This window comes from Paenibacillus sp. IHB B 3415 (genome assembly GCF_000802655.2).
GTDB classification, from domain to species: Bacteria; Bacillota; Bacilli; order Paenibacillales; family Paenibacillaceae; genus Paenibacillus_AQ; species Paenibacillus_AQ phytohabitans.
Genome location: NZ_JUEI01000009.1, coordinates 1 through 92,800, shown reverse-complemented (window position 1 = coordinate 92,800; position 92,800 = coordinate 1). Strand labels below are relative to the sequence as shown.

The window sequence follows — 92,800 nt, the reverse complement described above, 5'->3', positions numbered from 1 at the left end:
CCTCCGATATCTTCCGTTGATCTAATGTTAGGTTTCTTGCAAGTGTACTGTCCGCAATGCCGTCTTTATCTACGTCAAGTTTGGTATCCCAGGAAACAACGCGGCCATCATTAAGAAGCAGCGCGAAATCAATAGCTACTCCGTAGTTATGGTAACTGGTTCCGCCTTTAGCATTGGTGACAATGGAGCCTGGTTTGGTCCGGCCCTGCGCGTAAAGTTCATCCTGCTCTGCGTTGGTCCGTAGCCCCTGGGTAATGACTATACTGACTCCTCGGGCGTAGCAGCGCTCAATAAGCGCCATCGTAGCCGCTACAAGGACCGGATGCAATTTCTCAATCTTGGACATCGATTTAAGCTTTACCTGTTCAAGCGTCAACATCGTTTTGTTTCGCCTCCTCTTTCTTGCCACCTGCTTTGCTCTCAAGGACTGCGACAGCATCCCTCAGCACTGGCGGCATCGGTACGCCCATCTTCCCGGCGTTTTCGATAATGCTCAGCAATTCATTTGCCATATAAAAAAACACTACTGCATCCCGCAAGTAGTGCATGTCTCCTAACACCATATCGATTACATGTGCCACGGTAATAAACATAAAAATGGATATCTTCTTGGCCACGCCGATATAACCTTTCATGGACCGTAACTCTCCCTTTATCCAGGCGGCAGCCCATCCGGTTACAAAATCAACAATGACTAACACAACAGTGCTTGTAACATAACGGTCCACCCTCCCCATAAGTAGCCTACAGTTGCCCCAGCAGCTGCAGACACTGCCTTTACGATGTGAGCCTTATCATCCATACTCCCCCGACCTCTCTATGATTTCTCCCTAAAGAAATTGCCCCCGAAGCAGCTCCGAGGGCAAAATAAAAACGCCTACTATTCGGCGCTGGTTGTAATTCTCTGTAGCCTGATCAGCTGTAATCTTTTTGGCTGTGACAAATACCTGCACTTGCGCTGCTGAGTAAAGCCCTGCAGCGTAGTAGCGCTTAACTAATGCGTACCAGTCCATTACAATACACCTCCCATCACAAGACTGAGGAGTAAGGCAGCCTGATTCTGTTCCTGCTGTTCTTGCCTCGCCTGTGTCTGGGCCAGCTCCAACAATATACCGGCATTATCCATCTGCATTTGCTCGATCTCCGTCAGCTGCGGCGGGGTGTTGGATTCGGCCTCCTGGTAGGCTTCCCAGGCTGCTTGCAGCTCTGCTTCTGTGGGCTGTGGCTCGTCCAGCTTCCACACTGCGATATACGGCCCACGCTCTACAAGGTCGTAATCCTCGCCCTCCGTCAGCAGGTTATAGTCGATTCCGTAACGGTAGTGTACGCCCTCTACTGGTTCTCGCCTTCTTCAGGCCGTTTAATCTCATACCGGACGCGGCCTTTGACTTCGGCACCGGGTCGCAGCACCGGCTCCGGGCCGTTGTCCTGCACAATAAAGTCCCTCATCGGATCAGCGCCAGGATGTAGATACATGATTGCTAGTGCTATATTCATCTTTATCCCTCCTTTAAGCTATTTGCGTAACAGAGAAGTGACATAATATTCCGTCAGGATTTCCATAAAGAGACATTCCCGAAACATTGGTATAAACCCAAATTTCAAGGTGTTCCCCCGCTGTTAATTCCATCGAAACCGCGCCTTGTGTGAGAATTTCCCCAATCGCTCCGCTTTTCACATACGTACCAAGATCTCTATATCTGCCGCCATTTTTGTATACTGTCATTACTAAGACTGCCCCTGATGGCGTAGTCGATGTTGTTTGAACACCGGCCTCCACCAAATAAATACCACTCTTCTTTGCTGTAAACCTTCTGTTGACTACTGAATACTCGCTCAAGTGATCTGACCATGGTGAATCAAAAGCTACTTTGGTAAAAGCGTTTTGGGCTATAGCTTGTTCTGCTGATATTCTGGAGAAAATATAGCTACGTGGTGCTGAGGTATTATCTCCCCATGGGTTAATAACGCCTCCATTCGAGCCGTCAAGCGCTCCGTTCATTATAGTCCCCGCAGTGTTAACCAGTGCCCCGCCACTCGGAAGAATAGCCGTGGAATTTCCGGTTCCTGTACAATTCACAACGGTTACTTGCCCCTTCTCGACCTGAATTCCGGTTCCGCGATTAGATATCGTACACCCCTCGACTATTCCGCGTTGATTAAAGATGCCAATTCCTGTATTAGAGCTAGAAGCATTCACTATGCAGCTAATAAAATTGACCATTCCTCCATCATAAGCATAGAAAGCGTTTGATGCTGTTGAAGTAGCAGTGAAACCATTCACTAAAATTCGTTGACATCTTTCAAACGTGAATGATTAACAATCGAAGACGAACCTGTAAACCCAATATATCCACTGCCTATTTTACCGGATATTAGTACACTTTCTGCGTAAGTTCCCGCAGCAACGTTCACTGATACCACATGATTAACGGTCTGAGGTATCATACTGACTGCCTTGCCTATTGTCTTAAATGCCCCGCCCGCAGTATTCACCAGCCCCGTATTACTATCATTACCATCTGTACGGACATAGTAGGTAATATCTGCTGAAGTCGCTGTAACCACAGGTGTATTGGCTCCGGCCCCATTACCTATAAATAGCTCCTTGCTATCCGTGGTATAACCAGGCTCCCCCGCCGCTAAGGCTCCAATCGTTGCCAGTTGCGCCTTAGTGCCACGTCTTAACTGTATCTTATTTGCCATATTGCGCTCTCCTCCTTAAAATGTGCCGCCGTCAATGGTGTCAGTTACCTTAAGGTATCCCTGAGACTGAACATAGGCGGTACTTGCCGCCTTTGTACTGTTGTCTGAGGTAGCCTGCGTGGGCACTGTTGGATTGCCCGTGAAAGCAGGGGATGCTAACGGAGCCTTAAGAGCATCTGCTGCAGCCAAGATAGCACGGACAGCCTCCACAAATGCTGTCGTGGCTAATTGCGTTGAATTGGTACCGGCTGCTGCAGTAGGAGCCGTAGGTGCGCCAGTCAGCGCTGGACTTGCGAACATGGTAGCCTTACTCTCGTTTGTGACGTTGCCCAAACCCACATCAGAAGCGGTTACCGTCGTAAAAGTTGGCTTAAGCATTACATTATTGAACGTGAGCCAACCGGAAATACGATTAAAAACAGGAAGTATGGACTGGGAATCATACTAAAAAATTTGGAGGTTTTACTTTACCTGAGGTAACTGCGGGGTTTTATCAAGAATTGTTATACAACCTGAAGGAAGAAGGAAAAAGCCGAAATACAATTACAGCAGTCCATACCGCAGCTTCTCTCATGTTTAAACATGCCAAAAGAAATGGGTTAATAGAATCCGATCCAACTGCAGATGCCGTAATCCCAAAAGATAAAAAAGTAGCAAGAAAAAAGGGAGAGAAAAAACAAGTCCTCCCAAAATTTCTTGAGAAGGACGAGTTGAAAGCTTTTCTTCAGTTGTGTAGGTTCATATTAACTATTAACCTATGGGCTTTATTCGTCGTATTGGCCTATACAGGGTTACGAATCAGTGAAGCGGCGGCTTGCAGTGGGAAGACATCGACATGGAAAAACGGACAATTGATGTAAACAAGCAGATTTACGGTACAAGCGTCCGTGATTACATTTTTATCCCTACAAAGAATGATCAGAGTGAACGGATAATTAGTTTTGGCGACACTGTAGCTAAAGCTCTGGAGCTACAAAAAGGATGGCAGCGTGAAGAAAAACTGTCTGCCAAAACCTTTAACCCAAAAGATGACTTCGTCTTCTGGTGTCCATCCCTGCCAGGATATCCAATCCAAATTACGTCTATGCCTAAAATTATGAAAGCAGTGCTAGGGAAAGCCGGGCTACCACCCCAGCTTACACCTCATAGCCTACGTCACACACATGTATCCCTACTCGCATCGAATCCGCGTGTAGGATTACCAGAGATCCAGGCCCGTATCGGCCATAAAAGCAATTCTAAAGTAACTGAATTGATCTATCTCCATGTAACAAAGCAACGGCAATACGAAATTGCAGACGACTTTGAATGGGCAATGAATCAGTAATATGCGGGTAATTTGCGGGTAACACTTTTCAAAAATCCCTTTGAAATCAACAGGATTCAAGCCCCTGCTAAATATAAAACATATAATTATCCGCGTGGCTCTCTTCCTTGAAGTTGATCAGATCGGATAATGTGGTGGAGTCCAGCACATCGGCAATGCTGTCGCGGATGCGCAGCCACAGGTCGCGCTTGGCCGGGTCATCTTCTTCTGTGAAGTCCACAGGAGAAATCGGGCCTTCCAGTACGCGGATGATGTCTCCGGCAGTAATGGTGCTGGTCTCGCGGGACAGAATATACCCGCCGTATGCGCCGCGGATACTTTTTACAAGTCCGGCATTACGCAGCGGGGCGATCAGTTGCTCCAGATAATGCTCGGAAAGTCCGTTTTTCTCGGCAATGCTCTTAAGTGATGTTGGCCCTTCACCAAATCTTAGGGCAAGCTCCATCATAATGGTTAATCCGTAACGTCCTTTGGTTGATATTTTCAAAGGGGCACCTCTTTCGGTTTAGTTGCTGGTTCTGTGGTTCCTGTTTCGCTGGTTAGACATGAGATATGTCATATCAACGTATTCCGATGTTTGCTCTCAGCTTATGTTATCATATCTTTGGACACATTTGGAACACCCAACGGGAATAATTCGCGATTTTGTTCACCAGTGGTGGACAAATTGTCAATTTTGAACCGTTTTCCGCTATAATTTATAACAGCTTTCTCCTGTTTGGGGTAGACAGGTATGTTATAATACACAATGAGCCGGGTGTTCAGTCAGAACGCCGGTATTTTGTGCATAGAAAATGGTGATCACGATGACAAAAGCTAATCAGGATATCCGTGTCGTCGTCGGTATGTCGGGTGGGGTCGATTCCTCTGTTACAGCGCTTCTGCTGAAGCAGCAGGGTTATGATGTCATCGGCATCTTCATGAAGAATTGGGATGATACCGACGAGTTCGGCGTATGTACGGCTGAGACCGATGCCGAGGATGTGCGCCGCGTGTGCGAGCAGATCGATATTCCTTACTATACCGTTAATTTCGAGAAGGAATACTTTGATAAAGTCTTTTCCTATTTCCTCGAAGAATATAAGGCAGGCCGGACACCGAATCCGGATGTGATGTGCAACCGCGAGATCAAGTTCGGGGAATTCCTGAACAAAGCGCTGCAGCTTGGCGCAGATTACGTGGCTACCGGGCACTACGCCCGGGTAGTGGAAGAGGACGGCATGTTCAAGCTGCTGCGCGGCGTGGACAACAACAAAGACCAGACTTATTTCCTCAACGCACTGAACCAGTATCAGCTCTCCAAGGCCATGTTCCCGATCGGGCATCTGCCGAAGCCGGAGGTGCGGAGAATTGCCGAGGAAGCCGGACTCTACACCGCCAAGAAAAAAGACAGCACCGGCGTCTGCTTCATCGGAGAACGTAATTTCCGCGAATTCCTGAGCCAATACCTGCCGGCACAGTCGGGCAATATGGTCGATATCGCCACCGGTGAAGTCAAAGGCCGTCACGACGGCCTCATGTATTACACGCTGGGCCAGCGCCAGGGTCTTGGCATCGGCGGCTCCGGCACAGGTGAACCGTGGTTCGTGGCCGAGAAGGATCTGGCAAGCAATACCCTGTATGTTGTACAGGGCGAGAAGCATGTCAGCCTGTACTCCACCAGCCTCACAGCTTCGGGTGTGAACTGGATCGATGCAGATACACTTGGCGACACCCCGCTGAAGTGCACCGCCAAGTTCCGCTACCGCCAGCCGGATCAGGGTGTTACGCTGACGAAGCAGGAGGACGGAACCGTGCATGTTGCATTTGATGTTCAGCAGAAGGCGATCACGCCGGGACAGGCTGTGGTGTTCTACCTTGGTGATACGTGTCTGGGCGGCGGAACCATTGAGACTGCCGAGAAGGTTGTGCCGCTGCCGCAGGTGTAACTGCATCACCTGTCGGAGCTAAGCCCCATAAATACAAAAGAACCTTCAACACCACCGGATCGTGGAGCTGAAGGTTCTTTTATTCGTTATTGTACGGGATAATGCTCAGACAGAATTACTTTAACTTTACCGGATTTCAGCTTATTGCGGCTGAACCCCCCATACCCGTACGCCATTCAAGTACAGCGGTACCCGGTTCCAGTCTGTATAAGCCGTTTTGGTTGAATCATAGGAGTAATCATCAGCCTCATTGTAATTGCTCCAATCGGATTTGTTGATGCGCAGCTGAATCTCACCGGTGTTCGCGCCGGGTGCCAGGCTGCCTGCGCCGGCACTGAAGGAAATCTCCACATAATAATCCGCTCCTGCAACCGCAGGATCAAGCTTCACGAAGCTGCCCAGCACATTGCTGCCGCCGAGTGTTGCATAATCGACATTGAACTGCTGAGGTTTCTCTCCGTCAATCGTGTAATAGTAACGGAGCTTGACCTTACTGAGATCTACCGCTGTCGTCCCGTTGTTGACAATCCGCAGCTGCGGACGGAACTGCGAATCTGTGGCGTTCGTATCCGTTGTGCGGTATTGAACTACCAGGTTCGCCGCAGCAGGCGTAGCCGTTGGCGTGACCGTCGGTGTAGCCGTTGGCATTGTCGTCGGTGTAGCCGTTGGCGTTGTCGTCGGCGTAGCTGTTGGTGTGGCCGTTGGCGCAACTGTCGGTGTGGCTGTTGGCGTTGCTGCAGGTGTGGCCGTTGGTGTAACTGTCGGTGTTGTCGTCGGCGTAGCTGTTGGCGTGGCCGTTGGCGTTGTGGTCGGTGTAGCTGTCGGTATTGGACCGCCGCCGTTATTGATTAACCGGTCGTATTCCGCATAGGCTGTAGCGATGTCCACCTGTGACCAGAAGCGGTGGTAGGTAAACTCAGGTGCGCCATTGTCCCATGTCTTGGTTGTTTTGTTGTACGAGCTATTGTACTTGCCTTCCAGGTAACTCCACTTGGGATCATTTTTAATATCGGGAAGCACATCGGTATAGCTCGCATAAACTCCGTTTCCGCCCTTGGCCGGATCGGAAGGTACTGTCGCGCTGCCCGGTATAGTGTTTCCTTGGCCGAAGGTACCCGTCCAGCCCGCAGGGAAATATACCTCTTTGGTGAAGAAACGGAAATAATCCGCACGCTTCTCAAGCGTCGTAATTCCCAGTCCATCATTGTAGCCCCAGGCTGTATCCAGCAGGGACTTGGCCAATTGTGAAGCGGTTCCGCCGAGTGCAGTATAACTGCCGTGTTCCGCTTTGCTTCCTGCGGCAAAGAACGTAAGCGCTTTAATATAGCTGCCCAGCACGCCGGTATCCTGTCCGGGATCTTTGGTCACTGCCTTGAGGCCGCTGTTGCCGCTAAAAGAGTTGAAGCCGCCCCATGTATCCGGCTGGCCCTGCCACTCCACATTGCCCGGAATCCAGAACTCGCCGGGTGCGGACACGGTGGCAATCTGCGGATCATCTCCGCCCAGAATCCGGTTTCCCTGCAGGTCCAGATAATAGCCGGCGGCATCCGTTACCGGACGGCTGCCCGCAAAGGCATAATCTGTAGACCAGTCAATCCAGTTCTCAATCACCCGTTTGGCCATTTTGAAATTGGCCGAGGTGGTATCTCCGCTGGAAGCCAGAATGTAATACAGCTCGGCTACCCGTTCCACGCTCCAGGCCTGCATCCCGAACCAATTGTTGGATGGCGGGTCATGGTAGACTGGAGCCTCGTCGTAGGCCATGCCGTAGAAGGTGCTTGTACCGGCGGGATAAGCACTGTATGAGCCGCCATAGCTGTTCGTGGCACCGCCTGCAATAGCTCCTTCAGAGGATTGCAGCCAGTTGTAGAATTCCAGCTGGCGGGTCAGCGATTTGCCCCAATCCTCTCCGGCCGTTGCCGAAGCCGGAATCAGGCCGCCGTCTGCAGTGGACAGTGCATAGGCTGCAACCACATTCTGATAACCCTGGTGCGCATGGCTGGCGCCGATTCTCCAGGCCCAGTTCCCGGTTGTTCCCAGTCCGCCGCCCCAGGCCGTATACCAGGCCAGCAAATACTGGCTGGAATCCTTACCGGTTCCCGCTTCAGGTGTGCCGTCAGCGGCACTGCCGACTTTCTGGAAGTACTTATCGTACATTCCATAGCGCAGGAAGTCGCCCATTTTCTTGGCTTTGTTCAGATAGACCGTATTGGTGTAGCCAAGGTCTTTGGCCCAGTACATCGCTTGCACAGCGCGCGCATCCGCGTCAGTAGCATTCGTATAACGCCATTGTGCGGAAGGTACGCTATTTTCCTTGGTGAACAGGCTCATGAAGCCTTCATTCGTCTTGCCGAACGTTTTGTCATCCTGTGAAGGATGCGCTACCGCTTCCCAGACGGATTCCTGCACCCCGCGCTGGAAGGTATTCACATAAGCAGCGGTATGCGTAGGATTCAGCAGATTGCCGAAGCCGTACCAGTTGTCCACATCCACCAGCCAGTGCATCAGATAAGTCTGGTTATTGCCGTAGGTCGACTTCAGCTCTCCATCCAGCGGGTCCTTGCCCGGCGTATATTTGCCGTTCAGCGCACTTGGATACAGATCCGGCTGGGCAAGCTCCGAGGCGTAGGTTGCCGGACTGTTCGGGTTGTAATTGCTCATCGTCGGCTGCTCCTGCACGCCGTCGCCTTCATTAACCGGGATGATGTATTTCTCCATATTGTCCCAGGCGGCTTCGAGCTTGCTCCAGTCTCCGGTATTATAGCCATACAGCACTTCAAGCCACATCCAGTAGCTATAGGCCTCGGAGGTGGTCATATGCCCGTAGTTGGGCGCCTCGCTAAGCAGGGTCTCCACCGCGTGATAAGGAATGCCTTCCGCCGAGAAATAACCGCTCGCCGGGTCCTTCAACTGGGCGTACAATTGCAGAAATCGTGTTTGTTCTACTGAAGCGGCCTTGGCTGTCCCGGGTCTGACATTAAAGATACCGCTTGTGAGGGCAAGGATCAGGATGGCAACCATTACTATGGAGACAGGTTTCTTGATTGAACTCAGCTTCATCATTTCGGCATACTTCCTCTCTGGAATGATTTATGGTTCCAAGCCCCATACGAGCGTTCCTGCACGGTAAAGTGTAGCTTTCTCCCAATCCGCGAAGGTCTGCTGGGTTCCTCCATAGGAATAGTCATTGCTCTCATTGTAGGCCGTCCAGTCCGTCTTGTTGAACCGCACCTGGATCTCCCCGCTATCCGCCCCCGGAGCCAGGCTTCCTGCCCCTGCGGCAAAGGAAATCTCCACATAAGAATCCGCCAGGGACACCGGCGCTTCCAGCTTCACAAAGCTTCCGCTCAGGTTGCCGCTGCCGACAACAGCGTAGTCACAGTGAAATTCCTGCGGCTTGTCCCCGTCCACGGTGTAATAATAGCGCAGCTTCAGACCGCTGAGTGCAATGGTCTCGGTCCCTGTGTTGACAATCCGGAACTGGCTGCGGATCTGCGAATCGCCGGGACTTGTGTCATTGGTACGGTACTGTACACGCAAAGCTCCAGTAACCGGCGGGGTGGTCTCGCGCGGCCGGGCCGTGGCCTGTGCAGACGCCGTACTCTCCCCCACACTGTTCGATGCGGTCACCACGTAATAGTAGTCCAATCCGTTCGTCAGCCCGCTGTCGCTGTAGACGGCTCCGTTTGCCGTGCCAATCACCGTGTACGGTCCGCCGCTCACCAGAGAGCGCTTAATCGTATATTGGGAGGCGCCGCTGACCGTATTCCAGCTCAAGGCTACACTGGCATTGCCGGGTACCGCCTGCAGGCCGGACGGACGGCCCGGAACCTGGGGTTCACCGGGGGTTCCGCCGCCGGGAGGCAGCTCCCCATACACCTTGACACCCGCATCAAATACCGGAATATACGGATTCTTCGTCGCCGAGGAAGCACCTGGAGCCACTCCCTTGAACGAGAAGTCGTTGCTGTTGTCCCAGAAGGTGGTGTTCAGCGGCCCGGCAATCCGGAACTGGACCTCCTTGCGGTAAGCGGATTGTCCGCCCGGATAAATCGGTGTGCCGGAGAAATCGATTTTGGTGTAATAGATATGGTTCGCTTCATCGTAAGGCAGCAGCTGCGAGACCGTCGCCCCCTGATTGTAGCCTCCCGCCTTGACGGTGATATCTGCAGGTCCATACCCTGCAGCCACAGCCTCACTTATGTCCATATAGTAGTTGAAGGACATTTGACTGCTGGAGCGGGCAGGCCACCCGGAGCGGTTATTGAGCAGCGCTCGGATTTCCACAAAATTGCTGCCGCTGGCGTTCACAGAGGTCTCGGTGAACATTTCATCCTCACGCGTTTCGGCCGGCGGGAAATTCACAAGCGGCTGCTGGCCCTGTCCGTGGAGCAGCATCATTTTGGCCAAAGCGCCCGTAAAGGCTGAATTGTAATCGGTTGCAACTTCGTTGGAGACATAATCGCTGATCGTATCGGTGTAGCTGTCTGTCTTGGAAGGTCCTCCGACCAGTGCGCCGTACAGCACATGCCGGTGGTTCGCAGGAGTTGTCTGGCTGTCACTCCAGGAGCCGTGCGAGGTGCGGTGATGAGGATGCTGGGGCGCATTCGTGCCGAAGCCGATCACATAGCTGCTGCTCCGCGGATTATCGCCCAGCATATAGGTAATCTGCCGCTCCGCAAAGGTCTGGGCGGTGCTCTTCTTCACCGGATCTGAAACCCAGTCCGCATAGACAAAGGCCATGAATGCCTGGTTGGCCGCATACCGCAGCGCCCCCCATTGGTCCAGATGGGCCAGCCCTCCGGGAGTATAAGCTACCCGGTCAGAGGTACCGTTCACTCCGGTGGTCCAAAACTGCATATTCCGTTCAGTGGATTGAATGAATTTGGGATCACCCGTAATGCGGGACAGCAGGAGTTGCGCACCGTAATGCTTGTCATCCCAGGATTGGGTCCATTGATAACCCCAATCTCCGGCTTGGTTCGTGCCCCACAGATTGCTGGCGGCAGTAGCCTTGTCCAGATAGGTCTGCTCACCGGTCGCTAAGTACAGCCAGACGCCGCCCCAGCTTAATTCATCGGCGTAGCTGCTCCACGAATTGTAATACTGCTTGGCATCAGTGATTGTATCGGAGTAAGCCCCGCGGTACGTATCGGCAAAATTGTATAATTGCTTGGCATGCAGCAGCAGCTTGTCCGCATAAGCGGCATCCGAATCCCTGAAAATGATGGAAGCTGAGGCAAGCGCAGCAGCGGTCTCCGCAGCCAGATCAGAGCCTGGATGCGCGGCATCAATCTTATAGGAAGGACGTGCCATTTGCATGACCTCCGCCGGTCCCCACCAGTTATGATCCGCCGTGCCGTTGCCGACCTGTCCCCACAGCTCATTCGGAGCCGTATGCGCTTTCACAAAATAGTCTGTTGCCCAGCGGATATTGTCCAGAATCTCATCCAGCTGCCCCGATTGCACGTAGCCATCCTTGTATTCATAGACCGACCATGCCAGCATGGTGGAGGTGTAGGCCATAGGAAACCCGAATTTAACATGATCTCCTGCGTCATACCAGCCTCCCGTCAGATCGTGGCCGACATCTGCACCGTCCTGCAGCCCCGAGTCGCCTCTCCATTCCACACGGTTGTTCTCCGGCAGATCACCTGACCGCTGTGTCTCATAGAAATAGATAGATTTCTGCAGTGCCTCTGCATAATTAATCCCGGCGGTTGCGGCTTTGCTGACATGCGGATGAATAACAGTCCCTGAAGCAATAGTGCAGGTTAGCATTAAGCTCACTGCTGCGATACAGCCTGTCTTCCGTCTCGTTTGCTTCACCTTAACTCATCTCCCTTCGATTCTTACATTCAGCCCGATCGGGTGACTCACGCGCAGATACCTCCCCAGCGTCCATTGAAGATATTTCATAAGACATTCTATTCAGTACGTTCCATCCCCCACCCCCACTTACAAATTAAGGAAATAATCTTCCTATCTACACATATACCACATATAGTAATTTAATTCTATATATTTACAATTAATTTCACCGAAAACAAACTCATTTTGTCAAATAATTTCCATTTTTATCATATTTACCGTGCCCTCATCCGAAAAATACGCTAATGTATTTCAGATACACAAGCGGATACGCAAATAAAAGACCACCGCCATTGAGTGCATGCGGTGGTCTCACTTTACTTCTCTTCATTTATTGGTCTTCCCATGCATCTGAGTGGGGCACTATTGCCCGCGCCGCAGCTGCTGGTTATGGCGGATCTTCGCTTCGTTGCCCTGCTCGGTCGCCTGATAGAACACCCTCCGGGAGATCGCCTTCGGAAGATAGTCCTGCTTCACATAGTGACCGGGGAAATTATGGGGATACTGGTATCCCTCATGCCCCAGCTGGGCTGCGCCTTTATAATGTGTATCCCGCAAATGCAGCGGCACCTCAGCCGACTTCAGATCCTCCAGGCTATCCATGACGTTCGCGATTGCCATCACCACGCCGTTTGATTTCGGGCTCTCTACCGCAAACAGGATTGCCTGGGCGATATTCAGCTTCGCCTCCGGCCAGCCGTTGTTGCGGTAGGCATCCAGCGCACTGACAGCCTGGACCATCGCCTGCGGGTTAGCCAGGCCGATATCCTCGCTGCTCGCGGCGATCAGACGGCGGATGAAGGTCATCGGGTCCATGCCGAGCTTCTCCACGGCGTAGAGGAACCAGAACAGGGCGGCGTCGCTGGAGCCGCGGATGCTTTTGTGAAAAGCGGACAGCACATCATACTGCGTAGACTCGTCCGCTTTGACAATCGGCCGGCGGATGGACTCCTCCGCCACCTCCAGTGTGATATGCACGCTGCCGTCACTCTCCGGGGCAGTGGTCATCGCCGCCAGCTCCAGCGCGTTCAAGGCGCGGCGGATATCGCCGTTAGCCATCGTGGCGATATGCTGCAGCGCGTCCTCATCCGCCTTCAGATCCATGAACCCCAGGCCCCGCTGCTCATCGGCGAGCGCCCGCTTCATGGCAATCAGGCTGTGCTCGCTGGTCAGGGACTCCAGCTGGAACAGCGTGGAGCGGCTCATAAGCGCCCCGTTCACATAATGGAACGGATTCTCCGTCGTTGCGCCTATGAAGGTAATCGTCCCCTTCTCCACTGCCGGCAGCAGCGCATCCTGACGGGAGCTGTTGAAGCGGTGTACCTCATCCAGAAACAGAATCGTCTTCGAGCCGTACAGCGCCTTGTTGCTCTGGGCGCGTTCAATAACCTCGCGGACATCCTTGACCGAGGCTTCCACCGCGTTCAGCCGGACAAATTCACCTTGGGTATGATGCGATATGATATGAGCCAAGGTTGTTTTGCCGCAGCCTGGAGGCCCGTACAGCAAGATGGAAGACACCTGATCGGCCTCAATGGCCCTGCGCAGCAGCTTGCCGCGGCCTACAATATGCTCCTGTCCAATATATTCATCGAGATTCACGGGCCGCATCCGGTCTGCAAGCAGCCGTCCGTTCCCGTTCCCGTTATCTTCACCCATCGAGAATAAATCCATAACTCCACTTCCTTGCTAGTAATCTGGCATTTCGCTATTTCTTCGATAGAAATAACTGGCTGCCTTCTATCATACCATACCCGCAGCTTTCATTAAAAAGAGCATGACCTCGCCATCACCGGCGGGAGCATGCTCTTTGTTCTATTCTTAGAACTTATATGTGTTGGGGTTGTTTCAAATATTCAGGCTAGCTGTTCAGTGCCAGCCGCATTTTTGAAATGATTTTGCGGATGCTTTCTTCGGATAAATGATATCTCTTCTGCAGCTCGTTCACCGAGCAGCCGCTGCTGTGACTACAGAAGATCTCTTCATTGCGGTTCGCAATTTCTTGCCGGGAGCCGCTGTTCTCGCCCCATCGTACCCGCTCTTCCGTCTTCTTCGGGATGTATAGCAATTCACCCTGGATGTAGCCCTGTAGCTCTTCGAGCAATCCCGGGGGGAGCACATCCTTTCCATTTACGTAACTCACGTTCTGGTTCCTCCTTCAACAGGTGTGTTCCGTTAAGTCCGATCACTGCGCTGTTCTTGATAATCATGCCACCTGCCTCCTTTCTTCTCCTCAAATTTGGTAAATAACCTAAATTCATTATATTAAACCCTGCGGTTAGCGTCTACATTCATTGTTTATCAGTAATCTATCAGTGGTTTGTCAGTGTACTGCTATATATTTTAGCTAAGCCTGAAATATATAGCCGCTATCTATACATAAGGAGGCCTCGCGGCCTCCCCTTAAACAGGCTTCCGTCTTAGACGGAAACCACCTCGTATTCTGAAAACATTGCCATCAGCCTCCTTCCAGAAGTAATCTTGCCCGGCCGGACACTTATTATTAAGCCACAGGTATCCGCAGGTTACAAGTTCAAGAATAGTTATAATCGTTCTCCACCTTGAGCTCACGTTAATCATAACTTTCAGGAGGAAGGCATAGCGTAATTTTAGTCAAAAAAATTTTGACGAAAAACTAATTTTTTAGTCGATTAGTGTCGAAATATATATTAAATTATCTATTTACTTCGAGATATGGAAATTAATTTAACCCCATCCATTCAGAAATTCAGGAGGAACCTTCTATGACAACCCCACGGAATCCTTTAAAGCGTGTATTTCACATCACCAAGCTCAGAACGGAACTCATGCTGCTAATCATCATAGCCATTGTGCTCCCCTCCCTTGCCCTGGTTGTCATATCCACGGAAACCTCAGAGTCGGCACTGCGCTCCAAGATGGAAGAGACCACAAACTCAAGCATTCATATTCTCGATAAAACCCTTTCGCAATTAATCCAGCTGGAGAGCGCAGGTGTGAATGAGCTTGCTTACCAGATTAGTGCCGCCGATCTCACCAGCGATACTGCAAAAGTACGCAGCCTGATCGACAAATTCAAGCTGGAGCATCCTGAAGTGGATATCGTAGCCCTGGGCAACGATGAAGGTAAATACATGTTCGCTCCGGATTCAGAGCAGCAGGATTATGATCCCCGCATCCGGGACTGGTACATAGACGCTCTAAAGTCACCGGAGACCACATCGGTTATTGATCCGATTTTCTCCAAAGTGACGAACAGCTACATTCTGCCGGTTTCCAGGGCTTTTCCGGACGGCAAGGGTGCCGTTACCATCAGCATCAGCATGAACGAGCTTATGGAGCTGACCAAAAATGTCAGTCTGGGCGACAGCGGTTATGTATATATTCTAGACGGCAATAACAAGGTGATCTATCACCCCACCATGGAGGTGGCTTCTGAAGCAACAAGCCAGATGCTCGCTGAAATGGGCAAAGGCCCGGCAGGCAAAATCTCCTACAAGGACGATACAGCCAATACACAAATGGACGGCTTCTACATTACGAACGAGCTGACCGGATTCAAAATGGCCGGTGTGCTGCCGGAGAATGAATACACCAAGGCTGTATACCCGATTCTGTACAAGTCAGGTATCGTGCTTGTCGTCTCTCTGCTGCTTGCTTCGATCGTAACCTTCCTTATCATCCGCCGCATTACCGGCGCTGTGGAACGCTTGAACCGTTCGGCCAAAAGGGTAAGCGAGGGTTATCTGGATGAGTCCGTGGAAACGAACCGCAAGGATGAGATCGGTCAGCTTGCCGGCAATTATAATACGATGGTGTCTTCCCTGCGCAGAATGGTTCAGGAGGTCGCTGAAACGTCAGGCCACCTGGCGGCAGCCAGTGAACAGCTGACAGCCAGCACCGGCGAGAACAGCAAAGCGGTCGAATATGTGACTGAGCTGGTCGAGGAATCCACCCGTGGTGTGGAAACCCAGGCTTATGCTTCCGCCGAAGTGGCTATAACGATGGATGAAATGTCAACCGGCATTCAAAAAATCGCCTCCGCCTCAGAGATGATAGTGGGCGCCGCAGTACAGACGGAACAGGATGTCTCCACCGGCAGCGCCAAGATGCAGCATGTCGGAGAACAGATGAAGACGATCCGCGAATCCGTACATCAGTCCGGCACGCTGATTGCTGAGCTTAACGGATTAAGTGCCAAGGTGGCGGAGACCAGCACGGCCATCTCTGCTATTGCCAAGCAGACCAATCTCTTGTCGCTGAATGCCGGCATTGAAGCTGCACGGGCCGGAGAACATGGCAGAGGCTTCGCTGTAGTCGCCGGTGAAGTGCGCAAGCTGTCCGAAGCTTCCAATGTCAGTGCAGGACAAATCCAGGAGACCATCTCTGAGATGGTGGACCTGATTGCCAGCGCCTATGATGTGATGCGGCATAAAGTGGTCGGGGATGTGGAGCAGGGAATGGCGCTTACACAGGAAGCCAGCGAGGCCTTCCACCAGATCGAGCAGTCCACCCGGCATGTAGGCGAGCAAATTCATGAAGTATCCGCGATCACCGAGCAAATGTCAGCCAGCAGCGCAGAAGTAGCAGCGTCTGTTCAGGAGATGGCCAAGATCGCCCAGGCCGCGCTGGAATCCTTCCAGAGTGTAACAGCGGCGACAGAAGAGCAGCTTGCTTCCATGGAGGAGATCACTTCATCCTCCGCTGCGCTCTCCGCCATGGCCTCGGACATGCAGGGACAGGTGGAACGGTTTCACTTCGAGCCGAAGGGCAAGGCTTAAACCTTTCTGGGTAACTATCACCGGCTGCTTGGGTGGACGCTCCGCAAACAGACCAACATCACATTCTCCATTCGCCTACTTCTGGCGGCATCCGGCATAATGAGGGGCACTAATGCTCCTCATTTGCTCATTCGGCCCGCTTCCAGTGAATTCAGGGGCACTAATGCCCCTCATTTGCTCATTTGGCCCGCATCCAGTGAATTCAGGGGCATTTATCCCTTTGATTCCTGCATACAGCCCACTTTCGGCGGAATCAGAGGGATTTATCCCTTTGATTTCACCCTGCTGCTGACTTCTGGAGTTTGAGTGTGATTTCCCCAACTCTTCGGGTCCAAATACAAGCCAAATCTGACCCATACGGACACCACAGCCCTTAACCACTCATAATAGGCCCTTTTGACAGGTTTGCGGACATCACAGCCCTTATCCACCACTTTTCATGTGCCAGCTCCACTTTTCGGGCGGAATAAAGGCGCTGGTGTCCGTAAGCACCGGCACTCAGTTGCTTTCCGCTGGCTTAACGTCTCTGCTGTCCGTAACGATACGCTATTCACTTGTTAAACCTTTGTGTGACGTCTACTTTCTTGACAGAGGTCCACTAATGCTCCTCATCACTCTCCTTCAGCCACACTCGGCAAAATCAGAAGGATTTATTCCCTTTGACCTTACCGTGTGCCGGCTTCCGAATAATTGATTGAGTGAAACAAATAAATCCTTATATATGTACAAAGAAACCTCTCCTTTGAAATGGTTAATACATTTCACCAAAGAGAGGTTTCTTTTTTGCGTTTTTTAAGATTGCATATACGTTTCCGCCTAAACAGTGGATCGGACCGGACGACCCGCGGAAAAGCGTTAGCGGAGCGTCCACTCAAGTGCACACGTTGATCCTACTCCAAAATAAAAAGCTGTTATTGCTTATGCGAATAGGTTAATTAATTCCCTTCAGGTACGGGCCAGCCGGAGACGGTTTCCTCTCCAAGCAGCTGTACGTAATGCGGAAGCCCGCCGTCATGTAATAGCCACAGCTCATGCAGGGCACGTGTACAGCCTACATACATCAGCTTGGCATCCCAGGCTGCCCCGCCGTAGTGCGCACTGTCCGCATCCGCCAGGATGACGGCATCGAACTCCAGTCCCTTGGACAAATATACGGGCAGTACGGACAAGCCGCCGCGGTATTCGGTGATGCTGCCGTCAATGAGATGAATATCCTCGAACTGTCCGGCAAGCTCAGCGTACAGCTCAGCGGCTTCCCGCAGACTGCGTGTCAATACAGCCACTGTGCGGTATTCGCGCCCGGAGAGCGACGACAGGGCGCTCCTGACAGCGCTGAGCCGCTTACCGCCGCCTGCAGGCGGTTCCGGCTGCGCATCCTCATAGGAAATCAGCCGCACTGGATTACCGCTGCGGAAGACCGGCACGGCCAGCAGCGCGCTGCCGACGCCGGCGGACAGAATCCCGTTGGCGAATTCAATAATCTCCATCGTTGAACGGTAGCTGCGGGTAAGCGCATGATACGCTGTATACTCCCCGGCAAACAGCGACTGCATCTCATTCCACTCATGTACCCCTTTGTAGGCATGAATCCCCTGGGATAAGTCACCCAGAATGGTGAAGGAATGGCCCTTCACATACAGATCCAACACGGCAATCTGGAACGGGGAGAAATCCTGCGCTTCGTCAATGACAATATGATCGAAGCGTTTGGTTCCCTCATTGCCGTTCAAAAGATAATGAATATAGAGCAGCGGCGGAAGATCCTCTTCGCGCAGAATACCTTTCTTCAGCTCTTTCACCGTTTCCTTCAGTACAGCCTGCGGAATTTCTTCCGGCGCCTCAGCCGGCCAGTCCTCCGGAGTCTTCGCCGCGCGGAATATCTGCTTGTAGATGGCCAGCGGCTCATATTTCGGCCACTTGGCGCTGTACGCCTTCTCGCGGGCCGCACCTTTTTTCTTGCGGTCCTTCAGCGCAGCGGCCGACGGGCTCTTCTTCAGCTCCATCTCGATCCAGCGGTGAATCCGCGCCATCACGCGTTCCTTGCGTTTGGCCGGAGGGTAAGGCGCATATTCCTCATTATGCCAGCGCAGAATCATCGAGCGGCGCAGCACAGCCCCGTCCCACGGGCTGAAATCCCCTTCAGGCACGGCGCTGGTCTCCAGCAGTTTAATGCTGGATTCAATGACACTCATCAGCACTGTGGAGCCTTTGAAGCGTCCCGGGGTCTCTTCCGTAATGACGGGCATCGCTCCTGCTGTTTCGAACCAGCGGTTCATCGTTTCCGAAGCGTCCTGTTCCGGCAAAGTCACACCCAGCACACCTGCCGCCCAGTCCGGGAAGGTGCTCTGGGCAATATTGCCGACACCGAGCTCCGGCAGCACATCTGAAATATAATCCAGGAACATCCGGTTCGGAGCGAAAATAATCATTTTCTCCGCCGAGACCTGATCCTTGTATTGGTACAATAAAAAAGCCAGCCGGTGCAGCGCGACGGTAGTTTTACCGCTTCCCGCCACCCCTTGAATAATCAGCGCCGTGTTCTTCGCTGCCCGGATAATCTTGTCCTGCTCCTCCTGGATCGTCGAGACGATATCACGCAGCCGGTTGTCCTTGTTCTCACCGAGCCGGTACACCAGGAATTCATCCGACACCGCCGGCGCATCACTGTCGCGGTTATACGTATCCGCAACCCGCTCCAGAATCTGCTTGCGGATGACCACGTTGCGTTTGAGGTAGACGAGCCCTTCAATCAGCCCTTCCGGTGCTTCATAGGAGGCCGCTTCTGTCCCTCCTGTAAACGAATAGAACAGGCTTGCCACCGGTGCCCGCCAGTCAATGACCAGCGGACGGTCGCTTACCTGCTCACGGTCTACGCCGATTTTACCAATATAAAGTGCCTTGCGTTCTTCCTCGTCATTGCCCTGAAAATCAAGCCGTCCGAAATAAGGCTCCTGCCTAAGCTTGGCAAGATCTTTGCGCCTCTGTTCCCTGGAGTCCTCCAGCACTTGTTCCGTATACTCGTGTCCCGTGTACACCGGAGTGCTGCGCAACCGCTCAAGGGTAGAGTCAATCTCTATAAGCGCATGGTTCAGCCTGTCTTCTTCCTCTTGATAGGCACTTTGAAAGTTGTCTTCCAATTTCAGTTACCTCCTAAAAGTGATGTGAGCAGTACATCATATCACAAGAGGACAGGGAAAGCCATATATTTCAAACTGCCGTATAGAACGGCTCACCTGCCCTATATGAGGCGCATTTAGCCCATCAGCGCATGGAGCACAAAGTTTGCTACGAACAGCCCGGCAATGCCGTACAGTGCCGGCGGGACATCCTTGCCTTTGCCTGTAGCCAGCTTCACAACCGGGTAAGTGATGAACCCAAACGCCATCCCGTCCACGATGCTGTAGGTGAATGGAATCATCACCATAATCAGAAACGCGGGGAAGAGCTCCGTCATGTCGCTGAGATCCATCTCGCGTACACTCTGGACCATCAGTCCGCCGATCACGATCAGAATCGGCGCAATTGCGCTGTCCGGAACATAAGCCAGCAGCGGAATGAACAGAAACGTCGCCCCGAACAAGAGACCGGTGACGAGTGAGGTTAAGCCGGAGCGTCCGCCGGCAGCGATGCCGGCTGTAGATTCGGCAGCGGCTACTACGGGACTGCTGCCGAACAGACCTGCTGCGATGTTGGCGATAGACAGCGCCCGCAGACTGCTTTTGAAGCGTTCCGGACGGCCTATCATCAGCGTCTGCGAGGAGATCAGGCCGATGTTCTCGAAGACAACGATCAGCAGCAGCAGGAATACGGCAATCCAGAAGACCAGGCTGATGAATCCGCTCCATTCCATACTGGCGAACACATCGCCATATCCGCTGAACACATGTCCGGATTCGGTATTCTCAGGCGCATGAGCCGCTCCCAGCAGGTAGGCCAGGCCTGTCCCCGCCAGCATGCTGATCAGCAGGCCGCCGCGCGTGCCGCGGATGAACAGGACCAGGGCGAGCAGCAGCGTCACCACCGAGGTAATGACCGCAGGATCGCTGAAATGCCCGATAGCGACAAATGTCGTAGCATGGGCAATCACAATCCCGCTTTTTTGCAGGCCGATAAACGTCAGAAACAGACCGATTCCGACAGTTATCGCATGCTGCAGATTATGGGGTATGGCATCACTCAGTATGCGGTAGAGCGAAGTGAACGCTACAATGGCGAACAGCACACCCGTCACCACAACAACGGCAAGCGCCTCACGCCAATCCAGCTTCATGGAATGTACAAGCGTATAGGTGAAAAAGGCATTGATGCCCATGCCCGGGACAACGATAATCGGCGTTTTGCCGCCAAAAGCCATCAGCAGACAGCCTGTAATCGCTGTCAGCAGTGTGGCCACCATTCCCGCCCGCAGCGGCATTCCTGCATCATGCAGAATCGCTGCATTGACCATAACAATATATACCGAAGCGAAATACGATAGGATGCCTGCCGCCCACTCCCGTTTCCAGTTGTCGCCCGGCGCAAGTCCCACGCTATCCCGCCAAAAATTCGATTTCATCTAAAAACCTCCACTATAGAACGTGAACTTAAGAATGTTATACAATAAGCTGCAATAATGCTGCAGCCCACTGCTCCATCTTAAGTTTTCTTATATTATGATGTTAAGTTCCGCTGGCTATTACCCGGTTTGTCTGATCTGTAATCAGCCATCTCACCGGTATGCTGCTCCAGGCAGCAATAAAAGGGCATGCAGCCGGGAATCAGCTGCACGCCCTTGAATCCTGTCAAACCCTCATTCAAACGTGATGCCGCCGGTCTCCAGCAAATCACGTACCGTAACACTGACCATAATCAGACCGACTACCGGAGGCACGAAGGAAGTGCTGGCCGGAGGCTGCTTCGCCTTACGCCGGTCCGGCGCATTGGCGGGAACAATCTGCTCGGTTACATCCTCACGCGGCTTTACCGGCTTCTCGGTCGAGAATACAACCTTGACGCCTTTCTTGATGCCTTCCTTGCGCAGCTTTGTGCGGATCACCCGCGCAATCGGGTCCATGCTTGTCTTGGAGATGTCGGCCACCTGGAAACGGGTCGGGTCCATCTTATTCGCCGCTCCCATGCTGGAGATCATCGGGATCTTCCGGGTCAGACATTCCTTGATCAGATGAATTTTGTAGATAATTGTATCCGAAGCGTCAATGACATAATCCAGCTTGTATTTGAACAGCTCCTCATAGGTCTCTTCGGTGTAGAACATGTTTAGGGCAATCGCTTCGCAATCCGGGTTGATCAGCTTGACGCGGTCTACCATCAGATCGGTTTTGTTCTGGCCGATGGTCGTCGTCAGCGCGTGGATCTGGCGGTTGATATTGGTAATATCGACCGAATCCTTATCAATCAGGATAATACGTCCGATACCGGTACGGGCGAGGGCTTCTACAGCCATCGCGCCCACTCCGCCAATCCCCAGCACAGCCACTGTGCTGTTCTTCATGATCTCGAGACCTTCCGGTCCGATCGCCAGTTCCGTACGCGAGAACTGATTCAGCATGATGTCAGCCTCCTTTAGCAAGCCTGCGGGGCATAGCCGCTTAAGTCCGCCCTATGCCCCGTCAGCCATTTATGTTTTATTTCTTTTCTTTTTCCGGTTTTGGCGCCAGCTTGATATGCAGCTGCTCGAGCTGTGCAGCATCTACAGGTGCCGGAGCATCCATCAGCAGGTCGGTTGCACTTGCGGTCTTAGGGAAGGCAATGGTTTCACGCAGGTTCGTGCGTCCGGCCAGCAGCATGATCAGACGGTCGAAGCCGAAGGCAATCCCGCCGTGCGGAGGAGTGCCGTATTCGAAGGCATCCATCAGGTAGCCGAATTTCTCATACGCGAGTTCCTGTGTGAAGCCGAGAGCTTCGAACATTTTCTCCTGAACCTCACGTTTGTAGATACGCTGGGAGCCGCCGCCCACCTCGTAGCCGTTAAGCACGATGTCATAAGCCTGCGCGCGGATCGCACCCGGATCTGTATCGAAGAGATGCAGGTCTTCATCCATCGGGCGTGTGAACGGATGATGCTCCGCCATGTAGCGCTTCTGGTCTTCGTCATAGCTGAGCAGCGGGAATTCTGTAACCCAGGCGAATTTGAACACACTGTCATCGATCAGGCCAAGCTGACGGCCGATCTTCAGGCGGAGTGCGCCGAGTACATCCGCAACGACCTTCTTAGTGTCAGCGGAGAAGAGCAGAAGGTCGCCTTCTTCAGCACCCGTGCGTTCCTTCACGGCGGCAATTTCCTCTTCGGAGAAGAACTTCACAATCGGGCCTTTGAACTCGCCGTCTTTGACTTGAATCCAGGCCAGGCCTTTGGCGCCGTAGCGTGCAGCATACGGTCCGAGATCATCAATTTCCTTACGGGTCCACGTACCGCAGCCCTTGGCGTTAAGGCATTTCACTTCTCCGCCCTTCTCGATCACGGAGGCGAACACCTTCACACCGCTGGAAGCAACGATATCATTCATCTCTACCAGCTCCAGGCCAAACCGCAGGTCAGGCTTGTCCGAGCCGTATTTGCCGATAGCTTCGGCATAGGTCAGCCGCTGGAACGGAGTGGCAACCTCGACACCAATCGTTTCCTTCAGCAGGCGCTGCATCAGGGTTTCCATCATGGACAGCAGTTCATCCTGCGGCATGAAGGAGGTCTCGATGTCGAACTGGGTGAATTCCGGCTGGCGGTCTGCGCGTAGATCCTCATCGCGGAAACAGCGTGCCATCTGGTAGTAACGCTCGATGCCGCCGACCATCAGCAGCTGCTTGTAGATCTGCGGAGACTGCGGAAGCGCGAAGAATTCCCCTTCATGCACACGGCTTGGCACGAGATAATCACGTGCGCCTTCCGGTGAGCTTTTGGTCAGAATCGGGGTTTCCACATCGATGAAGCCTTCGCTGTCCAGGAAGTCGCGGAAGATCTTGGCCGCTTTCGAACGGAGCAGCAGCGTCTTGTGCATTTCCGGACGGCGCAGATCCAGGTAACGGTATTTCATCCGCAGCGATTCATCCACTTCCACACCGTCTTCGATGAAGAACGGAGGCGTCTTGGCAGCATTCAATACTTCAATATCTGTAATCTGCACTTCAATCTCGCCGGTCGGCAGGTTGCGGTTGATGGTTTCATCGTCCCGTTTAACCACTTTACCCGTTACGGCAAGCACGTATTCACTGCGTACCTTATCGGCAATCTGCAGCGCTTCTCCGGAATAGTCGGGGTTGAATACAATCTGTACAATTCCTGTGCGGTCGCGCAGGTCAATAAACAGCACGCCCCCAAGGTCACGGCGGGTCTGTACCCAACCGTTCAGTGTTACTGTCTCGCCGATGCTCGCCGTTGTTAATTGTCCACAGTTATGGCTTCTGGTCATCTTTTATCCTACCCCTTCATGGTTAAAATTACATGTGCTGACTGCAGCTTACTTGCGGATACATCCATACTTTAAATTCTAATTCAGCGCCTGTGCCAGCTCTTCCAGCTTAACGGTCCGCTGCTCGCCGGTTTCCATCGATTTCAGGGCGATAACGCCGCTGTTCAGCTCGTCTTCGCCAAGAATCGCCGTATACCGGGCCGACATGCGGTCCGCCGACTTCATCTGTGCCTTCATCTTCCGCCCCAGGTAATCGCGTTCTGCGGAGAAGCCCAGGCTGCGCAGATGGAACAGCTGCTTCGTGATCTCCAGATCTGCGGCTTCACCGAGTGCGACAAAGTATACATCCAGCGGCTTCACTGCTTCCAGCTCTACCCCCTGATTCTCCAGAATCAGCAGAATACGCTCAAGGCCGATCCCGAAACCGATACCCGGCTGATCCGGTCCGCCGATCTCTTCCACCAGGCCGTTATACCGGCCGCCGCCGCCCACCGTGTCGATGGAGCCGATGCCTGCCGCTTTATACTCAAACGCTGTATGCGTGTAATAATCCAGGCCGCGTACCAGACGGGGGTTAATGCTATACTCCACGCCCATCACGTCCAAATGGCCTTTTACCTTGGCAAAATGCTCTGTGCACTCTTCATCCAGACTGTCCAGAATAGACGGGGCACCGCCGAACTTATCCTGATCGACCTTGCAGTCCAGCACGCGCAGCGGATTACGCTCCATCCGGCGCTGGCAGTCGCTGCACAGGCTCTCTCTCATCGGTCTCAGGAAGTCCAGCAGCTTCTCGCGGTAAGCCGCGCGGCTAGGCGCGTTGCCCACGGAATTCAGCTCCACTCTAACATCCTTCAGCCCCAGATCAATATAGAACTGGTACCCGAGGGAGATGACCTCCGCATCGATCGCCGGGTCCACAGCACCGAAGGCTTCAATGCCGAATTGGTGGAACTGGCGGTATCTGCCTGCCTGCGGACGTTCATAACGGAACATCGGGCCGATATAATACAGCTTGCTGACATCCGGCTCACCATAGAGCTTGTTCTGCACGTACGCCCGTACGACGCCTGCAGTCCCTTCGGGGCGCAGTGCCAGATCGCGGTCGCCTTTGTCCTTGAAGGTATACATTTCCCCTTCTACAATATCCGTTGTCTCGCCTACACCACGCTCAAACAGCCCGGTGTGCTCGAACAGCGGTGTGCGGATCTCCCGGTAGTTGAAGCGGCGGCAGAGATCCCTTGCTTTGCCCTCAACGTACTGCCATTTCTCCACTGCACCCGGAAGCACATCCTGCGTACCGGTTGGTTTCTCGAATCTTTCTTTAGCCACAGCCTATCCCTCCTGAAAATAACCCCTCTTACTCCTCATGGAACCCATTGTCTCTGCTTCTAAAAACAACAAAAAATCCCCCGCCCTGTTTAATTACAAACAGGGACGAGGGATTATCATAACCAATAATTCACCCGTGGTACCACCCACATTCCGGACTTAAGCAACTGCGCTGCTCCAAATCCGCTCTAAGCGGTTAACGCCCGCCTACGCGCAATCGGCTACTGACTCTGGGCAACCTGCTGCTGCCTGCTTTCGCCGTGCGTTCTCGGGGAGGTCATTCATCCGTTCATCAACAGAATCCTTACAGCCGTGCGGATCAGGTGTTGCCGTCCTTCACTTGGACGGCCGCCGGATCAGCGGGATTCCTCTCTGGGGTTGTGGGTTACGGATTACTTGGTCCCGTCATCAAAACAATATAACATACCGTATATTGTTAGATTCTACTGAACCACTGCGCTAAAGTCAAGGAATGAATTGAATTGAGTTGAGTTGAGTATCCCGGCTCGCAGCCAGGGTGAATCAGCCGGAGCTGTGCAAGCGCACATGGCCTGCGCAAGAACTGGGCGCGGCTCCTCAGGATTACCTGCCAGCCAGGAGGACAGAGATTCCGCTATTTCAACAAATCCGGCAAAATCGCGGGGCAATCGGACTCAGATTCCGTTATGTGTCCAGAGATGCCTCATTTCGAGCTGGAATGAACAAGATAACGGAATCTCAGTCCGTTTCATCCTCTAAAGTAAGCTTTTATGGAAAATAAGGGCTTCTCAGTCCGCTTCACGGTCCGCTAGACGATCCGCTACAAGGTCTGCTTCACGCTACCGGCTACTGACGCCTTTCTGCTCCAAGCATGCCCGCCACAGTAGCAATAAGTCACAAATTCCCTCTAAAATACCCCCACAAAGTGGGGCTTTGGCGTAGATAGATGACTCAGGTACTTTGCGGGGACCCCGAAACATATAGATTCTGATATTGTAAACAAGTGGAAACGGCTTTGCTGTCCTTGTATAGGGACAGAACCGTTTCAGTGAGAAATAGAAGGATAATTTATAGCGCGAAGCATGTAAATTCTTAGATTTCAAAAAAAATGACCTGCAGCCGATTGCTGCAGGTCCATCATCATATATTATAAAAAAGGGGGTCATGCTTCTATTATAAACACGCTATATTAAGGAATCATGAATGTAATATTACAGTTGCATTACAGAAAAGAAAGCGTTTTATTGAGTGGTACATGCCTATGTCTGAACTCTACAGATTAGGTTACACTACAACCCTATTCCCTGTCTAGAGAATTCATGCAGTTTCCGCTTCCCTGCGGGCAAATAAATAGCTCCAGCCTCTCCCTGAGGGAGGACTGGAGCTGAATTGGTTATCCGGATTAAGCAGGGCCTCCTGCTTAATCAAAAATCTCCACATAGGCCTGCTTGCCGCGCAGAACCTCAACAACCTCATTGTAATGATTCTCAGCCACTTTGAGATCCATGACGTAATGCAGGTTCTCCAGATCGCTGTTTTTCAAATCAGAGCCGCTGTGAACCTCTCCCGCCGTACGTTCATCATCTGTCCGGCCCAGATCATCATCAACAGTAACTCCAGGCACAATAGCTGCTCCGGTAAGCGGCCCTGTCGCGCCCCCTGCTGCGTAGACCCCTCCGGCAGCTGTAGCCGAAGTATTATAGGGAGCCAGCGGAATTAGAATATTGCGGCGGTTGTTTCCGCCCGTATCCAGAGGATCCGTCAGCGCCGACACTTCAATTCCTTCTACACCGTATGGAATCAGTGCAGTCTTGGCACCTTCCGCTGCATCTTCCGTGCTGAAATAGGCTTGGATTCTTTTAGTCATTGTCAATCCCTCCCAAGTGGTTTGTTTAAATGTATTACAACACCTTAAGCAGCTCACGCACAAATGCGGGCTCATCCTTGGGTGTGCGTGAAGTAATATAATTGCCGTCCACGACGACCTCTTCATCCTTGAATTCCGCGCCGGCATTCACGATATCATCCTTCAGCGGAGGGTAGGAGGTAAGCGTGCGGCCTTGTACCAGACCGGCACTGATCAGAATCTGCGGCCCGTGGCAGATAGCAGCTATAGGCTTGCCGGCACTGTCCGCATCTTTTACAAATTGCAGGATATCCTGGTCAAGACGAAGGTTCTCCGGCGAAGATCCGCCCGGGATGACTACAGCATCATAATCTCCGGCTCTCACCTCGCTGACCGCTTTGTCGGCGGCATAAGACACGCTGCCTTTTTTACCGAGCAGGGTCTCATTTTTCTTCAGACCAATAATCTCTGCCTGATGTCCTGCCTGCAGTACTTCTTCGTATGGCACCTTCATTTCGGAATCTTCAAAACCATTAGCGAGCAGAAATGCTACTTTACTCATTGAGATATATTTCTCCTCTCTACGCTATTCTGTTCTCGTCATTCTATTACCCGCATTCCCCGGCTTTCTAACGAGCCCTCACAGGTTTCGCGAATTCCCGCCGGCTAAACACCATTTGTACGCTCCCAAAAACAGAGAAATAAGCCGCCTTCCCCGCACTCATTACGTTCGCGGCAGAAGATTGCGGCTTGTTCCCTTGAGCACCTGCAGATCCCTCTGATCCCCGGCTCCCCTTGCCGTTGCGGAAGCTTCCGTCATCGACCCCGCCGTATGGCCCTGTATACTGTTCCATATCCATGCTTTCTGTGATTGTCTCATGCTACTTACTCCCCGCAACTTGTGAATATTATTCGTTCATCACTAGTTTATCCAGCAGGGGAGACCGCTATCCTATATCAAAAAAGACCCCACAACGTGGAGTCCTCACATCAAGCTGTAAAATTAGACCGGCATTTTAAGCCCGCTCTGCTGCGCCGCCTCATTCAAGGCCTAGCCCCGGCTGTCCAGCAGCAGGGTAACCGGTCCCCAGTTCGTCAGGGAGACGTCCATCATCGCTCCAAAAATACCGGTCTCCACCTGAAGCCCGCCTCTGCGCAGCTCCTGGTTGAAGTAGTCGTAGAGCCGCTCGGCCTCTGCCGGAGCCGCCGCAGCCATGAAGTTGGGCCGCCGGCCTTTGCGGCAGTCCCCGTACAGGGTGAACTGGGACACGGACAGGACGCTGCCCCCGGCATCCGTTACGCTGAAGTTCATTTTACCGGCGTCATCCTCAAAAATCCGCAGTCCGGTCACCTTGTCAGCCAAATACTTGGCATCCTTCTCCGTATCCTCATGGGTTACGCCGACCAGCAGCATCAGGCCCTCTCCAATCGCTCCGGTCACCGTTCCGTCTACCGTCACACTCGCATCCCTGCAGCGCTGCACAACCACTCTCATAACATCCTTCAGCTCCTTGCCTTGTTGCCTTCATGCCTTATTGCATAATGCGGTTAACCGTATAGACATCCTTCACGCGCTTCACCTTATCCACCACAGACTGCAGATGATCGGTGTTGCGGATCAGAATCGTCATATGAATCATCGCCATCTTGTTCTTGTCAGAGCGTCCCGTAACCGCTGAGATATTGGTCTTGCTCTCCGACACCGCCTGCAGCACTTCATTCAGCAGTCCGTTGCGGTCATGGCCCGTAATCTCAATATCGACGCTATAATTGGCTTCCATGCTGCCTTCCCATTCCACTTCAATGACACGGGCTGATTCCTCCCCGTCCCCTTCACCCGGAATATTCGGACAATCCTCACGGTGCACGGATACGCCGCGTCCGCGGGTTACATAACCGATAATATCGTCGCCCGGCACGGGATTACAACATCGTGCGAAGCGTACAAGCAGATTATCAATCCCTTTGACACGCACACCGTTGGTCGGCTGATTGCGCTTCTCCCCGCTGGACTTGATCTCCTTCATCTCAGAGGTAAGCTCCAGATGACCGGCAGCTTCTTCCTGGTCCTTACGCAGCTTCTCGGTCAGCTTGGAGGCAATCTGCGCGGCTGTAATCCCGCCAAAGCCTACTGCGGAGAGCATATCCTCTACATCATTAAAGGCGAATTTCTTCGCCGCTTCTGACAATTTATCTTCCGTCAGCCAGTCAGAGATCTCCACGTTCAGGCGCTTCAGCTCGCGTTCGATCGCTTCACGGCCTTTTTCAACGTTCTCTTCCCGCTTCTCCTTCTTGAACCATTGCTTGATCTTGCTGCGTGCATGTGAAGACTGGGCAATCTTCAGCCAGTCACGGCTCGGCCCGTACGAGTTCTTCGAGGTCAGAATCTCCACGATATCCCCGGTCTTAAGCTTATGGTCGAGCGGTACGATGCGCCCGTTGACCTTGGAGCCGATCGTCCGGTTGCCGACCTCTGTATGGATGCGGAACGCGAAGTCAAGCGGCACAGAGCCTGCAGGCAGCTCTACAACCTCACCCTTAGGCGTGAACACGAAGACGAGGTCGGAGAAAAAGTCCATTTTGAGCGACTCCACGAATTCCTCCGCATCCTTGGCTTCATGCTGCAGCTCCAGAATCTCGCGGAAAAACGGCATCCGGTTCTCCGGATTCACATTGTTGCTGCTGCCTTCCTTATACGCCCAATGCGCGGCTATCCCGAATTCGGCAGTGCGGTGCATCTCCCAGGTACGGATCTGCACTTCAGTAGGCTCCCCGCCGGGACCCACTACCGTTGTATGCAAAGACTGATACATATTCGCTTTGGGCATGGCAATATAATCCTTGAACCGGCCAGGCATCGGCTTCCAAAGAGTATGGATAATTCCTAACGTAGCATAACAATCCTTAATATTGTCGACGATAATGCGGATGGCCAGCAGGTCATAGATTTCGTTGAACTGCTTGTTCTTGGTGCTCATCTTGTTATAGACACTGTAAATATGCTTCGGGCGTCCCGAAAGATCGCCTTCGATGCCCATTTCATCCAGCTTGGCGCGGATTCGCCCGATAACGCTGTCGATAAACTGCTCACGTTCTGCCCGTTTCTTGTGTACAAGATTGGCAATCCGGTAGTACTGCTGCGGATTCAGATAACGGAGGGCAATATCCTCCATCTCCCATTTAATCGCAGAGATCCCCAAGCGGTCTGCAATGGGACAAAAAATCTCCAGAGTCTCATAGGAAATACGGCGCTGGCTCTCTTCCGACTGGTATTTGAGCGTGCGCATATTATGCAGACGGTCCGCCAGCTTGATCACAATGACCCGGATATCCTGAGCCATAGCAATGAACATTTTGCGGTAATTCTCGTTCTGCTGCTCTTCCTTCGAGCGGAACCGGATGCGTTCCAGCTTGGTCAGACCATCCACCAGCATTGCGCAGGTATCGCCAAATTTCGCGCGGATCTGGTCCAGTGACACCGTCGTATCTTCTACAACATCATGTAACAGCGCTGCAATAATAGATATAACATCCATTTGCATATTGACGACAATATCTGCGACCGCCAGCGGATGCAGAATGTATGGCTCCCCCGATTTCCGAACCTGCCCGTGATGAGCCTGATCGGCAAACTCATAAGCTTCCCGGATGCGGAGAAGATCTTTTTCTTTTATATAGGCGCCGGCCTTTTCGGTTAATTGCTCTATGCCCATTCTCGTCGTATCCGTTTCCCTTCTATAATAAAATGAACCCGCAAGCCGTGCAGAATTTGCAGGTTCCATATGTTCCAAACTGCACTGCGCACAGATTAAAGTTGTCTATAATTATGACGCTTACGGAGGATTACGTCAACACTTGCCATAGCGTGGTATTCCTGTAAGGGAAAGGGACAAGAAAAGACAATTTTGTGGCGCGCGCAAAAATGTTGTTGTAAAAAGGCGCCGATCTATTTAATCTAGTAAAGGCGGTTTTTTAGCGTCAGGCTTACATCAAATTAGATCAGAAAGAGAAGTGAACTCCATTGCAACGCGAAATTCAAGTTAACGAAAGACTCCCTTGGGGCCCGGGTTTCCTCCTGAGTCTTCAGCATTTGTTCGCCATGTTCGGCAGCACAGTGCTTGTTCCCAACCTGTTCGGGGTAGATCCCGGCATGATCCTGCTGATGAATGGTATCGGCACATTGCTTTACATTTGGATCTGCCGCGGCAAAATCCCCGCATATCTTGGCTCAAGCTTTGCTTTTATTTCGCCGGTACTTATGGTCCTGGCTAAACACACAGACGATCATGAGCATGGATATTCGCTTGCACTTGGCGCATTTATTGTTACTGGTGTTATTTTTATTCTAGTCGCTTTGATCGTGCGTTATGCGGGCACCGGCTGGATTAATGTCGTATTCCCTCCGGCGGTTATGGGCGCTATCGTAGCCACCATCGGACTGGAGCTCGTTCCTGTTGCAGCACGCATGGCCGGACTGATTGCTCCTGAAGGTGTGGCCGTCACAGACTGGATTCCGGATGGAAAAGCTATTACCTTGTCAATGGTCACGCTTGGCGTTACCGTACTCGGCTCCGTGTTATTCCGCGGCTTCCCCAAAATCATTCACATCCTCATCGGTATCGTTACCGGTTATGTACTCGCTTATATCCTGGGCCAGGTAAATACTGGTGCTATCTCTGAAGCCCATTTCCTGTCCCATCCAACGATTATTACCCCATCCTTCGACTGGCAGGTTATCTTGACGATCATCCCTGTATCGCTTGTTGTTATCGTTGAGCATATCGGCCACCTGCTGGTTACCAGCAACATTGTCGGCAAAGACCTGACCAAAGATCCCGGACTGGACCGCTCACTGATGGGTAACGGGATTTCCACGGTACTCTCCGGATTCCTGGGTTCCACCCCGAATACCACTTATGGTGAAAATATCGGCGTTATGGCGCTGACCAAGGTGTACTCGGTATATGTAATCGGCGGCGCTGCAGTGATTGCCATCCTGCTCTCGTTCTCCGGAACGTTCTCCTCCGTCATTGCCAATATCCCGCAGCCTGTCATGGGCGGTGTATCACTACTGCTGTTCGGTGTAATTGCCGCATCGGGTCTGCGTATCTTCGTAGAGCAGAAGGTCGATTTCTCCAAAGCCACCAACATGATTCTGGCTACTCTGGTACTGGTGGTGGGTATCAGCGGCATCACATTAACGGTTGGCGGTGTACAGCTTAAAGGTATGGCATTGGCGACTATCGTCGGTATGCTTCTCTCCTTGCTCTTCAAGCTGTTTGAAGTTCTCGGCCTGTCCAATGAACAGGAAGCAGAGAAATCCGCTCATTAAGCCCTGAATACTTATATATAGAAGAAACTTGGTTATACAGTACTTTTTCAGCTCTGCAAATGCAATATAAATTCCCATTAGGATGATGAGGTAACTAGTAGAGGCTCGATACGTTCATCCCCTGATCCTTACGGACCGTACAGCTCTTATCCTTTCAAAAAGGATGCATTTCGCCGCGCTAACGGACCGTGGTGCACTTATTATCTCTCCAGCGGGCATTTTATAAATAAAAATCCGCAAATAAGTGCGCTGGAGTCCGTTAGCACATGGGTAGACTCTCCCATAGAGAAATGGCTTCTCATATTTAATCTAAAAAGCGGACTGCTGTCCTTAAATCGACAGCAGTCCGCTTTATATTTCCCGGGAAAAGTTATCCGGGCGAATTAATCCTCGTAAGTCAACAGGGTAACCACTTCAATATCCGACAGCTTATTGCGTCCGGCCAGAGCCGTTAGTTCAATCAGGAAGGCAGCGCCGACAACTTGTCCGCCAAGCTGTTCCACCAGGCTTACCGAAGTAGCGATCGTGCCGCCGGTAGCGAGCAGATCATCGGCAATCAGAACCTTCTGTCCCGGCTGGATAGCATCCGTGTGTACAGCAAGGGTATCTTTGCCGTATTCCAGATCGTATCCCACTTCAATCGTCTCGTAAGGAAGCTTGCCGCTTTTGCGGATGGGCACGAAGCCAACGCCCAGTGCGTACGCCAGCGGTGCGCCTACTACAAAGCCGCGCGCTTCCGGTCCGGCAATGACATCAATCTCCAGGTGGGCAACGAGAGCCTTAAGCTCATCAATAGCTGCACGGTACTTGGCCCCGTCTTTAAGCAGGGTAGTAATATCCTTAAAGCTGATTCCCGGCTGCGGGAAATCCGGAATCACACGAATACTGTCTTTGAAATCCAAAAGTATCATCTCCTAAAAGTTATGAGGATAGAATATCCTCACCTGAATTCTCTGTAAAAGCTCTTGCTCCGAAAGCACGCTACACCTGCTACGAGGCGCCTAACCGGTGTGACAGCATGAATTCCTGCAGTTCGCCGCGGCTGCCTTCCATGAAATACTGCTCCATTTCAGCAGTCTTGCCCAGCCTGACGAAATGCTCTGACGCCGTCAGGCTCTTGGCGGCCGGCTGCATGACAAAGGTAATGCTGCCGCCGCTGCGTTCAATGAAATCAAGTTCAGCGAACACATCAAGCATTCTGCCCAGCATGCGCACACCCAGTGCAGACTGGCGGCTGAGCCGCAGCAGCACTTCATGCTCGGGGGTTGCGGTTGCTGCGATCGAGGCGATCAATTTATATAACGACTTGAAATGATCCCGCGTAGGAACCTGCAGCCGGTCACGGCCGTCGCGGATCGAATGCAGCAGGGCAATATTCTCTGTGCGGGGAAACGCAGTGAACAGTGCTTCCAGCTGCTCCGGCGTTTCCGGCATATCCAGCAGACAGAGCAGTGTTATCTCTGCTTCGTCATTCCCCGGCTCACCCTGATGCACCTGTGAAATTCCGGCATCCTCATCGTAGACCCACAGCGACATGCCCTTCAGCTCGCGCAGTGGAGACCTGCGGCTGTTCTGAAATACCGCCGCTGTCTTAACCGGGCTGCTGCCGCTGTACGAACGGAGCAGCTCCTGAATATGCGCTGCCTGCTTGACCGCATCCGCAGCACCGCGCAGGTCGAACAGCTGCGCGGCAGGCACTGCAAGATCCTGCAGCATCAGCTGAGGCTTGCGTGAGCCGTTCCATTCATTGACCGACAGCTCAGCCAGTACATCAATGACTGTACCATCAGGCAGCAGATCAGCCAGGGACCCCTTGCCGAAGGCCACCGCTTCGATCGTCACCTTATCCTGCTGCAGGACAAGCTTCAGATGTTTGCCGTCCTGGCCCATCTTGCGGGTCTCCTTCACAGCAGCTCCGCGCAGAATGAATCTCGGCAGCGGGTTAGCCATCCCGAAGGGGGCAAGCCGCTCCAGTTCAAGCGCAGCCTGCAGTGACAAATCAGCAATCGAGACCTCACCGTCTGCAGCCGTCACGGCTACAAAGTCCTCTGGTGTCAGGATAGATGCAGCATATGCATTAAGCGCTGCATCAAAGTCTTCAAGCTTGTCCTGCGGCAGGCTCATTCCGGCCGCAGCCGGATGCCCGCCGAAATGGTCCATTAGTCCGGCGCATGAGGATAACGCCGCATAGATATCCAGTCCGGGGATCGAGCGGGCAGAGCCTTTGCACATCCCTGTATCCGGATAAATATCCAGAATAATAACCGGACGATAATACTTTTCCAGCAGCTTAGAGGCCACAATCCCGACAACGCCGACATTCCAGCCCTGCTCAGCCAGCACAATAATATCCGGAAGCCCGGTTTGACTGATTCTCTGCTCCAGCTTGGCCGTAGCTTCCCCTACAATTCTCTCCACGACCAGTTGACGTTCCTTATTCAGGAGGTCAAGCTCTCCGGCAAATTGTTCTGCCTCTTCAGCATCTGCGGTAGTGAGCAGTGTGACCGCCCGGCCTGCATGGTCCAGCCTTCCGCTGGCATTAATGCGCGGCGCCATGCCGAAGGCAATATTAACAGCGCTCACGGTGCTCATCGTAATTCCGCTGACAGAGAGCAGCGCCCGAATTCCCGGAAACGGCGAATTCCGCATGCTGGTTAGCCCCCGGCGCACTAGACTCCGGTTCTCCCCAAGCAGCGGCATCAGATCCGCAACGGTACCGATAGCGGCAATCTCACACCATTCTTCAGGAACTCCGCTGCCAAGAAGGGCCTCGGCCAGCTTATAAGCTACACCCACTCCTGCCAGCCCCTTGAAAGGATACGGGCAGTCCGGCAGCTTCGGATTAATGAGTGCATAGGCCTCAGGCAGCAGCTCCGGCGGCTCATGATGATCTGTGACTATGACATCAATGCCCAGCTCAGAAGCGTAGGCAATCTGATGATAGGCACTGATACCAGTATCCACCGTAATAACGAGAGATACTCCCTGCTGCAGCGCCCAGTCGAGCGCATGATTATGCAGACCATAGCCTTCATTGGAACGATGCGGGATATAAATGTCAAAAGAAGCGCCCAGATGACGCAGAAGAAAGATCATCAGCGCAGTACTGGACACCCCGTCTGCATCATAATCGCCATACACCAGAATATGTTCTTCATCTTGCAATGCCTTTCGAATCCGTGGCACAGCCTCGGCCATTCCTTTGAGCAGGAATGGATCATGACTATCCTCCGCTCCGCCATCCATGAATACCAGTGCCTTATCGGCAGTATCCATGCCTCTTTGCACGAGCAGTGAGGACAGAAGCGGAGAAATAGAAAGGCTCCGGGCCAGTTCCCGGTTTTTCTCGGGATCGGCTGCCGGAGATTGCCATCTTGTTTTTGAATGAAGCAATACAGCTCACCTTTCTCTCACCTTGCAGACTACTGAAGCAGCGTGGGAATATCATTATCCACGAGCTCATGGTTGCTTTTATAGGGATAACCCGGGTCATACGGCACCACATCCATTTGAACCTCGCCTACATGAACGAACCGGTGCTGCAGCAGCTTCCGGGCGCATTCCGAGATATCCTGGGCTTCCATCACGCTAATCCGCGGATTTACGCTGATCTTGACATGAAGATTCACATAACTGCCTTCCTCCACTGCCTTGAGCTGCTCCACCCGGATGACTCCATGCACACGCTGGACGGTCTCAATGAAGCTGGCGGCCTCCTCGGAAGGAAGCTCCTGAATCTTTTTGCTGTAGACAGAGGAAGTAATCAGAGAATAGCCTTTGCGGATAACCAGACATCCGGTCAGCAGTGCGGCAATCGGGTCCATATAGAGCATAGGATGCCAATTGAAATACCCGCCAGTCATGGCCAGAGCAATACCTATAAATACGGTTATGGAAGTATATAGACTGAAACGGTGGGTATCCGCATACGCGGCATGACTGCCATCGTTCTTTTTTTTGTAATAACGGTATTGATATTGAAAGATAGCCTCTTTGAACACAATGCAAATCAAGACGGTTACAAGTGCCGACTGCCCAGGTGCCGATAAATGTCCCCGGGTTAAATCACGAATGGCCGAGAAAGCAATCTGCAGCCCGCCCATAAGAATAAGTACAGAAAAAAGAATGGCCGCCATCGGCTCTTTATTTCGTTGACCGGCCCGTCTGCCCGATGATCCTGCATACTTGTGACTCTGCTTCGAGTTCCACGGAATAACCCCTGCCAGCTTGGCGGCGGCATCTGCTCCGGAATAGATGGCATCCCCCATCAATGCTTTGCTGCCTGAAAGATAGCCGAAGGCGCCTTTGGCCAGAGCCAGCGTAACATCACTGAGTATTCCAGTCCAGGCAACGGTGTCTCTTGCAGCTAATTGTTTGTCATTCATAACGAGGCCCTCCTTACCACTAGCAAGTAATCTCATGATGATGAAATTGGCTTAAGATGCTGATCCAAAGATTCCGAAAAGCCGCGTCGCTTGTGACGCGGCTTTCCTGAAACTTAAGTTTTAGGCTTTGGCCGGGTTGCTCTTTACCGGCGTCTTCTGGCGTTTCTTGAGCAGCAGCCAGAGCGGACTTGCAATAAAGATCGAAGAATAGGCTCCGAAGAGCAAGCCGATTACCATGGCAAGCGAGAACATTTTGATCGACTCTCCGCCCATAATCAGCAGGAAGAATGCGGCAATAAATACCGTAAAGGCTGTATACAGGGAGCGCATAAGGGTCTGGGACACACTCTTATTGACCAGGGCCTTAAGATCCTCATACGACCTCTGTTTACCGAACCGCAGGTTCTCGCGGATCCGGTCGAAGATAACGATCGTATCATTAATGGAATAGCCGATAATGGTCAGCACCGCGACAATGAAGGTTATGTCTACCTCCAGACGGAAGATGGAGAAGACCGCTACAACCATAAATGCATCATGGAGCAGCGCCACGATGGATGCCAGTGCGAACCGCCATTCAAAACGGATACTCACATAAATAATAATCCCGATACTGGACAGAAGCACCGAATAGATCGCATTGCGGGCTAATTCCTTAGCCATCTCTGTATCTACTGTGTTGACTTCGAAGGATGCCTGACCGTCAATCTTGGTGATTGCCGTTTTCAGGGTTTCACTCTGAGTATCATCCAGCTCTTCATCGTAGCGGATGTTAACCCGCTGATCCCCGATGGTAATGGTAGGATCATGGCCAATTCCTGCTTCATCCAAAGCCGGCTGCAGCTGAGCCAGCGTGATGCTCTTGGAGAGAGCTACGTCCACATTGGACCCGGCCTTGAAATCAACGCTGTAATTCAGGCCGAAGGTTGCCAGAAAGACCAGACCAGCCACCGTAATGGCGATGGAGAAGATATAGAAAAACTTGCTTAAATGTACGAAATCAAGCTCTTTCTTAAAGCGCACTGATGTCACTCTCCTTTACCCCAAATTGCTTCGGCTTTTTGAGTGCGCCGGCTTTAACCAGCACTGTCAGCAGCCAGTGGGCAAAATAAAGGTTTGTTACAATACTAAGTACAATTTCCACGATCAGAATCAGCGCGAAGCCTTTAACCGCACCTGTACCGAAGGCGAACATGACAGCCGCTACAATGATCGTAGTGACATTCGCATCCATTACGGTACGGAATGAAGTTTTGTTACCTGCTTTGACGGAAGACAAAATACTCTTACCGCTGCGCATTTCTTCCCTAATCCGTTCATTGGTAATGATATTGGCATCGACCGCCATCCCTATACCGAGAATGAACGCGGCAATACCGGGAAGGGTCAAGGTAAAATCAGCTATAACGAACACCAGAATCAGCAGCCAGGTATGAAGAATCAGCGCGAAGCTGGCCAGTACACCCGGAAGACGATACATAAACATCATGAAGACCAGAATGATCAGGGAACCTACAATACCTGCTTTAACCGTTTGGTCAAGAGACTGTTTACCAAGTGTTGCCCCTACGCTCTGGGAATATTTCTCCGTAAGCTTCAGCGGCAATGCACCGAGATTGATCGTATCTGCGATCTCACGGGCCTCATCTAGTGTATAGCCCCCGGATATGGAAGCTTTACCATCGGTCAGGACTGCCCTAACATAAGGAGGCTCGGACAATAATGTCTCATCCAGATAAATGGCGAGCTGCTTACCCAGCAGACGTTCGGTAATTTCCGCAAACTTATCTTTGTCCTTAATAGAGATGCTGATCTCCGGACGGTTGAGGTTATCGCGTTGCACGTCTGCCGCGCCTTCAACAAAATCACTGCCTACCAGTTCAATCTTGCTGAAGACTCCGGGTGCATCACCATCAGCGGCACTGCGGAAGGTCAGAACTGCCGGTTCTTTCATTTTCTTGCGGACCTCGGCTTCGTCAGTAACGCCCGCAATCTTCAGACGGATGCGGTCCGTACCTTCGGTTGTAACCTCAGGCTCGCTTGTTCCGAGTGCATTCGCCCGTTTCTCCAGGCTCTCCGCTGTTTTTTGCAGCGAAGCACGGGTCAGGGTTCCTCCCGTATCCATCGGCTCGGCGTGGTACAGAATCTCAAATCCGCCCTTCAGGTCAAGACCTAGACGGACCTTGTCCAGCAGCCCGGGAGTTGTAAATCCCATGACGCCGGTTAGAACGACCACGGTGATGATAAAGCTCAACATTCTCTTCATGCTCTAGCTAGTTCCCCTTTCATTACTCAATATTCCTATTATAGCTACGTGCGAAATCACCGTCAATTCAAGAGGAATGACGGTGCCGGATTCACACAAAGAAACGGCCGGTTCTGCTTCTGGGCACAAACCATCCGTTTGGATAGGAACTGTTGAATTACTCTTCTCTTACTTTACTGCTTCCTGTAGCCGTTTGCAAAAGAAAATCGTTCCTTTTGAGCAAATTAGGCCGTCAGTTCAACCCCCGGTAGGCTGCCATGGTCAGATAATTCATGTAACTGCCCGATTTCAGTGAATAAATATCATTGACCAGTTTATGCAGAGGAGGTCTTCCTTCCTTAACATAATTACGGCTGACACAATCCCAAATATCCTTACCGGTCACATATTCATAGCCGAGGAGCCGGAATTCCTCCGCTTTGCTGATGCACATGGCTTCGATTTCTTCACTAAGCTCGTCATATCTCCATTGTTCCGATTCCACGTGTTGACACCTCCAAAGATTCCCCGTTACGTATGCTCAGAGATAAATATTCGACCCCTCTGCCGGTCTTTCCTTCTTTCGGCCAAAAACTTGTCATATGGAAAGCTTGTCATGGAGTTGACCTGTAGCAGCATATCCTTATACAAGCCTGCTTGGAAGAGGAACAAATTCACCGGAAGTTTTCATCTAATTTGGGAAGAAGGAGTGCCCTTTGAGGAAACAGACCTTTATACAAGGAACATTAATCCTGTTATTTGCAGGCATCATTAACCGGATGCTTGGTTTTATTCCCCGGATTGCTTTGCCGCGGATCATCGGCGCCGAAGGAGTAGGACTATATCAGCTTGGATATCCGTTCTTTATCGTATTGGTAACCGTCATTACCGGTGGGCTGCCGCTGGCAATTGCCAAAATGGTTGCTGAAGCAGAAGGAGAGAACCGCCCGGAGCAGTCCCGCAAAATCCTGCATACGGGCCTGGCAATCAGCCTGACGCTGGGTATTTTTTTCACCATTGTAGCTCTGCTCAGCGCCTCTTGGGTATCAAACGTTATTCTGACCGACCAGCGGGTATATTACACCTTTGTCAGCATGACTCCAATGATTGCAATCGTGGCCGTTTCGTCCATCTACCGCGGATATTTCCAGGGCAGGCAGAATATGCTTCCCTCGGCATTTTCCTCTGTGCTGGAATCAGTCATCCGGATCTTCTTTATGCTTTGGTTTTCCTGGCTGCTGCTCCCGAAAGGAATTGCTTTTGCGGCAGCAGGTGCGATGCTGGGCGTTACTGTAGGTGAAATAGGCGGAATGCTGGCCCTGCTGCTGCAATATTATTATATCGTCAAAAAGGACAAGAATGAGGCTCCGCCTCCTGCCGGCACGGCTGTTTCGGGTAGTTCTGCAGAGTCCGGAGATGAACCGCAGAGACAACCCGGGGGTGTGCTTAAGCGGCTGATCGGCATCTCTGTACCTGTAACCGCCGGACGCCTGATCGGCTCCTTCTCGTATCTGCTGGAATCCATTATTACCGTGCGCAGCCTGGCCCTTGCCGGAATAGCTGCCGCAGCCGCAACTGCACAATATGGTTCCCTGCAGGGAATGGTTATCCCGCTGCTGCTGCTGCCGGGTGTGCTCAGCTCCTCGCTGGCCGTTTCCCTCGTCCCTTCCTTATCCGAGGCAGCTGCCCGAAATGACCTGCCCACGATTCATAAAAGAATGCATCAGGCCCTGCGGCTGGCTATGGTAACGGGCGCCCCGTTTGCTGCTGTTATGTACGTTCTTGCCGTACCTTTATGTACACTGATGTACGGCAATGCAGCGGATACGGCACCTATGCTGCGGATGATGGCACCGTTCGCTTTATTCCTCTATGTCCAGGCCCCGCTGCAGGCCGCACTTCAGGCAATGGACCGCCCGGGCAAGGCACTGATTAATACACTGATTGGTGCGGTTGTCAAAATTTTGCTGATTCTGCTGCTCGCCTCCAGGCCGGAATACGGGATTCAAGGAGCCATCATCGCCATTATTGTCAATAGCCTCCTCGTGACTATACTGCATGGATACAGTGTTATCCGGCTGACAGCCATGTCCTTAAGGTGGTCGGATCCGGTCAAAATTATAGCGGCTACGATCATCATGGCTGCCGGAATGACTTACGTCTATACCTCAGTTCATGTCTCCTCCTCACAGTGGATACAGTTTCTGGCTGCCGCTGCCTGCGGGATGGGCGTATACTTTAGCATTTGCCTGTTATCGGGCCTGATTTCCAGGCGTGATCTGGAGCGTGTGCCTTTCTTCAAACGCTGGCGCAGCTAACATCTTCTTCTTATCTGGAGCCGATCGGGTCAATATATATCTGACCCTTATGATCAATTGAGCATAGGAAAACATCACGGAAATCAGAGACACCCTTCTGGCGGATCTGGGTTCTAAGCCAGAATCTGTTCTTGCCGATCATCTCCAGATTGTCGTCCTGCACCTTTCCGTCCATAATCAGCGGAATCGGGAGGCCTTCGTAGCGGATTTTATGCTTCGGAAGCTTAACCGTACTTGAACTGTCTGATTTATCTGATTTATCTGAACTGCGGGAGCTCTGCTGGTCTCCGCTGTTCCGTTCTTTCTGCTCCGCGCCTGAACTGCTGTTTCCTGATTGATTGGTTGAGGATACTCCTTTATTCTTCTCAATTACAGTAAGCTGCCCGCTGGTTTCAAGAATGGCGAACTCTACATCAGCCGGACTGTCGATGTTCTGCCCTCGGAGCTGCAGCAGCAGATCATCAATGTTATATCTCTGTTTACGCATCTCGCCCCGGTGCAGCTTGCCGTCCGAAATGAGAATACTCGGCTTGCCATCCACCAGAAGGCGAAGCTTCCGGCTCTTCAGACTGAGCTGTGCGACCAACACCTGAATCAGAACCAGCGTTGCCATGGGCACGAACCCGTCATAGATGGGCCGCTCGATATCTTCAATTACAAAAACAGCAATCTCAGCAATCATAATGGAAATCGTGAGGTCAAACACCGACAATTTGCCGATCTCCCGTTTACCCATGATCCGCATACTCAGGAAAATGAAGATATACATCAGCACGGTCAGAAAGATGTGGGCAGTAATATGCTGGAACAACATATTCTCTTCGCTCCCCTTCCGCTTCTCACCCGGCGGCTGAGAGCCGTAACGGGCGGATTAATGTACCCCTATTCTGACCTGCCTGCCAAGGGAACATTCGGAAGCCTGCTGATTAATTACTGGTAAAAGTCCAGTCTGCCATTCTTGTACTATTGGGGCAAGCCTTCCCATACAATGATTAGTACCAGATCAACAGGACACTTTTTCAAAGCCCAACCAGAAAGTATCGCAAACAATCTTAGCGTATGCTTTTCAAGCCAGTTTGTAAGGAGCCCGTCCAGGAAGTAACGCAAACAAACTTTTAGGAGGTTTTACCATGTCGTTAATTAGGCGTCTATTCTCATGGAAAATATCTAGTCCTGTATTATCGGGTTTATGCCGGTCGTTCCTGTGGATGCTGCTGGGCGCATTCGTTCTCTCCCTGCTGCTCTGGGGCAGCGGACTGCAGGAACAGGATCTTACCATGTACACCTATATTGTACACGGCATAGCTGCCGCTTTCGGAGGCTTGACCGCAGGCGGCAGAGCTTCAAGCAAAGGCTGGTATCAGGGAGCACTCACCGGCGCATTCTATGGATTAATTGTTCTGCTGATTGGATTCCTGGCTCTGGACAGCGCACCGGCAGGGATTGATTTCCTTTGGGTACTGGCTGCAGCAGGCATTGGTGCACTCGGGGGAATATTTGGGGTTAATTTGCAAAAATCCTAATTAATATAATTTTTCGAAATTTGAAACCTATCCTTGAAAATATGTTACACTGAGTGCATCTGACTTCATATGAGGGATTTATCAAGGAGGCTTTGAATGCTTTGCTTTACCAGTCCATGAATCTTGTAGTTGTATACACCGTTGCCATTGTAGTGGTATTGATTTGGATCGGCGCCCGGCGCAATCCGCTAATGGCTCTAGTTGAAATCGGGAGAGAGCTGCTGCGGTCCTATAAATTCACTCTGATTATTATAGGAATGTTCAGCGTGCTTGCTCTGAATAAATATGAGCTGCAGATCGAGCAGAAGATGAACCTGACTTCGGATTACACAGCCTTTGTCTTTGGTCTCGAGGGCCACTTTGTCAGACATGTGCAAGAGCTGTTCTTTACGCCTTGGCTGACCCCAATCATCGTCTTCTTCTATATCTTCATGCTGCAATCGGTGCTCGCCGCCTCGCTAGGTATCTATCTGCTGGATAAGAACCGCGTGATGCTCTATGCGACCTGCTACACGATCATGATAACCTATGCTGTTGCTATTCCATTCTATCTGTATTTTCCGGTAAATGAGGTGTGGTCCTATCTGCCCGCAGGGGTGCGATTTACCATGCTGGATGTTTTTCCGAAGTTTGAACAGGAGTACCGGCCGCTATCGGGTCTTAACAACTGCTTTCCCAGCCTGCATACTGCCATTTCCGTATCTATGGCGCTGCTGGCCTACCGTTCCGGCAACCGCCGCTGGATGGTGATTAGTACAATCTCGGCCGTTGCTATCGTCTTCGGAATATTCTATCTCGGTATCCACTGGCTGACCGATATGCTCGGCGGCACTTTGCTGGCCGTTCTGTCCACAACTGTCGCAGTGCAGCTTGCCAAATTCACCCTGCGCAGCGGGGAAGAACGGCTGAGAGTACGAAGCCGGGCAACGGATGTACGTTAACATCAGCCTTTGAACTGTATAATGTAAAAAAACCGGCGTTCTCTTACGAGAGACGCCGGTTTTTATGTAATTTGGTACAGACAAATCAATCTTTGTCTTCTACTTCCGTGACAGAGTGACTGATCGAACCCCGGTCAAAGGTCAATCGGGTCACGTCATTAACCCGCAATACAACGATGTCATCAGAAATCTCCATAATTGTTCCGTGAAGACCGCCGATAGTAACTACCTTATCGCCTTTTTTCAAAGACTTGAGCATTCCGTTGCGTGCTTTGGTTTTCTTCTGCTGCGGACGAATCAGCAGGAAGTAGAAAACAACAAACATAAGTACAAATGGACCTACCAGGCCAAGAATATTGCCTCCGCCGCCTGAAGCTGCTGCCAGTTGAAAATGTGACATATCATTCCCCCCTTTCCAAAAAATTTAACATATCACCCAGTACTTTTAGAAGCCTTTTAGATTATCATATAATCCGTATTGTGCAAAAAACTCATCGCGAAAATCAAGCAGCCGATCTTCCATGATGGCTTCACGCACTTTACGCATCAATTCCAGCAGGAAGTGTAAATTATGGTATGTCGTTAACCGCAAGCCGAAGGTTTCGTCGGCTTTGATCAGATGGCGCAAATAAGCGCGGGAATAATTCCGGCAGGTATAGCAATCACACTCCGGATCAAGCGGCCCGAAATCACGGGCATACTGCGCGTTGCGTACAACGAGTCTTCCCTGACTGGTCATCGTCGTTCCATTGCGGGCAATACGGGTAGGCAGAACACAATCGAACATGTCTATTCCGCGGATTGACCCTTCCAGCAGCGCATCCGGTGAACCTACGCCCATTAAATAGCGCGGTTTCCCTTGCGGCAGCAGTGGAACCGTATAATCCAGCACTTCATACATTAGCTGCTTGGACTCTCCGACGCTGAGCCCCCCAATAGCATACCCCGGGAAATCCATGGAAGTCAAATCTGCCGCGCTCTGACGGCGCAGATCCTCGTGCATGCCCCCCTGTACGATTGCGAACAGCCCCTGATCATTAGGACGTGCATGGCTTTTGAGGCATCTTTCTGCCCAGCGGGTGGTGCGTTCAAGTGACTTTTTGACGTATTCATATTCTGCCGGATAAGGCGGGCATTCATCGAAGGCCATCATAATATCGGAACCGAGTGCATTCTGAATTTCCATCGCCACTTCCGGCGAGAGAAACTTCTTGTCCCCATTTAAATGGGAGCGGAAATGAACGCCTTCTTCGGTAATCTTGCGCATGTCGCTCAGCGAGAATACCTGGAAACCCCCGCTGTCAGTCAGGATAGGCCGGTCCCAGTTCATGAATTTGTGCAGACCGCCGGCTTCGCCGATGATCTCATGGCCCGGACGAAGGAACAAATGGTAGGTATTACTCAGAATAATCTGCGCATTCATTTGCTTAAGCTCTTCAGGGCTCATTGTTTTGACGGTGGCTTGTGTGCCTACCGGCATGAAGGTCGGTGTTTCAATAATTCCGTGTGGAGTATGGACTCTTCCGAGCCGTGCTCCGGACTGCTTACAGGTCTTAATGTGTTCATAAGTGATTGCTGCCATAGGTTTAACCCTTCCTCTTGCTTAATAAATGAACATTGCATCGCCAAAGCTGAAGAACCGGTACTGCTGCTTAATCGCTTCTTCATAGGCGGCGAGAATATGCTCCCGGCCGGCCAAAGCGCTCACCAGCATGACCAAAGTAGACTTTGGCAGATGGAAATTGGTAATCAATGCATTGACGACAGTGAATTCGTAGCCGGGATAGATGAAAATATCCGTCCAGCCGCTTGATGCCTTCAGCGGTCCGCCCGCCGCTTGTCTCCCGGCCGTCTCAAGGGTCCGGCAGGAGGTTGTGCCGACAGCGATAATTCTTCCGCCTCTGGCTCTCGCGGAGTTCAGCATCTCTGCCGTCTCTTGGGATAATTCGTAATATTCGGCATGCATCACATGCTCTTCCACGGTTTCTACCGACATCGGACGGAAGGTGCCAAGACCTACATGCAGGGTAATATAAGCTATATTCACGCCGGCCGCTGCAATCTGCTCCAGCAGCTCTTGGGTGAAATGCAGTCCTGCCGTAGGGGCGGCCGCCGATCCTTCGTGCCGCGCGTAGACTGTCTGATAACGTTCGCGGTCATCCAGAGTTTCCTTAATGTACGGAGGAAGCGGCATCGATCCGAGCCTGTCCAGTATCTCCTGGAAGATTCCCTGATAGATAAAGCGCAGCGTCCGGCCGCCCATATCTGCTTCGTCCTCTATTACGGCGCGAAGCTCTTCGCTGAAGATAATCACCGCTCCGGTCTTCAGCTTCTTGCCGGGCTTAACCAGTGCTTCCCAGCGGTCTTCACCGAGATTCTTCAGCAGCAGAACCTCTGCCTTCGCCCCGGTATCCTCCTTGACACCGAACAGTCTGGCCGGAATAACTCTCGTATCATTCAACACCAGTGTATCTCCGGGACGGAATTGCTGCAGTATATCTGTGAAATGCCCGTGTTCCAGTTGACCATTCTCCTTGTTTACGAGCAGCAGTCTGGATGAGCTGCGGTCGGCAAGCGGAGTCTGGGCAATCAGTTCCTCCGGCAAATTAAAATCATAATTATCTACATTCATGATGGGATCTTCATTCCTTAACTATAGTAACGTTATTAAAATAGTGTTGCAATATTTGACGATAATCATACCCGTTATCCGCCATGCCTTTTACACCCCATTGGGACATGCCCAGGCCGTGCCCGTTGCCCCAGCCGATGAAATAGAATCCTGGACTGCTGGTGACCACTCTGGAAGATTGATCAGCACCCATGACTACGGTTCCGCTGCCATTTGCAGTTACTTTGCCAGTTGCAGAGATCACTCCGGCGCTTGCCACACTGCCAATAGTGGCTGTAGTGCCGTCAGCGCCTAATACAGTATAACTGCCTGCCGGGACAATATCAAACAAAGTACTGGGCAATCCGCCAAAGGAAGAACGGAACAGATCCGGGTATTTCACCTGCAGAATCTGGCCGTTAGCCTTGACTTCCACCGCTCTCCCCGAAGGGCCGCGCTTAGTCACCTGGAGACTGGTTATGGAAGACGGGAGAGCGTTGCTTGTTTTGCCGGACAGGCTTTTGAGCAGCTCTGCCGAGGTATAAGGCCCTTTGATCCAGCTGTAGCTGCCGGATTCATAGACCTGCCCCAGCACTACGGCGGTATCGCCTGGATTCAGCTTGCCTGCCGGATTGGCACTGCTATCAATAATAGGCAAAGGCCGGATATTCACATCCTTGGTGGTTGCCGTAGCCAGCGGAAGTCCGGCTGCCGTTGTGTTCCCGGTTAATTTGATATTGTCTTCACGGGCATATCCAGAGATACCGCTGTTCAGCAGCACATAATACCACTTTTTAGATGAAGCAACTGCCGCAGCATCCTCGCTGCTAACTACACTGACGAAGGTATCGCCGCCGTTGTTCCACACCTCAGACGGGTCTGCGGTAACGCCGCCGCCGTTGGAGGAGAACACGGCTTCTACTATTTTGCCGCCGCTCATCAGCACTTCGCCTGCGGTAGCATCCACTGCCTTGGTAATGACTGGAGCTTCAGCGCCTATGCCGTTATACACCTGGCTCAGCGTGGTATCGACAACATTGGCTACATCGAAGCGGTTGCCCTGGGCCAGCGCATAGCTGCGCGCCGCAACGGCCTGGGCTTTGAGCGCCTCATCCGGCCAGCCGGATGAAACCTCTCCGCCGACAACCGCATACAGATATTGCTCCAGCGGCACTACGTTGATTACAGACAATGAACCGTTCAGATTGCCCAGCTCCAGATTGCCGCGGTAAGTACGCTTGGATCTCTCCGTAAGCAGAATCCCCTTCTCATTGCCGGCGGCTGTGAACTTCGCGTCGCTTCCGGATAACAGATAATGAAAGGCCTGGACTTCACTGCTGAAATCAAGTCCTGCATCCATCCGGATAATTAGTCCCGCTGTACCTGCCGCCACCGGCGACAGAACAAGCTGCGGGAGCAGTGCAGCTGCCGAGGCAGAGACCGCTGCAAGATCGCTGTCGCTCGCCGCTTCGCCTACCCAAACTTCAGTCCGTGCACTGCCGCCTTCTCCGGACACGAATACCGGCCAGGCATCGAACCCGGCAGCAGTTAGGCTGCCGACAACCGCCTGCGCTTCCTCAAGAGTCGCGTAGGAACCTGCGGACAGATGTCTGGTCCCGGCAACAGCCGGGGTCTGTCCTTCCGGAAGGCTTACTCCGGCTTTCATCACGGAGGTCAGCCCCGATTTGGCGGCAGCTTCACTCGCATAGCTTCCAGTATATAGCTGATACACCTTGGCTCCGCCCCGTGATGCCATAAACAGCTGGGGTTTATCGGAGGTAGCCTGGAGCTTCTTGGCTGCATCCGCCGCCACCTGCCAGGTTGGCGTTTCCAGCACCTTCACCCGGTAGCCGTCCAGACTGACACGTACTTTGTTCTGGGCAGGAACCGACAGCAGAGGTGTTCCGGCCTGCGAGAGCAGGCTGAAGCCCAAATCGGACTGAAGCGTGACCAGCGGTACAGTAGATTTATATTTGCTGCCAATATCGGCATACAGTGCAACCCGGATCGCCCCGCCGGTATCGGCGTGAGTGGTACCCGCAAAGGTCAGAAGGCTGCCTGCTACCATTGATGCGGCCAATACTCCGCGGCCCAGCAGCCCTAACCCTGTTTCTTTCCACCTGGCAAGATTCATTGTAGGCCTCCTAAAAAATTTTGAGAGTATCTGCTGCCTGACTAGGCTTCGTTCCAAACCTGCTTCGGAAGCATACTCTTAAGTTTTGAAAGCATGACATCCTCAGAAAGCTTCGTTCAAAACCAGCTTCGGAAGCATTCTCTTAAATGTGTTATACAAAACGCATTCTAGACTGCAACCAATTAAGCACCCGGTCGGGCACTTATGTGACGAGCGGTTTATTCAACTTCCCGCACCTAATCCATTGCAAAGAGCATTCAAATTTTTAAGTTTCTCACTTGTATAGGCTTAATTGTTGTACGTATTGCAACTTGATCCCCTAGATATTTGGCGGTTGGGACAGATTGTTGTATGAAATACAAGATTTGTCCCGCCAAACCGCTTGGAGGAGAAGGAATGTTGCCTTTTATACAACAATTCGGGATTGTAGCCGGGATCATACGAAAAATGTTGTATTATGGGCAGCATCAGTTCTGCTGCGGAGGGAGCGGAAGCCCCAGATGATGATAGGCCGCCGGGGTCACTATGCGCCCGCGCGGCGTGCGCTGCAGGAAACCGATCTGCAGCAGATAGGGTTCGTATACGTCCTCAATAGTCTGGCTCTCTTCGCCTATCGTAGCGGCGATGGTATCGAGCCCGACCGGTCCGCCGCGGAAGGAGCTGATCATCGACTGCAGCATCTTGTGGTCGATGCTGTCCAGTCCGCGCGGATCTACCTGAAGCATCTTCAGCGATTCAGCGGCAATCTCCGGCGTAATAATACCGTCGCCGCGGACCTGCGCATAATCGCGCACCCGCTTCAGGAGACGGTTGGCAATCCGCGGAGTCCCACGGGCCCGCAGGGCAATCTCTTCCGCAGCATCGCCCAGAATCTCGATGCTGAGCAGCTCGGCGTTGCGGGCTACGATGAAGCTCAGCTCATCGATTGTGTAGTACTCCAGCCGGCTGACTACGCCGAAGCGGTCGCGCAGCGGAGCGGACAGCAGCCCCGCGCGTGTCGTTGCTCCAATGAGCGTGAAGGGCGGCAGGTCCAGCCGCACCGAACGGGCACTCGGGCCTTTGCCGATCATAATATCCAGCGCGAAATCCTCCATCGCCGGATACATGACCTCTTCCACCGTGCGGTGCAGACGGTGGATCTCGTCAATAAACAGCACATCGCCTTCCTGGAGGTTGGTCAGCAGCGCGGCCAGATCGCCCGGCCGCTCAATTGCCGGGCCGGAAGTGGTCCGCAGATTCACACCAAGCTCATTGGCGATAATATTCGCCAGCGTTGTTTTGCCGAGACCCGGAGGCCCGTACAGCAAGACATGATCCAGCGCTTCGCTGCGCATCTTGGCTGCTTCAATATATATTTTCAGGTTTTCTTTCACCTGGTTCTGGCCGATATATTCACCCAGATAACGGGGCCGCAGACTTAATTCAACCGCCTGCTCGTCCATCATCAGATTTGCTGATATAATCCGGTCATCCATTATTCCTCACTCCGTTCTTCAGGGACCTATTTGGCTATAAAAAGCAGCCCCAGCGCCTTCTTCATCAGCACGTCAACCGGTCCGGTATCCGTTCCCTCTTGCTTCATCTTCAGCCATACGCGGTCCAGCTCGGTATCGGTATAGCCCAGCGCCTTCAGGGCATCCCTGGCTTCTTCCCACGGGAGTGCCTCGGCCTTAGCCTGGGCTTCAGCCGCTACAGCGAACAGGCCTGTCTGCAGGGCAGCTCCGCCGAAGCCGTCCAGCTTGTCCTTCAGATCCAGAATCATCCGCTGCGCCGTCTTCTTGCCGATGCCCGGCAGCTTCGTCAGGAAGGTGATATTCTCCTGATAGATCGCCGAGATCAGCTGATCCGGCGTTCCGCCGGTCAGAATGCCCAGCGCCACACGCGGGCCGATGCCCGACACCTCGATCAGCTTGCGGAACAGCTTCTGCTCCTCACGGGTCGGGAATCCGAACAGGAGCGTCGCATCCTCACGGGTCTGATAATGAATGAAGATGGTCACCGGACCCTCCACCTTGGCAAAAGCATACGGATTCGGGCAGAAGACCCGGTATCCTACGCCTTGAACATCCAGTACTACATATTCTGACTCCAAATGTACAACCGGTCCTCTTAGGAAATCTATCATTTTCGCAATACCTCATTTAATTTGGAATTAAGACTCACGGAATGGGCGTGGCATACCGCCACCGCCAGTGCATCAGCCACATCATCGGGCTTCGGTACAGCCGACAGCTTAAGGAGCAGCTTGACCATCTCCTGAACCTGTTTCTTCTCCGCCTTGCCGTACCCTACTACTGCCTGCTTCACCATCATAGGGGTGTATTCCGCCACCGGCAGCCCGCGCTGCACGGCCGCCAGAATCAGCACTCCCCGCGCCTGCGCCACCGGCAGGGCCGTTGTCACATTGCGGCTGAAGAACAGCTTCTCTACCGCAACTGCATCCGGCTTATATTTATCAATCAGCTGCACCATGCCTTCATAGACATGCAGCAGACGTTCTTCTTCCGGAGTATGCGCCTCAGTCTGGATGCAGCCGTACTGGACCGGAGTCAATTTGTTTCCAACCTTATCTACAAAACCAAAGCCGACAATCGCCAGCCCCGGATCAATCCCCAAGATGCGCAAGATCCTTCTCTCTCCTCTGTGCCAGGGCAGAATAGCCCCTGCGGGTTCATCCATGAATCCGCCCTAAAGCGAACATATGTATTCCTTCTACCCATTATAGCAAAAAAATTTCCCCGGGGAGACAAAAACTTTGTCCCGGGGAAATTAAAATTAAGCTGCTATTTCAAACAAAAAAACCCGTGAGCCTCCTGCCCACGAGTCTTCAAACAGCTATGTCCTTCACTTCATTCCGCATGCATCACCTGTTCCGCCGAGTCCCGCGCATAGTCGCTGAAGGTAGACAGTACACTGTTGTACTCCTCCATGTCCTGTACCCGGATGCCCTGATGAAGCTGCTCCCAGATCCCCTCCGGCAAAGAGGATTTCATTGAGCCCATATCCAGCTGAAAGAAGGTCTTCATCACCTTTTCCGACGTCGGCGGTCCTTTGAACAGCGTCAGATTCCCCTGCTCATCCACTCCGAAGTAGGCCTCTTTTTTGGTGAGCGGCGACAGATCATTGACTCTCTGCTCCAGCCACAAATCGCCTTCCTCGCTGAGCCAGCCGCTCCAATCGGAATGCTGTCCGATCATCATCTTCAGCTGGGCCGGTGTCTGCTTGCCGGGCAGTGTCTGCACCTCTTCACCGGATACATAAATTGTCTTCAGGTGCACCGTTCTGCTGACCGCTTCCCGGCTGACCGCTTCAAGCAGCTCTTTGCTGTCCATCACAGCAGCTTCATCTTCTGCTTCATTCCCTGTATGGTTATAAACGGCTGCCACAGCCGGAATGCTGCTGCCGGGTTCCCGGTTCTGCTCCTCTATTCCGCTTAGTGTTCCAGGCAACGTCCAGGCCGTATGCTCCAACAGCAGGCTGATCTCTTCCGGAACCTGCATGCCACGCCACGCCAGCACCGTAAGCGCAATGCATGCCGCCCCCACCCAGGGTGCCTTTTTCCAACGTCTCCACCGCCGCCACAGTTGTTTTTTCAAGCGAAAAGCATTCACGTTAATCCCTTCATTCTGGTTTTTCCCTATTGTGACCTGTGAAGGGAGCATTTATGCGTATTTGCTTGAAATTCATTCCAAGCGGAATTAATCTGTGTCCAGCGGATTCTCAATGGCTCCGAGGAACAGGACCACCTGAGTCTGCACATCCTTGATCATGAACAGAAACGGCCGGTTGACCGTCATTTCAAAAGGCGTATCTGCAGGAGCAGCTGATCCTGCCCGCATCTGGATCACTGTGGACGCCGCCGCCTCTGTTCCCCGTTCATTCACATCGATGTAGGTTTTGTGGATGACCTTGTCAAAGTAAACCGGGCGATCCAGGTCCGCCAGCAGCGAGAAATCACCCTGAACCGGATCGAAAGCCAGCTTCACACCCAGCGCCTGCAGAACCTTTGTAAGCTCTGCCCCGTAGCCCGCTGTAAAACGCGGCAGCCGCAGCGTCCCCCGGGCACTGGCGAAGCCCTCATCAAGCGGGAGGCTGCCCGCCGCAAGCTGATCCGCAAGCTCCTGCAAGGAAGATTTCCCGCCCGGCAGGATTACGGTCATCTCCATCTGGCCCTCTCCATAAGGAAGCTTTACAGCCTGCCAGTCCTCATTCCCGGCATACTGGAAATATCCGCTCCGCTTCATCATCATTACCTGCACTGCTGCCCCGTCCGGGGGATAGAAGTCTGCTGACGCAGTAGCCTCCTCTGGAAACACATCACTCCAGCCGGCTTTGAAATACAGTGCGTTGACAAGTACCGCAACTGCCTGGTCACCCGGCGGCTCCGTAAGCATCTGCCTGATCTTATGCCCGGTATGCTTCGAGACCCAATCATTAATCTGCGTCACAGATTTCTCTGCAGCTAAGTCTGTCGCCCTGATCTCTGCGTTATAGAAATCCTTACCTGTCTTGAGATAGTCCTTGCGCAGCGGCAGCCCCTTCATGCCCCAGACCGAATTCGCTATCTTCAGCTCAATTCCCGGTCCGGCGTCATTCAGCAGCTGCAGCAAAGCCTGATGGCTGGTATTCAGCTGCTCCCGCTCATAAGGTGCATAGCCCAGAAGCATTCCCAGCTCCTCTGCCGTCTCTCCGGTCGCACCGTTATAAGCAAGGGCCAGCGCTGCGGCAACACTATAAGGAGATATGGTCACATTTCCGCCGCCCTGCTTCCACAATTGGCCCAGCAGCTTCACCCCCAGCCGGTTGCTTCTCTCGGCCAGTCCGAAATCAAGCCCGGCTGCAGCTGCCTGTCTCTCTGAATAGCTCAATTTTGAACCTCCTTCACTGCAGCCGGCCAAGAGCAGCGCGGCTAACAAGAGTACGGATATTCTTTTGATCATCATAACTATCCCCCTTGAGTTCATCCGAAGCGGCAAGGACATGCCCGAGAGTCCCATTCCTATTCATTGACGGCCCCAATTGGGAAAAGTTGCAAATTATCAGCCGGCTAAGTCACCTCTATTAGAAATTCGGCACCACTGGCAGCTTAATATGGCTCGGATACTCCTGGTTATGGCAGATCGTCTGCTGCACAATGACTGCTTCCGTATCTTCATACGGATTGTTTCCGGTGTTTGTGTTAGGAAAGGCCACGAATTTGCTGGAAGAAGTGACTGTGAAGCGGACCCGGTGTCCTGCGGCAAACGTGTGGGCAATGTTCTGCAGGAAAATATCATACCGCTCCACCTGGCCCGGCACCAGCAGCTGCGGCTGCTCCAGCCCATGCCGGTATTTCGCCCGCACGATGTAATTGGACAGGCGGATGGAATCGCCTTGTTCATTCACATCACTCAGCGTCACGACCCAGTCCGTATCCAGACCCGAGCTCGCAGCATAGATGACCGCAGACAGCTCACCGGCAATGGTCAGCTTCTCCGCCAGCGGCTCACTGGTATAGACAACGATATCGCTGCGCAGCTCATGCTTCCGCATATTCTCCGGCTCCCGCTCGCCGCTGTCGGCAACCGGGTCAGCCGGATTATAGATGTAAGTATCTGCTGCTGAATGTTCCTCCGGCTCCATAACCAGCCGTCCATCGCCCAGTGATGAATTCGCCCGGCCGTCTCCGCCCAGATAGAACGGAGTTACCTTTGCTTCTGCCGGTGTCCAATCCTCCGAGGTTCTCCAGCGGTTCTCGCCCACCACATAATAGGAAGCCCGCGGCTCCTGATCGATGCCGTTCGGAATATCCTTCAGGAACCGGTCGAACCAGCGCAGCACGGATACATCATAATCGTACACCACCGCATCATTGCCGAAGGATACGCCCAGCAGATCCCGCGCCCGGTTCGGTCCGTGCTCCCAGGCGCCGAGACGGATTTTGCGATTGGGTACATCATGCTCCGTCAGCATCCGCCAGGTCTCCGATACCCCCGGGCTGTCACCGTCATACCAGCCGGAGATTACATACACCGGAACCTTGACCTGATCCCCGCGCTCAGTGAAGGTGCAGTTTCTCCAGAAATCATCATACTCAGGATGCTGGCTCCACAGCTCCCACGGCCCGGACGTGCGGCCGATCATCTGCTGCGGAATATCCCTGATTGGTCTGGCATCGACCGCCGCTTCAGGGTCCACTGTAATGCCGCCAAAAATATCAAAGTCCGTCCGCGTCCCCACCGACTGCGCAAGCGTCCAGGACAGCAGCGGCCAGGAGCAGAGCGTCCCGCCTTTGCGCGCGGTGTCCACGAACGGCGAACCTACATTAACCTCATCCACAACCGCCAGCAGGTTCGGGTGGCCGCTGGTAGCGGCTGCTACAACGACATAGCCGAGGTATGAGGCGCCCCACATCCCAACTTTGCCGTCAGACCATTCCTGGGCGATAATCCAGTCAATGGTATCGTAGCCGTCATCGCGTTCATTGTAGAACGGGATCAGCTCTCCTTCCGAATCCGCGCGGCCTCGTACATCCTGGGAGACCACGGCGTAGCCTTTGTTCGCCCAGCGCATGAAGATTTCTTTTTTACCATTCCGGTCGTAACAGGTTCTCACCAAGATAGTCGGCACCTTCGTTCCCGGCTCAAGACCTTCAGGAAGAAACACATCGGTGGCCAGCTTCACGCCGTCCCGCATCGGCACAAGATACGTTCCCAGATCATTCACACCGTATTCCGGCTGCGACAACAGCGGCTCAGCATAGAGCGTGAGCGGGGTCAGCTGCTCATATCCTGCCTTAACGATCAGCTCAATGCCGTAGCGGTTAGGGGTCAGAAAAGCAATCACCTCTCCGTCCAGCGTCACAACATCCAGCGCCGTGCCTCCGCGGTAAGCCCATACCTGTGAAGTCCGCACGATTCCGGCAATCTCCGCCTGATAGGTAATATGCTTCTGATATTTATCCCCGTTCTTGAGGATAACCTCGTCCCCGGCCCATTCCGCATCGGAGTATGCAAGAAGCTGCCCCGCGATCCGCGCCAGAGGAAGAACATATTTCGCGCCAGCATCCAGCACATTCTCCTGCATCTGTGTGCGTCTGCGGGTGTCAACCTTGGCGTGCATGACCTCCTTGTCCGTGAAACGGATGGTGCCGCTATATATCCCCGAGCAATAGAAGTTGAAGCTTGTCTGCTGTAAGTATGAATTCATCTGTAAAAGTCCCCTATCCGCAAATTTGTTCAAACACACGCAGCCAGTTGCCGCCCATAATCTTAGCGATCTCTTCATCGCTGTACCCGCGCGCCACCAGTCCCCGCGTGAAATTGCTGAAATAACTGTATTTCTCAAGCCCTGCTACGGTTTCCGTGGAGGGACCATCCCCTTTGGCGAATCCCAGCTTAGGTGCAATCTGCTCCTTGAAAAAGACCAGTGACCACTCCAGGTCACTCATAGGCCAGTCCGTTCCGATGCCCACATGCTCTACGCCTACCAGCCTGATCACATATTCAATATGGTCCAATACATGCTCAATGGTGGTACGGTCCGGATCTTCATGCACAAACCACGGCATCGCAAAAATACCAATCACACCGCCGGTCGCAGCAATCGCGCGGATCTCCTCGTCACTTTTGCAGCGCATATGCGGATAGATAGCTTCCACGCCGGTATGCGAGGCGATAACCGGCGCTTTCGAGGCTGCACAGGCATCCAGGGTGGTCTGTCTGCCGCAATGTCCGGTATCGACGATGATTCCCAGCGCATTCAGCCGCTCCACAAACCGCAGGCCGTATTTGGACAGCCCGCCATTGCCCGGCTCCGCACAGCCGGAACCTATCAGATTCTGGTTGTTGTACGTTAACTGCAGAATCCTTAGACCAAAGCCATGCAGCGCATTGAGCAGCTCCAGATTTTTCTCTAGCGCATCCGTTTCCTGTGCCGTTACAATCCCTGCCTTCTTTCCCTCACGTTTAGCCCTGCGGATATCCTCCGCCGTCAGTGCCTTCACCAGCCAGTCCGCGGAATCGAACTGCAGCTGAACCTCGCCCATACTGGTAATCATGCTCTCTATATCATTCAGGTGCAGTTCGCGGTTGCCCGCCGTAATTCCGGACTTGTACCATTCCTCTTTGTACTCCGCAATCTCACCGCCTGCCGACAGCCGGGTAATGATCTGCGCCGGCATGGCGCTGTAGACCATCGGTTCATCCTTGTACGGCTCGCACAGCTCCTTCACCTTAAGCGAGACGCTCTCCGGGATAGCGCTTGGGGACAAGGGCCCCTGGAACAGCAGATCAATATTGATATTCTCCTCATGCAGGCGTTTCGCCCGCTCCTCCTGTGCAGCACTCAGTCCAAAGTCATACCAGCCTTCCCGTTCCTGTAAATTCACTTGATCCAGCCCCTCCTCTATGAAACTACCTGTATTTACTTGATGCTTATTCTTCCCTGCGGTGAATATTTGGGCTTCCGGCTGCCGCCGCTCCTGCCATTCCAGAAATCGCTTGCTGAGGCTTTGCAGTAACCAATTACGCTAAGCTTAACTGCACTTTGTACAACTAAACCGTCTGATTTTCAACCGATTATCCGTTTAGTTGTATTCCGTGCAATTAAACTGACCTATGTAGAAGGTTCTCACCCATTCGGGCAGATTTAGTTGTACAGACTACAGTTATAAGCGGCAAGCAGCCCTTTTCTCTGTTTTTAATTGTACATTATACAACTATCACTGAAGTTTCACTTGGAGCTGAATACATCCATTGCCGCTTGCTGCATTGTTGAATCGACACACTTCATTAGTGCTGATGCTGGACTAGTTACTCTTAATAAGAAATGCCGAGTTCTATTTAAAATGAAATCTCCACGCCTTTATGCAGAGCACCCGCCTGTTTATAAATATAGAAGCCTGCGGCAAGATCCTGAACGGCAAGCCCCAGTCCCTTAAAAAGCGTAATCTCATCACTGCTTCTCCGGCCGGGGACACGCCCCTTCAGCAGCCCGCCAATTTCGCCAATAATATGGTCCGCCGTGATCGCCCCTTCGCTGAGCGGGATCAGATAATCCCCCGCTTCGTGGACGGCTGACTCCAGCCGGTCCACATAGAGCCTCGCCCCGGCTACAAGCGCCGTGTCCAGCTCCCGTTCATGCGCCCTGCATGCGCCGATCGCATTGATATGCGCGCCTGGCTTCACCCAGGCGCCGTGCAGCACCGGCTCCCCCGCCGCCGTCGCCGTACAGATAATGTCCGCGTCCATCACCGCGTCCTCCACAGACAGCGCTGCCGTGATCTCTGCGTTCCACCGGCTGCTCATGGCATCGGCGAACGCCCGGGCCTTGCCCGGCGTTCTGCTCCAGACTTTGGTGCGCTTAATGCCGCGCACCTGCAGCATGGCTTCCAGATGGCTCCGGGCCTGCTCCCCGGTGCCAAGAACCGCCAGGGACTCCGCCTCTTCCCTGGCGAGCAGCTTCGTCGCCGCCGCACTGACCGCCGCCGTGCGGATGGCTGTAATCGACTGGCCGTCTACCATGGCCAGCGGCACGCCGGTGGCGGCGTCGAACAAAGACACCATCCCCTGATGCGACGGCAGACCGCTCCCGTGGTTGCCAGGGAATACGCTGATGATCTTGGCACCAGCGATCCCTTCACGCCGCAGATACCCGGGCATCATTCCCAGCACATTCCGCTCCTCCAGCGGCAGGACCTGGCGGAGACTCTGCACGGCCTCCCCCTCAGACAGGTCAGCGAGGACAGTTTCCATCACAGCGATGCAGGACTCCATGGTTAGAATCTCCGCAACTTCCTTACCGTTTATTATCAGCACCTATAGACCCTCCCGGATTCCTGATATCAAAAAAGATTCAAGCTTATCTTTCTATGCCATCATTTGCTATACTCTATATTAGCGAAAAAAGTTAAAAACTAAAACAAAGGGGATATCCTTGATGATTATTCAGCCAAAAACACGCGGCTTTATCTGCACGACTGCTCACCCGGAGGGATGTGCCGGACAAATACAGGAACAAATTGACTATGTACGGGCACAAAAGAAACTTACCGGCCCGGCCAACGTGCTGGTTATCGGCGCTTCTACCGGCTACGGGCTGGCTTCCCGGATTGCGGCTGCATTTGGCGCAGGTGCCAATACCATCGGTGTATTCTTCGACAAAGCTGCTGAAGGTGCCCGCACTGCATCCGCAGGCTGGTACAATTCCGCTGCTTTTGAGCAGGAAGCGGCCAAGCTCGGCCTGAAATCATTCAGCATCGTTGGCGATGCCTTCTCGGATGCCATTAAAACCAAGACCATCGACCTCATCAAAGCTGAATTTGGCACCGTTGATCTCGTTGTGTACAGCGTAGCTTCCCCGCGTCGCACCCATCCCGTTACAGGAGAAGTCTTCTCTTCCGTGATTAAGCCAGTGGGTGAAGCGTATACGAACAAGACGATGAACTTCCACACCGGTGAAGTATCCACGGTTACTATTGAGCCGGCTACGGATGACGAAGTCCGCCAGACAATCGCTGTTATGGGCGGAGAAGATTGGGGCATGTGGATCAATCAGCTGCAGGAAGCAGGCGTGCTTGCAGATGGTGCAACAACCGTGGCCTATTCCTATATCGGACCTAAGATCACCCACCCCATCTACCGGGACGGAACCATCGGCCAGGCGAAGAACCATCTGGAACAGACGGCCATCGCACTGAACGAGCAGCTCTCTGCTACAGGCGGACGGGCCTTCGTATCCGTGAACAAGGCTCTGGTCACCCAGTCCAGCTCCGCCATCCCTGTGGTGCCGCTGTATATTTCCGCACTCTATAGAGTAATGAAGGAAAAAGAACTGCACGAGAACTGCATTCAGCAGATGTACCGCCTGTTCGCAGACCACCTGTATAACGGCGGCGAAGCTGCAGCAGACGGCAGCCACCTGATCCGGATTGATGATTGGGAGATGCGCGAGGATGTGCAGATCGAGGTCATGAGACGCTGGAACGAGCTTGAAACGGATAATGTTCCTGAACTTGCAGACCTTAAGGGCTACCAGGATGACTTCTTCCATCTGTTCGGCTTCCGCACCGAAGGCGTGGATTACGAAGCCGAGACTGACCCTGCTGTTGCTATTCCCAATATGGTATAAGCATTCCGCCAAATCCATGAAGCCGTTCCCTTCACCGGGAGCGGCTTTTTGGCGTGCAGATTCCAGGTTATCGCTCCAATTCGGGCATAAGCGCATAAGCTTCCCCAACAGTTCATTTCATTAAATAAGGTTTGACTTTAGGTTATCCTTGCAGTATTTTATATCTAAAAGATATATCTCACAGATTGGATGCGTGCATATGGCTGCTAACAGGAGCAAGACAGGTTACGTGTTACTGGGACTATTAAACGAAGAGAACTTGACTGGGTATGAGATCAAAAAGATCGTAGATACCCGGCTTTCCTTTTTTTGGAGTGAGAGCTTTGGCCAGATCTATCCGGAACTGAAGCGGCTGGCTGCGGGGGGCCTGATCGCTGTGTGTGAAGAACCTGTTTCTGCAGAGGGCAAGAACAGCAAACAAAGCATCAAGTATCAGATAACCGTATCCGGAAGGTACGAATTACAGGAATGGCTCAAGACACCGGTGGAAAAAGAAACCGTACGCTACGAGCTGCTGCTTAAGCTGTATTTTTCCAATTCCTCCTCTTCTGCCACCATGCTGGAGCATGTCCGGGAGTTTGAAATCAACCACCGGCGGCAGCAGCAGCTGTTCGGCAAATTCGAGGCGCAGCTGAAGCAGAATCTGGATGTCCACAGTAATCACAGCCGCATTCTGATGGTCCTGTCCTTTGGCCAGAAGCTGTGGGAGTCTTATGCGGACTGGTGCGGGCAGACCATAGCTTTGCTGGAGCAGGAAATCGCAGAACAGGAGAACCCGCCGAATGAATAAGACCGTGGATTTGTATTACTTTTCAGGCACGGGCAATACGAAAGCGATTGTAGACTTTGTGGGCAGAACCCTTAAGACCTATAACATCCGCCCTTCCCTCAATCTGATCGGCAGCGAATCTATGCCAAACAGTCCGGTTAATGACCTGTGGCTGGCCTTCCCGGTCAATTCGCAGTCCGTATCCCCGTTCATTTGGAGATTCCTCCGGCGGCTCCCGAAGAGCCAGGGAACCAGAGTATATGTGATCGCTACGCTCAATAACTCAGCCCATATTCTGGAGCCGCTCTATACCCTGCTGAAGAATAAGGGCTATATCCCTGTCTCCGCCTGCGAGATCAGTATGCCTAACAATATGCTGGATGCCGAAGCCCCTCCGGAGGATGATCAGGCCCGGCTGACAGCCGCCTATCAGAAAGCTGAGACTTTTGTCCATCAGGCGCTTGCCGGTGAATCCGCCTGGAAGTCAGAGTATCCCGGGTCGAAGGCCGTCTCCGTTCTCTCCAGAAGAACCGTGCTGCCCTGGATATCGATGCGGCTGATGCTCAGATTGCGGACGATCCCCTCCAAATGCATCAGTTGTGAATTATGCGTTCTGCAATGTCCCACCGGTAATATAGTAGTTGCCGATGATCTGCCTTACCATGGGTACAGATGTGATTTCTGTATGAAATGTGCAGCGAACTGTCCACGCAAAGCAATCGTAGTCTCCGGCAAAGAGAACCTTCATTTCCGCAATGCCAGAATGCATAAATCTACTTTGGAACAATAGAATGGGGATTTCACATGGGCCTGCACATCAAAGGATTCATCCTACCTTTATTGGTTTTGCTGCCGAATCTGCTTTTCATTTTCTTTCCTCCACGCAATACTCCTGAGTCCTTGGCTTCCACACCGCTGATCTTCACCATGTTAGAGCGGGCAGGCCAGATCACATGCTTCATGATGCCTATTCTCATGGGCCGCAAGCTTGCAGAGCAGCCCCTTGGCCTGTCTGCCGGACTGATGGCTGTCTGCCTGCTGATTTATTATGTATGCTGGGCCCGCTTTTACTGGAATGAGAGAGAATTTGCCGTGTTATTCACGCCTTGGCTTGGAATTCCCGTTCCTATGGCCGTCTTTCCGGCAATCTACTTCATGCTGCTTGGATTCTGGCTTGAGTCCTGGCTGCTCCTGATCCCTGCATTTCTGTTTGCCGTGGGTCATTTGGTGAACAGCTGGAATGTTTATACTCAGGTCCGCTAGAAGCCCACTGGTATCCACACAACACATATCGATCCTGTCTTTCATAAAAAAACCGCCATTCCCATCAGGCTGAAGTTTTTGCAAACTTGCCCGGAGGATGGCGGTTTCTTGCAGATCTATTATGCTTCTGATACGGAAGCCGCAAGCCAGTCCGTTAACCGTGTAGGGGCAATTCGCGGATGGTCTCCGGCCGGAACAAGCGAGTGATCCTGCAATGCTGTTCCGAAATAATGTGCCTCCGTATCGCCGACCACCTGACGCGCATCCCCCTTAGCCTTTAGCGCTTGCCGGACGAATTCATCCAGAGACAGCTTATCCGGTCCGGCCAGCTCTGTAATCCCGTTCACTGGAGCTTCAAGGGTATAATCAACCAGCGCAGCTGCTACATCCTCAGAGGCTATGGGCTGTACCCATGCCGAAGGCAGACGGACGATATCCCCTTCTGTAGCGGTATAGGCAATGCCCTCCGCGAAATCGAAGAACTGGGTCGCCCGCACGATGGTGTAGGGAACCGGGGAAGCCTGGATCAGCTCCTCCTGAGCCATTTTCCCGCGGAAATAACCGCTCTGCAGCAAGCCGTCAGTACCCACTACAGATAATGCCACATGATGCTTCACTCCTGCTTCAGCTTCAGCAGCCAGCAGATTGCGGGTCGTTGTCGCGAAGAATTCCAGCACAGCCTCGTCTGCGAATGAAGGTGAATTTGCTACATCAACAACGGCATCAGCCCCTTTAAGCGCTTCTGCCAGCCCCTCACCAGTCATAGCATTGATGCCCAGAGAAGGTGATGCAGCCACAGTCTCATGACCCAGCCCCTGAAGCCGGCTCACCAATTGCTTTCCAATAAGTCCGCTCCCGCCAACCACTACAAATTTCATGTCTATTTCCTCCTGGTTTATAGCCTATATCCATAGGCCAGTATTTAGTAAACGCTTTGCAACAGACACAAACCGCCCTGCCACGGGCGCTCTGCCTCCATCCTATTTTCTTTGCTGTACATCCTGTAGACAAACTAGACCGGAGTTCTGTGACAAACAGCTCTCTCCCCGCGTAACAGGTTCCGGACTCGCTCCTCCTAAACCGCAATTCACCTAAGAATTCGCGCAACAAACCAACATAGCAGCAGGCTTATAATAACCATAAGAACAATATAGCGATATTATGGAGGTTATTATGAACTGGAAAAATGCGATTGAGCACACGCTCTCTACCACCCGCCTTAACATCAAGCGCTTTGGTGACAAATCTCCAATTGTAAGCCTGGGCGACGGCAAATATCATCTGACGGACCATACCAGCTGGACGGAAGGCTTCTGGTCCGGTATCCTGTGGCTGAGCTATGAATACAGCCAAGATCCGGAGATTCACGCCGCCGCCATCCGGACGGTTGAGTCCTTCAACAATCGCATGATTGCCGGCAAAGAGCTCGATCATCATGATATCGGCTTCCTATATTCACTGTCCGCCAAGGCACGCTGGATCACCGATAAGGATGAGGCTTCGCGTCTGCTGGCCTTGCAGGCAGCCGATGTACTGATGAAGCGCTGGCGCTCTGCCCCGCAGCTCTTTCAGGCCTGGGGACCGGAAGGTGATGCAGACAACGGGGGCCGGATTATTATCGACTGCCTGATGAATCTTCCGCTGCTCTGCTGGGCCACTGAACAGACCGGAGATCCCAGCTATGCCGAGTATGCCCGGATTCACGCCGAGAAAAGCCGCCGCTTCCTGGTGAGGGGAGATGACTCCTCCTACCATACTTTTTATTTTGACCAGCAGACGGGGAATGCCCTGCGCGGAGGAACCGCACAAGGTTATCAGGACGGCTCCACCTGGACGCGGGGACAAGCCTGGGGTGTTTACGGCTTTGCCTTAGCATACCGCTATTTTAAAGAGCCTCATTATCTGGAAGCCTCCCGAAGAATGGCCCGCTATTTCCTGGAGCATCTTCCCGCCGACCATGTCACGTATTGGGATTTCGATGCCCCGCAGGAGGAGTCCACTCCACGCGACAGTTCAGCTTCCGCCATCGTTGTATGCGGTCTCCTTGAGCTGCTGGAGCACCTGCCGGAGGGGGACCCGGAACGGGCATGGTATGAGGAAGCCGTCAACAAGTCGATGGATTCCCTGCTGAACCGCTACTTTACCGCCGGCAGCCCGTCGGAAGAAGGCTTTCTGCGTCATGGCTCCTATTCAGTCAGAGGGAATTCATCTCCGGATGATTTCATGATCTGGGGGGATTACTTCTTCCTGGAGGCGCTGCTGCGTCTGCAGCAGGGTGTTCCGGGGTATTGGTACGAACGAGGATAACATGTACTGCATCTTCATTGACTAGATTCTGATCTGCTGGTGCACAACATCAACTGCGGCACCCGGTTGATACCCTTTATATCGGCAGGCTCTTTTACAGAGTCCTGCCGTTTGTGCTGCTCTGGACTGAGTGATGCCATTGAATACTAGTTACAATCCTGCACGAAATACAACATTTTCCTCATCAAATCAGCTCAAATCCAGAATTGTTGTAGAAAATGCAGCAATTCTCCTCCTCCAAGCGGCTTAGCAGGATGATTGCTGTATTTCATACAACAATTCTCCCGAACGCCCAGGTATCAGGGAACCAAAGCTGTATTACTTACAACATTTTAGAACGGAGGATTGGATTTTCACAATTGCCCTGCTGTCAGAGTCATTGATTGGCTGTTTGGCTAGTTGTTAGCTTAGTCGGTCGGTTGATTGGCTGGCTGGTTGATTGGCTGGTTGTTTGCTTCGTTTGTTGTTTGTCTGATTGGTTAGTTGGCCGGTTGGTTGCAGCCTTAAGGGTGATTGATATAACTGTTTTATTTTTGGCAACCAGCTATTTATACTGGAGTTAGTAGTAATAGATTTAATAGCAGGTAAGAATGATAGATAAGGGAGCGTCACTGAACATGAGCAGGAACGATCATCCGCCCGAGGGAATGGACCCCGGTTTGTTTATGTACAAATATAAATATATTGACGGGGAATCCCTCTATTTTCATGCGCATAGGGGAATTGAGATCCTGTACATTTACAGTGGCTGCGGTGAGATCATGGTGGAGAATCAGACCTACCCTATTGAGGATCATACACTGGTCTTGTTTCAGCCCTATCAGCTGCACCGTGTAATGGTTCCTCCGGCAGAAGGCCGTTCCTATATCCGGACCAATCTGACCTTTGATCCTGGTTTCATGGACCATTATCTTTCCGCGTTTCCTATCCTGGGGCAATTCTTCCGGAACCTGTGGAGGGGCAGCCTGCGGCAGCCGGTATTCTACGGAATGAATGACACCCGGATTCCCGAGGTGCTGAAAGAGCTGCATCAGTGCACCGAGCACGCTGCTGCCGGACGGGAAGAGAACACAGGACTACTCATCCTCCAGCTTATCCGGCTGTTTCAGACCCGGCTGCCTGGTGTCCTGTCCGAAGACAATCTCCTCCATTCACGCGGCAGCTCACATGTCCAGCGGATTACCGAGTGGCTGGATGAACATTACAAGGAGCCTTTCAGCCTTGAGGCGCTGGCCGCCAGCATGCATCTGTCTCCCTACCATATTTCGCATGTATTCAAACAATATGCCGGCATCACACTGTCCGAATATCTGATGCAGCGGCGTGTCAGAGAAGCCTGTATCCTGCTCGCCAACACCAGCCAATCCATCGGGGAAATCGCGGTAGAAGTAGGCAATCTGTCCCCGTCTTATTTCAGCCAGATGTTCAAGAAGAATAAAGGAATCTCCCCGGAGAAATACAGGAACAGCATCCATTGAATCTATAACGCGGTGAGCCGTATCATAAGTAGCGGCAAGTTTTTTCCGGAATTGTCGAGGGTTTACTTTGCCCGGCTTGGGTTTGGGAAAGATCATACTCGGTGGAAAAGTCCGCGTAAACGGGCTGCTACTTGCTTTTTGGAGCACAGAACGATGGGGTGCCTAGAGGGGGACTTTTGCTTGCTGTAGCAAAAGCCCCCTCCGTCGTTTTGGTGGAAGGGGCCGGTTTAATTAACGTTCAACATATCTGCTTCAAAAAAACGTGGTCATGGCATTGGGGCATTATTTGACGCTGTAGACCCTTTTTTTGTTCTTTCCGCTAGCTTCGTAATCGACTTAATGTCTTGATCGGTTAATTGATCTAAGAAATGCTTGCGTATCGCCTTTGCGACTATGGGACGGGCATCATCCAATGCTGATTTTCCAGCGGAAGTGATGATGACTTGTACGCCGCGATCTTTGGCCAATGATTTCCTCAACACAAGTCCGCGCTTTTCCATCCTCGTCAGATGATGTGACAATCGACTCTTATCCCAGTCCATGGATTCGGCCAGCTCCTGTTGGCGAAGGCTGCCGTCCCCCAGAAGGTCTAACCGATCCAATACCCCATAATCGCCCTCGGATAGTCCGGAGTGCTCGGACATCTCTTTAATTACGCGACCGAAGATGCTGTGAAAGGAGCCTTTCCACATATACCATAATTGAATTTCTTCTTCGTTCAGTTCGCTCTTATCCATGGGAATATAATAGCATAGTTGACGTGTCAACTTCAATATGCTAAAGTTGCTAAAGGTTGATATGTCAACCATGCTGATATTGAGAAGACCAAGAAAGGAACATCTATTATGAAAATGAACGTAAGTACGTTTACTCCAGTCATCTCGGTAAAGCCGGTAGTGCTGTCAGCCCCGGGCCGCGGTGAGGATTTGCAAGTGCGGGTATCAGCGCCAGCGATGGGGAGTCAATTGCCTATTATTATTTTCTCGCATGGCTTTGGTTGGTCGTTGGATGGCTACGGTCCGTTAGTCGACTACTGGGCTGCTCACGGCTTCGTGGTCATTCAACCCACCCATCTCGACTCGAGGACGCTGAATCTTCCTCCTGAAGATCCCCGTACACCACTGATCTGGCGTTTCCGCGTCGAAGACCTGAAGCTTATCCTTGACCAACTTGATCTTATTGAAGTTTCCGTTCCAGGCCTCAGCGGACGTCTTGACCGAAGCCGTGTCGCCGCAGCCGGACACTCTTGGGGAGGTCAAACGGTGAGTATGCTGCTCGGTGCGCGCGTCCTCGATGCCTACGGGGAACCGGGAGAGGATATGTCCGACTCGCGTATTAAGGCGGGCGTATTGCTTGCAACGACCGGACTGGGCGGGGCTGACTTGACTCCGTTCACGGCAGAGCACTTCCCATTTATGAACCCGAGCTTCTCTGACATGAGGACGCCGACCCTGGTGGTAGCAGGGGATCATGACCAATCCCTGCTGTCTACTCGGGGGCCGGACTGGTTCAACGATCCCTATTTCCTGAGTCCGGGCAGCAAGAGCCTGCTCACCCTCTTTGGGGCAGAACACTCTCTTGGTGGAATTGCCGGGTACAACGTTGCGGAAACGACGGACGAGAACCCCGAACGAGTTGCTTTGCTCCGGCAGCTCACGTGGTCTTACCTTCGCAATGCGCTCAATCTTGATGATTCCAGCTGGCTGGCAGCCCGGAAAGCTCTGGAGGAGGGCACTAATCCGTTAGGTCGTATCGAATCCAAGTAAGAATAATTGATCAAAGCGATCTCAAAGAAGGGACCATCCTGCAAAAGGATGGTCCTAAAACTTGCCGTTACAGACAACGCGGTGAACCGCTTTAAAGGGTTTTAAGCTAACAGGCAGGTTAATGAAACCACACAGTTCTTCCAGCGTATAACCATTATTCAAATTTTTCCAATACGGCTCATACGGAGGTGAACTTGACTGGAGCATTTTTATGACTTGGTTCAATTGGCATTCTCAATTGCTCTCATCTCTTCCTTAGTGTTAATTCCATTCACCCATTTTTCTTTACAAGAGATACACTGGGGTCATGAAACAATTGCTGCAGCCGGTTCAACCTGGTATGTGGCTGTCAGACTGTCTCAACCGAGCAGCATTCAGAAGTGGATAGTACGTACCGTCAGACGAAGAGAAGCACCGGATGATGAAGACCATAGTCCTTCCCCACATTGATATTCCATACTTTCAATTAGGGAGGACAACGATGAAAAAGCTTTTGTTGCTACAAAAATGGGCCAAGCCCATTCTCGTCATCTTGATTGGAGTTATTCCGGTCATTATGCTCAGCGGGTGTTCGGCAGCATCCCAATCCAACCCGATTAATGCCGGTTCACCAGGGATATTTAACCACTTTTTTATTTATCCATTTTCGCTCTTGATCAATTTCTTTGCGGATACCTTTCACGGAGACTACGGATTAGCGATCGTGCTGATGACATTCATCATCAGACTTGCGATCCTGCCGCTCATGATGAATCAAACCAAGAAACAAATGGTTATGAAAGAAAAGATGGCCCTCCTCCAGCCGGAGTTAACTGCGCTTAAGGAGAAGTATAAGAACGACGTTAGTACGGATGCAAAAAAACAAGAGCAAACCGAGATGATGCAGCTCTACCAGAAGCATCAATTCAATCCCTTAAACATGGGGTGTTTACCGATGCTTCTCCAATGGCCGATCACTCTCGCATTTTATTACGCCATTCGCCGTACCCCGGAGATTGCAGCTCACGATTTTCTGTGGTTTAACTTGGGGACAACAGATATGATTTTGCCGCTTATTGCCGCTGCGGTGTATTACGTTCAGTTCCGCGTATCTCAATCCGTTTCAGCGCAGGTTCAGCAAAATCAAAATAACCAAATGGCTTTTATCGGATTGTTATCACCGGTCATGATGGGTGTATTTTCATTTCAGATGCCCGCCGCGTTACCGTTATATTGGGTGGTGGGCGGTATATTCATTATCCTGCAAACGATCATACTCAATAAAATGTACACGAAGCCAAGTGTAGCGGGCAAAAACCTGCCCACCGGTGTAGAAGATTTATAAGATTGAAGATTGAACCAGTCATAGAACAATACTAAATACAAGGCATCTGAGGCGCGGCCTCAGATGCTCTTTTTTTTGTTAGCGGCTCGTTTAGTAGAAGATTTATAAGATTGAAGATTGAACCAGTCATAGAACAATACTAAATACAAGGCATCTGAGGCGCGGCCTCAGATGCTCTTTTTTTTGTTAGCGGCTCGTTAAGGGGGAATATAGAAGCTCCTCTTAGATTCCCAGCCTGCTCAACTGTAAAAGCGCCCTTCCCGCAGGAAGAGCGCCCTCGAAGCTTAGATTAGATTTACGGCAATACCGAGAAGATAATATCGTCGAACAGCATATAGGCGAAGCCGCTGGTATAGAAGCCAACCTTGCCGGACGGGCGGTGACCCGGATCGCTGCCGGAGAGCCTTGGCGAGCCGTCCACAGATACGGCAATATCTCCGTCCCGGGCCGTCACCTTCACGTCATACTCCGTATCCGGCAGCAGGTCATGTCCAGGCAGGACCGTCTCGGTCAGCTTCTGCCAGGCTGTGTCATACAGCATCCAGGCGGAGGTTCCGTCTGCCCGGGTACGGTAGCCGATCCTGGTCGAGCCGGAGCTGTCCTGGCGGTCGAAGATGTACAGGATGCCGTTATCCGGGATCACTGGCGGTGTCTTCAGCTTGAATTCCAGCTGATAAGAAGTGAAGCTGCGATCGAGCAGGCCGGTAGCACCGTTCAGCAGTTTATAGCGGCGGCCAGCCGTTGCCCCCGTTCTCAAAGTCTGTCTCATGCATAATGCTCGAGACGGTTACTGTAATGTCCGTCTTAATGAGCGGATTTACCGTTGACACAGCAGAGATAAGGGTTTCCCCTTCGTATACGGCGTGGACCACTCCCGTACTGTCCACCGTGGCGACCGCCGGATTGGCCGACTGCCAGGTTACGCTTGTGTCCGGCGTATCCGCAGGATCAAAGGCCAGCTGCAGTTGCCGCTGTTCCCCGGCGGCTAGACGCATCTTGCTCTCCGCCGGAATGATTCCGGCCAGTGTAGTCGTAAGTGCCTTGAACTGAATGTCATCGACATGCATCTGGCTGACATTGCTGACATAGAAGCCGACTTTTCCTGCCGCGTTATGCCCCGGATCATTGCCCTTCAGGCGGAAGGCTCCATCCAGATAGACGCTGATGTCGCCGCCTTTAACAAGCATTTTGACTGCATACTCCGTATTCGGCTGCAGGTCATGTCCCGGCAGCTTCACCTCCTTCAGCACCGTCCAGGCCGAATTGTACAGCAGCCAGGCTGAGCTTCCATCCGCCCGGGTTTTGTAGCCAATCCGGCTGGAGCCGCTGCCAACTTGACGGTCGAAGATATACAGGGTCGCATTATCCCCTATAACCTCAGGTGTCTTCAGCTTGAAGCTCAGCTCGTAATCGGAGAAGGACTTGGGACTGAGCGATGAGGCTCCGTTCAGAATCTTGTACCAGCGGTTTGGCCCAATCTTCTCAATGCTGCGGTTCGCATCCTGCAGCCAGCCGTTCGCGCCGGATTCGAAATCCGTGAAGTCCATCACGCCGTCCCCTGCCTCCACGTTAACCGTAACCGTGGCAGTCAGCAGCGGATTCTCCGCCGAAGCCACCGTAATGACTGTGCTGCCGACCGCCTGACCGGTAACTATGCCAGCAACATCCACAGACGCGATGCCGGGATCGGCCGAAGTAAAGGTCAGGACGGGATGATCCGCATTCCACGGAAGCACCGCCGTGCGCAGCTTCAGCGTTTTCCAGCGGTCCACGGTAACTTCGCTGTCATAGACGGCTACCCCCTGCACAGGATAGCTGTCTGTTCCTGCCGTTGTACCGGCTTTCCCTGCTATACCGATCTCTGCAAACGGGATGTCAGGAAACCCGGGAATGACATCGAAGACATCCGCATCCGGCCGCAGCGACAGATCGCCTCCCTCCAGGTCGGTGAAGCCGGGATCTGCGGCAGTCACCCAGTTATTGGCGTACTGGACCAGTCCGAACTTGTCGTATGCCCCGTACACATTGGTCGTTACACTGCGCGGAACCGACGGGTTGAAGACCACATTCCCCTGGAACGTATTGGTGTCGGGATAATACCGGTTCTCCGTGAAGAAATCCGCCAGCTCGGGGTACTTCGTCAGATAAGGGGTTCCGGTGAAATTATTGTTTGCCGCGAACAACGCCTGCCACTTCGGCATGTAGTTCAGCGGTACCTGGTCATCCGGCTCATCGCCCAGGAACATATCCGCATAATCATAAGGAATTTTGCTGTCGATAAAAATATTGTTGCGAGTCAGGATATGCGCGCCGCCGTTGTTTTTAATAGCCGAATTGCCCATCTTGTAAAAAATATTCTCGTCGATAGTCAATCCCATCGTAAAATTGTCGGGATATACGCCCTCCACTCCGGCTTTGCTCTCGCCGATGTTATGAAAGTAATTGCGCCTGATGACCGTGCCGCGCTCATGGGGCTGCTCGCCGGCATTCATGTAGATCGCGCCGAGATCCGAGAAGGTGGTGCATACATCATAGATCTCGTTATACTCCACGGTATGATCATTGCCGAAGATCAGCACGCCCGGATGGGGCGCATCATGCAGCTCATTGTGCGACATGCGGTTGCCGACGCCGGACAGCAGTACCCCGGGATTGTAGGCTTTGTGATAGTAGGCAAAATCGTGAATATGCGAATTCTCCACCACATTGTTCCCTGGTGCAAGCTTCGTTTTGTTGCCGCCTGTCAGCGTGACGGCGGTGCCTCCGATATGATGAATATGGGTGCTGATGATGGCGTGGTCCGTTCCCGGTGCCCCTTCAAAGTTGTTGTAATAGAACCGGCTCTGTGTGTTAACCAGTACCCCGCTGTTGGTAAAATTGCGGATCTCGCTGTTCAGAATACGCATATGGCTGCCGCCCATGAACACTGCAGCAGAATCTCGGCCATTCTCAAGCACAAGCTCGGAGAAGTCAATGTACGAAGCATTGAGCGCGTTAATCATCGGACTCTTCAGCATCGTCACTTCAATATCCGGGTTATCCGCTGCAAACTCAGCGTTCGGCAGGAAATACAGCTTGCCCGCCTGGCGGTCGATGTAATATTCGCCCGGCATATCGATTTCCTCCAGCAGATTTTGCGCAAAATGGAAATCAGGGTACCAGTTTTTGAAGATGCCGCTCATTTCCCCGTAACGGAGGGTAATGCTTCGGGCAGCCGTGTCAATGGAAGCAATCTTGTTATACGACCATTCCCAGCTGTAGCCGAAGATCCCGTCCAGCCAGATATCGTCTGCCTGCGTCCAGTACTGGGGCCGGTCATACGTATAGGTGAAGGTGCCGCCGCGCGTATGCACCTCCCCGTTCGGGTCCTTCCTTGTCGGACCGGGATCAAGGATTTCATCCATCTGAACGGTGCTCTCATTGGGCCAGCGGGCCAGCGTCATTCCCTGTCCGGCCACATACAGCTCCATCGGCGGCACCTCGCTCAGATCATTGGCCAGATAATAGCCATGACGGCTGAGCTGACCGTAATCGGTGATCCCGAGCGCTGCCAGATCCGCCTCCAGCACTTTGGTTCTAGCCTCTGTACTTATAATACGGCTGAGCACCGACGTGTCCGTAACCGGAACGAACGCTGACTTGGCCAGCTGCTCCGAACCTGACAAAGTCACGGACTCACCCGGATAAGCCGTGTAAGTGACCGGCTTGCCGGCTTCGCCTGAATCCTGCTGCCGCAGCTCGAAGCTGGACGTCCGTTCATACCTTCCTTCGCGCAAATACACAGTGACGCCGCCCTCCGGCAAGCCATCCTCCGCCTTCAGCGTCCGGATGGTATCACGGGCTTTTTCCAAAGTCAGAAACGGGGCATTCTGCGTCCCATTATTGGAATCGCTTCCATTTGTGGCGACATAAATAACCGCCCCCGGAGATCCTCCCTCCGCCGATACAGTACCCGCAATCGGCGGGGCAGGATTGATCGTGAACAACATACTGGCGGCAATGGCTGCAAGCAAACGTTTTTTCACCAAGGCTCCTCTTCCTTTCCGGTTGGAATGATAACGGCTCCGCCGGTATTATATCTTGGCGAAGCCGTCCATGAGCAGCAGGTTTCTGTGATCTCCTCCAAAGGTACAGGTATATTCTCTATGAGGCTTATTTCTTCAGGCCTTTATCCTTAAGGAATTGCTCGAATTGTTTGGTTACCTCTGCTACATATTTCTCTTCGCCCGCTTCCTTCAGCTTGCCATATAATGCAGGCCAGGTTTCTTCGAAGTCGAGTGTTCCGGTAACCAGTCCCCGTTTATATTCACCCCAGACCGCATTCAGGTTGGCGATCTCCGTATTCACCGGCTCGGAATTGAACTTGAAGGCACCTACAGGATTGACCTCTGAATTGGAATTGATCTTTTTGGTCTCTTCCCAGACATTCTCCGGCTGCCCTTCTTTCAGATAGGAGTTGAATACGCTGCCAAAAACCCAGTCCATATTCGGCAGATAACGGGAATCCGCCTTTGCCTTGATGTAATCCCCATTGGTTGTGTCATAGTGTTCACCGGCAACACCATTGCAGAGCAGATTGTACAGCTCCTTGTCGGTATTCACCAGATTAAGGAACATCATCGCACGTTCCGGATTAGGGGCCGTACGGCTGATCGACTGGTTGGTCGTAGCCGAATAGCCGTTGGAGAACCAGTCGCTAAGCGGTACAGTAATAACTTCGTTGCCGCCGTTTTTGGCCTTCACCTCAGCCTCCACACCCGGCTTGAGGATAACGTTGAAATCGACTGCAATTTGGCCTTTGGCCAGGTAATCATTCGCTTTTTCGGTAGCGGCATCCTTGTAAATATAGCCTTCCTTATACCATTTGCTGGCCAGGCGGAAATTGTCCAGCTCTTCTTCCGGATAACGCTGCAGCGTATACGTAGGATCATCCGTTTTGATATAGAAATGGTCATCCAGCCCCGGAACTACCCAATATTTGTCGTCATGGGACTGCGGATTGATGAAGGAAGTGCCGAATACGCCAAACGGAATGATGTCCGGTTCATTTTGCTTGATTTGAGCCAGGAACGGTTCAATATCTGCTATCTTCTTGATGGAAGCGGTATCAAGATTGTACTTGTCGGCAAAACGTTTCTGGATAATAAATCCGTAACGGGAGCCGTTGATCTGCTGGTTCGGGATACCGTAAATTTCCCCGTCGACCGACAGACCGTCCCACATCACCTGCGGTACATCTGCCTTCAGCTCCGGCGCATATTCATCCAGCAGCGCGTCCATCGGCTGGATGGCTCCTTTGCGCACCAGCTCTTCGGGCTTCAGCATATAGCCGGTCCAGAGAATGTCGAACTTCTCGCCCGCTGCAAGCACCGTGTTCATCTTCTGCACATAGTCCCCGATCGCAACAGGCATCAGCTTCACTGTGGCATTAATCTTCGCCTTCACAAGCTTGTTGACTTCCTCCTGCACCTTCTCCTGATCGGCCTGCAGCTGCGACAGCGGATAATACCAGGTCAGTTCGACCGGCTTCAGCTCGCCTGCGTTTCCTGATTCCGGAGCCGCGCCTTGCGTGCTTTCCGCTCCGCTTCCTTCCGCACCCTTTCCGGCATTGCTATTGCCGCCGTTATTGTTGCCTCCGCAGCCGGATAGCACCGATCCAACAAGCAATACAGATGCCAGAACTCCAAACAGCTTCTTTTTCATGTAAGTGACCTCCTGTACTTTGTACATGTAATTGTATGTTAACCCTTTAGGGAGCCAACCGTAAGCCCTTTGACGAAAAACCGCTGAAAAAACGGGAAGATCACCAGCATCGGTCCGCCGGCCAGTACGGCAATCGCCATCCGCGCCGAGCTGTTGGGGAAACTCGATAGATCGATGCCCAGCTGTCCGGTAAATTCAGAGTTCGTGGTGAGAAACTCAATGCTGTTGAGCGTCCGTACCAGCAATAGCTGGAGCGGCACTTTGTTCGGATCGTCGATGTAGAGCATTGCGTTGAACCATTCGTTCCAATACGTAAAGGATATCAGAAGACCCAGAGTAGCCAGCGCAGGCGTCGACAGCGGCAGGATAATCTTGAAGAAAATGCGGAATTCCCGCGCCCCGTCGATTTTCGCCGATTCAATGATCTCCAGCGGAATTTTGGACATGAAGCCTTTCATGACCATGATGTTGAACGGCGACAGCAGAATGGGCAGAATCAGCGCCAGCAGGCTGTCTTTCAGATGCAGATATTGCGTAATGAGAATGTAGGAAGGAACGAGTCCCCCGCTGAACAGCATGGTGAAAAATACATAGAACGTCGTCGCCCGGTTATACCGGTAATCCTGCCGTGAGATCACGTATGCAGTCATCGCGGTCAGGAGCAGGCCGGCCAGCGCGCCAATAATGGTCACCGTGAAGGTCACTCCATAGGCGCGGAGCAGAATGTCAGGAGCGTCCAGCAGATAGCGGTAGGCATCCAGACTGAAGGTTTTTGGGATAAACTGATACCCGTTTTCGGTCAGCGACTTCTCATCCGTCAGCGACACGGCGATGACCAGCAGGAACGGCAGGACGACCACAATCGACAGCACCGTAAACAGCAGATTAATGAACAGCTTGGAAAATTCGAATTTCTTGCCCACTGTCAGGGCACCTCCTTACCACAGGGAATTATCAGAATCAATTTTGCGCACGATTCCGTTTGCCGTCAGCACCAGCACCAGACCCACAACCGACTGGTAAAAGCCTGTAGCCGCGGACATGCTTACATTGCCGACTTCACGCAGCGCACGGTACACATAGGTATCGATGATATCCGTAGAGCCGTAGAGAAAACCTGAGTTGTTCGGGATAAAATAATGCAGGCCAAAGTCGCCGCGGAACATGTTGCCGATAGACAGGATCAGCATAATGATGATGATCGGGGCCATCAGGGGGATTGTGATTTTGAACGCCATCTGCCGTTTGGTCGCCCCGTCGATCCGCGCTGCCTCGTAATATTCGCTGTTAATGCCAATAATGCCGGCAAAATAAATCAGCGTGTTGAACCCCACCACTTTCCATAATTGAACCAGAATGAGAATCACCGGCCATGGCCCCGCATTCTGGTACCAGCTCACCGGATTCAGCCCGAAGGATTCCAGGGTGCGGTTGATAAAACCATCCGAATGGTTCAAGAAGGCATAGGCCACATAACCCACAAGTACCCAGGAAAGGAAGTGTGGCAGAAACAAGGCTGTCTGGTAGAACTTGCTCCACTTAGCCTTGATTTCGTTCATCAGAATCGCCAGCAGCAGCGCTGCCGAGGTACCTACCACAATGTAGGCGGTATTATATAGAACCGTATTACGGGTTATCCGCCATGCCGTATCCGTAGTGAATAAATAACGGAAATTATCCAGTCCCACCCACTTGCTGCCGAAGATGCCGAGATCATACCGGTAATTTTTGAAGGCGATAATCAGGCCAATCATTGGAATATAGGCAAAAATCAATTTGTATAAGAGTCCCGGCAGCGAGAGCAGAAACAGCTCCCGGTTGTTCCGGAAATGGTGAAGCTCTCTTCCAATCCACGTTCTTCTGCGCGTTCCCGGCGGCGCACCTGAACTTGCTCTTTGTTCCGCTAGTGGAACCTTATTCAACATAACCAAAGCCCCTTCCTTTCCTTCCTTAGCTGCAGCTGTTTGCCTGTGTACCAGGCTTTGCAGGACTAACAATAGCGTAGAATCAGGCTTCGGCGTTACTGTACAATTGCAAGATTGCTGTAAAGAGGGGCTGTATTGTTGCCAGTTTCCTGTTCCGGCCGGGCGAAGCCATACGTGGCGCAGCAAAAAGCCCGCTAAATGAACATCGCTCATTTAGCGGGCCTGGGCTTAAGGTTGCAGAGGCTTGTTTACTTGCTGCGGTCAATGGCAGACTTCAGGCGGTATTCCTTCGGCGTCGTTCCGTAGCGGCGTTTGAACAGGCGGTAGAAATAGCTTTCGTTGCCGAAGCCGACCTTTTCCATAATCTCTGTAACGGTCAGGTCCTTCTGCTCCAGGTACTCTTTGGCATAGGCCAGGCGGGCTGAGTTGATCTGATCCACCACTGTCGTTCCTTCCTGCGCTTTGAATACCTGGCCCAGATAGACCGGGTTCATCTTGAGCATATCAGCAATCCGCTGTACATTCAGATCCGGATCGGCGTAATGCTTATCAATAATTTCCTTCACTGTTTCGGCCAGCAGCCGGTTCTTATCCTCCCGCCCGCTGCGCCGCTGCTCCGCCACCTCGCGCACAACCTCCAGAAGTACGGCCTCAATCTCATCCAGCGTCTCTTTTTCCAGAATACGCCGGTTAACGGCCTGCAGGTTGACCGATACCGGGTTGACGTTGCGGTTGTTCATCTCGCCAAGCGTATTGCTTAAGGTTACCGCAAGATGAAGAACCGCCGAGAACATATTCTCGTAGCTGAAGCTGCCGAGCAATTCTCTCCATTTGCGGATCGTCTGCTCCGTCTCTGCCAGATCCCCGCCCTTCAGTCCTTCTGTCAGCTGCCGTTCCAGCTCCTGCGGGATACGCAGCGATTCATTCCGCTCATTCTCCCGCAGCATTTCAGGCTCAATCACTGCTCCCTTGCCGAAGACCATCCGGTAGTTCGAGTGACGCATGGCCAAATTGTAATGCCGGGTGATGCAGCGGTAATCCGTGAACACTTCGCTCAGCGTAACCGTAAAGGTAATATGGTAGTAGTCAAAAATCGTCTGCTGAAGCTCCCGGAAGCGCTCTTCCAGCTTCGCAAGTGTCCCGGCTCCGCTGCCGGTGATGAAGACCAGATGGCCGCTTTTCATATCGGCCGCTTCACAAGTGCCTTCCAGCCGCAGCTGCTCCTGGCCGATATTGGCAATGGCAAAGTACAGCAGTGATTCCATCGGCAGCCCCGGATCTGCCGCAAGCCCCTGCAGATTGTCGATCTGCACCAGCGCCAGCCGCAGCGGCGACGGATAAGCGATGTCTATTCCGTGCTGCTCCCTGATCTGCAGGAATGCTTGTTCATCGAGGCTCTGGCTTGACCCGATCAGGCTGCGCAGCTGGTAGAGCTTCGCAATATTGGACTGCGAGGCCCGTTCCAGCTCCAGACCCTTCAGCTTGCTGATCATCTCGGTTACATTCGCCGCAATCAGCGACAGCTCATCCTTCGCCTGCGGAGCACCGCGTACATCCTGCGGCACCAGCGTCAGCAGCTGGCCCACCGGCTTATACAGCCGCAAAGCAAAGAACACGGACAGCAGGATAGCGAGCAAAGCAACAGACAGCGTGACCGCTATCTCCGTCCATTTCATCTGCCGGACGCTGCCCAGCACAACATCGTAATCCTGCATGCTGATGATCTGCCAGTTATTCAGCGCTTTGCTCAGATAAGTGACCTTGTATTTCCTGTCTCCAAACGTTTCATTAAAAGAATTAAGCGGCGCAGACGAAGAAGCAATCCGCGGCAGCAGGTCCGCCTTGATGTCAAGACCTGCCGGAAGCAGCCCGTCGGTTGAAATAAGCACCTCACCGTCACTGTCCGTAATGAAGAGTACGTCTTCTTCCCGCTCCGCCACATAATTAAGCGCTTTCATGTTATCCAGCATCCATCCCGGCTTCACTGTCAGAATCAGCACATTGTCATTAATAGAACCGAGGGTGTCCCCGTCATATATAAAGATCGCAAATACGTCTATCCCCTCATCCTTTCCGTCAAGGTCCAGCGGAATCAGCTGCAGCTTCGGCAGATCCGCCCGCGAGGCCATATAGTCCTTAAGGGAATCGTAAAGAAGACTATTGTTAATTTCATGGTTGAGCGACGAGAAGAACCGGTGCTGGGCCCCGTTGTAAAAAACGGCAGCATGCAGATACGGGGAAGCTGCCACCGTATGGTTGAGGCGCTCAATCTTGAGAATGCTCTGCCTGTAATCCGCACCGGACTTCAGGGCGAGCAGCTCTTCGTCATTGTACAGGGAAACCGCCAAATCCTTCACGATACCATTCATGTTCTCTATATTGTAATTGATTTGGGTCAGCAGCTTGCGGTCGGCTTCGTTCTGCAGGCTAAGCACCTTGCCGCGGGCATTCGAGTTCACAAATAGCGAAGCCACAGCCAGCGTGGCGACAACAAGCATAAAGCTGAGTATAATCCGCTGTAAATATTTCCGCGAGCGGATCGTCTGCAATACATTCATAGGTGATCTCTCCCGGCTCATAGGGTGACCTTAATATAATCCCGCGCCATTTTGCCTGTCAATCCGCTTTTCCGCGGGCCGCCTCCCCCGATTCCTCCGCACCCGGCAGCGTATCCGGCTCTGCATCGAACAAATTCCGCAAAAGTGTCCGTGCGATTACCCCGTGTCCCGCTGCGTCCGGATGGATTCCGTCGCCATAGCTATACGAGGCATGGAGTGACCGCTCCTGCCGGATATGCTCCAGCAGCGGTGTGCGCAAATCGATGATGCCCTCCGCAGGACATTCACCGGACAGAAGCCAGCCCGCATAACGCTCCAGCACCTCATCGTAATCCTGGTAAGGAGCCAGATAGCTGAAATCAGCCGCATCCGCCGGCTGCAGCCGGCCGTTCATTGACGGGGCATCGAATGGCGACGGTGTCATCAGCACAACTGCAGCGCCAGCTTCACGGATTTGTGTGCTCAGCTGCTGCATCCCCGCCTGATAGGCTGCGAAACGCTCTTCCGACAAGGGATGATAAATCCCGTCATTCATCCCGTAGCAGACTACGGCCACACCCGGAGATGCTGCCGCAAGCTCTCTTGCCAGCCGTTCATGGATGCAGGGACGCGGAAACGGATGCGCCGCTTCACTCAGTCCCGAGGCCGTCTCGCTGGGAACACCGCCCGGGATTAGCTCCACCGCCAGATCCGGACGGTGCTGCTTCAGCCATTCCCGGATTAAGCGGATATACAGGCCGTCCGCCGTAATGCTGTCCCCGAGGAACAGAATCTTGAGATTCGCGGATTTTTTTGTCACGCTATCGATAATCGTATTAATATTTAAAGGCAGCATATCTTCCCTCCTGATTATTGCGCCATTTCCCCGGCATGGCCTATGCCAAGCGGTTCTCCTGCAATCTAATGGTAGCGCCACCTGCCCTTTTCCGCCTTAACGATCCCGACTTTCTTTAGCATGATATCGACATGACTGATCTCTTGGAAGCACCCGCAGCGGCCCTTAGATTTCCTCCGTGCCGGTAGAGGCGGCTGTATCTTCCCTCTGACGCAGCCGCCGGCGGTACGCTCCGGGAGTCAGTCCAAACCTCGAACTGAACAGGCGCGTCAGATAGTTAGGATCTTGAATGCCTACCCGTTCGGCAATTTCCGAAATACCCAGCACCGTACCGCCCAGCAGCTTTTTGGCTTCTTCCAGACGCAGATGGAGTACATACTGCAGCGGCGTGGTGCCGATATGCTGTTTCATGCACCTCGTAATATAATCCGCCTGGAAATGCAGCTCCTCTTCAAGTCCTGCAAGATTGAACGGCTGTCTCCAGTGGACATCCAGGTAGCCTGCCGCCGCCCGGGCCAGCCGGACCGCCGGCTCCGGCTGTGCAGTCCGTATGCATTCCGCCTGAAGTGCCTCCAGCAGCCCGGCCAGCAGCAGGTGGAGACGCAGCGCATTTTCTGCACTCAGCCGGTTGTGAATCTCGTTCATCTCATGCAGAATCGGCTCCAACGCTTCTACATCAACTGTGGCGTATTTCGGCATATACAGACGTTGCTGTGCAGAGGGCTCCTCATCCTCCACCGTTCCCTTGGCCAGCAGGGATGACCAGGGAATATCCTCCCGCCGGATATACGCCGGCTTAGATTCATGGATGAAGTGCACCCAATAAATTTCTGTATCCTCCTCACACGCCCGGTAACCTTCATGCGGCAGTCCCGCCTCCAGCACCAGCAGCTTACCCGGACCCACCGCATACTCCTTGTCCTCTTCTCTCATATAGAGCGTTCCGCGCTTCACCAGCAGCAGATCATACACACCGAAGGTGCGGGCGAAATGCCGGTCTCCCGGCGGCCAGACGGCATGTCCCACCGTGACGAATTGCGGCAGCGGCGGAATCGCTAATTCCAGACACAGCACTGGCTATCTCTCCTGTCCAAGTCGATTTTGTGCTATTCAAAGTCTATAATATCACTGGCTGCCCCGGCATAAAAGAGGTACATTGACTGGGAATCCGCTTTTCATCCAAATCGTATAAGGGGCTGTGTATCCATGCGTTTTCGTCAGGTTCACCTGGACTTCCATACTTCTGAATTCATTCCCGGCATCGGCAAAGATTTCTCCAAATCCCAATTTCAGTCCATGCTGCGTGCCGGTCATGTTGACTCTGTTACGGTATTCTCCAAATGCCATCACGGCTGGGCCTATCATCCCAGTGAAGCCAATGAAATCCATCCGCATCTCTCCTTCGACCTTCTGGGGGAGATGATCGGTGCAGCTCACGAAATCGGAGTCAAGACACCTGTATATCTGTCCGCTGGCCTTGATGAGAAGCTGGCCCGCCGTCATCCCGAGTGGCTGATCCGTGATGCAGAGGACCGCACACGCTGGGTGAAGGACTTCATGACGCCGGGTTATCATGAGTTTTGCATGAATACACCTTATCTGGACGTTTTGCTGGCGCAAATCCATGAAGTAGTTTCCCGTTATGATGCTGACGGTATCTTCCTCGATATCGTCGGCGGCCGTAAATGCCGCTGCCAGTATTGCGTCTCGGCAATGCAGGCAGCCGGCCAGGATCCCCGCGATGAAGCAGCCGTCACTGCCCTCGGTGAACAGACTTATCTGAATTATGCACGCCGTGTCCGGGAGACTATTGACGCGGTAAAGCCAGGCCTTCCGGTCTATCATAACAACGGTCATCAGCAGCGGGGCCGCCGTGATCTTGTCCAGGTTAACAGCCACCTCGAGCTGGAGTCACTTCCGACCGGAGGGTGGGGCTATGATCACTTCCCGCTGTCAGCACGGTACGCCCAGACCCTGGGCATGGAATTTCTCGGCATGACCGGCAAATTCCATACCTCCTGGGGCGAATTCGGCGGCTACAAGCATCCGAACGCGCTGCGGTATGAGGCCGCGCTCAGCCTTGCCCACGGTGCAAAATGCTCCATCGGTGATCAGCTTCACCCTTCGGGCTTCATGGATGAAGCGACCTATGCCCTAATTGGCGCTGCCTATGCCGAGGTAGAGGCGAAGGAGCAGTGGTGCAGCGGAGTTGAGTCCGTTGCGGACATCGCTGTCCTGTCCCTGGAGGCGGCCCGTGAAGCCTGCCCTGACGGACAGGCGCTGAAGGGACAGCGTAATCTGGCTGATGCAGGAGCAGTGCGTATACTGAGTGAAGGACACTACTTGTATGATATCGTGGATACATTCAGTGATTTCGCCGCTTACAAAGTGCTGATCCTGCCGGATGAAGTGCCGGTATGGCCGGAACTGGCTTCCGCTATCGAAGCCTTTACCGCTGAAGGCGGCAAAGTGTTGTCCACCGGCCGTTCAGGACTCAATACGGCAGGTGATGCTTTTGCGCTGAATCTGGGAATCAGCTGGCTGGGAGCCAATGCCTACCGGCCTTCTTACTTTAAGCCGTATTTCACTCCCGGCGCCCTCCTGCCTGCTTCCTATGTAATGTATGGTGAAGGTCAGCTGGTAGAATTGCGGGAAGGACAATCGCTGGGTCACCTGGAGAATCCGTATTTCAACCGCGATGTCTTTACTTTCTGTTCGCATCAGCATACACCCGGTACCAGAGAAGATAATGGACCGGCCATGGTTGAGAGCAGCAGCGGAATCTACATCGCCTGGGATGTGTTCAGTGACTATGCGGAAGGCGGCCACCTTATCCTCAAAGAGATGGTGCTCCATGCACTGTCCCGGCTGCTGCCGCGTCCCTCCCTGCGCACCGGTCTGCCGGCCCGGGGAATAACGACCCTGCAGTACCAGCCGGCGGAGAAGCGCTATGTACACCATCTGCTCTATGCCGCCCCTGCACTGAAGGGCCGTATCGAAGTCATCGAGGACATCGTGCCGCTGCGGGACATTTCTGTCAGCCTGAAACTTCCGTCTCCTGCCCAAGTCCAGCGGGTCTATCTGGCTCCTTCGATGACTGAACTGCCTTTCACAGCAGGCCGAAACGGTGAACTTACATATATGGTTCCTTATCTCGAGAATCACCAGATGGCAGTGATAGAGCTGGCCCGTTAAAAAACAAAATTCATCCTACGGGTGAATCCAGATCATACTTATTGATTGAGTATCACCTCAGTTGGAGTTTACCGGCATTCGTAAGCGCCTCCCTTAAGTAGAGGTGTGTCTCCAAATGCATAAAAGACCGGATTCTTCGCTTAAAGCGATGAATCCGGTCTTTTGATATCAGTCACCCTTATGGCCTACTCTTCACTTTTCATCATATGTTCTTCTCTATACTGGCCGGGACTTACACCCACAACCTTCTTGAACACCTGGCAGAAATACCGCTGGTTATCATATCCGACATTTTGGGATATTTTGAAGATTTTGAAGCTGCTTTCTCTCAGCATCTTTTTCGCTGTCTGAATGCGCAGCAAAGTGACATATTCCAGAATGGTTTGTCCGGTCGACTTGGAATATAAGTTGCTTACATAGGAAGAATTGAGGCCGAACCGTTCTGCCAATTGATCCAGCCCAATATTTTCATGGTAATGGGATTCAAGGTACGCTTTGATTTCTTGAACCACCTTTTCCTTCATGGTAGTCTTGGTTACACTCAAATAAAATTGCACACTTTTCGCTAAATCCTGCAACTGTTGCTGCAAAGACGCCCAATCCGGCGTTTCCAGTATCCTGTCAATCAGCTGCGGGCGGGCGCCGATCACTTTCTCAATCTTGATTCCATAGTCCTGTTCGATCAGATCGAGCATCCGGTTCACCCACTCTATGCTTGCCTTCTTCAGCAGAACAGGAGCCATCAGCCGTCCCGTCCCCCATTCCGTCCAACGTTCAAGCATCTCCTCGAACTCTTTCTGTTCGTAACGGACGAAGGATTGGATGTAGTCAGACCAACGGGTCAGCCACTGCTCGGATACGCGGGGAATCTCCTCTAAGCGGCTCCCCTCCATAACCGGAACCCCAAAGAACACCCCCATTTCACATGCCTTGTCGGCTGCCACAAAAGAGAGATTTGCATGTATAATTCCAGTTACAACCGGACCCAATCCAAACGACAATGAAATATCGTCCGATGAGCTGTCATTCGAGAAGGCTTCGGCTGCAGCCAGCAAAATTTCTGTTAATGGCTCGTTGTCCTCCATGGCCGCCATGCATAATAAGATGACTTTCTGTTGCTCGTAGAGTAGGTCCACAACGATTCCGCGATTCGTCAAAAAGCTGAGAAGAGCATCCGTAGCGCCATTGTTCTTCATCCGTTCGAGCCACAGCGTCTCCGTGCTTCCAATCACAAGGACCGCAAACTGGTTATATCGTTCGTAGGGCGTCTGATCAAACGATGGGCGTTTGGCATGGACGATTAGATCTGTAAACGCCGCCCGGTCCAAGGCTGTTGCATTCCGAAGTTCAGGGCGATTCCCCGTTGTATCCGCTTTACGCTCCAGACGCTTGAGCGCCCTCGAGACAGTCTTGGCTACTTCCTCAAGCTCTGCCGGCTTGATCAAATAATCTACCGCCTCCAGCTCAATGGCTTCTTTGGCGTATTCAAACTCGGAATACCCGCTAATTATGATACATTCTGCCTTACGGCCTTTCTCCTTCAAGGCACGGATCAGCTCCAGCCCATTCAGGCCGGGCATCCGAATATCTGTCAGAACAATGTCCGGATCGGACTGAAGAATCCGTTCCAGGGCTTGCTTGCCGTTAGTTGCCGTCCCCACGATCCGTATCCCATACGCGTTCCAGTCGATCACGGCCGACAATGTTTCCACCACCAGCTGTTCATCATCCGCTATAAAAAGTTTATACATGATGTAATCCCACCTTCATATAGCCCGGTCTCAATCCATTATTCCGATCCTTAGGGTAACTTTGGTTCCGATGCCTGGAATGCTGTCTATGCGGAGTCCGTGGTTCTGGCCATAATGCAATTGAATCCTTTCCTGGATGTTCCTTAATGCATATCCCTTAGGCTGCGTAACCGCAGGATCAAAGCCTACTCCATCATCCTCAACTTCGAATACAAGCGTCTCTCCTTCGATTCGTCCCCGAATGTAAATATTCCCTTGGCTCTCCTTCAGCTCGATTCCATGAAAAATCGCATTCTCCACCAGCGGCTGTATCAGGAGCTTAAGCATGCGGATATGTTCAATTTCCGGTTCGAGCTCAATGGTCACCTCGAATTTTCCGTTATAGCGGATATTTTGAATCTCCAAATAATTTTTCACCTGGTCGATCTCATTGCGGATAGTGGTAATGTAGTCCCCATTATTCAAGCTTAACTTAAACATGTTAGACAGCGACATGACCATTTTCGAAATATTTTTGGCACCGATTCGTTCGGCCATTAGATATATGGAATTCAGCGTATTGTACAGGAAGTGAGGGTTGATTTGACTTTGCAACGCGTGCAGCTCTGCTTCCCGCTCCTTCAGCCTGGCTTCTATTAATTTGTCTGATAATTCGGAGTTGGTGCGGAAGGTCCTCAAGAACTGATTGCCTATTTTCCCAATTTCATCTTCCTCCTGAAAGAGGATTCCTTCGATCATCTCCCGTTTGGCCGCTTTTCTGGCGACGGAGGAGAGTAAAGTCAATTGCTTCGTGATACGCTTCGAGATTAAATACGAACCATAGGCGGCCAGCAGGAAAGCCACCATTGTTAGCGTGAGCGTAACATTACGTATCCAGACAATCTCCGAATTGATGTTAGAATAAGGGATCATGCTGACCACTTTCCACTGGGTTACCGGATTGGTATCAAAGGTGATGACATACCGTTCTCCGCCCATCGTTTCGATACGGGTGCCCCGTTCAGGCAAGCCATAGAGCAGATTCATTTCTTTTGGAGGAAGCTGTTTCAAGTCGGCAGTGCGGGAATTATAATAAATGACTTTATTTTGCTCCAGGATCATCAAATTCCCGTTTTCCGCATTGGAAATGTTTTGAAACATTTCATCGAAGACCCGCCTGTCGATTGAAATAATTAACATGCCGATCGGTTCGAGCGTCTCCAGGTTGTTTAACTGTTTACCGTACAGTAGCAGGTTCGGACTGTCCTTGACAAGCCGGACTTCATCGCTGTTCAGCCACAAGCCCCGCCCACCCATACCTCCCACCTGTTGATACCATTTCGTCCGTGAGACCGCCTGATAGATATTGTCGTACGTTAACCTGTCCCATTGGTTCGTGGTAATCAGTTCCCTTTGCCCGCTGCCCACGTAAACGTAACGTATATAGGATTTGTTGTTGGTAATATTGACGATCAGACTGCGGGTCGCATTTTGAAGGTCATAGATCTCCTTGAAATCTTTCTTAGTATAGGAAAGAAAATTCTGAACGTCACGGGAGGACAACATCAGCTTCGAGATCGCTTCCACATCATTCACGAAAGTCTGGATATTCCAATTGATGGAGCCCAGCAAATTGGAGGTGGTATCGGACATCTTGTTTTCGATCACTTTGCTTAAATAGACGAAGGTTAAGGAAGCAATCAGGACAAGCGGCAGCAAGGAACAGGCGATTGACAGTATAATGATTTTGCTTCGGATGCTAATCGACAGGAACAGCCGGTGTATTTTCATGAGATCCCCCTGACCAAGAAAAGTTGCAGCCTGGTACTTTCAGTATACCTTCTGACAAAGGGATGTGGGAGATCAACCTTTCGTTGCTCCTGCGGTCATGCCGGAAATAACGCTCTTGTTGAAAATGAAATAAACCACCATCGTCGGAATGGTCGTGATGCTGATTGCAGCAAAGGTCGCTCCCCAATCCGTCAAACCGTACTGTCCAATATAATCCATTAAGCCAACTGGAATGGTCCGTGATTTCAGATCATGAATAAACGTATTGGCAAAAATAAATTCATTCCAGACGAATATCAGATTCATAACTACAACTGTAACTATCGTATTCCGGGATAGAGGGAAAATCATCCGCCAGAACACCTGGTACACACCGCAGCCATCCATTACAGCGGCCTCCATGATCTCATTCGAAATGTATTTATAGAAGCTCACGAACAGATAAATCGAGATCGGCAGGGCAAAACCTACTTGGGGCAAAATAAGAGAAGCGAGCGTATTGATAATTCCTATTTTGTTATAAAGAATGAACAGCGGTATGAGCACGACCTGAATCGGGATCATAATGCCGCACAGAAATAAGAACAACACACTTTGGCTCCATTTAAAAGACATCTTCTCGATCACGAAAGCGGCCATGGCACTGAATAAGATCACAAGCACGATGGTCGTCACGGCGACTATGAAACTATTGGAAAAATAAGTCCCCAGGTTCCCTTTGCTCCACACATTGAAATAATTATCGAAAGTGTATTGGCTTGGCAGGCTGAGCGGATTATCCCCTGCAAAATCGGTAGGCCCTTTAAAACTGGAGATGAACACCCAGACCAGCGGATACACTTGAATGACAAGCAGAGCAAAGGAAACAACTAGAAGAACCGCCTTGGAATAGCCAGAAATTTTCATCATCAGGTCTCCTTACTGTCCATCATCCGTCTGATAAAGGCAACTGCAATGAGGCTTTCAATGACGATAAATACAGCCATCGCGCTGCCATAGCCGAAGTCCAGACTGGAGAATGCGGTTTTATACATATAGGTTGGCAACAATTCTGTTACGCGGCCAGGTCCCCCGTTCGTCATGATATACGGGATGTCGAACCCTTTCAGCGCCCCCGTAGTAGCCATAATGATCGAAACCATCAGAACCGGCTTAATCAGCGGCATTTTGATCGAACGAAACAGATTCCAGGAAGAAGCTCCGTCAATTCTGGCAGCCTCCTCGATATCGGAAGGAATGGAAATTAATGCACTATACAGGATAATCATATAAAGACCGATATAACGCCAGCCTTCGGGTACCGATACCGCACTCAGAGCCCAATTGAGGTCGGACAGCCAAGGTTTGCTCCAGTCTCCAAGACCTATCTGCTGCAGACAAAAGTTCAGGATTCCGACCGGCTCAAACGAGTACACATTTTGGAACAACTGTGCTATCGCTACTGATGTGATGATGGCAGGGGCAAAATATAATGTTTTGAACAATTCTCTCCCTTTGGTGATGCTGGTCAGCAAGATGGCAACCAACAAACCAAGAAATACCTGCATGGCTACAATAATGGAAACATAGATCAGATTGTTGCTGAACGCCTTCCAGAATGTCTTGTCGCCGCCGAACATCTTGGTGTAATTGTCAAAGCCGATATAGAGCATATCTGAAACTCCGTCCCAGGAGAAGAAACTGAAATACATCGACCAAAGGATAGGCGCCAGCACGGTGAGCAAATACACCAATAATGCAGGCAGCAGAAAGACGAGAGCGGCTTTGCGATTGCGCAGGACTTTATCCATATGCTTGCTCATTCCCTAATTTTAGTTTTATTGTACTTACAGCAGCCAACCGGCTTTCGGTTGGCCGCCATGTTTAGTATCGCTATTTGAAGTATTTCGGCGCGTTTTCTTTAATCGCCTGATCCATTAGTTCGGCAAATTCTTCCGGAGTATGGGCTCCCAGAGCCAGGGCATTCAATTCGTTGCCGAGCAGCTCATTCGTGGCCGGATCAAGGCGCGTATCCCACGGGACCGCAAAGACGTTGCCGGATTTCGCGATTTCGTCCTGAATTTTATAGAAGAGCTCCGGCATCCCCTGTTCTTGATCAAGTGAATAATTGAAAGGCGAGAATTGGCCTTTTTCCGTATAGGCCTTCGGGTATTGCTCCAGAAGGAATTTGACGAATTCCTTCATCGTATCATCGAAGGTCTCCTGGTTGAAGGCAACGCCGATACCCGAGTTGATAAAATAATCATTGTCAGCCGTTGTGGCGCCTTCCATCATGGGAAGCCGGAAAAAACCGATATTATCCTTCATTTCTGTGCTTACTTTATCATTTACGAAGTTCATAGTTTCCCATGAACCCATGTAATACATGCCGGCTTTGCCGCTCAGGTACAAATCGCGCGCTGCGGTATAATCCGTTGCAGTGAATCCTTGCTGAAAGTACCCTTTGGTGCCCAGATCGTGAACGAACTTAATACCTTCCATGCCGGCCGGGTCCTTGAAGGATGCTTTGCCTTGCTTTACATTTTCGATAAAATCATTGCCTGTCATGCGGAACGGTTTGTACGCCAGGTACCGGAGAACCGGCCATTTATCCTTGCCGTCGACGGCAATCGGCGTAACCCCGCTTTGCTTCAGCTTCTCGGCAACCTCCATGAACTCATCGAACGTCTTCGGCGGCTTCAGTCCAAGATCCTTGAACATCTTGATGTTGTACCAGAATACCTCGATTCCATATTCTAGCGGGAAAGTATACATGCTGCCGTCTGCGAACTGCTGATATTGCAAGGCCACCGGACGGAAATCTTCATATTTCCCCAGCTCCTCCAGCAGTTTTTTCATATCTACCAGTTTTCCTTGCTCCACGAGCTTGGAAGCATAGGCATCCGGATCTGTATCAAACATGGCGGGCATCTCATTGCTCGCAATCAATGTCCGCAGCTTCTGCAGATAGGACGGGCGATCACCCGTGCCTTCCAGAACCAGCTCGAATTCCGGATGCGTCCTTGAGAACTCATCTGCAATCTCCTTTACAGTAACAGCCGGAGGGCTGTCTACGCCGCGGGCCACGAACCACTTGTATGTTTTCTTGTCCACCTTCTGCGGATTTGCCGATCCGGTTTCTGAAGCGCCGTTATTAGTATTTTTGCCTCCGCATGCGCTCACCATCGCCGCCAGGACAACCAGAGATAACGAGAGAGTCAGCCATTTGACATAACGTTTCATTTATAAGACCTCCTGTTAGTTGGGAACCGAAATGGATGCCTGTTCGAAATTCGCCCGGCCTTCCTGAACAAAACAGCCCCAGTTGCCGGTTTTTAAATTATACAAACGTGTAGTCATAGCGACCTGGTCGGCCAAGTATACAACGCAAACAGAATTCTCCACAACGATCTCGATATTATAATTCGTATCGGCATGCAATTCTATTGGTACTTCCAGCTCTACCGCATGCGGGTGGTCTCCTTTGATATGCCACTGCATCTCACCCTCTATCCGGCGGGGCCACATGTCGAACACCAGGCGGTTATGAATGGGTTCAAGGCGAATATAATAGGCATCGTCGTTGTCCTCGCTAACACGAAGCATAATACCGCAGCTTCTGGTTCCTTCGGAGAAGGATAACCGGGCCGAAATTTTGCAAGTTTCCGGCATGGAACCCGCAGATACGCAAGAGAAGGTCTCGTCAGCCACCGCCGCTATGCCTCCCTCTGACTCCTTCCAATCCCCAAGCCGGGAACCCCACACGGCAGCCTGTTCATTTGAAAAATGATGGGAGACTGTCTCCGGGATACGAACCGTTAATGTTCCATCCTGTTCCTGAACGAGTTCGTGCACGACCAGATTCCCGGCCCATTGCCAATCACCGTAGTCATCCTCGTTTTCCTTGCTGGGGTCCCAGCCAAAAGCATATCGCTTGTTTCCGTCACTCCATGTTTTGGCGGCATAGAACGCCCTGGCGTCAAACGCATCATTTCTCGGCGCCGTCCAAGGTCCGCTTAAAGATTTACTCATGCGGTAATGGGTGACAAACCGCTCCGAGAACGTGGAGTAAACCAGATACCACCATTCCCCGATTTGAAATAAGTCCGGGCATTCGTGTGTCACGTACATTTTCGGATTCCAGAACGGTTCGCGGATTTCCCATTGCCTCAGATCCTTCGAAGCACAGAGCCCGATGCTTCCCCGGCGCCGGGAAGGACCTTCTTTGTTCCTTGCGGCGAGAAGCATCCAGTACTCCCCCGCCTCTTCGTTCCAGAATACAAAGGGATCGCGCCAGTCATGCCTTTCATATTGAATTCCGTCGGAATAGAAGGTATCCTCGGGGATTTTTCGCCACTGCTCCATATCCGTGCTCACGGCGTGCATGACGCATTGGAGTGGCACCCCGTTCTCTATGAATTCCGGATTCGGATTGAGGCCGGTATAGAACAGATGGTATTCTCCCTGGGCTTCGATGATCGAGCCGGTATAACAGTTGAGATCCTGCTCGCTCACACTTCCATGCTTCAGCATTTCGCCCATTTCTTCGTAGTGTACAAAATCGCTTGTGCGGAGCTCAAACCAGGAAGTTCCCTCCCCGTGAATACTCTTATTCTCCCTCCAGTCATGAAGATAGAACAAACGGAATGTACCGTCTTTATAGTAGGGAATGAGGTCTCCCACCCAGGCTCCTGCCGGCCTGTAAAACAAATTCGACAATGTTTGCAACCCCTTTCTTTTAACGTGCCTTGAGTATATAACATTAAGAAAGCGCTTTATATTCTAACTTCTTTATCCTGTGTTCAATATTTTTGGTTTTTTATATCAAGCAGAAACGTCTTCGCCGTCCTCTTAAAGGACGGCATTCGTTTCAGCGAGAAATAGAAGGATAAGTTATCGTGTGCAACATATAATTTCTTATATTTCTAAAAAAACCTCCGTCTGCCATCACAAAGTGGCAACCGGAGGTTCTTTTGAATTATTATTTTAAAGTGTTACCCCAACATTTCCCCTGATCTCCACATTCGTAAAGACCGCTTCACCGTTTTCGATGAACAGGCCGGCTCCCCTGCTTTGAGGGAGATTGGACGTTCTTCGATATAATGATAATCATCGTGGAATTTGTTCGAACGATCAAACAGGAGTCTCCCCCTCTCAGGCTCTATACGAACCTGGCACCATTGTTCCAGCTTGTCTCCACCCGTGTGCAGCATCCAGCCAAAGGCACCGGTTCCCGGCTCCCAGTCTATATCCACCTGGAGCAGAGCATGCTGTGGAAGCTGCACGAGCTCCTGCCAACCAAAACCATACGGCACAATGGCCTTAATGCGGGTTGTACCGCTCCATTCACCCAGATGGACTTCGGGGTCAAGCACCAGCGAGCGGTCGAAGGACTGCTCCACCGCTGGGACCAGCATCACGCCAAGCGTCCCATCCGGACGCTGCACCAGTTCATGAACCAGCACACTGCCTCCCCATTGATACTTGGCGTTGTCATCCATGTTCATCCGGATGCCCTGCCAGCCGACCAGATAATGGCGCTCAGCGTCGGTTACGGTCTTAGCTGCATAGAACGCCCGTCCGTCAAACATATCATCGAAGCTTGGCGTGATCCATGGCCCATCGGGGCTGTCAGCCATCCGGTAACGCGTCTCCCACCAGCGGGTCAGGTTGGAGAAGATCATATACCATTTATCGCCGATCTTGAAGAAGTCGTGACATTCCTGGGAGTCGAACATGCGAGGGGCGTACAGCTTCTTGCTGTGCGTCCATTCGTTCAAATCCGGAGAAGTCATGATATGGGTACAGCTGCTCCGGTGGAGCAGTCCATCCTTCTCGGTCGCCGTCACGGCCAGCCAGTAACAGCCTGCTTCTTCATTCCAAAAGGCATGCGGGTCAAGCCAGTGCAAATTGCCGTAATGCTCCACACCCGGTGTCACAAAAAAGTCAGGATCAAAAGTCCAGTTTCTGAGATCCGTGCTCGTTGCCCGCATCAGCACCTGCTCAAATTTCCCTTCAATATCCTTATGCCCCTCATTAAATGCCGAGAAATAGAAATGGAAGACGCCGTCACGGTGGATGACGCTGCCGGTGCCGATATGCCACCCTAAAGAGGATCGTGTTTCGCGTCATGCATCATCAGTATGGGATGTAGACTCTTTCGGTAAACTCACGCTATTTTCATGCTAGGTTTGCGAGCGAGAGATTTGTGAATAAGACGTCCATGTACTTTTCTGGGGAGGTTAGTAACTACTGCAGATATTTATTCTCACCTGGAGTTCCGTACCAAAGTATCTTCAGCAAACAAAATGAATGAGTCACGAAAATACAAAAAAGCTCATTAGATAAAATCTAATGAGCTTTTTTGTATTTGATTGATACCGGCGAGAGGACTCGAACCTCCACGGTTTCCCACTCGATTTTGAGT

Annotated in this window: 75 protein-coding genes and 1 pseudogene; 17 read left to right on the top strand and 59 right to left on the bottom strand. The window is 52.2% G+C overall.

Going from position 1 to position 92,800, the window contains the following annotated elements; translation table 11 throughout:
- The 8 genes and pseudogenes from QW71_RS05660 to QW71_RS05630 form a co-directional block, all read right to left on the bottom strand.
- The coding region (locus tag QW71_RS05660) for a M15 family metallopeptidase (RefSeq protein ID WP_039294564.1) at positions 1 to 379 on the bottom strand (379 nt) is incomplete at its 3' end.
- A pseudogene (locus QW71_RS36945) lies at positions 366 to 802 on the bottom strand (holin family protein). The gene QW71_RS05660 and the pseudogene QW71_RS36945, both read right to left, overlap by 14 nt.
- 28 nt (positions 803 to 830) lie before the next feature.
- Positions 831 to 1,013 carry an XkdX family protein gene (locus QW71_RS05650; protein ID WP_039294561.1) on the bottom strand — a complete coding sequence of 61 codons (183 nt, stop codon included), beginning with the start codon at positions 1,011 to 1,013 and terminating at the stop codon, positions 831 to 833.
- Entirely contained in the window at positions 1,013 to 1,249 is a 237-nt protein-coding gene (locus QW71_RS05645; RefSeq protein WP_268794607.1) for an XkdW family protein, read from the bottom strand. The genes QW71_RS05650 and QW71_RS05645 overlap by 1 nt, the downstream gene beginning before the upstream one ends.
- 83 nt (positions 1,250 to 1,332) lie before the next feature.
- Complete coding sequence (locus QW71_RS39725) at positions 1,333 to 1,497, bottom strand: XkdW family protein (protein WP_152679701.1); 165 nt, start codon at positions 1,495 to 1,497, stop codon at positions 1,333 to 1,335.
- Between the two features lie 13 nt (positions 1,498 to 1,510).
- A complete protein-coding gene (locus QW71_RS05640; RefSeq protein WP_152679700.1) occupies positions 1,511 to 2,002 on the bottom strand; it encodes a hypothetical protein in 492 nt (163 codons plus the stop codon).
- 281 nt (positions 2,003 to 2,283) lie between these two features.
- Positions 2,284 to 2,706: a hypothetical protein gene (locus tag QW71_RS40880; RefSeq protein ID WP_039294552.1), complete on the bottom strand. Its 423-nt coding sequence runs from the start codon at positions 2,704 to 2,706 to the stop codon at positions 2,284 to 2,286.
- A gap of 15 nt (positions 2,707 to 2,721) precedes the next feature.
- Positions 2,722 to 3,006: a hypothetical protein gene (locus tag QW71_RS05630; protein WP_039294549.1), complete on the bottom strand. Its 285-nt coding sequence runs from the start codon at positions 3,004 to 3,006 to the stop codon at positions 2,722 to 2,724.
- A 200-nt stretch (positions 3,007 to 3,206) separates the two neighbouring features.
- Here QW71_RS05630 and QW71_RS37795 point away from each other — a divergent pair, with 200 nt between their 5' ends.
- On the top strand, positions 3,207 to 3,566 hold the full coding sequence (locus QW71_RS37795) for a hypothetical protein (RefSeq protein ID WP_052769909.1): 360 nt from the start codon (positions 3,207 to 3,209) through the stop codon (positions 3,564 to 3,566).
- Positions 3,542 to 4,033 (top strand): tyrosine-type recombinase/integrase, encoded by a 492-nt coding sequence (locus QW71_RS36940; RefSeq protein ID WP_052769908.1) that lies wholly within the window; start codon positions 3,542 to 3,544, stop codon positions 4,031 to 4,033. The genes QW71_RS37795 and QW71_RS36940 overlap by 25 nt, the downstream gene beginning before the upstream one ends.
- Positions 4,034 to 4,100: 67 nt before the next feature.
- Here QW71_RS36940 and cymR read toward each other — a convergent pair whose 3' ends face one another.
- A complete protein-coding gene (gene cymR, locus QW71_RS05620; RefSeq protein WP_039294546.1) occupies positions 4,101 to 4,520 on the bottom strand; it encodes a cysteine metabolism transcriptional regulator CymR in 420 nt (139 codons plus the stop codon).
- Between the two features lie 319 nt (positions 4,521 to 4,839).
- Here cymR and mnmA point away from each other — a divergent pair, with 319 nt between their 5' ends.
- On the top strand, positions 4,840 to 5,961 hold the full coding sequence (mnmA, locus tag QW71_RS05615) for a tRNA 2-thiouridine(34) synthase MnmA (RefSeq protein ID WP_200905890.1): 1,122 nt from the start codon (positions 4,840 to 4,842) through the stop codon (positions 5,959 to 5,961).
- A 141-nt stretch (positions 5,962 to 6,102) separates the two neighbouring features.
- Here the strand turns inward: mnmA and QW71_RS05610 are convergent, their stop codons facing one another.
- The 4 genes from QW71_RS05610 to QW71_RS05595 form a co-directional block, all read right to left on the bottom strand.
- Positions 6,103 to 9,021, bottom strand: coding sequence for a glycoside hydrolase family 48 protein (locus QW71_RS05610; protein ID WP_039294591.1), 2,919 nt, complete (start codon positions 9,019 to 9,021; stop codon positions 6,103 to 6,105).
- A gap of 30 nt (positions 9,022 to 9,051) precedes the next feature.
- A complete protein-coding gene (locus QW71_RS05605) occupies positions 9,052 to 11,742 on the bottom strand; it encodes a glycoside hydrolase family 9 protein (protein ID WP_047013646.1) in 2,691 nt (896 codons plus the stop codon).
- A gap of 453 nt (positions 11,743 to 12,195) precedes the next feature.
- On the bottom strand, positions 12,196 to 13,506 hold the full coding sequence (locus tag QW71_RS05600; protein WP_039294539.1) for a replication-associated recombination protein A: 1,311 nt from the start codon (positions 13,504 to 13,506) through the stop codon (positions 12,196 to 12,198).
- A gap of 187 nt (positions 13,507 to 13,693) precedes the next feature.
- Complete coding sequence (locus QW71_RS05595; RefSeq protein WP_039294537.1) at positions 13,694 to 13,975, bottom strand: CD3324 family protein; 282 nt, start codon at positions 13,973 to 13,975, stop codon at positions 13,694 to 13,696.
- Between the two features lie 601 nt (positions 13,976 to 14,576).
- On the opposite strand from QW71_RS05595, the gene QW71_RS05590 reads away from it, so the two are divergent.
- Positions 14,577 to 16,592, top strand: a complete 2,016-nt coding sequence (locus tag QW71_RS05590) for a methyl-accepting chemotaxis protein (RefSeq protein WP_039294531.1) — start codon at positions 14,577 to 14,579, stop codon at positions 16,590 to 16,592.
- Between the two features lie 935 nt (positions 16,593 to 17,527).
- On the opposite strand, the gene QW71_RS05580 is transcribed toward QW71_RS05590, so the two are convergent.
- The 10 genes from QW71_RS05580 to QW71_RS05540 form a co-directional block, all read right to left on the bottom strand.
- Positions 17,528 to 19,729 (bottom strand): UvrD-helicase domain-containing protein, encoded by a 2,202-nt coding sequence (locus QW71_RS05580; RefSeq protein ID WP_039294525.1) that lies wholly within the window; start codon positions 19,727 to 19,729, stop codon positions 17,528 to 17,530.
- A gap of 116 nt (positions 19,730 to 19,845) precedes the next feature.
- On the bottom strand, positions 19,846 to 21,147 hold the full coding sequence (locus QW71_RS05575; RefSeq protein WP_039294523.1) for an NCS2 family permease: 1,302 nt from the start codon (positions 21,145 to 21,147) through the stop codon (positions 19,846 to 19,848).
- Positions 21,148 to 21,381: 234 nt separating this feature from the next.
- The gene (locus QW71_RS05570) at positions 21,382 to 22,140 is read right to left on the bottom strand and encodes a ThiF family adenylyltransferase (protein ID WP_039294521.1); all 759 of its coding nucleotides are present in this window, start codon (positions 22,138 to 22,140) and stop codon (positions 21,382 to 21,384) included.
- A gap of 76 nt (positions 22,141 to 22,216) precedes the next feature.
- Positions 22,217 to 23,995, bottom strand: a complete 1,779-nt coding sequence (aspS, locus tag QW71_RS05565) for an aspartate--tRNA ligase (protein ID WP_039294518.1) — start codon at positions 23,993 to 23,995, stop codon at positions 22,217 to 22,219.
- Between the two features lie 78 nt (positions 23,996 to 24,073).
- The gene (gene hisS, locus QW71_RS05560) at positions 24,074 to 25,327 is read right to left on the bottom strand and encodes a histidine--tRNA ligase (RefSeq protein ID WP_039294515.1); all 1,254 of its coding nucleotides are present in this window, start codon (positions 25,325 to 25,327) and stop codon (positions 24,074 to 24,076) included.
- A gap of 1,399 nt (positions 25,328 to 26,726) precedes the next feature.
- Positions 26,727 to 27,173 carry a hypothetical protein gene (locus QW71_RS05555; protein ID WP_039294513.1) on the bottom strand — a complete coding sequence of 149 codons (447 nt, stop codon included), beginning with the start codon at positions 27,171 to 27,173 and terminating at the stop codon, positions 26,727 to 26,729.
- A gap of 34 nt (positions 27,174 to 27,207) precedes the next feature.
- Positions 27,208 to 27,714: a type 1 glutamine amidotransferase domain-containing protein gene (locus tag QW71_RS05550; protein ID WP_039294511.1), complete on the bottom strand. Its 507-nt coding sequence runs from the start codon at positions 27,712 to 27,714 to the stop codon at positions 27,208 to 27,210.
- A 162-nt stretch (positions 27,715 to 27,876) separates the two neighbouring features.
- Entirely contained in the window at positions 27,877 to 28,032 is a 156-nt protein-coding gene (locus QW71_RS40380) for a hypothetical protein (protein WP_160311781.1), read from the bottom strand.
- A 171-nt stretch (positions 28,033 to 28,203) separates the two neighbouring features.
- Positions 28,204 to 28,647, bottom strand: a complete 444-nt coding sequence (gene dtd / locus QW71_RS05545) for a D-aminoacyl-tRNA deacylase (RefSeq protein WP_039294508.1) — start codon at positions 28,645 to 28,647, stop codon at positions 28,204 to 28,206.
- A gap of 37 nt (positions 28,648 to 28,684) precedes the next feature.
- Positions 28,685 to 30,865 carry a bifunctional (p)ppGpp synthetase/guanosine-3',5'-bis(diphosphate) 3'-pyrophosphohydrolase gene (locus tag QW71_RS05540; protein WP_039294505.1) on the bottom strand — a complete coding sequence of 727 codons (2,181 nt, stop codon included), beginning with the start codon at positions 30,863 to 30,865 and terminating at the stop codon, positions 28,685 to 28,687.
- A gap of 308 nt (positions 30,866 to 31,173) precedes the next feature.
- Between QW71_RS05540 and uraA the strand changes: the two genes are divergently transcribed.
- Positions 31,174 to 32,484, top strand: coding sequence for a uracil permease (uraA, locus tag QW71_RS05535; RefSeq protein ID WP_039294502.1), 1,311 nt, complete (start codon positions 31,174 to 31,176; stop codon positions 32,482 to 32,484).
- Positions 32,485 to 32,867: 383 nt separating this feature from the next.
- On the opposite strand, the gene QW71_RS05530 is transcribed toward uraA, so the two are convergent.
- From QW71_RS05530 to QW71_RS05505, 6 genes are all read right to left on the bottom strand, one after another.
- The gene (locus QW71_RS05530) at positions 32,868 to 33,386 is read right to left on the bottom strand and encodes an adenine phosphoribosyltransferase (RefSeq protein WP_039294499.1); all 519 of its coding nucleotides are present in this window, start codon (positions 33,384 to 33,386) and stop codon (positions 32,868 to 32,870) included.
- An 88-nt stretch (positions 33,387 to 33,474) separates the two neighbouring features.
- Entirely contained in the window at positions 33,475 to 35,877 is a 2,403-nt protein-coding gene (gene recJ, locus QW71_RS05525) for a single-stranded-DNA-specific exonuclease RecJ (RefSeq protein ID WP_039294496.1), read from the bottom strand.
- A 29-nt stretch (positions 35,878 to 35,906) separates the two neighbouring features.
- The gene (locus QW71_RS05520; protein ID WP_039294492.1) at positions 35,907 to 36,869 is read right to left on the bottom strand and encodes a cation diffusion facilitator family transporter; all 963 of its coding nucleotides are present in this window, start codon (positions 36,867 to 36,869) and stop codon (positions 35,907 to 35,909) included.
- Positions 36,870 to 36,989: 120 nt separating this feature from the next.
- On the bottom strand, positions 36,990 to 37,892 hold the full coding sequence (secF, locus tag QW71_RS05515) for a protein translocase subunit SecF (RefSeq protein ID WP_039294489.1): 903 nt from the start codon (positions 37,890 to 37,892) through the stop codon (positions 36,990 to 36,992).
- Complete coding sequence (gene secD, locus QW71_RS05510; protein WP_039294486.1) at positions 37,882 to 39,135, bottom strand: protein translocase subunit SecD; 1,254 nt, start codon at positions 39,133 to 39,135, stop codon at positions 37,882 to 37,884. The genes secF and secD overlap by 11 nt, the downstream gene beginning before the upstream one ends.
- Before the next feature lie 232 nt (positions 39,136 to 39,367).
- On the bottom strand, positions 39,368 to 39,619 hold the full coding sequence (locus tag QW71_RS05505) for a post-transcriptional regulator (RefSeq protein ID WP_039294483.1): 252 nt from the start codon (positions 39,617 to 39,619) through the stop codon (positions 39,368 to 39,370).
- Between the two features lie 211 nt (positions 39,620 to 39,830).
- Here QW71_RS05505 and spoVB point away from each other — a divergent pair, with 211 nt between their 5' ends.
- A complete protein-coding gene (gene spoVB / locus QW71_RS05500; protein WP_039294480.1) occupies positions 39,831 to 41,432 on the top strand; it encodes a stage V sporulation protein B in 1,602 nt (533 codons plus the stop codon).
- A gap of 10 nt (positions 41,433 to 41,442) precedes the next feature.
- Here spoVB and QW71_RS05495 read toward each other — a convergent pair whose 3' ends face one another.
- Positions 41,443 to 42,246 carry a DUF421 domain-containing protein gene (locus QW71_RS05495; RefSeq protein WP_039294478.1) on the bottom strand — a complete coding sequence of 268 codons (804 nt, stop codon included), beginning with the start codon at positions 42,244 to 42,246 and terminating at the stop codon, positions 41,443 to 41,445.
- Positions 42,247 to 42,562: 316 nt separating this feature from the next.
- Between QW71_RS05495 and QW71_RS05490 the strand changes: the two genes are divergently transcribed.
- Both QW71_RS05490 and QW71_RS05485 read left to right on the top strand, forming a co-directional pair.
- Positions 42,563 to 42,955, top strand: a complete 393-nt coding sequence (locus tag QW71_RS05490; protein ID WP_039294476.1) for a TIGR04086 family membrane protein — start codon at positions 42,563 to 42,565, stop codon at positions 42,953 to 42,955.
- Between the two features lie 92 nt (positions 42,956 to 43,047).
- Entirely contained in the window at positions 43,048 to 43,896 is an 849-nt protein-coding gene (locus tag QW71_RS05485; protein WP_235441399.1) for a phosphatase PAP2 family protein, read from the top strand.
- An 85-nt stretch (positions 43,897 to 43,981) separates the two neighbouring features.
- Here QW71_RS05485 and yajC read toward each other — a convergent pair whose 3' ends face one another.
- The 12 genes from yajC to QW71_RS05425 all read right to left on the bottom strand — a co-directional run bounded on the left by yajC (position 43,982) and on the right by QW71_RS05425 (position 58,438).
- Complete coding sequence (yajC, locus tag QW71_RS05480) at positions 43,982 to 44,296, bottom strand: preprotein translocase subunit YajC (protein ID WP_039294472.1); 315 nt, start codon at positions 44,294 to 44,296, stop codon at positions 43,982 to 43,984.
- 45 nt (positions 44,297 to 44,341) lie between these two features.
- Complete coding sequence (tgt, locus tag QW71_RS05475) at positions 44,342 to 45,478, bottom strand: tRNA guanosine(34) transglycosylase Tgt (protein WP_039294470.1); 1,137 nt, start codon at positions 45,476 to 45,478, stop codon at positions 44,342 to 44,344.
- 21 nt (positions 45,479 to 45,499) lie between these two features.
- The gene (gene queA / locus QW71_RS05470; protein WP_039294467.1) at positions 45,500 to 46,528 is read right to left on the bottom strand and encodes a tRNA preQ1(34) S-adenosylmethionine ribosyltransferase-isomerase QueA; all 1,029 of its coding nucleotides are present in this window, start codon (positions 46,526 to 46,528) and stop codon (positions 45,500 to 45,502) included.
- Between the two features lie 10 nt (positions 46,529 to 46,538).
- Positions 46,539 to 48,641: a SpoIID/LytB domain-containing protein gene (locus QW71_RS05465; protein ID WP_039294464.1), complete on the bottom strand. Its 2,103-nt coding sequence runs from the start codon at positions 48,639 to 48,641 to the stop codon at positions 46,539 to 46,541.
- A gap of 467 nt (positions 48,642 to 49,108) precedes the next feature.
- The gene (ruvB, locus tag QW71_RS05460; protein WP_039294462.1) at positions 49,109 to 50,116 is read right to left on the bottom strand and encodes a Holliday junction branch migration DNA helicase RuvB; all 1,008 of its coding nucleotides are present in this window, start codon (positions 50,114 to 50,116) and stop codon (positions 49,109 to 49,111) included.
- A gap of 26 nt (positions 50,117 to 50,142) precedes the next feature.
- The gene (gene ruvA, locus QW71_RS05455) at positions 50,143 to 50,766 is read right to left on the bottom strand and encodes a Holliday junction branch migration protein RuvA (protein ID WP_039294459.1); all 624 of its coding nucleotides are present in this window, start codon (positions 50,764 to 50,766) and stop codon (positions 50,143 to 50,145) included.
- Positions 50,763 to 51,266, bottom strand: a complete 504-nt coding sequence (ruvC, locus tag QW71_RS05450) for a crossover junction endodeoxyribonuclease RuvC (RefSeq protein WP_039294456.1) — start codon at positions 51,264 to 51,266, stop codon at positions 50,763 to 50,765. The genes ruvA and ruvC overlap by 4 nt, the downstream gene beginning before the upstream one ends.
- Before the next feature lie 224 nt (positions 51,267 to 51,490).
- The gene (locus QW71_RS05445; protein ID WP_160311780.1) at positions 51,491 to 52,237 is read right to left on the bottom strand and encodes a BofC C-terminal domain-containing protein; all 747 of its coding nucleotides are present in this window, start codon (positions 52,235 to 52,237) and stop codon (positions 51,491 to 51,493) included.
- A 102-nt stretch (positions 52,238 to 52,339) separates the two neighbouring features.
- Positions 52,340 to 53,509 carry a serpin family protein gene (locus tag QW71_RS05440; protein ID WP_160311779.1) on the bottom strand — a complete coding sequence of 390 codons (1,170 nt, stop codon included), beginning with the start codon at positions 53,507 to 53,509 and terminating at the stop codon, positions 52,340 to 52,342.
- A gap of 193 nt (positions 53,510 to 53,702) precedes the next feature.
- Positions 53,703 to 55,829: a CocE/NonD family hydrolase gene (locus tag QW71_RS05435; protein ID WP_039294451.1), complete on the bottom strand. Its 2,127-nt coding sequence runs from the start codon at positions 55,827 to 55,829 to the stop codon at positions 53,703 to 53,705.
- Positions 55,830 to 55,842: 13 nt separating this feature from the next.
- The gene (locus tag QW71_RS05430; RefSeq protein ID WP_052769905.1) at positions 55,843 to 57,009 is read right to left on the bottom strand and encodes a dipeptidase; all 1,167 of its coding nucleotides are present in this window, start codon (positions 57,007 to 57,009) and stop codon (positions 55,843 to 55,845) included.
- A gap of 454 nt (positions 57,010 to 57,463) precedes the next feature.
- Complete coding sequence (locus QW71_RS05425; RefSeq protein ID WP_039294448.1) at positions 57,464 to 58,438, bottom strand: ornithine cyclodeaminase family protein; 975 nt, start codon at positions 58,436 to 58,438, stop codon at positions 57,464 to 57,466.
- 121 nt (positions 58,439 to 58,559) lie between these two features.
- Here QW71_RS05425 and fabV point away from each other — a divergent pair, with 121 nt between their 5' ends.
- From fabV to QW71_RS05405, 4 genes are all read left to right on the top strand, one after another.
- Entirely contained in the window at positions 58,560 to 59,750 is a 1,191-nt protein-coding gene (fabV, locus tag QW71_RS05420) for an enoyl-ACP reductase FabV (protein WP_039294445.1), read from the top strand.
- A 199-nt stretch (positions 59,751 to 59,949) separates the two neighbouring features.
- Complete coding sequence (locus tag QW71_RS05415) at positions 59,950 to 60,540, top strand: PadR family transcriptional regulator (RefSeq protein ID WP_039294442.1); 591 nt, start codon at positions 59,950 to 59,952, stop codon at positions 60,538 to 60,540.
- On the top strand, positions 60,533 to 61,309 hold the full coding sequence (locus QW71_RS05410; protein WP_039294439.1) for an EFR1 family ferrodoxin: 777 nt from the start codon (positions 60,533 to 60,535) through the stop codon (positions 61,307 to 61,309). Before QW71_RS05415 ends, QW71_RS05410 begins: the two co-directional genes overlap by 8 nt.
- A gap of 14 nt (positions 61,310 to 61,323) precedes the next feature.
- A complete protein-coding gene (locus tag QW71_RS05405; protein WP_039294436.1) occupies positions 61,324 to 61,782 on the top strand; it encodes a hypothetical protein in 459 nt (152 codons plus the stop codon).
- A 119-nt stretch (positions 61,783 to 61,901) separates the two neighbouring features.
- Here the strand turns inward: QW71_RS05405 and QW71_RS05400 are convergent, their stop codons facing one another.
- A complete protein-coding gene (locus QW71_RS05400; RefSeq protein WP_039294431.1) occupies positions 61,902 to 62,660 on the bottom strand; it encodes an SDR family oxidoreductase in 759 nt (252 codons plus the stop codon).
- Between the two features lie 295 nt (positions 62,661 to 62,955).
- Here QW71_RS05400 and QW71_RS05395 point away from each other — a divergent pair, with 295 nt between their 5' ends.
- Positions 62,956 to 64,089 carry a glycoside hydrolase family 88 protein gene (locus QW71_RS05395; RefSeq protein WP_039294429.1) on the top strand — a complete coding sequence of 378 codons (1,134 nt, stop codon included), beginning with the start codon at positions 62,956 to 62,958 and terminating at the stop codon, positions 64,087 to 64,089.
- A 617-nt stretch (positions 64,090 to 64,706) separates the two neighbouring features.
- Entirely contained in the window at positions 64,707 to 65,567 is an 861-nt protein-coding gene (locus QW71_RS37790; RefSeq protein ID WP_052769904.1) for an AraC family transcriptional regulator, read from the top strand.
- A 266-nt stretch (positions 65,568 to 65,833) separates the two neighbouring features.
- On the opposite strand, the gene QW71_RS05385 is transcribed toward QW71_RS37790, so the two are convergent.
- A complete protein-coding gene (locus tag QW71_RS05385) occupies positions 65,834 to 66,304 on the bottom strand; it encodes a MarR family winged helix-turn-helix transcriptional regulator (RefSeq protein WP_039294577.1) in 471 nt (156 codons plus the stop codon).
- Positions 66,305 to 66,412: 108 nt separating this feature from the next.
- Here QW71_RS05385 and QW71_RS05380 point away from each other — a divergent pair, with 108 nt between their 5' ends.
- Both QW71_RS05380 and yidC read left to right on the top strand, forming a co-directional pair.
- On the top strand, positions 66,413 to 67,333 hold the full coding sequence (locus tag QW71_RS05380; RefSeq protein WP_039294426.1) for an alpha/beta fold hydrolase: 921 nt from the start codon (positions 66,413 to 66,415) through the stop codon (positions 67,331 to 67,333).
- A gap of 481 nt (positions 67,334 to 67,814) precedes the next feature.
- Positions 67,815 to 68,657, top strand: coding sequence for a membrane protein insertase YidC (gene yidC / locus QW71_RS05375; protein ID WP_047013645.1), 843 nt, complete (start codon positions 67,815 to 67,817; stop codon positions 68,655 to 68,657).
- A 295-nt stretch (positions 68,658 to 68,952) separates the two neighbouring features.
- Here yidC and QW71_RS41215 read toward each other — a convergent pair whose 3' ends face one another.
- From QW71_RS41215 to QW71_RS05340, 8 genes are all read right to left on the bottom strand, one after another.
- Positions 68,953 to 69,426, bottom strand: a complete 474-nt coding sequence (locus tag QW71_RS41215; RefSeq protein ID WP_235441398.1) for a fibronectin type III domain-containing protein — start codon at positions 69,424 to 69,426, stop codon at positions 68,953 to 68,955.
- Entirely contained in the window at positions 69,380 to 72,682 is a 3,303-nt protein-coding gene (locus tag QW71_RS36930; RefSeq protein ID WP_235441397.1) for an Ig-like domain-containing protein, read from the bottom strand. The genes QW71_RS41215 and QW71_RS36930 overlap by 47 nt, the downstream gene beginning before the upstream one ends.
- Positions 72,683 to 72,809: 127 nt before the next feature.
- Entirely contained in the window at positions 72,810 to 74,360 is a 1,551-nt protein-coding gene (locus QW71_RS05365; RefSeq protein WP_039294423.1) for an ABC transporter substrate-binding protein, read from the bottom strand.
- A 38-nt stretch (positions 74,361 to 74,398) separates the two neighbouring features.
- Complete coding sequence (locus QW71_RS05360; RefSeq protein ID WP_039294420.1) at positions 74,399 to 75,283, bottom strand: carbohydrate ABC transporter permease; 885 nt, start codon at positions 75,281 to 75,283, stop codon at positions 74,399 to 74,401.
- A gap of 15 nt (positions 75,284 to 75,298) precedes the next feature.
- On the bottom strand, positions 75,299 to 76,285 hold the full coding sequence (locus QW71_RS05355) for a sugar ABC transporter permease (RefSeq protein WP_042139566.1): 987 nt from the start codon (positions 76,283 to 76,285) through the stop codon (positions 75,299 to 75,301).
- A 248-nt stretch (positions 76,286 to 76,533) separates the two neighbouring features.
- The gene (locus tag QW71_RS05350) at positions 76,534 to 78,843 is read right to left on the bottom strand and encodes a helix-turn-helix domain-containing protein (protein ID WP_039294415.1); all 2,310 of its coding nucleotides are present in this window, start codon (positions 78,841 to 78,843) and stop codon (positions 76,534 to 76,536) included.
- Between the two features lie 58 nt (positions 78,844 to 78,901).
- On the bottom strand, positions 78,902 to 79,678 hold the full coding sequence (locus tag QW71_RS36925) for an SGNH/GDSL hydrolase family protein (RefSeq protein WP_052769903.1): 777 nt from the start codon (positions 79,676 to 79,678) through the stop codon (positions 78,902 to 78,904).
- Between the two features lie 165 nt (positions 79,679 to 79,843).
- The gene (locus tag QW71_RS05340; protein ID WP_039294412.1) at positions 79,844 to 80,752 is read right to left on the bottom strand and encodes an AraC family transcriptional regulator; all 909 of its coding nucleotides are present in this window, start codon (positions 80,750 to 80,752) and stop codon (positions 79,844 to 79,846) included.
- A gap of 132 nt (positions 80,753 to 80,884) precedes the next feature.
- On the opposite strand from QW71_RS05340, the gene QW71_RS05335 reads away from it, so the two are divergent.
- Positions 80,885 to 82,873: an alpha-amylase family protein gene (locus tag QW71_RS05335; protein WP_039294409.1), complete on the top strand. Its 1,989-nt coding sequence runs from the start codon at positions 80,885 to 80,887 to the stop codon at positions 82,871 to 82,873.
- Between the two features lie 185 nt (positions 82,874 to 83,058).
- On the opposite strand, the gene QW71_RS05330 is transcribed toward QW71_RS05335, so the two are convergent.
- From QW71_RS05330 to QW71_RS37785, 7 genes are all read right to left on the bottom strand, one after another.
- Positions 83,059 to 84,624 carry a response regulator gene (locus QW71_RS05330; protein WP_039294406.1) on the bottom strand — a complete coding sequence of 522 codons (1,566 nt, stop codon included), beginning with the start codon at positions 84,622 to 84,624 and terminating at the stop codon, positions 83,059 to 83,061.
- A gap of 30 nt (positions 84,625 to 84,654) precedes the next feature.
- Positions 84,655 to 86,394 carry a sensor histidine kinase gene (locus tag QW71_RS05325; RefSeq protein WP_039294404.1) on the bottom strand — a complete coding sequence of 580 codons (1,740 nt, stop codon included), beginning with the start codon at positions 86,392 to 86,394 and terminating at the stop codon, positions 84,655 to 84,657.
- Between the two features lie 72 nt (positions 86,395 to 86,466).
- Positions 86,467 to 87,303 (bottom strand): carbohydrate ABC transporter permease, encoded by an 837-nt coding sequence (locus QW71_RS05320; RefSeq protein WP_083442443.1) that lies wholly within the window; start codon positions 87,301 to 87,303, stop codon positions 86,467 to 86,469.
- Entirely contained in the window at positions 87,303 to 88,184 is an 882-nt protein-coding gene (locus QW71_RS05315) for a carbohydrate ABC transporter permease (RefSeq protein WP_039294399.1), read from the bottom strand. The genes QW71_RS05320 and QW71_RS05315 overlap by 1 nt, the downstream gene beginning before the upstream one ends.
- Before the next feature lie 82 nt (positions 88,185 to 88,266).
- On the bottom strand, positions 88,267 to 89,616 hold the full coding sequence (locus QW71_RS05310) for an ABC transporter substrate-binding protein (RefSeq protein ID WP_039294396.1): 1,350 nt from the start codon (positions 89,614 to 89,616) through the stop codon (positions 88,267 to 88,269).
- A gap of 15 nt (positions 89,617 to 89,631) precedes the next feature.
- Positions 89,632 to 91,092, bottom strand: coding sequence for a glycoside hydrolase domain-containing protein (locus tag QW71_RS05305; protein WP_039294393.1), 1,461 nt, complete (start codon positions 91,090 to 91,092; stop codon positions 89,632 to 89,634).
- Positions 91,093 to 91,367: 275 nt separating this feature from the next.
- A complete protein-coding gene (locus QW71_RS37785) occupies positions 91,368 to 92,366 on the bottom strand; it encodes a hypothetical protein (protein ID WP_052769902.1) in 999 nt (332 codons plus the stop codon).
- Positions 92,367 to 92,800 lie beyond the last annotated feature (434 nt).

What these genes read in the sequence shown, in the direction of transcription:
- QW71_RS05650 (WP_039294561.1), bottom strand. Translation starts at nt 1,013, where the DNA reads ATGGACTGGTACGCATTAGTTAAGCGCTACTACGCTGCAGGGCTTTAC.
- QW71_RS39725 (WP_152679701.1), bottom strand. Translation starts at nt 1,497, where the DNA reads ATGAATATAGCACTAGCAATCATGTATCTACATCCTGGCGCTGATCCG.
- QW71_RS05640 (WP_152679700.1), bottom strand. Translation starts at nt 2,002, where the DNA reads ATGAACGGAGCGCTTGACGGCTCGAATGGAGGCGTTATTAACCCATGG.
- QW71_RS40880 (WP_039294552.1), bottom strand. Translation starts at nt 2,706, where the DNA reads ATGGCAAATAAGATACAGTTAAGACGTGGCACTAAGGCGCAACTGGCA.
- QW71_RS05630 (WP_039294549.1), bottom strand. Translation starts at nt 3,006, where the DNA reads ATGTTCGCAAGTCCAGCGCTGACTGGCGCACCTACGGCTCCTACTGCA.
- QW71_RS36940 (WP_052769908.1), top strand. Translation starts at nt 3,542, where the DNA reads ATGGAAAAACGGACAATTGATGTAAACAAGCAGATTTACGGTACAAGC.
- mnmA (WP_200905890.1), top strand. Translation starts at nt 4,840, where the DNA reads ATGACAAAAGCTAATCAGGATATCCGTGTCGTCGTCGGTATGTCGGGT.
- QW71_RS05610 (WP_039294591.1), bottom strand. Translation starts at nt 9,021, where the DNA reads ATGAAGCTGAGTTCAATCAAGAAACCTGTCTCCATAGTAATGGTTGCC.
- QW71_RS05605 (WP_047013646.1), bottom strand. Translation starts at nt 11,742, where the DNA reads ATGCTAACCTGCACTATTGCTTCAGGGACTGTTATTCATCCGCATGTC.
- QW71_RS05600 (WP_039294539.1), bottom strand. Translation starts at nt 13,506, where the DNA reads ATGGATTTATTCTCGATGGGTGAAGATAACGGGAACGGGAACGGACGG.
- QW71_RS05590 (WP_039294531.1), top strand. Translation starts at nt 14,577, where the DNA reads ATGACAACCCCACGGAATCCTTTAAAGCGTGTATTTCACATCACCAAG.
- QW71_RS05575 (WP_039294523.1), bottom strand. Translation starts at nt 21,147, where the DNA reads ATGAAATCGAATTTTTGGCGGGATAGCGTGGGACTTGCGCCGGGCGAC.
- QW71_RS05570 (WP_039294521.1), bottom strand. Translation starts at nt 22,140, where the DNA reads ATGCTGAATCAGTTCTCGCGTACGGAACTGGCGATCGGACCGGAAGGT.
- aspS (WP_039294518.1), bottom strand. Translation starts at nt 23,995, where the DNA reads ATGACCAGAAGCCATAACTGTGGACAATTAACAACGGCGAGCATCGGC.
- QW71_RS05555 (WP_039294513.1), bottom strand. Translation starts at nt 27,173, where the DNA reads ATGACTAAAAGAATCCAAGCCTATTTCAGCACGGAAGATGCAGCGGAA.
- QW71_RS05550 (WP_039294511.1), bottom strand. Translation starts at nt 27,714, where the DNA reads ATGAGTAAAGTAGCATTTCTGCTCGCTAATGGTTTTGAAGATTCCGAA.
- QW71_RS40380 (WP_160311781.1), bottom strand. Translation starts at nt 28,032, where the DNA reads ATGAGACAATCACAGAAAGCATGGATATGGAACAGTATACAGGGCCAT.
- dtd (WP_039294508.1), bottom strand. Translation starts at nt 28,647, where the DNA reads ATGAGAGTGGTTGTGCAGCGCTGCAGGGATGCGAGTGTGACGGTAGAC.
- QW71_RS05540 (WP_039294505.1), bottom strand. Translation starts at nt 30,865, where the DNA reads ATGGGCATAGAGCAATTAACCGAAAAGGCCGGCGCCTATATAAAAGAA.
- QW71_RS05520 (WP_039294492.1), bottom strand. Translation starts at nt 36,869, where the DNA reads ATGAATGACAAACAATTAGCTGCAAGAGACACCGTTGCCTGGACTGGA.
- secD (WP_039294486.1), bottom strand. Translation starts at nt 39,135, where the DNA reads ATGAAGAGAATGTTGAGCTTTATCATCACCGTGGTCGTTCTAACCGGC.
- QW71_RS05495 (WP_039294478.1), bottom strand. Translation starts at nt 42,246, where the DNA reads ATGTTGTTCCAGCATATTACTGCCCACATCTTTCTGACCGTGCTGATG.
- QW71_RS05490 (WP_039294476.1), top strand. Translation starts at nt 42,563, where the DNA reads ATGTCGTTAATTAGGCGTCTATTCTCATGGAAAATATCTAGTCCTGTA.
- yajC (WP_039294472.1), bottom strand. Translation starts at nt 44,296, where the DNA reads ATGTCACATTTTCAACTGGCAGCAGCTTCAGGCGGCGGAGGCAATATT.
- tgt (WP_039294470.1), bottom strand. Translation starts at nt 45,478, where the DNA reads ATGGCAGCAATCACTTATGAACACATTAAGACCTGTAAGCAGTCCGGA.
- queA (WP_039294467.1), bottom strand. Translation starts at nt 46,528, where the DNA reads ATGAATGTAGATAATTATGATTTTAATTTGCCGGAGGAACTGATTGCC.
- QW71_RS05465 (WP_039294464.1), bottom strand. Translation starts at nt 48,641, where the DNA reads ATGAATCTTGCCAGGTGGAAAGAAACAGGGTTAGGGCTGCTGGGCCGC.
- ruvB (WP_039294462.1), bottom strand. Translation starts at nt 50,116, where the DNA reads ATGGATGACCGGATTATATCAGCAAATCTGATGATGGACGAGCAGGCG.
- ruvA (WP_039294459.1), bottom strand. Translation starts at nt 50,766, where the DNA reads ATGATAGATTTCCTAAGAGGACCGGTTGTACATTTGGAGTCAGAATAT.
- QW71_RS05435 (WP_039294451.1), bottom strand. Translation starts at nt 55,829, where the DNA reads ATGAATTCATACTTACAGCAGACAAGCTTCAACTTCTATTGCTCGGGG.
- fabV (WP_039294445.1), top strand. Translation starts at nt 58,560, where the DNA reads ATGATTATTCAGCCAAAAACACGCGGCTTTATCTGCACGACTGCTCAC.
- QW71_RS05415 (WP_039294442.1), top strand. Translation starts at nt 59,950, where the DNA reads ATGGCTGCTAACAGGAGCAAGACAGGTTACGTGTTACTGGGACTATTA.
- QW71_RS05410 (WP_039294439.1), top strand. Translation starts at nt 60,533, where the DNA reads ATGAATAAGACCGTGGATTTGTATTACTTTTCAGGCACGGGCAATACG.
- QW71_RS05405 (WP_039294436.1), top strand. Translation starts at nt 61,324, where the DNA reads ATGGGCCTGCACATCAAAGGATTCATCCTACCTTTATTGGTTTTGCTG.
- QW71_RS05400 (WP_039294431.1), bottom strand. Translation starts at nt 62,660, where the DNA reads ATGAAATTTGTAGTGGTTGGCGGGAGCGGACTTATTGGAAAGCAATTG.
- QW71_RS05395 (WP_039294429.1), top strand. Translation starts at nt 62,956, where the DNA reads ATGAACTGGAAAAATGCGATTGAGCACACGCTCTCTACCACCCGCCTT.
- QW71_RS37790 (WP_052769904.1), top strand. Translation starts at nt 64,707, where the DNA reads ATGAGCAGGAACGATCATCCGCCCGAGGGAATGGACCCCGGTTTGTTT.
- QW71_RS05385 (WP_039294577.1), bottom strand. Translation starts at nt 66,304, where the DNA reads ATGGATAAGAGCGAACTGAACGAAGAAGAAATTCAATTATGGTATATG.
- QW71_RS05380 (WP_039294426.1), top strand. Translation starts at nt 66,413, where the DNA reads ATGAAAATGAACGTAAGTACGTTTACTCCAGTCATCTCGGTAAAGCCG.
- yidC (WP_047013645.1), top strand. Translation starts at nt 67,815, where the DNA reads ATGAAAAAGCTTTTGTTGCTACAAAAATGGGCCAAGCCCATTCTCGTC.
- QW71_RS41215 (WP_235441398.1), bottom strand. Translation starts at nt 69,426, where the DNA reads ATGAGACAGACTTTGAGAACGGGGGCAACGGCTGGCCGCCGCTATAAA.
- QW71_RS05365 (WP_039294423.1), bottom strand. Translation starts at nt 74,360, where the DNA reads ATGAAAAAGAAGCTGTTTGGAGTTCTGGCATCTGTATTGCTTGTTGGA.
- QW71_RS05355 (WP_042139566.1), bottom strand. Translation starts at nt 76,285, where the DNA reads ATGTTGAATAAGGTTCCACTAGCGGAACAAAGAGCAAGTTCAGGTGCG.
- QW71_RS05350 (WP_039294415.1), bottom strand. Translation starts at nt 78,843, where the DNA reads ATGAATGTATTGCAGACGATCCGCTCGCGGAAATATTTACAGCGGATT.
- QW71_RS36925 (WP_052769903.1), bottom strand. Translation starts at nt 79,678, where the DNA reads ATGCTGCCTTTAAATATTAATACGATTATCGATAGCGTGACAAAAAAA.
- QW71_RS05335 (WP_039294409.1), top strand. Translation starts at nt 80,885, where the DNA reads ATGCGTTTTCGTCAGGTTCACCTGGACTTCCATACTTCTGAATTCATT.
- QW71_RS05330 (WP_039294406.1), bottom strand. Translation starts at nt 84,624, where the DNA reads ATGTATAAACTTTTTATAGCGGATGATGAACAGCTGGTGGTGGAAACA.
- QW71_RS05325 (WP_039294404.1), bottom strand. Translation starts at nt 86,394, where the DNA reads ATGAAAATACACCGGCTGTTCCTGTCGATTAGCATCCGAAGCAAAATC.
- QW71_RS05320 (WP_083442443.1), bottom strand. Translation starts at nt 87,303, where the DNA reads ATGATGAAAATTTCTGGCTATTCCAAGGCGGTTCTTCTAGTTGTTTCC.
- QW71_RS05315 (WP_039294399.1), bottom strand. Translation starts at nt 88,184, where the DNA reads ATGGATAAAGTCCTGCGCAATCGCAAAGCCGCTCTCGTCTTTCTGCTG.
- QW71_RS05310 (WP_039294396.1), bottom strand. Translation starts at nt 89,616, where the DNA reads ATGAAACGTTATGTCAAATGGCTGACTCTCTCGTTATCTCTGGTTGTC.
- QW71_RS37785 (WP_052769902.1), bottom strand. Translation starts at nt 92,366, where the DNA reads ATGCGGGCAACGAGCACGGATCTCAGAAACTGGACTTTTGATCCTGAC.